94 protein-coding genes, 1 tRNA gene and 1 pseudogene (1 of these 96 only partly in view) are annotated in these 114,591 nt (G+C 71.7%); 46 read left to right on the top strand and 50 right to left on the bottom strand.

The window, feature by feature from the left end; translation table 11 throughout:
• The 3 genes in view from AB0I72_RS21470 to AB0I72_RS21460 are tightly spaced (each overlapping or abutting the next) and all read left to right on the top strand, a layout consistent with a single transcriptional unit that may run on beyond the window.
• On the top strand, window positions 1–767 hold the 3' portion of the coding sequence (locus AB0I72_RS21470; RefSeq protein ID WP_358571454.1) for a beta-ketoacyl synthase N-terminal-like domain-containing protein. The gene continues 1,372 nt to the left of window position 1, outside the view; only the last 767 of its 2,139 coding nucleotides appear in the window; its start codon lies off the left edge, out of view; the stop codon is at window positions 765–767.
• On the top strand, window positions 760–7,494 hold the full coding sequence (locus AB0I72_RS21465; RefSeq protein ID WP_358571452.1) for an SDR family NAD(P)-dependent oxidoreductase: 6,735 nt from the start codon (window positions 760–762) through the stop codon (window positions 7,492–7,494). Before AB0I72_RS21470 ends, AB0I72_RS21465 begins: the two co-directional genes overlap by 8 nt.
• Window positions 7,478–10,159, top strand: a complete 2,682-nt coding sequence (locus AB0I72_RS21460) for an amino acid adenylation domain-containing protein (protein ID WP_358571450.1) — start codon at window positions 7,478–7,480, stop codon at window positions 10,157–10,159. Before AB0I72_RS21465 ends, AB0I72_RS21460 begins: the two co-directional genes overlap by 17 nt.
• Window positions 10,160–10,340: 181 nt before the next feature.
• Here the strand turns inward: AB0I72_RS21460 and AB0I72_RS21455 are convergent.
• Window positions 10,341–10,445 (bottom strand): annotated as a pseudogene (locus tag AB0I72_RS21455).
• A 280-nt stretch (window positions 10,446–10,725) separates the two neighbouring features.
• Window positions 10,726–11,034 (bottom strand): hypothetical protein, encoded by a 309-nt coding sequence (locus AB0I72_RS21450; RefSeq protein ID WP_358571448.1) that lies wholly within the window; start codon window positions 11,032–11,034, stop codon window positions 10,726–10,728.
• 384 nt (window positions 11,035–11,418) lie between these two features.
• Here AB0I72_RS21450 and AB0I72_RS21445 point away from each other — a divergent pair, with 384 nt between their 5' ends.
• Window positions 11,419–12,579, top strand: a complete 1,161-nt coding sequence (locus AB0I72_RS21445) for a DUF5677 domain-containing protein (protein WP_358571446.1) — start codon at window positions 11,419–11,421, stop codon at window positions 12,577–12,579.
• Window positions 12,580–12,770: 191 nt separating this feature from the next.
• On the opposite strand, the gene AB0I72_RS21440 is transcribed toward AB0I72_RS21445, so the two are convergent.
• Window positions 12,771–13,232, bottom strand: a complete 462-nt coding sequence (locus tag AB0I72_RS21440; RefSeq protein WP_358571532.1) for an NUDIX domain-containing protein — start codon at window positions 13,230–13,232, stop codon at window positions 12,771–12,773.
• 24 nt (window positions 13,233–13,256) lie between these two features.
• On the opposite strand from AB0I72_RS21440, the gene AB0I72_RS21435 reads away from it, so the two are divergent.
• From AB0I72_RS21435 to AB0I72_RS21425, 3 genes are all read left to right on the top strand, one after another.
• Window positions 13,257–14,036: a GntR family transcriptional regulator gene (locus AB0I72_RS21435; protein WP_358571444.1), complete on the top strand. Its 780-nt coding sequence runs from the start codon at window positions 13,257–13,259 to the stop codon at window positions 14,034–14,036.
• A gap of 622 nt (window positions 14,037–14,658) precedes the next feature.
• Window positions 14,659–14,895 (top strand): hypothetical protein, encoded by a 237-nt coding sequence (locus AB0I72_RS21430; RefSeq protein WP_358571530.1) that lies wholly within the window; start codon window positions 14,659–14,661, stop codon window positions 14,893–14,895.
• The gene (locus AB0I72_RS21425) at window positions 14,892–15,323 is read left to right on the top strand and encodes a hypothetical protein (RefSeq protein WP_358571442.1); all 432 of its coding nucleotides are present in this window, start codon (window positions 14,892–14,894) and stop codon (window positions 15,321–15,323) included. Before AB0I72_RS21430 ends, AB0I72_RS21425 begins: the two co-directional genes overlap by 4 nt.
• A 344-nt stretch (window positions 15,324–15,667) precedes the next feature.
• Here the strand turns inward: AB0I72_RS21425 and AB0I72_RS21420 are convergent.
• Both AB0I72_RS21420 and AB0I72_RS21415 read right to left on the bottom strand, forming a co-directional pair.
• Window positions 15,668–15,743, bottom strand: a tRNA-Arg gene (locus tag AB0I72_RS21420).
• 169 nt (window positions 15,744–15,912) lie between these two features.
• Entirely contained in the window at window positions 15,913–17,169 is a 1,257-nt protein-coding gene (locus tag AB0I72_RS21415; RefSeq protein ID WP_358571440.1) for an aminotransferase class III-fold pyridoxal phosphate-dependent enzyme, read from the bottom strand.
• Between the two features lie 158 nt (window positions 17,170–17,327).
• Between AB0I72_RS21415 and AB0I72_RS21410 the strand changes: the two genes are divergently transcribed.
• Window positions 17,328–18,791, top strand: coding sequence for an NAD-dependent succinate-semialdehyde dehydrogenase (locus AB0I72_RS21410; RefSeq protein ID WP_358571438.1), 1,464 nt, complete (start codon window positions 17,328–17,330; stop codon window positions 18,789–18,791).
• An 81-nt stretch (window positions 18,792–18,872) separates the two neighbouring features.
• Here the strand turns inward: AB0I72_RS21410 and AB0I72_RS21405 are convergent, their stop codons facing one another.
• The 5 genes from AB0I72_RS21405 to AB0I72_RS21385 all read right to left on the bottom strand — a co-directional run bounded on the left by AB0I72_RS21405 (window position 18,873) and on the right by AB0I72_RS21385 (window position 22,318).
• Window positions 18,873–19,298 carry an Hsp20/alpha crystallin family protein gene (locus AB0I72_RS21405; RefSeq protein ID WP_358571436.1) on the bottom strand — a complete coding sequence of 142 codons (426 nt, stop codon included), beginning with the start codon at window positions 19,296–19,298 and terminating at the stop codon, window positions 18,873–18,875.
• 140 nt (window positions 19,299–19,438) lie between these two features.
• A complete protein-coding gene (locus AB0I72_RS21400) occupies window positions 19,439–20,116 on the bottom strand; it encodes a GntR family transcriptional regulator (protein WP_358571434.1) in 678 nt (225 codons plus the stop codon).
• 50 nt (window positions 20,117–20,166) lie between these two features.
• A complete protein-coding gene (locus AB0I72_RS21395) occupies window positions 20,167–20,916 on the bottom strand; it encodes a maleate cis-trans isomerase (protein ID WP_358571432.1) in 750 nt (249 codons plus the stop codon).
• 29 nt (window positions 20,917–20,945) lie between these two features.
• Window positions 20,946–21,752, bottom strand: coding sequence for an Asp/Glu racemase (locus AB0I72_RS21390; RefSeq protein ID WP_358571430.1), 807 nt, complete (start codon window positions 21,750–21,752; stop codon window positions 20,946–20,948).
• Between the two features lie 83 nt (window positions 21,753–21,835).
• Window positions 21,836–22,318, bottom strand: a complete 483-nt coding sequence (locus AB0I72_RS21385; RefSeq protein ID WP_358571428.1) for a DUF3830 family protein — start codon at window positions 22,316–22,318, stop codon at window positions 21,836–21,838.
• A 301-nt stretch (window positions 22,319–22,619) separates the two neighbouring features.
• Here AB0I72_RS21385 and AB0I72_RS21380 point away from each other — a divergent pair, with 301 nt between their 5' ends.
• The 4 genes from AB0I72_RS21380 (at window position 22,620) to AB0I72_RS21365 (ending at window position 26,388) form a co-directional block, all read left to right on the top strand.
• Entirely contained in the window at window positions 22,620–23,639 is a 1,020-nt protein-coding gene (locus tag AB0I72_RS21380; RefSeq protein WP_358571426.1) for a D-2-hydroxyacid dehydrogenase, read from the top strand.
• 108 nt (window positions 23,640–23,747) lie between these two features.
• The gene (locus AB0I72_RS21375) at window positions 23,748–25,178 is read left to right on the top strand and encodes an amidase (protein ID WP_358571424.1); all 1,431 of its coding nucleotides are present in this window, start codon (window positions 23,748–23,750) and stop codon (window positions 25,176–25,178) included.
• 178 nt (window positions 25,179–25,356) lie between these two features.
• Window positions 25,357–26,028, top strand: a complete 672-nt coding sequence (locus AB0I72_RS21370; protein ID WP_358571422.1) for a response regulator transcription factor — start codon at window positions 25,357–25,359, stop codon at window positions 26,026–26,028.
• Window positions 26,029–26,388 (top strand): VOC family protein, encoded by a 360-nt coding sequence (locus AB0I72_RS21365; RefSeq protein ID WP_358571420.1) that lies wholly within the window; start codon window positions 26,029–26,031, stop codon window positions 26,386–26,388.
• A 90-nt stretch (window positions 26,389–26,478) separates the two neighbouring features.
• Here AB0I72_RS21365 and AB0I72_RS21360 read toward each other — a convergent pair whose 3' ends face one another.
• Complete coding sequence (locus AB0I72_RS21360) at window positions 26,479–28,227, bottom strand: GAF domain-containing protein (protein ID WP_358571418.1); 1,749 nt, start codon at window positions 28,225–28,227, stop codon at window positions 26,479–26,481.
• Between the two features lie 327 nt (window positions 28,228–28,554).
• Between AB0I72_RS21360 and AB0I72_RS21355 the strand changes: the two genes are divergently transcribed.
• Both AB0I72_RS21355 and AB0I72_RS21350 read left to right on the top strand, forming a co-directional pair.
• Window positions 28,555–29,478: a hypothetical protein gene (locus AB0I72_RS21355; RefSeq protein ID WP_358571416.1), complete on the top strand. Its 924-nt coding sequence runs from the start codon at window positions 28,555–28,557 to the stop codon at window positions 29,476–29,478.
• A 361-nt stretch (window positions 29,479–29,839) separates the two neighbouring features.
• Complete coding sequence (locus AB0I72_RS21350) at window positions 29,840–30,709, top strand: hypothetical protein (protein ID WP_358571414.1); 870 nt, start codon at window positions 29,840–29,842, stop codon at window positions 30,707–30,709.
• A gap of 391 nt (window positions 30,710–31,100) precedes the next feature.
• On the opposite strand, the gene AB0I72_RS21345 is transcribed toward AB0I72_RS21350, so the two are convergent.
• The 3 genes from AB0I72_RS21345 to AB0I72_RS21335 form a co-directional block, all read right to left on the bottom strand.
• Window positions 31,101–32,342 (bottom strand): LCP family protein, encoded by a 1,242-nt coding sequence (locus AB0I72_RS21345; protein WP_358571412.1) that lies wholly within the window; start codon window positions 32,340–32,342, stop codon window positions 31,101–31,103.
• A 461-nt stretch (window positions 32,343–32,803) separates the two neighbouring features.
• The gene (locus tag AB0I72_RS21340) at window positions 32,804–33,466 is read right to left on the bottom strand and encodes a hypothetical protein (RefSeq protein WP_358571410.1); all 663 of its coding nucleotides are present in this window, start codon (window positions 33,464–33,466) and stop codon (window positions 32,804–32,806) included.
• A gap of 340 nt (window positions 33,467–33,806) precedes the next feature.
• A complete protein-coding gene (locus AB0I72_RS21335; RefSeq protein WP_358571408.1) occupies window positions 33,807–34,994 on the bottom strand; it encodes an ROK family transcriptional regulator in 1,188 nt (395 codons plus the stop codon).
• Between the two features lie 212 nt (window positions 34,995–35,206).
• Between AB0I72_RS21335 and zwf the strand changes: the two genes are divergently transcribed.
• From zwf to eda, 3 genes are all read left to right on the top strand, one after another.
• Window positions 35,207–36,688, top strand: a complete 1,482-nt coding sequence (gene zwf, locus AB0I72_RS21330; RefSeq protein WP_358571406.1) for a glucose-6-phosphate dehydrogenase — start codon at window positions 35,207–35,209, stop codon at window positions 36,686–36,688.
• Window positions 36,685–38,505 (top strand): phosphogluconate dehydratase, encoded by a 1,821-nt coding sequence (gene edd / locus AB0I72_RS21325; protein WP_358571404.1) that lies wholly within the window; start codon window positions 36,685–36,687, stop codon window positions 38,503–38,505. Before zwf ends, edd begins: the two co-directional genes overlap by 4 nt.
• A 63-nt stretch (window positions 38,506–38,568) precedes the next feature.
• The gene (gene eda / locus AB0I72_RS21320; protein WP_358571402.1) at window positions 38,569–39,207 is read left to right on the top strand and encodes a bifunctional 4-hydroxy-2-oxoglutarate aldolase/2-dehydro-3-deoxy-phosphogluconate aldolase; all 639 of its coding nucleotides are present in this window, start codon (window positions 38,569–38,571) and stop codon (window positions 39,205–39,207) included.
• Between the two features lie 47 nt (window positions 39,208–39,254).
• On the opposite strand, the gene AB0I72_RS21315 is transcribed toward eda, so the two are convergent.
• Entirely contained in the window at window positions 39,255–39,461 is a 207-nt protein-coding gene (locus AB0I72_RS21315) for a MerR family DNA-binding transcriptional regulator (protein WP_358571400.1), read from the bottom strand.
• Between the two features lie 285 nt (window positions 39,462–39,746).
• Here AB0I72_RS21315 and AB0I72_RS21310 point away from each other — a divergent pair, with 285 nt between their 5' ends.
• Both AB0I72_RS21310 and AB0I72_RS21305 read left to right on the top strand, forming a co-directional pair.
• Window positions 39,747–40,514, top strand: a complete 768-nt coding sequence (locus AB0I72_RS21310; protein WP_358571398.1) for a Scr1 family TA system antitoxin-like transcriptional regulator — start codon at window positions 39,747–39,749, stop codon at window positions 40,512–40,514.
• Window positions 40,511–40,690 (top strand): DUF397 domain-containing protein, encoded by a 180-nt coding sequence (locus AB0I72_RS21305; RefSeq protein ID WP_358571396.1) that lies wholly within the window; start codon window positions 40,511–40,513, stop codon window positions 40,688–40,690. The genes AB0I72_RS21310 and AB0I72_RS21305 overlap by 4 nt, the downstream gene beginning before the upstream one ends.
• Before the next feature lie 61 nt (window positions 40,691–40,751).
• On the opposite strand, the gene AB0I72_RS21300 is transcribed toward AB0I72_RS21305, so the two are convergent.
• The 5 genes from AB0I72_RS21300 to AB0I72_RS21280 form a co-directional block, all read right to left on the bottom strand.
• Window positions 40,752–41,168, bottom strand: a complete 417-nt coding sequence (locus AB0I72_RS21300; RefSeq protein WP_358571394.1) for a TIGR03668 family PPOX class F420-dependent oxidoreductase — start codon at window positions 41,166–41,168, stop codon at window positions 40,752–40,754.
• 156 nt (window positions 41,169–41,324) lie between these two features.
• Window positions 41,325–42,107: a TetR/AcrR family transcriptional regulator gene (locus AB0I72_RS21295; protein ID WP_358571392.1), complete on the bottom strand. Its 783-nt coding sequence runs from the start codon at window positions 42,105–42,107 to the stop codon at window positions 41,325–41,327.
• A gap of 105 nt (window positions 42,108–42,212) precedes the next feature.
• Window positions 42,213–43,022 carry an ABC transporter permease gene (locus AB0I72_RS21290; RefSeq protein ID WP_358571528.1) on the bottom strand — a complete coding sequence of 270 codons (810 nt, stop codon included), beginning with the start codon at window positions 43,020–43,022 and terminating at the stop codon, window positions 42,213–42,215.
• 41 nt (window positions 43,023–43,063) lie between these two features.
• Complete coding sequence (locus AB0I72_RS21285; protein ID WP_358571390.1) at window positions 43,064–44,038, bottom strand: ATP-binding cassette domain-containing protein; 975 nt, start codon at window positions 44,036–44,038, stop codon at window positions 43,064–43,066.
• Between the two features lie 124 nt (window positions 44,039–44,162).
• Window positions 44,163–44,789 carry a TetR/AcrR family transcriptional regulator gene (locus AB0I72_RS21280; RefSeq protein WP_358571388.1) on the bottom strand — a complete coding sequence of 209 codons (627 nt, stop codon included), beginning with the start codon at window positions 44,787–44,789 and terminating at the stop codon, window positions 44,163–44,165.
• Between the two features lie 155 nt (window positions 44,790–44,944).
• Between AB0I72_RS21280 and AB0I72_RS21275 the strand changes: the two genes are divergently transcribed.
• Entirely contained in the window at window positions 44,945–46,546 is a 1,602-nt protein-coding gene (locus AB0I72_RS21275) for an ABC-F family ATP-binding cassette domain-containing protein (protein ID WP_358571386.1), read from the top strand.
• A 22-nt stretch (window positions 46,547–46,568) separates the two neighbouring features.
• Here the strand turns inward: AB0I72_RS21275 and AB0I72_RS21270 are convergent, their stop codons facing one another.
• The gene (locus tag AB0I72_RS21270; RefSeq protein WP_358571384.1) at window positions 46,569–47,150 is read right to left on the bottom strand and encodes a DNA-3-methyladenine glycosylase I; all 582 of its coding nucleotides are present in this window, start codon (window positions 47,148–47,150) and stop codon (window positions 46,569–46,571) included.
• 111 nt (window positions 47,151–47,261) lie between these two features.
• On the opposite strand from AB0I72_RS21270, the gene AB0I72_RS21265 reads away from it, so the two are divergent.
• Window positions 47,262–47,834 carry a GNAT family N-acetyltransferase gene (locus AB0I72_RS21265; RefSeq protein WP_358571382.1) on the top strand — a complete coding sequence of 191 codons (573 nt, stop codon included), beginning with the start codon at window positions 47,262–47,264 and terminating at the stop codon, window positions 47,832–47,834.
• 157 nt (window positions 47,835–47,991) lie between these two features.
• Here the strand turns inward: AB0I72_RS21265 and AB0I72_RS21260 are convergent, their stop codons facing one another.
• Window positions 47,992–50,055 carry a HAMP domain-containing sensor histidine kinase gene (locus AB0I72_RS21260; protein ID WP_358571380.1) on the bottom strand — a complete coding sequence of 688 codons (2,064 nt, stop codon included), beginning with the start codon at window positions 50,053–50,055 and terminating at the stop codon, window positions 47,992–47,994.
• The gene (locus AB0I72_RS21255; RefSeq protein ID WP_358571378.1) at window positions 50,042–50,743 is read right to left on the bottom strand and encodes a response regulator transcription factor; all 702 of its coding nucleotides are present in this window, start codon (window positions 50,741–50,743) and stop codon (window positions 50,042–50,044) included. The genes AB0I72_RS21260 and AB0I72_RS21255 overlap by 14 nt, the downstream gene beginning before the upstream one ends.
• A 258-nt stretch (window positions 50,744–51,001) precedes the next feature.
• On the opposite strand from AB0I72_RS21255, the gene AB0I72_RS21250 reads away from it, so the two are divergent.
• From AB0I72_RS21250 to AB0I72_RS21240, 3 genes are all read left to right on the top strand, one after another.
• A complete protein-coding gene (locus AB0I72_RS21250) occupies window positions 51,002–51,775 on the top strand; it encodes a L,D-transpeptidase (RefSeq protein WP_358571376.1) in 774 nt (257 codons plus the stop codon).
• Window positions 51,776–51,883: 108 nt separating this feature from the next.
• On the top strand, window positions 51,884–52,303 hold the full coding sequence (locus tag AB0I72_RS21245) for a hypothetical protein (RefSeq protein ID WP_358571374.1): 420 nt from the start codon (window positions 51,884–51,886) through the stop codon (window positions 52,301–52,303).
• A gap of 250 nt (window positions 52,304–52,553) precedes the next feature.
• Window positions 52,554–53,594, top strand: a complete 1,041-nt coding sequence (locus AB0I72_RS21240; RefSeq protein WP_358571372.1) for a sigma-70 family RNA polymerase sigma factor — start codon at window positions 52,554–52,556, stop codon at window positions 53,592–53,594.
• 145 nt (window positions 53,595–53,739) lie between these two features.
• Here the strand turns inward: AB0I72_RS21240 and AB0I72_RS21235 are convergent, their stop codons facing one another.
• Both AB0I72_RS21235 and AB0I72_RS21230 read right to left on the bottom strand, forming a co-directional pair.
• Window positions 53,740–54,813 (bottom strand): alkene reductase, encoded by a 1,074-nt coding sequence (locus AB0I72_RS21235; RefSeq protein ID WP_358571370.1) that lies wholly within the window; start codon window positions 54,811–54,813, stop codon window positions 53,740–53,742.
• A gap of 49 nt (window positions 54,814–54,862) precedes the next feature.
• Complete coding sequence (locus tag AB0I72_RS21230; protein WP_358571368.1) at window positions 54,863–55,528, bottom strand: class I SAM-dependent methyltransferase; 666 nt, start codon at window positions 55,526–55,528, stop codon at window positions 54,863–54,865.
• A 74-nt stretch (window positions 55,529–55,602) separates the two neighbouring features.
• Here AB0I72_RS21230 and AB0I72_RS21225 point away from each other — a divergent pair, with 74 nt between their 5' ends.
• Window positions 55,603–56,178 (top strand): XRE family transcriptional regulator, encoded by a 576-nt coding sequence (locus AB0I72_RS21225; RefSeq protein ID WP_358571366.1) that lies wholly within the window; start codon window positions 55,603–55,605, stop codon window positions 56,176–56,178.
• A 36-nt stretch (window positions 56,179–56,214) separates the two neighbouring features.
• Here the strand turns inward: AB0I72_RS21225 and AB0I72_RS21220 are convergent, their stop codons facing one another.
• Both AB0I72_RS21220 and AB0I72_RS21215 read right to left on the bottom strand, forming a co-directional pair.
• Window positions 56,215–57,192, bottom strand: coding sequence for an NAD(P)/FAD-dependent oxidoreductase (locus AB0I72_RS21220; protein ID WP_358571364.1), 978 nt, complete (start codon window positions 57,190–57,192; stop codon window positions 56,215–56,217).
• Between the two features lie 258 nt (window positions 57,193–57,450).
• Window positions 57,451–58,110 (bottom strand): TetR/AcrR family transcriptional regulator, encoded by a 660-nt coding sequence (locus AB0I72_RS21215; protein ID WP_358571362.1) that lies wholly within the window; start codon window positions 58,108–58,110, stop codon window positions 57,451–57,453.
• 89 nt (window positions 58,111–58,199) lie between these two features.
• Here AB0I72_RS21215 and AB0I72_RS21210 point away from each other — a divergent pair, with 89 nt between their 5' ends.
• Complete coding sequence (locus AB0I72_RS21210; protein ID WP_358571360.1) at window positions 58,200–59,195, top strand: NAD(P)-dependent alcohol dehydrogenase; 996 nt, start codon at window positions 58,200–58,202, stop codon at window positions 59,193–59,195.
• A 73-nt stretch (window positions 59,196–59,268) separates the two neighbouring features.
• Here the strand turns inward: AB0I72_RS21210 and AB0I72_RS21205 are convergent, their stop codons facing one another.
• The 3 genes from AB0I72_RS21205 to AB0I72_RS21195 all read right to left on the bottom strand — a co-directional run bounded on the left by AB0I72_RS21205 (window position 59,269) and on the right by AB0I72_RS21195 (window position 61,742).
• Window positions 59,269–59,970 carry a Crp/Fnr family transcriptional regulator gene (locus AB0I72_RS21205; protein WP_358571358.1) on the bottom strand — a complete coding sequence of 234 codons (702 nt, stop codon included), beginning with the start codon at window positions 59,968–59,970 and terminating at the stop codon, window positions 59,269–59,271.
• A gap of 221 nt (window positions 59,971–60,191) precedes the next feature.
• Entirely contained in the window at window positions 60,192–60,980 is a 789-nt protein-coding gene (locus AB0I72_RS21200; RefSeq protein ID WP_358571356.1) for a class I SAM-dependent methyltransferase, read from the bottom strand.
• 27 nt (window positions 60,981–61,007) lie between these two features.
• Complete coding sequence (locus AB0I72_RS21195) at window positions 61,008–61,742, bottom strand: Crp/Fnr family transcriptional regulator (RefSeq protein ID WP_358571354.1); 735 nt, start codon at window positions 61,740–61,742, stop codon at window positions 61,008–61,010.
• A gap of 222 nt (window positions 61,743–61,964) precedes the next feature.
• Here AB0I72_RS21195 and AB0I72_RS21190 point away from each other — a divergent pair, with 222 nt between their 5' ends.
• Both AB0I72_RS21190 and AB0I72_RS21185 read left to right on the top strand, forming a co-directional pair.
• Window positions 61,965–62,399 carry a hypothetical protein gene (locus AB0I72_RS21190; protein WP_358571352.1) on the top strand — a complete coding sequence of 145 codons (435 nt, stop codon included), beginning with the start codon at window positions 61,965–61,967 and terminating at the stop codon, window positions 62,397–62,399.
• Between the two features lie 2 nt (window positions 62,400–62,401).
• A complete protein-coding gene (locus tag AB0I72_RS21185) occupies window positions 62,402–62,665 on the top strand; it encodes a hypothetical protein (protein ID WP_358571350.1) in 264 nt (87 codons plus the stop codon).
• Between the two features lie 115 nt (window positions 62,666–62,780).
• On the opposite strand, the gene AB0I72_RS21180 is transcribed toward AB0I72_RS21185, so the two are convergent.
• From AB0I72_RS21180 to AB0I72_RS21170, 3 genes are read right to left on the bottom strand one after another with little or no spacing between them, the layout of a single operon-like run.
• A complete protein-coding gene (locus AB0I72_RS21180; protein WP_358571348.1) occupies window positions 62,781–63,668 on the bottom strand; it encodes a cytochrome c biogenesis protein CcdA in 888 nt (295 codons plus the stop codon).
• Window positions 63,668–64,222 carry a redoxin domain-containing protein gene (locus AB0I72_RS21175; protein WP_358571346.1) on the bottom strand — a complete coding sequence of 185 codons (555 nt, stop codon included), beginning with the start codon at window positions 64,220–64,222 and terminating at the stop codon, window positions 63,668–63,670. Before AB0I72_RS21175 ends, AB0I72_RS21180 begins: the two co-directional genes overlap by 1 nt.
• 2 nt (window positions 64,223–64,224) lie before the next feature.
• Window positions 64,225–65,397 (bottom strand): DUF3179 domain-containing protein, encoded by a 1,173-nt coding sequence (locus AB0I72_RS21170; RefSeq protein ID WP_358571344.1) that lies wholly within the window; start codon window positions 65,395–65,397, stop codon window positions 64,225–64,227.
• A 208-nt stretch (window positions 65,398–65,605) separates the two neighbouring features.
• On the opposite strand from AB0I72_RS21170, the gene AB0I72_RS21165 reads away from it, so the two are divergent.
• Complete coding sequence (locus AB0I72_RS21165; protein WP_358571342.1) at window positions 65,606–67,216, top strand: radical SAM protein; 1,611 nt, start codon at window positions 65,606–65,608, stop codon at window positions 67,214–67,216.
• Window positions 67,213–68,046, top strand: coding sequence for a methyltransferase domain-containing protein (locus AB0I72_RS21160; RefSeq protein WP_358571340.1), 834 nt, complete (start codon window positions 67,213–67,215; stop codon window positions 68,044–68,046). Before AB0I72_RS21165 ends, AB0I72_RS21160 begins: the two co-directional genes overlap by 4 nt.
• Before the next feature lie 96 nt (window positions 68,047–68,142).
• On the opposite strand, the gene AB0I72_RS21155 is transcribed toward AB0I72_RS21160, so the two are convergent.
• The 4 genes from AB0I72_RS21155 to AB0I72_RS21140 all read right to left on the bottom strand — a co-directional run bounded on the left by AB0I72_RS21155 (window position 68,143) and on the right by AB0I72_RS21140 (window position 70,301).
• Window positions 68,143–68,538 carry a hypothetical protein gene (locus AB0I72_RS21155; RefSeq protein WP_358571338.1) on the bottom strand — a complete coding sequence of 132 codons (396 nt, stop codon included), beginning with the start codon at window positions 68,536–68,538 and terminating at the stop codon, window positions 68,143–68,145.
• Complete coding sequence (locus tag AB0I72_RS21150) at window positions 68,535–68,831, bottom strand: DUF427 domain-containing protein (protein WP_358571336.1); 297 nt, start codon at window positions 68,829–68,831, stop codon at window positions 68,535–68,537. The genes AB0I72_RS21155 and AB0I72_RS21150 overlap by 4 nt, the downstream gene beginning before the upstream one ends.
• A 113-nt stretch (window positions 68,832–68,944) precedes the next feature.
• Window positions 68,945–69,259: a thioredoxin family protein gene (locus AB0I72_RS21145; RefSeq protein WP_358571334.1), complete on the bottom strand. Its 315-nt coding sequence runs from the start codon at window positions 69,257–69,259 to the stop codon at window positions 68,945–68,947.
• 262 nt (window positions 69,260–69,521) lie between these two features.
• Window positions 69,522–70,301 (bottom strand): alpha/beta hydrolase, encoded by a 780-nt coding sequence (locus tag AB0I72_RS21140; protein ID WP_358571332.1) that lies wholly within the window; start codon window positions 70,299–70,301, stop codon window positions 69,522–69,524.
• A 243-nt stretch (window positions 70,302–70,544) separates the two neighbouring features.
• Between AB0I72_RS21140 and AB0I72_RS21135 the strand changes: the two genes are divergently transcribed.
• Window positions 70,545–71,279, top strand: a complete 735-nt coding sequence (locus AB0I72_RS21135; RefSeq protein WP_358571330.1) for a flavodoxin family protein — start codon at window positions 70,545–70,547, stop codon at window positions 71,277–71,279.
• Between the two features lie 66 nt (window positions 71,280–71,345).
• Here AB0I72_RS21135 and AB0I72_RS21130 read toward each other — a convergent pair whose 3' ends face one another.
• Window positions 71,346–72,422, bottom strand: coding sequence for a CU044_5270 family protein (locus tag AB0I72_RS21130; protein ID WP_358571328.1), 1,077 nt, complete (start codon window positions 72,420–72,422; stop codon window positions 71,346–71,348).
• Window positions 72,410–72,976 (bottom strand): sigma-70 family RNA polymerase sigma factor, encoded by a 567-nt coding sequence (locus tag AB0I72_RS21125; RefSeq protein WP_358571326.1) that lies wholly within the window; start codon window positions 72,974–72,976, stop codon window positions 72,410–72,412. Before AB0I72_RS21125 ends, AB0I72_RS21130 begins: the two co-directional genes overlap by 13 nt.
• 269 nt (window positions 72,977–73,245) lie before the next feature.
• On the opposite strand from AB0I72_RS21125, the gene AB0I72_RS21120 reads away from it, so the two are divergent.
• Together AB0I72_RS21120 and AB0I72_RS21115 are read left to right on the top strand one after the other, a co-directional pair.
• Window positions 73,246–74,520 (top strand): MFS transporter, encoded by a 1,275-nt coding sequence (locus AB0I72_RS21120; RefSeq protein ID WP_358571323.1) that lies wholly within the window; start codon window positions 73,246–73,248, stop codon window positions 74,518–74,520.
• A 74-nt stretch (window positions 74,521–74,594) separates the two neighbouring features.
• Window positions 74,595–75,659: a LacI family DNA-binding transcriptional regulator gene (locus AB0I72_RS21115; protein ID WP_358571320.1), complete on the top strand. Its 1,065-nt coding sequence runs from the start codon at window positions 74,595–74,597 to the stop codon at window positions 75,657–75,659.
• 46 nt (window positions 75,660–75,705) lie between these two features.
• Here the strand turns inward: AB0I72_RS21115 and AB0I72_RS21110 are convergent, their stop codons facing one another.
• The 6 genes from AB0I72_RS21110 to AB0I72_RS21085 form a co-directional block, all read right to left on the bottom strand.
• The gene (locus AB0I72_RS21110; RefSeq protein WP_358571317.1) at window positions 75,706–78,159 is read right to left on the bottom strand and encodes a SpoIIE family protein phosphatase; all 2,454 of its coding nucleotides are present in this window, start codon (window positions 78,157–78,159) and stop codon (window positions 75,706–75,708) included.
• Between the two features lie 200 nt (window positions 78,160–78,359).
• A complete protein-coding gene (locus AB0I72_RS21105; RefSeq protein ID WP_358571314.1) occupies window positions 78,360–80,222 on the bottom strand; it encodes a glycoside hydrolase family 3 N-terminal domain-containing protein in 1,863 nt (620 codons plus the stop codon).
• Window positions 80,223–80,262: 40 nt separating this feature from the next.
• Complete coding sequence (locus AB0I72_RS21100; protein ID WP_358571311.1) at window positions 80,263–81,804, bottom strand: carboxylesterase family protein; 1,542 nt, start codon at window positions 81,802–81,804, stop codon at window positions 80,263–80,265.
• A 185-nt stretch (window positions 81,805–81,989) separates the two neighbouring features.
• Window positions 81,990–82,904, bottom strand: coding sequence for a 5'/3'-nucleotidase SurE (surE, locus tag AB0I72_RS21095; RefSeq protein ID WP_358571308.1), 915 nt, complete (start codon window positions 82,902–82,904; stop codon window positions 81,990–81,992).
• Window positions 82,905–83,009: 105 nt separating this feature from the next.
• Window positions 83,010–84,266, bottom strand: coding sequence for an MFS transporter (locus tag AB0I72_RS21090; protein ID WP_358571305.1), 1,257 nt, complete (start codon window positions 84,264–84,266; stop codon window positions 83,010–83,012).
• A 371-nt stretch (window positions 84,267–84,637) separates the two neighbouring features.
• Window positions 84,638–85,576, bottom strand: a complete 939-nt coding sequence (locus AB0I72_RS21085; RefSeq protein ID WP_358571302.1) for an alpha/beta hydrolase — start codon at window positions 85,574–85,576, stop codon at window positions 84,638–84,640.
• 336 nt (window positions 85,577–85,912) lie between these two features.
• On the opposite strand from AB0I72_RS21085, the gene AB0I72_RS21080 reads away from it, so the two are divergent.
• The 8 genes from AB0I72_RS21080 (at window position 85,913) to AB0I72_RS21045 (ending at window position 95,485) form a co-directional block, all read left to right on the top strand.
• Window positions 85,913–87,541 (top strand): AMP-binding protein, encoded by a 1,629-nt coding sequence (locus AB0I72_RS21080; RefSeq protein ID WP_358571299.1) that lies wholly within the window; start codon window positions 85,913–85,915, stop codon window positions 87,539–87,541.
• A gap of 74 nt (window positions 87,542–87,615) precedes the next feature.
• A complete protein-coding gene (locus AB0I72_RS21075) occupies window positions 87,616–88,098 on the top strand; it encodes a thioesterase family protein (protein ID WP_358571296.1) in 483 nt (160 codons plus the stop codon).
• Window positions 88,099–88,165: 67 nt separating this feature from the next.
• Entirely contained in the window at window positions 88,166–90,547 is a 2,382-nt protein-coding gene (locus AB0I72_RS21070; RefSeq protein ID WP_358571293.1) for a bifunctional salicylyl-CoA 5-hydroxylase/oxidoreductase, read from the top strand.
• A 16-nt stretch (window positions 90,548–90,563) separates the two neighbouring features.
• Window positions 90,564–91,577, top strand: a complete 1,014-nt coding sequence (locus tag AB0I72_RS21065) for a carbon-nitrogen hydrolase family protein (RefSeq protein ID WP_358571290.1) — start codon at window positions 90,564–90,566, stop codon at window positions 91,575–91,577.
• The gene (locus AB0I72_RS21060; protein ID WP_358571287.1) at window positions 91,574–92,695 is read left to right on the top strand and encodes a cupin domain-containing protein; all 1,122 of its coding nucleotides are present in this window, start codon (window positions 91,574–91,576) and stop codon (window positions 92,693–92,695) included. Before AB0I72_RS21065 ends, AB0I72_RS21060 begins: the two co-directional genes overlap by 4 nt.
• Before the next feature lie 167 nt (window positions 92,696–92,862).
• Window positions 92,863–93,771, top strand: a complete 909-nt coding sequence (locus AB0I72_RS21055; RefSeq protein WP_358571284.1) for a fumarylacetoacetate hydrolase family protein — start codon at window positions 92,863–92,865, stop codon at window positions 93,769–93,771.
• A 61-nt stretch (window positions 93,772–93,832) separates the two neighbouring features.
• Window positions 93,833–94,591: an Asp/Glu racemase gene (locus AB0I72_RS21050; protein ID WP_358571281.1), complete on the top strand. Its 759-nt coding sequence runs from the start codon at window positions 93,833–93,835 to the stop codon at window positions 94,589–94,591.
• Between the two features lie 57 nt (window positions 94,592–94,648).
• Window positions 94,649–95,485: a PaaX family transcriptional regulator C-terminal domain-containing protein gene (locus tag AB0I72_RS21045; RefSeq protein WP_358571278.1), complete on the top strand. Its 837-nt coding sequence runs from the start codon at window positions 94,649–94,651 to the stop codon at window positions 95,483–95,485.
• 145 nt (window positions 95,486–95,630) lie between these two features.
• On the opposite strand, the gene AB0I72_RS21040 is transcribed toward AB0I72_RS21045, so the two are convergent.
• The 3 genes from AB0I72_RS21040 to AB0I72_RS21030 are packed head-to-tail and all read right to left on the bottom strand — an operon-like array spanning window position 95,631 to window position 104,897.
• Entirely contained in the window at window positions 95,631–96,491 is an 861-nt protein-coding gene (locus AB0I72_RS21040) for an SDR family oxidoreductase (protein ID WP_358571275.1), read from the bottom strand.
• Between the two features lie 5 nt (window positions 96,492–96,496).
• Entirely contained in the window at window positions 96,497–97,666 is a 1,170-nt protein-coding gene (locus AB0I72_RS21035; protein WP_358571272.1) for an FAD-dependent monooxygenase, read from the bottom strand.
• 1 nt (window position 97,667) lies between these two features.
• Window positions 97,668–104,897, bottom strand: a complete 7,230-nt coding sequence (locus AB0I72_RS21030; RefSeq protein WP_358571269.1) for an amino acid adenylation domain-containing protein — start codon at window positions 104,895–104,897, stop codon at window positions 97,668–97,670.
• A gap of 334 nt (window positions 104,898–105,231) precedes the next feature.
• Between AB0I72_RS21030 and AB0I72_RS21025 the strand changes: the two genes are divergently transcribed.
• On the top strand, window positions 105,232–105,789 hold the full coding sequence (locus tag AB0I72_RS21025; protein WP_358571266.1) for a TetR family transcriptional regulator: 558 nt from the start codon (window positions 105,232–105,234) through the stop codon (window positions 105,787–105,789).
• Between the two features lie 69 nt (window positions 105,790–105,858).
• A complete protein-coding gene (locus tag AB0I72_RS21020; RefSeq protein ID WP_358571263.1) occupies window positions 105,859–107,109 on the top strand; it encodes a LuxR C-terminal-related transcriptional regulator in 1,251 nt (416 codons plus the stop codon).
• Here the strand turns inward: AB0I72_RS21020 and paaN are convergent.
• Complete coding sequence (gene paaN / locus AB0I72_RS21015) at window positions 107,066–108,769, bottom strand: phenylacetic acid degradation protein PaaN (protein ID WP_358571526.1); 1,704 nt, start codon at window positions 108,767–108,769, stop codon at window positions 107,066–107,068. The genes AB0I72_RS21020 and paaN overlap by 44 nt on opposite strands.
• 116 nt (window positions 108,770–108,885) lie before the next feature.
• Window positions 108,886–110,085 (bottom strand): MFS transporter, encoded by a 1,200-nt coding sequence (locus AB0I72_RS21010; RefSeq protein ID WP_358571260.1) that lies wholly within the window; start codon window positions 110,083–110,085, stop codon window positions 108,886–108,888.
• Window positions 110,086–110,221: 136 nt separating this feature from the next.
• Between AB0I72_RS21010 and AB0I72_RS21005 the strand changes: the two genes are divergently transcribed.
• From AB0I72_RS21005 to AB0I72_RS20995, 3 genes are all read left to right on the top strand, one after another.
• On the top strand, window positions 110,222–111,115 hold the full coding sequence (locus AB0I72_RS21005) for a LysR family transcriptional regulator (RefSeq protein WP_358571257.1): 894 nt from the start codon (window positions 110,222–110,224) through the stop codon (window positions 111,113–111,115).
• A 61-nt stretch (window positions 111,116–111,176) separates the two neighbouring features.
• On the top strand, window positions 111,177–111,968 hold the full coding sequence (locus tag AB0I72_RS21000; protein ID WP_358571254.1) for an alpha/beta hydrolase: 792 nt from the start codon (window positions 111,177–111,179) through the stop codon (window positions 111,966–111,968).
• A 106-nt stretch (window positions 111,969–112,074) separates the two neighbouring features.
• On the top strand, window positions 112,075–113,511 hold the full coding sequence (locus AB0I72_RS20995) for an FAD-binding oxidoreductase (protein WP_358571251.1): 1,437 nt from the start codon (window positions 112,075–112,077) through the stop codon (window positions 113,509–113,511).
• Window positions 113,512–114,591 lie beyond the last annotated feature (1,080 nt).

Here is a 114,591-nt window from a genome sequence, read left to right as displayed (position 1 = left end):
CCGTCCTCGACCTGGCCCGAGCCCTGCTCGACCACCCGTTCGGCACGTCCACCGGCACGGTCACCGACGTCGGGCGCGCCCTGAGCGCCCGAAGCCACGGGGAGCACCGGGCCGCCGTCCTGGGCTCCGACTGGGACCAGATCCGGCAGGGGTTGGCGAAGATCGTCTCCGGGCACGATCTCGCGGTCCCCGCCGAGTGGATGACCCGGACCCCCGGGCGTCGCGCCACGGCGGTGCGGGCCGCGAGCGCCTACGTCCACGGAGGCGATGTCACGGCCGTCCGCGACCACCTCGGCGAACGGCGGCGCGCGGTGCCGCTGCTGCCCACCTACCCCTTCCAACGTCGGCCCCACCCCCTGCCGGGCGGTGCCGCGGACCCCGACGCGCCCACCGCGTCCCAGCGACGGAACCCGGAGCCCGACGACCGGTCCACCGCCCCGCCGACCGGCGCGGCCGACAGCGCACGCCCCGTGCCGCGTTTCCTGGACCGGTGGTCCGCCGCCCGCACCGCCGCCGACCGGTCCTGGGCGATGCGGACCCTGCTCGAGGACGAGCTCGCCGCCGTCCTCGACGAACCCGCTCCCGCGCGGGCCTTCGAGCGCAGCTTCAGCGATCTCGGCATCGACTCGATGACCCTCCTGGAGTTCGCGGACGCGGTCGCGGACCGGACCGGGGTCGGGATACCCGAGACCGTCCTCTTCGACCACCCCACTCTGAACGCACTCGCCGCATACCTGACGGAGAAGCTGGAGGGACAGCGTGTCTGAACACGGTCCGGCACGGGACGACATCGCCGTCGTGGGCATGGCATGCCGCTTCCCAGGCGGGGTGAACACCCCCGAGGAGCTGTGGGACCTGGTCCGCCAGGGCCGCGACGCCGTGGACGACTTCCCCGACGACCGCGGCTGGGACACCGCGGACCTCTACGATCGGGCCTACGCCCGGCAGGGCGGCTTCCTGTACGAGGCCGACTCCTTCGACGCGGCCTTCTTCGGGATCCGACCCGCGGAGGCGAAGGCCATGGACCCCCAGCAGCGGGTGCTGCTGGAGGTGGCCTGGGAGGCGGTCGAGCGGGCCGGGATCGTGCCGTCGAGCCTCCGGGGCTCGTCGACGGGCGTCTTCGTCGGCGTCATGCCCAACGAGTACGGGATGCCGCTGTGGCGCTGGCAGGACGAGACGGCCGGGTACATGGGGACCGGCACCTCCACCAGCGTCGCCTCCGGCCGCATCTCCTACCTGCTCGGCCTGGAAGGCCCGGCGCTCACCATCGACACGGCCTGCTCGTCGTCGGGCGTGGCCATCCACACCGCCGTGCGGTCGCTCCGGAGCGGGGAGACGGACCTGGCGCTCGTCGGCGGTTGCACGGTTCTCGCGGGGCCGGGCATGTTCGTCGACTTCGCCAAGAACCACGCGCTCTCGCCCGGGGCCCGCTGCCGCACCTTCTCGGACGCCGCCGACGGCACCGTGTGGGCCGAGGGCGCGGGCGTCCTCGTCCTCGAACCGCTCGCCAAGGCCCGACGCCTCAACCGCCGCGTCCTCGGCGTCATCAAGGGGACGGCCGTCAACCAGGACGGCGCCAGCAACGGCCTGACCGCGCCCAACGGCCGCGCCCAGGCCAAGGTCATCACCCGGGCGCTGGCCGACGCGGGGCTGGCCCCCCAGGACGTCCAGCTGGTCGAGGCGCACGGCACGGCGACCCGGCTCGGCGACCCCATCGAGGTCAACGCCATCAGCTCCACCTACGGTCGGGGCGACCGTGAGCACCCGGTCTACCTCGGCTCCCTCAAGTCCAACATCGGCCACTCCATGGCCGCGGCCGGAGTCGGCGGCGTCATCAAGTGCCTCGTCGCGATGCGTGCGGGGGTGATGCCCCGGACGCTCCATGTCGACGGGCCGCTCAACACGCACGTCGACTGGTCGAACGCGGTCGAGGTGCTGCGGGAGAACCGTCCCTGGGCTCCCCGGGACGGGGTCCGGCGCTGCGCGGTCTCCTCGTTCGGCGTCAGCGGCACGAACGCGCACGTGATCCTGGAGGGCTGGGACGACGCACCCGTCGCGGACCCCGGTGGTGCGACGGAGGACCGCCCGACCCTGCTCAAGCTCTCGGCCAAGACCCCCACGGCCCTTCGGGCCTACGCCGAGGCCGTGGCCGCCAGGCTGGAGTCGGACGAGGTCCCGCTGGACGGCGTGGAGCACTCCCTGATGTCCGCCCGCCAGGACTTCGACCACCGCGCGATCGTGTCGGGCGACAGCCGCGGCGCGCTGGTCGCCGCCGCACGCGCGTTCGCCGCGGATCCCGCGGACGCTCCGGCCGTGTACGGCGACGCCCGCCCCATCCGCCGCCCGGTGTTCGTCTTTCCGGGCCAGGGCTCGCAGTGGCCGGAGATGGCCCGGACGCTGCTGCGGGAATCCGACGTCTTCCGACTCCGGGTCGAGGAGTGCGCCCAGGCCTTCAAACCCCACCTCGACTACGAGGTCATGCGGGTCCTCACCGGCGAACGGACGGATGTCGACCCGGAACGCACCGACGTCATCCAGCCCCTGCTGTTCTGCGTCATGCTCGGCCTGGCCGAGATGTGGCGCTCGGTCGGGGTGGAGCCCGCCGCCGTGGTGGGCCACTCACAGGGCGAGGTCGCGGCCGCCTGCCTGAGCGGCGCCCTCAGCGTGGAGGACGCCGCCCGTGTCGTCGCCTGCCGCAGCAGGCTCCTGGAGGCGTCGGGACGCGGCGGCATGGCCGCTCTCGCCGTCTCCGCCGAGACGGCGCGGCGACTCATCGACGAGGCCGACGCCGACCTGGTCGTCGCGGCGACCAACGGCCCCGAGTTCGTGCTCGTCTCCGGTGACGACGACCCGGGAATCGGACGCCTGCTCGATCTCTGCGACGGCCGTGACGTCTACGCCCGCCGGGTGCCGGTGAAGTACGCCTCGCACTCGCCCACCGTGGACGCCCTGCGCGACGACATCCTGACGGCTCTGTCCGACGTCACCCCGACCCGCGCCACGATCCCCATGTTCTCCACCGTGGGGGCCGAGCCGGTCGAGGGCGACGAACTCGACGCCGCGTACTGGTACCGCAACCTGCGGGGACAGGTGCGGTTCGCGGAGACCGTCGCCGAGATGACCGAACGCGGCTACGACGCGTTCATCGAGGTCAGCCCGCACCCGGTGCTGGTCGGTTCCCTGGAGGGGATCGTGCGGCAGGCGGGCGGCGACATCCCGGTCACCCCGACCCTCAGACGCGACCAGGGGACCCGGGAACGCTTCCGCACGGCGGTCGGCGAAGCCTACGTGCGCGGCCACGCGATCGACTGGCGCGCCCTGCGCGGTGACCGGGAGGAAACCGAACCTCCTCTGGTGGAGCTGCCCACCTACCCCTTCGAACGGCAGCGCTTCTGGCTGTCCGGCCCGGCGGGCCCGTCGGGTTCGGCGGCCCCGAGTGCCGCCCCGCCCGTCGCCTCCGTCCGGGACGGGGGGCACCCCTTCCTCTCCTCCGTCGTGTCGACGCACGACGGGACGGTCCTGCTCAGCGGAGACCTGTCCGTGCGCGGTCACCCGTGGCTCATGGACCACCGCGTCGAGGACACCGCGCTGCTGCCCGGCACCGCCTTCATGGAGCTGCTGCTGACCGCCGGCCGTGAGGTGGGCTGTCCCGACGTCGAGGAGATGATGCTCTGGGACCCGCTTCCGGTCCCCATGGACGGATCGGCCGTCGACGTCCAGGTGGCCGTCCGACCTCCCGACCCGCGGGGCACGCGTCCCGTCGCGGTCTACTCGCGCCCGCGGGGGGACCAGGAGTGGTCGTGCCACGCCGAGGGGTCGCTGACCCCCAGCGGCACGGCCGAACGGGACACGGAACGGACCGACGCGGTCCGCGCGGGCCGGGACGGCACGCCGCTGCCCGCGGACGCCATGTACACGCTGCTGCGCGGACGCGGATACGGTTACGGCCCCGCCTTCCGCGGGGTCCGCGAGGCCGAGCACCACGGCGGACTCAGCCGCTCGCGCATCGTTCTCCCGGACGCCGCCCGCGTCAACCACCGCGGCTTCACGATCCATCCGGCGCTCACCGACGCCGCGCTCCACGCCGCCGTCGCCACCGGGCTGCTGGGCGCCGCCGACACCGGAAGCGTCGCCGTCCCGTTCGCGTTCAGCGGTGTGCGGCTGGGACCGGCCGCCGACGGCGAGGCCTGCCACGCGATCGCGCGGCGCACCGACGACAACGCCGTCTCGCTCGTCCTGACCGACGAGTCCGGAGCGGTGCTGCTGACCGTGTCGCGCATGGTCGTGCGCGACCTCGCGGTCGCCCCGGCCGAGCGGGACGACACCGACGCCGCCGCCCTCTACGAGCTGGACTGGCGTCCGCCCACCGCCGAACCGGCGGACGACGCTCGGCTCTGCGTGGTCAGCGAGGACGACGGCCCCCTCCACGCCGCCCTGCGGGACGCCAGCAGAGGGGGCATCTCGGTGGCGACGCTGGACGAGGCCCTCATGATCATCGGCGGCCTCCCGGGACGATGGCGGATCGCCGTCGCCGTCGCCGAGACGGAGGGCACGGTCGGCGAGCAGGCCCACGGGACGGCGGCCGCCGCCCTGGACACGCTCCAACGGTGGCTCGGGGAGGAGGAGCTCGCCGACCGCGTGCTGCTCACCTTCGTCACGCGCAACGCCGTCGCCGTTCCCGGTGACGAGGAGTTCCGGTTGGGCGCGAGCGCGGTGTGGGGCATGGTCCGCTCGGCGCAGACCGAACACCCCGGTCAGGTCCGGATCGTCGACGTCGACGACGCGGCACTGGGCGAGCGCGAGGTCGTGGCGGCGGCGCTCCGGCGTTCCGAGCCACAGCTCGCCGTCCGCGGCGACCGCGTGCTGTGCCCGCAGCTGGCCCGCCACAGACCAGGCGAAGCCGCTCCCCTCGACCCGGGCGACGGCGCCGTCGTCATCACCGGCGGGACCGGCACCCTCGGCCGCGAGCTGGCCCGACATCTGGTGTCCCACCGGGGCGTGCGCTCCCTCGCCCTGCTGAGCCGAAGCGGGGACCGGGCCCCGGGGATCACCGAGTTCCACGACGAACTGTCCGGGCTCGGCGCGGCCGTCCGGGTCGTCGCCGCCGACACCTCGGACGCCGATGACGCGCGCCGGGCGTTGGCCGAGGTGCGGGCGTGGCGGCCGATCACCGGTGTGGTGCACGCGGCGGGGCTGCTGGACGACGCCATCGTCTCCGCCATGACCCCCGACCAGCTGCACCGGGTCCTGCGGAGCAAGATCGACTCCGCCGTGGCCCTGGACGACGCGACGCGCGACGACGACCTGCGGTTCTTCACGCTCTTCTCGTCGATCTACGGTGTGCTGGGCGGCCCGGGACAGGCGAACTACGCCGGCGCCAACACCTTCCTCGACCACTTCGCGGCGTGGCGTCGCGCCAGGGGACGCCCCGCCAACGCGGTCGCCTGGGGACTGTGGTCCGAGTCCACCGGAATGACGGGCCACCTCGACGAACGCGACCTGCTGCGACTGCGCCGCAACGGCGTGGCGCCGTTCTCCGTCGGCGAGGGGCTGGAGCTCTTCGACCGCGCCCTCGCCAGCGGCGCGGCCGCGCTGGTGGGCGGGCGTGTGGCGCTGCCCGACGCGGGCACGCCCGACCTGGCCGACGTGCCGTTCCTGCTGGGTGACCTGACGGCACGGCGCAACCGCGGGACCGTCGCCGCCGCGCGTCCCGACGCCGCGACACGCGACGGCTCGGCCCCGACCGGCGACGCCCTCCGGTCGCCCGGTTCCGACGACGCGGACTCCGGCGCCGCATCCGTCCTCGCCGTGCTGAACGACCCGGACGCGTCCGCGGACCAGCGCACCGCCGCACTGCTCCGCCTGGTCACGGAGCGCAGCGCCGAGCTGCTCGGCATCCGGCCGGAACGCGTCGACCCGCGGAGTTCCTTCTACGAGATGGGATTCGACTCCCTGACCTCCGTGGAGCTGCGTACACGGCTCGGCCGGGCGCTGGACGTCCGGCTCGGGGCGACCGCGGTGTTCGACCACCCCACCCCCCAGGCCCTGACCGAGCACGTCCTCGGACTGTTCGCGCCGACCGGGGCGGGCGCGGCGACGGCGGAGAGCACCGCCGAGCCCGACGGGACGGAGGAGCACCGCACCCGCACGGAGCCGGTACCGCGGGCCACCCGCCCCGACTCCGGGGAGTTCGGCCTCACCAAGCTCCAGGAGGCCTACGTCCTCGGCCGCGCGGGCGACTTCGAGCTGGGCGACGTGCCCACCGTGCTGTACATCGAGGTCGATCTCACCGGATTCGACGTCACGGCGGCCGAGCGCGCGCTGCGCACGCTCATCGACCGGCACGAGATGACGCGGGCGGTCTTCTCCCCCGACGGGACCCAGCGCGTGCTGGGAGAGGTGCCGGAGTACCGCATCGCCGTGGAGGACCTCCGCGACCTCGACGAGGAGGAGCGGACGTCCCGCCTGGCGGAGCTGCACGACCAGCTGCGCACGCACGCTTTCGACATCACCGCCTGGCCGCTGTTCCTGGTTCGCGCCACCCGCCTGACCGACCGCGTCACCCGCCTGCACGTCGCCGTGGACGTGCTCATCTCGGACGGCGGGAGCAGCACGCTGCTGTTCAACGAGTGGGCTCGGCTGTACCGGGACCCGCGGGCCCAGCTGCCCCCGGTCGGACCGTCGTTCGCGACCTTCGTACGAGGGATCCGCGCGCACGGCGCGTCCGAGGAGGTCGAACCGAGCCGGGAGTACTGGCGTGGGCGCGCCGCCGAGCTGCCGCCCGCGCCCCAGCTCCCCCTCACCGTCAGCCTGGGCGACGTGACGACCCCGGACTTCGGCAACCGGTGCCTCCGGATCAGCGCGCCGGAGTGGGCGGCGTTCCAGCGCAACGCCGCGGCGGCCGGGGTGACCCCGTCCTGCGCGATCCTCACCGCCTACTGCCACGTGCTGGCCCGGTGGTCGAAGACCCCGGACTTCACGGTCACCATGCTGGTCTCCCAGCGCAGCGGCGTCCTCGACCTGGACATGTCCCGGACGGTCGGCAACTTCTCCTCGACCAGCCTCCTGGAGGTGCACATCGACCCCGCCGCGCCCTTCCGCGAGAACGCCGCGGCGATCCAGCGGCAACTGCTCCGCGACATGGAGCACGTCGCCCACACGGGTCTCGACGTCCTGCGCGACCTGGGTCGACTGGACGGCGGCGCCGGACGGGCGCGGATGCCCGTGGTCTTCAACAGCACCCTCGGCGGCGGCCCGCGCCCCGGGGGAGCGGACGAGGCGGGGCCGATCGGCGCGCTGTGTCGGCTCGGCGAGTCCGGCGTCCCGGTGTGGAGCGGTGTCCGCACGCCCCAGGTGATCCTGGACCACCAGGCCTTCGAGGAGGAGGGGTGCCTGGTCCTCAACTGGGACGTCGTCGAGGAGGTCTTCCCCGAGGGGACCGTGGACGCCATGCTCACCGCTTACGAAGGGCTGATCCGTGAACTCTGCCGTTGACAGCGCCTGGACTCGGCCCGCCTGGTCCGAGCCGCACGGCGGCGCCGAAACCGTCCCGCCGGCCGCCGAGCACGTCTTCGCCGAGGACGCCCTGCTGCACCGCGACGTCGTGGCCCAGGCGGCGAGGACGCCGGAGGCCGTCGCGGTCGTCGCCGAGGGCCGGTCGCTGACCTACGCCGAACTGGACGCCGAGTCCGTTCGCGTGGCCAGGTGCCTGGCCGACGGCGGGGCGGGCCCGGAGCACCTGGTCGCCGTCACCATGGAGAAGGGATGGGAACAGGTCGTCGCCTGCCTCGGTGTGCTGCGGGCCGGGGCCGCCTACGTGCCCGTCGACCCGCGGTGGCCCGCGCGCCGGGTGCGCGGCATCGTCGAGGCGGCCGGGATCCGCCAGGCGCTGGTGCAACCGTGGCTGCGCGACGCCGTCGAGTGGCCCGAGGGCGTGCTGGTCCGGGAGGTCGGGCCGCCCGCCGCGGACGATCCGGCGGTGGCCCCTCCGGAGGTGACCTCGTCGCCGCGCGACCTCGCCTACGTCATCTACACCTCCGGTTCCACCGGGACGCCCAAGGGGGTGATGATCGAACACGGTCCCGCGCTCAACACCGTGCTCGACGTCAACGAGGAACTGGGCCTGACGTCCCGGGACCGGGTCCTCGCCCTGTCGGCGCTCAACTTCGACCTGTCCGTCTACGATCTCTTCGGACCGCTGTCCGTCGGCGGTGCGGTGGTCATCCCCGCCCCGGGGGAGCTACGGGAGCCGGGCGCGTGGCTGCGGCGCATGCGCCAGGACGGCGTCACCGTCTGGAACAGCGTTCCGGCGCTCATGGCGATGCTGTGCGCGTACGTGCCGACCGACGCGCCCCGGCCCGCGCTTCCGCCGCTGCGCGCGGTGCTGATGAGCGGCGACTGGATCCCGGTGGCGTTGCCCGCCGACATCTGGAGACTGTTCCCCGAGGCCGCGCAGTGGAGCCTCGGCGGCGCCACGGAGGCGTCCATCTGGTCCGTCTGGCACCGGATCGCCGCCTCCGACGGAGCGCTCCCGTCGATCCCGTACGGGGTGTCGATGCGCGACCAGCGCGTGTTCGTCGCCGACCGGGCGATGCGGCCGCGCCCGCCGTGGGTCCCCGGAGAGATCCACATCGCCGGGGCCGGGCTGGCACGCGGCTACCTGGGGGACGCGGAACGCACCGCCCGCAGCTTCGTCACCGACCCCGCCACGGGGCGGCGCCTGTACCGCACCGGTGACTGGGGACGCCTCCTGCCCAACGGTGAGATCGAGTTCCTCGGCCGTGAGGACATGCAGGTGAAGGTCGGCGGCCACCGCATCGAGCTCGGCGACGTGGAGGCGGCCCTGCTCGGCTGCCCGGGTGTCCGGGACGCCGTGGCCGTGGTCCACGGCGACCGCGGCAAGAAGCGCCTCACCGCCCACGTCCTCCTGCGGCCGGACGTCGCGTACACGGGCGCCGAACTGCGCGAGATGCTGACCGACCGGGTCCCGGAGTACATGGTTCCGGCGGCCGTCGCGGTCCGCGACGCCTTCCCCCTGACCTCCAACGGCAAGGTGGACCGGGCCGCCCTGGCCGCCGTCCCGGACGACCCGGCGGCGGAGGAGGAAACCGCCGCGCCCCCAGCCGACGCCGAGGAGAAGCTGCTGCTGGACATCTGGGGAGCGTTCTTCGACGCGCCCGCGCTGTCCGTGACCGACGACTTCTTCGAGCTGGGCGGCGATTCACTGCTGGCGGTGCGACTCGTGTCGGCACTGCGCCGGGAGCTGGGCGCCGACCTTCCCGTGGCCGCCCTGTTCGCCGCCCCCACCATCCGCGCACTGGCCCGGAGGATACGTGACGAGGGGGTCGGCACGCCGTCGAACGACCGTCCGACGGTGGTGCCGATCAGGACCGAGGGAACGGCCACACCGCTGGTGCTGGCCCACCCGGTGGGCGGAGAGGTGCTGTGCTACGCGGAGCTGAGCCGCCGCCTCGGCGAGGACCAGCCCGTCTACGCGCTGCAGTCGCCGCACCCGAACGAACGGGAATCGACCCTCACCGAGCTCGTGGCCGACTACGCGCGGGCCGTCGCGCGTGACGTCCCGGGGAGCACCTACCGGCTCGCCGGATGGTCGATGGGCGGCCTGCTGTCCCTGGAGCTCGCCCGGGAGCTGGAGTCGCTGGGGCACGTCGTCGAACGGGTGGACGCGATCGACGTGACGGAGACCCCCGGGGACCTGGAGAGGGCCGAGGTGAGCGATGCGCGGCTGCGCACCTGGCTCGCCCGCGACCTCGCGGGTCTCACCGGCCATGGAGCGGACACCGACACCGAGTACCCCTCCCTGGAAGATCTCTTCTCCGCGCTGGGTGAACGCGGCATCCTTCCCAGCGACATCGACCTGACGGAGTTCGAGTCGACCTTCGCGCGCTTCGCCGCGAACGCCCGGGCCCTCGCGGGATACCGGCCCGAGCCGTACCCGGGAGCGGTGCACTTCATCCAGGCGGAGTCGGGCGGCGGTGCCGCGACCGCCGAAGCCTGGCTGCCCGTGTGCGAGGGGGGCGTCACGGTCGCGGAGGTTCCCGGCGACCACTACACAGTGCTGACACCGGAGTGCGTCGACGCCGTGGTCGACGAGCTGCGCGCCCCCTCACCACGGGCAGTGGGGTCGATCGGCGCTTGACACCCGTCGACAGGTGAACACCGCGGCGCGTTCGGCGAGGAGGTCTCCGCTGGACGCGCCGCACTCGTCACGGCGCTGGTCGGGGCCGTGACGGGGCTGGACACGGCCCTTCGAGGGGCACGAAAGAAACCGCCGGGCCTGTGTGGTGTCCAGGTCCGGCGGTATCTCCACTGTCTCAAGGTGGCGCACTCGGGAGGACTCGAACCCCCAACCTTCCGATGTTCCGGGTGCCTCCGCTGGCTGGCGGGTGAGGGGTGGGAACGGCCGCTGACCTGTGCGGGAGTGCTGGGGGCTTCCCGGGGGTTCTGGCGGCTTCCCGGCGGCGTGTGCACTGAATGTGCATCGCCTTGACCCCAGCCACAGGATGCCAGCCCCAGGTGAACTGGCCTTTCCCGCGTACCTCAGCCATGCTCCCCTAGCCACGGTCTTCGGCAACCATCGTTTCTGGTCCAGTGCGGCTGATGGCGCTGGGGACAGCGGCCACGGACAGTCCGGGTCGCGCGATCGGGTGCCCTTGGGGCCTGAGGACGTCTCTGCTGCCGTCCGACCGGGCAAGGTGTTCAGGCTTAGAGCTGCATGTGGTGTGACGGACCGGAGGACTCCGGAGACCATCCGTGAGCGAGAGCGCTCCGGATGGCCGCGACGACCACGGCCGGGGTCACAGCGGTGGGAGAGTCCACCGACAGCCAGGTTCCCGGGTGCGGGTGCTGGGTGGTGACGACGAGCGTCTGCCCTGGCTCCTCTGCCAGTTCCACGGCGAAGGTCATGGGTGTCGCGCAGATGCCCTGTGTGTAGGTCGGCTTGTGCCGTACGCGCCACCGGTAGTCGGTGCCGTCCACGGTGATGCGGCGAGAGCCCTTGCGGACCAGTGCCATATGGGTCGCCTTCTGCCGGGGGTTCGGATATGAACCGTACTCACTTTAGGCGTAGAGCGGTTGAGCGCGCATGGAACGCTTGCCCGAGTAACCACGGAGGTGGATTGATGGGCGGTTCGGGGCAGGAGAGCACATCCGTCCGTTTCAGGACCAAAAGCTCTGACATACGCGCAGGTCATGAGGCATGATGGCCTGACTTGGTCCGTTCTGGCCCCATCTTCGGGGGCCGCGTCAGACAATGGCAGAGGCGTTGCCACGGGCGCGCTCGGGACCGGGCGTCAGCCCGCAGCCCGAGCGGCGGCCGGTGGCCGCAGCGACGGCGCTCGCGCCGTCGCCTTGATTTCATACAGCTCAATTCTGCAGTTTCTTGAATTAAGGAAATGATTGAAATACAATATCCAGCCTGATGGCAAAGGCTTTCGCCAAATGATCTCCGATGCCACCGGGGAAGTGTTTCCCGTATTCCAGGAGTGCCTAGATGCAATCGTCGGGGTTGCTGAATTTGTCGGACACCTTAGACCTGAACCCGCAATTCTTCAATTGATGAATCAGAGCTTCAATGATTTTTATGATCTGGCGAGAGAGCTTCAAGAGGGTAGTGGTAGGGCGGCAACGCGAACGGCGCGCGCCTTAATTGAGCATTCTATTAATTTTGCCTCGATTTCCTCTGACGATGAGATGCTAGGCAGGTATTCGGATCATTATTACGTCTCAGTTATTTCGGAGTGCGAAGCGAAAATTGGAGCAAATAACCTGCCTAGCGCTGAGCGCAGTTCGTACCTTCATGAATTAAATAAAGTGGATAGGGATAATCGCTCAAAGCGCGATGAAGTATTGTCTAGGCATGGAGCTTCTTTTCGGGGATCTTGGTCTCAAAAGAATCTATACGAGAGAGCTCGTGATCATGACATGCTAGATTTCTATCCTTATTATAGGATTGCTTCCTCTGTGATGCATGGAAGCTCTGGTGGAATTAAGGGCACTGCCTTTGATGTGGAGGGGCACTCTTTTTTTCGTCTTGGTCCAGCGCTGAAGCTCTGTCCCCTTGCTTACCACGAGGGTGTGCGCGCTTTTCACTCGCTGATGAGCCAACTGGAAAGGTCTTTTCCTGGATCAGGTGTCGTGCAACTGAAGGAAAAGCTGCGAAAACTGCAGGTCTTGTGGCCAAAATATAGGTCAGCTGTGCTTAATTTGGATAAGGAAGTAACCCCTGATTCTCCGCTCGATGTATCTCACTCCTGCGCTTTGATCAGCGGAACTGGAACGGTCAAGTGGTCGATCGTTTCTCCATTGGGTGGGTGGATCATGTTTTGCGAGGAGCCGCAGCTCTATAAGGATGGAGGAGCATTCAAGGATTCGATAGATTCTTTCAGGAGGAGATTTTCTCAAATTTTTGATCACGACCACTGGGAGCCAGTGGGGCTGCCTTCAATTTCCCTGGCGCCAACCCCTGGGGGGAAGAAATATCCCCGAGCAAACTTCATCCCTAACAAAGAGTGGGACGAGCTTCTCGTTAGCTTGGGTTTTAAAAAGAGAAATCTTTAGTGGATGCTATTTCATCGAGCCTTGGGTTCTTTTTGCGTATTTTCTACCTGCTTCTCAGATGGCTCGCGCTTTGCATGCATCTCCGTTGGTTCCAACTTCCTCTTGGGGGAGGTTTGACTGGAGAAATCTTATTCGGCGCTATTGTCTATAGTTTGTCATTATTTTTATTCTCCCACTTGTAGAATATTTGTCTATCTTGTTGAGGTTAGTCGCACACCATCGTGGGTTCGGATGTATGGGGTTTCTGCGCCTAGAGCATCGAGTAGGCGGACCGCATAGACCTCGCCCATGTGCTTCTTGACCTCGTCGGGTGTGAACCATTCGACGGCGGTCGCTTCGGGGGTGACGCGTGCTTCGCCTCCGGACGGCTTGCAGCGGAAGACGAGGGCGATGATTCCGCGGGCCATGTTCTTGTAGACGCCCGTGAGCTGTTCCACCTCGACGCGGATACCGGTCTCCTCCAGCACCTCGCGGACAACCCCCTCTTCCGGGGTCTCCTCCAACTCCAGCACCCCGCCCGGGGGCTCCCACCGGCCGTTGTCCCTGCGCTGGATCGCCAACATGCGTCCGTCCTCGCGGATGACGGCTCCTGCGACGGACACGGAATGCAGCGGCGTTGACGGCTTGTCTCCGGTGCTGTTACTCATGTACATGAGCATAGGAGGCACAGAAGGACTATGGCGAGCACTGTAGGGGCGAAGTCGGCGAAGCCCCGGTATCTCCAGATCGCGGACGACATCGAAGAGCAGATCAGGACTGGTCGCCTGGCACCTGCTGAGGAGATACCGAGCGAGACCGCCCTGATGGAGCGCTATAGCGTCTCCTCCGGTACGGTCCGCAAGGCGATCGCCCAGCTTCGGGCGACCGGCCTGGTGGAGACCTTCCAGGGCAAGGGCTCCTTCGTGAAGTCCCGGCCTCCCGTCACGCGCAAGTCCTCGGACCGGTTCCGGCGCTCGCACCGCCGCGCGGGCAAGGCGGCCTACATCGCGGAGACCGAACAGGCCGGGGTGAAGCCCACGGTTCAGGTCCTGTCCATCGGACCCGTCTCCGCTCCCGCCGAGATCGCTGAGCGCCTGGACGTGAACGAGGGTGACAAGGTCCTTGCCCGCCGTCGTCTCTACTTCAGCGACGGCACTCCCACTGAGGAGGCGACGTCCTACCTGCCGTGGGACGTGGCGCGGGACATCCCCGAACTCTTCGAGGAGAACCCGGGCGGCGGTGGCATCTACGCCCGTCTGGAAGAGCACGGGCACGAGTTCGCCGAGTACACCGAGACTGTTCGGGCGCGTCTGGCCACCAAGCAGGAGGCGAGTGCGCTGAGCCTGAGCCCCGGCTCTCCGATCATCCACCTGACGCGGAACGCGGTCACCACGGCTGGGCGTGTGGTGGAGGTGTGCGACACGATCATGGTCGCTGATCAGTTTGTGCTCGACTACCGCATACCCGCCACAGACTGAGGCCCGGAACGTCCGAGTTAGACAGGCTTCTTGGCCTCACGGGGTTGACTCATGTACATGAGTGAGGCAACCTGTGTATGACAACTCATATACATGAGTGCATGTGATTGTCCCATGTATATGAGTTGGGCAGGGTTCGTTTGAGCGGTGCGCTCGTGGTCCGACAACCCAGTGCACCCCAGTCCCCCGGGGAGCGTGCTTCGTGGATGCCGTCGCCGTCTCAGCTTCGAAGCGGTGCAAGTCCTGTCGCGGGCGCGGACGTAGGACCGTCCGCTCTCGTCGCCTGGTCGTGGTCCGCTCGTCGGCTACGCGAGAACCGGCGACACGTGTCGTGTCCTGCACGACCTGTCGGGGGACCGGAACGGGCTCCTGAAACGCACGGGTGGATATACCGCGGCCGGATGGGCTGCCGGTCGTGGTCACAGCCACTCACAGACAGCAGACCCCCGCGACGCGGGCTAGGCGTCCGGGGGCACGGCCAACCTGAGGAAAGCAGGCTGACGTGAGCGACCTTATCGCCCTGATTCGGGCGTTGGTGACTCTGATTCGACCGAAGCGACGCGGCAGGCACCGCCGGACCGGTCCCCGGCCGTTCCCCCTGCCGTCGCCTACGCGGGTGGCGATGCTGCCCGCGCCGGAACCCATCGTGATGGACGGTGACGACCCCCGCGCCTACCGCCTCGTGCGCGGCCCCTACACGGCCCTGGAGCACAAGCGTGCCGCGCAGCGGGCCGAACGGGACCGGCGGGGAATCGACACGCTGGTGCGGATCGCGCAATCGACCTCCCCTGACGACGGCCTGGACGAACTGCGTGACCTGGTGCGCACGGCCATAGCCGCAGGGGTGGTGGGACGGTGACCGCCGATGAACCCGATTCCGTGGTCGACAGGGAGACCCTGAAGGCATGGGCGCGTGCTCGGGGAGTGCGGGTGCGCGTGGCCTGTGAGGACTGGGAGTCCATCACCTACGAGGCACTGTCCCCCCAACCGGACGGAACCTCGCTGGTGCAGCGGATCCGATGTGTGCTGCCCGAGACGATCGCGCGACGGCGGTTGCGCATGACCTACGTGGTCGGGCTCTGCCACGAGTTCGACGGGGCCGAGTGCGCCCATGTCCGGCGCATCGTGCCCCCGGTGCTGTCCTCGACGGACGAGGCGGCACGCCGTGACGTGTCCTTGGTTGCCGCCGCCCTGGTGGAGGCTGAACGCCGGACGGTGTGCGGGGCGACCGCGGACAACCTGCGGGTCTACATCGTCGAACGCGCCGATCGCTGGCGCCCCTTCTGAGAACCCCGCGTGCCTGACGTCTCCCCGAGACCACGGCGGCCAGGGCACGCGGGTCTCTTCCTCACCTGCTGGCGTGCGCGCCTCCTGGCGACACGACCAGGTGCCGCGTCCGCCCACGATGACCGGGCGTTGACTCTCCTGCTCGGTTACATCGTTCTGCGTGGAACGAGGTCGCCGAAGCCATGGACGCGGCCCGGTCGCGGGTGCTCGCCGCCTGAGGGGGCACCGACGCCATGTGTACTGGATGTGCATCGCGGCTCCGGACGCCGCCCTCCTCGGGGCACAAAAGAAACCGCCGGGCCTGTGTGGTGTCCAGGTCCGGCGGTATCTCCACTGTCTCAAGGTGGCGCACTCGGGAGGACTCGAACCCCCAACCTTCTGATCCGTAGTCAGATGCTCTATCCATTGAGCTACGAGTGCAGGTCTTCAGTTGTGTGTCGCCCGGATGGCCGTGCCTCCCTGGCGACGTCTCCGACTCTACCACGGGGTTGGAAGGGCTTCGCGCCAATTTCCGGTGTGACCCGGGACATGGAGCCCTCCCGGGGCGGATGCCCCAACGGCACCCACCCCTGAGGCGGACGGCCGCACGTCAACTCCGGGTCGCCTCCTCCACCGAGGCCGCCCACAGGGAGACCGCGGTGTCGACCTGCTCGCCGTTGACCACCAGCGGCGGGATCATCCGGACGACGTTCCCGGCCGGGCCGCAGGTGAGGAGGAGAAGCCCGTTCCTCGCGGCGGCCTGCTGGGCGCGCAGGGCGGTGGCTCCGTCGGGAGAGCCGTCGGGCGCGGTGAACTCGCTGGCCAGCATCAGACCCCGTCCGCGCACGTCCCCGATCGTCGGGTGGGCCCCCGCGACCTTCTCCAGGCCCTGCCGCAGCCGCTCGCCCATGCGCGCCGAGTTCTCCACCAGACCCTCGTCCTGGATCACGTCCAGCGTGGCGATCGCCGCGGCGCAGGACACCGCGTTGCCGCCGTAGGTCCCGCCCTGCGAGCCCGGCCACGCCTTGGACATGATCGACTCCGGGGCGGCGATCGCCGACAGCGGGAAGCCGCTCGCCAGCCCCTTGGCGGTGATGACGATGTCCGGGCGCACGCCGGAGGGGTCGTGCCCCCAGAACGTTCCGGTCCGTCCGAACCCCGTCTGCACCTCGTCCAGGACGAGCAGGAACCCGTGCTGGTCCGCGCGCTCGCGCAGCCCCTGGAGGAAGGCGTCCGGCGCGGGGACGTAACCGCCCTCGCCCAGGACCGGTTCGATGAACACCGCCGCGGTGTCCTTGGGCGAACTCACCGTCGCGAACTGGTAGTCGAGCTCGCGCAGCGCGTAGGCGACGGCGTCGTCCTCGGACATCCCCAGCCGGTAGGCGTACGGGAACGGTGCGACGACCACGCCGGGTACGAGGGGGCCGATCCCCGCGCGGATCTTCACCCCCGACGTGGTCAACGACGCCGCGCCCATGGTCCGCCCGTGGAAGGACCCCTGGAACACGATCACGTTCTGCCGCCCCGTCGCCTGCCGTGCCAGACGCAGCGCCGCCTCCACGGCCTCGCTGCCGGAGTTGACGTAGAACAGCCGGTCGACGCCCTGCGGGAGCACCTCTCCGAGCCGCTCGGTGAGTCGCAGCAGCGGGCGGTGCATCACGGTGGTGTACTGGCCGTGGACGAGCGTGGCGACCTGCTCCTGGGCGGCGGCCACCACCCGGGGGTGGCAGTGGCCGGTGCTGGTCACGCCGATGCCCGCGGTGAAGTCGAGGTAGCGGCGGTCGTCCTCGTCGTAGAGGTAGACGCCCTCACCCCGTGCCGCGAGAACGGGGGTCGCCTGCTTGAGGATCGGGGAGAGCTCCGCCATGCGCTGTCTCACTTCCCTGTTGCATGTTCCGTAGGATTGTTGACAATCGACAGTGCTATGGAAGCATCCGTGTCGGGCGGTGTCCAGAGGGCTCACGCCGGGCGGTTCCGACCACGGGTGGTCGATCCGGGTCGGTGCGTGACTGGAGAGTGGGAAACATGTCGGATCAGGAAGCACGGGTCGTCGCACAGGTCGACAAGCGGCTCTTTCTCGGCGGGCAGTGGCGCGACGCCGTGTCCGGGGCCACCTTCCCGGTGGAGGACCCCTCGACCCGGGAGACGTTGTGCGAGGTGGCCGACGCGGGCAAGGAGGACGCCCTCGCCGCCCTCGACATCGCCCACCGGACCCAGCGCGAGTGGGCCGCGGTGGCCCCCAGGACCCGCGGTGAGATCCTGCGCGGGGGCTACGAGCTGCTCATGGAGCGCCAGGAGGACCTGGCCGTCCTCATGACCCTGGAGATGGGCAAACCGCTGCCCGAGGCGCGGGGCGAGATCGCCTACGCCGCCGAGTTCCTGCGCTGGTTCTCGGAGGAGTCCGTGCGCGTCGAGGGCGGCTTCTCGACCTCGCCGGACGGCAGGTCGCGCTTCCTCATCATGCGCCAGCCCGTCGGCCCCTCGATGCTCATCACCCCCTGGAACTTCCCCATGGCGATGGGCACCCGCAAGATCGGCCCCGCGATCGCGGCCGGGTGCACGATGATCCTCAAGCCCGCCCACCAGACCCCGCTGTGCGCCCTCGCCCTGGCGGGCATCCTGGCGGAGGCCGGACTCCCGGAGGGCGTCCTCAGCGTCATCCCCACCACGTCGCCCGGGGCGGTCACCGAGCCCCTGCTGAGCGACGGCCGCATCCGCAAGCTCTCCTTCACCGGCTCGACGGCGGTCGGGCGCAAGCTCCTCGAACAGAGCGCCGGGCAGGTCCTGCGCACCTCCATGGAGCTGGGCGGCAACGCGCCCTTCCTGGTCTTCGACGACGCCGACCTCGAGGCCGCCGTGGACGGCGCGATGCTCGCCAAGATGCGCAACATCGGGGAGGCCTGCACGGCCGCCAACCGCATCTACGCCCAGTCCGGCGTGGCCGCCGAGTTCGCGGCGCGGCTCAGCGAGCGCATGGGCGCGCTGCGGCTGGGGCGCGGCGTGGACGAGGGTGTCCAGGTCGGACCGCTGATCGACGACAAGGCCCGCCAGAAGGTCCAGGGACTCGTGGACGACGCGGTCAACAGGGGCGCGCGCGTGCTGGTCGGCGGCGGGCCGGGCGAGGGCCCCGGGCACTTCTACCAGCCGACCGTGCTCGCCGACGTGCCCATGGACAGCGAGCTCTCGTACACCGAGATCTTCGGGCCCGTCGCCCCCGTGCTCACCTTCGAGACGGAGCAGGAGGCGCTGGCGGCCGCCAACGACACCGAGTTCGGCCTGGTCAGCTACCTCTACACCCGCGACCTCAACCGCGCGCTGCGGGTCAGTGAGCGGCTGGAGACGGGGATGGTCGGACTCAACCAGGGCATCGTCTCCAACCCCGCCGCGCCCTTCGGCGGGGTGAAGCACTCCGGTCTGGGCCGCGAGGGCGGCCGCGTGGGCATCGAGGAGTTCCTCGACACGAAGTATGTCGGCATCGGCGGGCTCTGACCTCATCCGGGGTGAGGGAGACACGCGAGGGGGCCGCACGGCGTGTGCGGCCCCGAGTGCCGGACGGTGCGCCCGTTCCGGTCAGGCCCTGATGGCGGTGGCCTCCCGGTCGGCGCCGTGGCCGACGGAGATCTTGCGTGCCTTGCTCTTCTCGGCCACCGGGATGCGCAGGGTGAGTACACCGTCTTCGTACTGCGCGTTGATGTGCTCGGTGTCGAGGGCGTCGCCGAGGAAGACCTGGCGGGTGAACGTGCCGTTCGGTCGCTCGTTCACGATCGGCTCCACGCCGTCGCGACGCGGGGCGGGGCGCTCGGCCTTCACGGTGAGCACGTTGCGCTCGACCTCCAGGTCGATGCTCTCGTGGGAGACACCGGGCAGGTCGAAGTGGACCACGAAGTCGTCGCCGTCGCGGTAGGCGTCGATCGGCATGACCGCCGGACGACCGCTCTCCAGAAGCCGCTGGGCGAGTCGGTCGAACTCACGGAACGAGTCGGTGCGCATCAACATCACTCTTCACCTCCAGGCATCGTCGACGTTGTCGTCGGTGACTTGATGCGAACACGCTCAACTTTATTGATCTCAATCGTCTTGTCAAGTGTGGTACACGCGGGCGCGCCCCGGGCCGTCGCCCCGCCCTGCGCGAGTCCCTACACTCCGGTCCTCGGCGGCTCCGCGTTGATCCGTGCGGCCGTGTCCACCATGTGCGACTCGATCAGGGTGAGCAGCCGCTCCTCGGCCCCGTCGACGATGGCGTCGAGGATGCGGCGGTGCTCGTCGAGGATCTCCTCGGGCTCCGGGTAGACGTCCTGCATGACCGTCAGGCACATGCGGGTCTCCACCAGCAGCGTCTGCGCCATGCGCTCCAACCGGCTGTTGCCCGAGCAGCTCACGAGCGTCTGGTGGAAGGCCTGGTCCGCGTCGCTCATCGCGGTCCGGTCCCGGCTCCTCGCCGCCTCGGCCAGCCGGTCCAGCGCGGGGGTGAGGCGGGCCAGGGCCTCGCCGCGGTTCCCCCGCATGATCAGCTCGCACGCGGCGCGCTCCACGGCGAGCCTGGCCACGTAGACGTCCCGGACGTCGTCCGGGGTGAGCTCGCGCACGAACAGGCCCCTGTGCCGTTCGCTGCGCAGCAGCCCCTCCTGGACGAGCCTCTGCATGGCCTCCCGGAGCGGACCGCGGCTCACCCCCAGCTGTCCCGCGAGCTCGGCCTCACCGAGCTGGTCCCCCGGCGCCAGGGAGCCGTACATGATCGCGGACCGCAGCTGGTCGGCGATCAGTTCGGCGGTGGAACGCCGGGGCACGGGTCTCAGTTGACCTGGGGCGGACATGGGCCGCCCTCCTTTCGTCGGGGACACGGGGTCCGGTGTGTCGTCAGAGGTTAACGGTCGGCCAGCGCGCTGGTGATCGCGGTGGCGCCGGAACGGAACAGGGTGCCCGGGCCCGACCTGGCCGCCGTCACACCGGCCAGTCGCATGCCCTCCCAGATGCTCACCTGGTTGGCGGTGAGCACGGTCTTGCCGATGAGGGCCTCCATCGGTTCGATGAGGTCGGCGCTGTGCAGCGCGGTGTCCGGCACCAGGATCGCCTCGGCGCGCGGGTGGTCGTTGGAGATGACGAAGTCCAGGACCTCGTCCGGGTCGAGGAGACCGACCTCGGCGGCCGTGACGATCCCGTGGCTGGCCAGGGAGAGCACCGAGACACCGGCCTCGCCGAGGAAGTCCACGAAGTACCGCGCGACGTCGTCCGGGTAGGTGGCGGCGATCGCGACCCGGGTGACGCGCAGCTGCCGCAGGGCGTGCACGAACGCGAACGAGGTGCTCGACGCGGGCACCCCGGCGACGTTGCGCACCCCTTGGACCTGCTTGCGGGCGCCCTCCCACCCGAACACGAAACTGCCGCTGGTGCACGCCCAGACGGCGGCGTCCACCCCCATCCCCGCCAGCTCGCGCGCGCCCGTCGCCAGGACCTCCTCACCCCCGACGTCGAGCAGGGCGTCCACCCGGTGGACGTCCTCGTGCATGAGCGTGTGGACGACGGAGAGCTCCACGTCGCCGCCGAGCATGGCGGCGAACGCGGTGTAGTCGTCCTCGGCGCTGAAGCCGGGATAGAGGAATCCGACTCGGGTCATGGCGCTCCTTCGGTGGGTGTGGCCGACGGTCACACGGCACTCGGTGCCGTGACGTCGAGCAGACTCTGTCCCCGGGCGACGGCCTGTCGGTTGGCCTCCCTCATCACCGCCCACATGGTCACCTGGTTGGCCGCGATCACCGGCTTGCCCAGCTCGCGCTCCAGCGGCGCGATGATGTCGTAGGTGAGGACGTTGGTGCAGCTGATGAAGACGCCCTGGGCGTCCGGGCGGTCCACCGCGTGCACCGCCTGGGACACCTCGGCGTAGGTGACCCGCCAGATGTGGCTGAGTAGGCCGAGTCCCACGCTGGAGGTCACCTCGACGCCGTGTTCGCCCAGGTAGGCCAGGAGCCGGTCGGTGACGCTGTCCACGTACGGTGTGACGACCGCGATGCGGCGGAGGTCGAGCGCGCCGAGCGCCCGGACGAGGGCGCCCGACGTGGTGACGGCCGCCGGAGCTCCGGCGGCCATCATGGTCCGGTGCAGGCGGCGCTCGCCCTCGGCGCCGTGCACGAAGCTGCCGGAGGCGCACGCGTAGCCGATGGCGAGCGGTTCGGGAGCGAGGAGCGCGCGGACCGCGGGGTCGACGTTCCGCTCCATGCTTAGCGCCGCCGCCTGGTCCACCGTGACGGGGACGTGCACGTACGGCAACCGCGTGACGTGCAGTGAGACGTCGTCCGGCGTCCACCGCCAGAGCTCCCGGTCGAGGGCGAAGTCGTAGGGCGCGATGACACCGACCCCCGACTGCCACGGCGTCTGTTGGGCCGCGGCCAGTTCGACGACCTCGTGCTCGGCGCCGGTGCCCTCGGCGGGCATGTGGCTTCCATCGGTCCGCATCGGTCACTCACCTCCCGGAAAGACGTGTGGATTCGCGTGGGTGCGGGCGGGGAGGGCCGGACGGTCGGCGGACCGTGGCCCGGTCATCGTTCGAGACGCTCGTACAGGAGGCGTTCGCCGACGCTGCCGGAGCGCCAGACGTCGTTGCACGCCTCGGCCATGGCCGGCAGGTTCTCGACGACCGCGGCGAAGACGTTTCCGGGGACCCAGCCGACGTCGCCGTTGAGCAGCAGGTTGTTGCGTCCGTAGAAGAGGGCGATGTCGATGACGCCGGGCAGGTGGTCGATGCCCTTGTCCTCCTTGAAGGAGCGGTCGAGCATCCCGCCGTCGAAGGAGAAGTAGACGACGTCGCCGGGGATCGGGGTGACGGTGGGGTTCTCCAGCCCGGGTTCGGTCCCGGCGAACCGCGGCACCATGGTGTAGACCTCGTTGCGCGCGTACTTGGCGTGCTGGACGGCGTCTCCCTGGGGGAGCGCGTTCCAGACCGCGTCGCAGGTGCGCGGCGCGTCCTTCTCCAGGAGTTCGGCCACGCAGGACACTCCGCGCTTGGCCAGTGTGATGGTCATGTACCTGGGCAATGGCTGTCCCCTCGACGGCGGCGCGTGAGCGTGGCTCGGGACGCTGACCAACAGAGATGTTGATTGTCGACAATCTTATGGTTTACAGGTCTCGCGCGGCAATAGGTGCGCGCGGGTCGGGTATTCCGACCTCTCTGGAGTGTCGAGAAGACCCGCTTCGCCGGAGAACGACCGGTTTGTGGATTGTTGACAATCCTATGTCGGCTCCCTAGCGTTTCTCGTGCAGGGCGGACCATCCACCACCCCAGACGACACCGCGGACCCTCGTCGCCCATCGGAGTGCACGCCCGTGAACAGTTCCAGCACGTCGAACCGGCCCCGGCTCCTCGTCCTCCGCGGGGAGGACCTCCCGCCCGGGCACGATCGGATCGACGACCACCCCGGCCTGGGGGAGGTCGTCTACGCCACCGCCGACGAGTTGCCCGCCCGCCTGCCCGGCGCCCACGTGCTCCTGGTGTGGGACCTGTTCTCCGAGGCCCTCGCCTCCGCCTGGCCCAAGGCCGACGCGCTGAGGTGGGTCCACGCCGCCACGACCGGAGTGGACAACCTCGTGTTCCCCGGCATGGTCGACAGCGACGTCGTGCTCACCAACTCGCGCGGGATCTTCGAGCAGCCCATCGCGGAGTACGTCGTCGGCCAGGTGATCGCGTTCGCCAAGGACTTCCACCACAGCTGGGACCTGCAGCGCGAGCGTCGCTGGCGGCACCGCGAGACCGAACGGGTGGCGGGGCGGCGCGCACTGGTCGTGGGCACCGGGCCGATCGGCCGCGCCGTCGGCCGGGGGCTCGCCGCGATGGGCATGGACGTGCACGCCTCCGGAAGCCGTGCGCGGTCTGGCGACCCCGATTTCGCCTCCGTGGTCGAGTCCAGCCTCGCCGAGCACGGCGCCGACGGCGGGCCCACGCTGGTCTCCGCGCTGCCCGAGGCCGACTACGTGGTCGTCGCGGCGCCGCTCACCGACGCCACCCGCGGCCTGGTGGACCGGCGCTTCCTCCACCTCATGAAGCCCACCGCGCGCCTGCTCAACGTCGCGCGCGGGCCCATCGTCGTCCAGTCCGACCTCGTGGCCGCCCTCCGGGAGGGCCGGATCGCCGGGGCCGCGCTGGACGTCTTCGAGGACGAACCACTGGCGGCCGACTCCCCGCTGTGGGAGCTGCCCGGCTCCGTGGTCTCGCCGCACATGTCCGGTGACGTCGTCGGCTGGCGGGAGGACCTGGTCGACCTGTTCCTGGACAACCTCGCCCGCTACCTCGACGGGCGTGACCTGCTCAACGTCGTCGACAAGAGCCGTGGCTACGTGCCCGGCTGACCCCTGACCCGCGGTGTGACCTGGGAGGCTGAAGTGACGATCCGTGCCGATCGGACCGAGATCGGAGGGAACGGTGCGGTTGCCGGTGCGAGCCGACCGTCCCCGGAGGTGCCACGTGTCCGGGGCGACGTGCCCACCAGCCCGGCCGACCTGTCCGCCGAACAACTCCTCGCCGCCTACGCGTCGGGAGAACTGTCCCCCGTGGAGGCGGTGGACGCCGTCCTGGCGCGCATCGAGCAGGACAACCCCGCGTTGAACGCGTTCTGCCTGGTCCGCCCGGAGGAGGCGCGCGAGGCGGCCGAGGCGTCCGCGGAGCGGTGGCGGCGGGGTGAGCCCGACGGCGCCCTGGACGGGGTCCCGACCTCGATCAAGGACGTCCACCTCACCCGGGGCTGGCCCACCCTCCGGGGCTCGGTCACCACCTCCCAGGGCGGCCCGTGGGACGAGGACTCCCCGGTGACCGCCCGCCTGCGCGAACAGGGCGCGGTGTTCGTCGGCAAGACGACCACGCCCGAACTCGCGTGGAAGGGGGTCACCGACTCCCCGCTCACCGGGATCACCCGCAACCCGTGGGACCTGGCCACCACCCCCGGCGGCTCCAGCGGGGGGTCGGCGGCGGCGGTCGCGGCCGGGATGGGACCGCTCGCCACCGGCACCGACGGCGGCGGTTCCATCCGCATTCCGGCGAGCTTCACCGGGGTCTGCGGGATCAAGCCGACCTGGGGACTGGTGCCGCACTACCCGGCCAGCCCCTTCGGGTCGCTCGCGCACACCGGGCCGCTGACCCGCACGGTCGGCGACATGGCGCTGATGCTGGAGTGCGTCACCGGACCCGATCCCCGGGACTGGGCCGCACTGGCGCCACCGGCGCCGGGGCTGGGCGACGTCCGGCACCGCACGGACGCCGAGGAACTCGTGCGCGGGATGCGCGTCGCCTACAGCCCCACCCTGGGCGGACTCGACGTCGACCCGGAGGTGGCCCGGATCGTCGCCGGCGCGGTCAAGGTGTTCGAGGGGCTCGGCGCCGTGGTGGAGGAGGCCGACCCCGGCCTGCCCCCGTCGATGGACGAGTTCCACGTGCTCTGGTACTCCGGCGCGGCCAAGGCCACCGAGGCGCTCACCGACCGGGAGCGCGACCTGCTCGACCCCGGGCTCCGGGAGATCGTCCAGGAGGGGCTGACCTACTCCGCGCAGGACTACCTGACCGCGATGGCGCTGCGGATGGCCATGGGCGCGCGCATGGGGCGGTTCCACACCGATCACGACCTCCTGCTCACCCCGGCCACCCCGACCGTCGCCTTCGAGGCGGGCCTGGAGTCGCCGCCGGAGCTGGCGGGGCGGCGGTGGACGTCGTGGGCGGGGTTCAGCTACCCCTTCAACATGACCCAGCAGCCCGCGGCGAGCATCCCGTGCGGCTTCTCCGAGTCCGGCCTGCCGGTCGGCCTCCAGATCGTCGGACCCCGCCACGCCGACGCCCGTGTCCTGGCGGCCTGCCGGGCGTTCGAACTGGCCCACCCCTGGGCGGACCGGAGGCCGTAGCCGTATCCTCACCACACGTCACCAGGCAGTTCTCTCCCCGGGCAGCGTGAATCATCCCTTTCCGGGACTTTCGCCCGGGGAGTTTCGTGCCATCGGACCCGTGCACTGGCACCGGTAGGCGCTACGGTCTAGGGCGGAGTGGTGTCTGACCCGCGAGACACGGGATGGGGATGGGCGGATGACGGGCGGCGGAGCCGAGGGCACTCGGGAGCGGATCAGGGTCTTCCTCGTGGACGACCACGAGGTGGTCCGCCGCGGCGTGGCGGCGCTCCTGGAGACCGAGGACGACATGACCGTGGTCGGCGAGGCGGGGACCGCGGAGCAGGCGCTCTCCCGGATCCCGGTGGTGCTGCCGGACGTGGCCGTCCTGGACGTGCGGCTGCCCGGGGGATCGGGCGTGCAGGTGTGCAGGGAGATACGGTCCGACCATCCGGAGATCGCCTGCCTCATGCTCACCTCGTTCGCCGACGAGGACGCGCTCTACGACGCGGTCATGGCGGGCGCCGCGGGGTACGTGCTCAAGCAGATCCACGGCGCGGACCTCGTCGGGGCCGTGCGGACGGTCGCCTCGGGCGGGTCGCTGCTGGACTCGGGCAGCACGGGCGCGATGCTCGAACGCCTGCGCGGGGCCCAGGCCGAACCCGACCCCCTGGCCGAGCTGACCCCGCAGGAGCGCCAGATCCTCGACCTCATCGGCGAGGGCCTGACCAACCGGCAGATCGGGGAGCGGCTCTACCTCGCGGAGAAGACCGTCAAGAACTACGTCTCCGCGCTGTTGTCCAAGCTCGACCTCAAGCGCCGCACCCAGGCGGCGGTCCTCGTCGCCGAGCTCCGAGGAAGGCGCTACTAGATGCCCGTGGGAACCGTCGACCAGTGGGTCGTCAACGCCGCCGATCCCGCCGCCCTCGCCCGGTTCTGGGCGTTCGTGCTCGGCGGCGAGCCGGTGGTGCGCGATGACGGCTGGGCGCTCATCGAGGGGACCGGGGGCCGCCCGAGGATCTCGTTCCAGCCGGACCCCCACCCCAGGACCGCGCCGGGCCGCATCCACCTCGACGTCCGCGTCGACGACCTCGTCGGCGCCACCGAGGCCGTCGTCGGTCGCGGCGCCAGCCGGGTCGGCGACGTGGTCACCGACGAGGAGGGCTCGTTCCAGGTGCTGCGGGATCCCGAGGGCCACGAGTTCTGCCTGGTGGTCCCCCTGGCCCGGTGACCGGTCACCGGGCCGGTCACCGGGCCGTGTTCCCGCCGGGCGGTGCGGAGGGTCGTTCCCGCCGGGCCGAGGGGGAGGGGAGCCTCCGCCCTAGTAGTCGTCCAGGGGCCGGTCCTCGGTGTCGGGCACGGGCACCCTCCACGTGAGCACCGTGCCCGCGGACGCGCCCCGGGCCGCCGTGAACCCGCCGCCCAGTGCCTGGGCGCGCTCGTCGAGGTTGCGCAGCCCGCTGCGGCGGCCCTCCGCGGGCAGCCCGACGCCGTTGTCGGTCACCGTCAGGGTCAGTGTGGTGGGCCGTCCGGTGGTCGCCGGTCCCTCCACGACCACGGACACGTGCACCTCGGTGGCGCGCGCGTGCCGGGCCACGTTGCTCAGCCCCTCGCCCAGGACCGCGAGCAGCTGTTCGCCGATCTCGTCGGGAACGGACGCGTCGATCGGCCCGTCCAGGCTCACCCCCGGGTGGCAGCCCAGGGTGTGCGCGGAGTTCTCCGCCAGCCGCAGGATGCGGCCGCGCAGCGAGGTGTCCTCGCGGCTCGGCGGGTTCTGCAGCGCGAAGATGGTCGAGCGGATCTCCCGGATGGTGGAGTCCAGGTCGTCGATCGTGCGCTGGACCCGGTCCGCGGCCTCCGACGAGTCGATCAGCCGCATCGTGCTCATCAGCGTCATCGCGGACGCGAACAACCGCTGGATCACCACGTCGTGCAGGTCCTTGGCGATGCGGTCCCGCTCCTCCAGGACGACCAGACGTTCGTTGTCGCCCCGTGCCTCGGCCAGCTCCAGGGCCACCCCGGCCTGCACCGAGAAGCCGTGGAGCATGCGCCGTATCGTCGGGCCGAACGGTGACCGGTCGTCGAGCTTGCCGAGCAGGAGGACGCCGCGGGTGTAACCGGGGGTCCCCAGCGGCACCACCAGCCCCGGCCCGTAGCCGTGGTGGGCGAGCATCGGGCAGTCCGACCGGGTCAGGTCCGGGATGCTCGCCGGCTCGCCGCTCTCGTACACCTCGCCGAACGGGGTGCCCTCGATCTCGACCGGGGTTCCCAGGACCTCCTGGGCGACGGCGCCGTCCGCGATCTCGGCGAACAGGTGCCCCCGGGCGCGGGGGTCGGGGAGCAGGACCACCGCGATGTCCGCGTCGCCGATCTCCCGCGCCCGCGCGGCCATGTGGGCGAGGACCTCGCCGGAGTCGGCCCCCGACAGCAGGCGCGTGGTGATCTCGGTCGAGGCGGCCAGCCACCGCTCGCGCAGCCGCGCCTCCTCGTACAGGCGCGCGTTCTCGATCGCCACGCCCGCGGCGGTCGCGAGCGCCTCGACGACCGCCTCGTCCTCCTCGTCGAACGCGCCGCCGCCCGCCTTCTCCGTCAGGAACAGGTTGCCGAACACCTCGTCGCGCACCTGGACGGGGACGCCGAGGAAGCTCGCCATCATCGGGTGGCCGTCGGGGAAGCCCGCGAAGTCGGGGTGGTCGCGCAGGTCGGTCATGCGCAGCGGCCCGCCGTCGGTCAGGGGCGCGGCCAGTACGCCCCGGCCGTGGGGGACCCCGTTGATCCGCTCGGCCTGGTCCCGGGTCATGCCCACCGAGACGAACTCCGTGAACACGCCGTCCTCGTCGATGACGCCCAGTCCGGCGTACCGGGCGCCGACCAGCTCCGCCGCGGCCTCGGTGAGGCGGCGGAGCACCGCGGCCAGGTCCAGGTCGCCCCCGATGGCCAGCACCGCCCCCAGGAGCGACCGTATCCGGCCCTGGGGTGACAGGCCCGGGTCGAGGTGCGTGCGCACCTCCGTGAGCAGGTCGTCCAGGTGGGCGGGGGACGGCGGAGGGCTCTGGGGGATCTCGGTCATGTGGTGGTCAACCTCCGCAGAGCCGGGTCGGGGGACTCTGTAGGCAATTGCGCGTTTTTCTTCGGGTGCAATGGTCGAATTGTCGTTGTTTTTACCCCGGTGCGCCACAGTCGTGCGGGGTGGACGTGGGCTCCGGTGCGGGGAATTCCTGGGGAATCCGGGTGTCGGCCGCGCAATTCATGCTAACGTCGCGGTCAGCGGTTGGCAGGAAGGTCTCGTCAGGCCCCGCACCGCACGGCCCGGAGTGCCCTGACCTTCGGTGTCGTACCCCTTGGAACCGACCAACCCACACGTGTCGGACGACCTCCTCGGCGGAAGGAACCCCCGGTGTCTGGAACCCACGGCTTCGCGAGCGCCACCGGCGCCCGTGCCGTCGTGTTCTCCGCGCCGGTCCGGCGGGCGCTGCTGTTGGCCGCCCTCGTCGCCGGGATCCTGGTCGCCGTCTGGTTGGCGTCGGCCGCTCCCGTCCACGCGGCCCAGGTGGCCGAGCGCCCCTCCGGGGAGGGGCTGCTCGGGCAGGTCGAGCAGACCCGTGGTCCCGACACCGCGGCCCAGAACCGGACCGCTGCGGCGGGCCGGCCGGAGCACGGCCGGGCCGACCACGGCGTCGCGGAGGGCCGCGGCGGCGAGGCGCGCGGCGGGAACAACGCCCCGGCCGTCTCTCCCGTCGCGACCGCACTGCACCACCAGCCCCTGAGCGGGGCCGTGGCCGGTGTGGGCGAGCGGACCTCGCACGCGGTCCGGACGGCCTCCGACACCGTCGCGCCGCCCGTCGCCGAGGGCGTCGAGGTGGCCGAGCGGGTCCACGAGACGATTCGTCACGGGGCGCCCGAGCACGCTCACGGCCCCCGTGCCGAGGCGGAGCGGGGCGACACCGACGCGCCGGCCGACGGAGCCGGGGAGGCTCCCGAGGCGGGCGTCGACGTCCTGCCCGAGTTCGTCGCCCACGCGCACGAGCACCCCGTGGACGGCGGCGACGCCCACGCGCCCGACACCGTGGACGACGCCGCGAGCGACGCCGACGACAAGGACGAGCGGCACCGCGCCGTCGTCGACTCCACCCGCTCGGCCGTGCCCTCGTCGTCCTCGTCCTCCGCGCCCGGTGGCGCGGTCGGCGGCACCGGTGTCGCGGGCTTCCTGCCCGCCACGGCGGCCCCCGCCCCCTCCCACGGTCTGCTCCAGGCCGCCTGGCACGTCCTGCGCTCGGCCCCCGCCGACTCCGCCGACGAGCCGACCTTCTCGCCCGACTAGCGCGGCGCTCTCCCTCCGGTCGCTGAGCGACCCTTCCCTTCCTGGCACCTCCCGCCCAGACCCGGGACACCCGTCGGCCTTCGCCGCGGGACACCGTCCGGACGTCTCTGGGGGTTGACGTGAGCCGCGCACCTCGACGGCGAGGTTCACGTCAGTCAGTGGTCAGCCAGACCAAGGACTGTCGACCGGCCGAGTCCCGCCGCTCCCTCCAGGCGCGACAGGCTCCCCGGACCGCATGATCGCAGCGCACGGAACGCGTCCCCCCGGCCAGGGGACCGGGCCGTGGGGCAGCGGGGTCTGACACCCGCTCCGCCGCCCTCCCGACACAGCCGTACACCTACGTAGTTCCGGAAGGAATCCCATGTTCAAGACCGCGCGCACCACCGCCAAGACCGCGCTGATGGCCGCCAGCACCGCCGGTTTCGTCGCCCTCGGGGCGGGGATCGCGGGGGCCGACACCCTCGGCGGTGTCACCGACGGCCTCCCCCTGGGCGACCTGGGCAGCCAGGTTCCCGCGCAGTTGACCGAGGGTGTCTCCTCTCCCGTCGGCGACCTCGTCAAGGTCCAGCCGGGCACGGTCTCGGCCACCCCCGAGATCGACCACCAGTCGAACCCCGTCGACGGCGTCGTCGGTGAGGGCGCTCCCGTCCACGCCCCGATCGGAGACGAGGACAACGCCGCGAACGTCGGCCCGCTGGACCTGGAGAGCGTGCAGGGCGTCATGCCCCTGGCGCACGCGGTCGACCACCAGGCCGTGGCCGCGGGCGACCCGGTCACCAGCCTGCTGGGCGGCGGCCTGACGTCGCTGCTGGGCGGAGGAAGCCCTCTGGAGGGCGTGGGCCTCGACTCGGGCGGCACCCTGCCGCTGGCGCACGCGGTCGCCGCGCCCGCCGAGGCCGGCGAGGTCCTGCCGCTGGCGCACGCCGTCGCCTCGCCCGCCGAGGCCGGCGAGGTCCTGCCGATGGCCGCCGCGGACACGCCCGTCTCGCTGGACCCGGGGGAGAACTCCGACCTGACCGGCGGCGCCACCACCCTGCTCCCGGCGGCCGGGCTGCCCGAGCCCACCGGTGTCCTGCCCATGGCCGCTCCCGACGCCTCCTCCCTGACCGGCCTGGTGCCCATGGACGCGTTCGGCGGCGACCTGGTCGCCGTCGAGGGGATGCCCACCGTTGGTGAGCCCCAGGTCGACCCGGGCCAGGTGACCGACCTGTTCGGCGGCGGCCTGGTCTGACCTCCAAGGACGTGCGCCCGCCGGTCGTGGCGGGCGCACACGGCCTCGGGCGGTGAGCGGAACCCGTCCGCCGACGACGGCGCCGGTCAGAACTGTGGGGGTTCCCGGCGCGAACCGGCGGAGACCGCGTGTTCCCGCCGCCTGGGGTCGGCGCGGCCCCGGACGATCCAGTCCGGGGCCGCGCCGCGTTCGGCGTCCGTGCCCGGGTGGGCGGGGACGGTTCCGGACGACGGAGGACGTGTCAGGACGTCTCCGGGACGTCCCGGTGCTCCGGGCACGTCGTCAGGACGTCCTGGTGCTCCGGACACGTCCTCGGGACGTCCCGGTACTCCCGGCACGCCTTCGGGGACGTGCTGGCTGCTCCGGACAGCCGCCCGGGACGGCCCTGGACTCAGCTCGCCTGGCCGGTGCCGAAGCCCAGGCCGTCGACGCACGGGTCGGCGGTGGCGTCCCGGCCCCCGGAGGGCGCGGTGGACGGTGTGCCCTCCTCGATGGTCCCCGCCCCGGAGACGTCGGTCTCCGTGTCCGCGGAGGGTGACGCGGACGCCACGGGGTCCCGGGGGGTTCCGGCCTCGTCGGCGGCCAGGTGGGCGGGCAGCGACCGGTCCTCGCGCACGGCGGTGAACAACTCGGCGGCCCGGGCCTCGTCCCACAGGATCCGGTTGGGGTCGTGGGGCGCCGGGTACCAGGGCACGGTGTGGAACTCGATGTCGGACAGATCGACGTCGGCGAGCGTGACCGCGATGGAGAGCATGCGGTCGAGGGTGAGCTCCTGGTCGGTGGCGCTGTTGTCGGCCACCGCGCTCAGGAGACCGTTGAGGCGGGACGGGCTGGTGAGGACCTCGCGCTGACTCACCTGGTCGGCGAGCGCGCCGAGGAACATCTGCTGGCGGTCGATGCGGCCGATGTCGCCGCCGTTGCCGATCTCGTACCGCGCCCGCACGAAGGACAGCGCGTCGTCGCCGTCGAGGACCTGCCGCCCCGCCGCCAGGTCGAGCCCGGAGCGCTCGTCGCGCATCGGTTCGGGGATGCACATCTCGACGCCGCCGATGGCGTCCACCACGTCGCGGAAGCTCATGAAGCTCAGGTGCACGAAGTGGTCGACGCGGATGTCGGTCAGCGACTCGACGGCGCGGACGACGCACGGCGGGCCGCCGTGGAACATCGCGGCGTTGATCATGCCGAAGTAGCCGCTGGTGCCCTCGGTCTGCCCGTAGGGGGCGCAGTCGGGGAGCATGACGAGGGAGTCGCGCGGGAAGCTGATCACGTCGACCCGGTCGTTGTCGGGGGAGACGTGCGCGAGCATCAGCGCGTCGGAGCGTTCCCCCTCGAACTCCCGGCTGTAGGCCGTGGTGCCCTCCTCGTACCCGTCGGTGCCCATGAAGAGGATGTTGACCGCGTCGTTGAGCCGGTCCGGGCGGTCCTTCTCGTCGAGCACCGCGCTCAGGTCGTGCTGGACCATCCCGGAGCGCAGGAAGCTGTAGTACCCGTAGGCGGTGCCCACCCCCGCGATCAGCAGCACGGCGACGCCCGCCGCGGCCCACAGCAGGACGCGGCGCCATCGGCGGCGCACGGGAGGTGGGGCGGTCGGGGCCTCCGACCCGGCATCGGCGGAGGATGTGTCGTCGCGCATCAGGCAACCTCGGTGAGTTCGGCCGACGGCAGGCCATGGCGGCCGGCTCGCGGTGGGGCGCACGTCCGTGTCCGGGGGGAGACGGAGGGGACGTGGAGAGCGGGCGCGGGTCGCCGTGGGGTCCGGGAGGGCCTGGGGGAGGGGCTGACGGTCCCGGAGGCGGCGGTCGGGCCGGGAAACGGCCGGATCCCGGTGTATCCGCGCGTGCCAGTGATCCTAGGCGAAGATGCCGTCGGTCGCGCGTTCCGGTTGTCCGCGCGCGGGGTCACTGACCACAATTGCGCCGCACGATTCCTTTGCCGGGTGATCGTCCACTGACGCCGCCGAAACCGACTTTCGCATCCTGGTCCGCAAGAATCACGTCCGACCCGCCGAATGCGCGCGGGGTCGACGATCCGCGGACAGTTCCGGCGCAACGATCGGGTGTGCCGCCCACCCGCCGACGGGCTCGCCGGGGGCGGTCAGTCGTTCCAGAAGGCGCTCTCCGACTCGGCCTCGGTGTCGGCGGCCGCGCCGCCGCCCTTGGCGGACCGGGCGCCCGTTCCGCCCTTGGCACCGCCCTTGGCGGTCTTGCGGGTCGTGGCCTTGCCGGTGGTGCTGTGCCGGGGCCGGGCGGTGACCTGGGCCTTGGCGATTGGCTCGCTGGGCTTGGGCGTCTCGCCCGCGTGAATGCTGAGCGCCTCCTCCTCGACGCTCAGCATCTTGCGGATCTGGGCGGGGACCTCGGGCAGGCGCTCGGCGCGCAGGTGGGCGCCGAGGACCTCCAGCGCGTGGTCGCACAGCATCTGCCGGGCACGCGCCGACTTGACCCCGCTGAGCTCCTCGATCTCGGGGAGTTCGCGCTCGCGGAGCAGACGGATGACGTCGCGGAGCCGGTCGCGGGTCTTGCGGTCGGTCATGGCCATGACCGTCAGCTCGGCCTCGGCGAGGAAGCTCTGGTTGGGGTCCTGGGTGTCCCGCTCGGCGATGAACGCGCTGGTCAGGCTGCGGGCGGAGGCACGGGAGGCGTTGCGGACGCCGTCGCGGCGGATCAGCCGGGCCTGGACGGCGGTCACGACGACGCTGGTGACCAGGCTGATTCCGGCGCCCAACAGGATGAGCAGGAGGGGGTTGTCGTCGAACACGGTGAGGGCCTTTCCGGGCGGGGGTCCGCACGGGGCGCGGTCACGGGGGTGAGCGGGGGTGTGCGGGAGGGACCGGGTGCTGGGCGACTATTCGGCACGGCGGGCGGGCTTGTCAAGTGCCCACAGGCGGGAAACGCGCGTCGAAGACAGCGTCGTCGCAGGTCAGGCAGTGCGTCGCCGGAATGGAGTCGGTGCTGGCGGTGGTGGGAGGGGTCGGTGGAGCAGACCCCTCACGCTCGTGGTCTGCCCGGCTGGGCGGGGGGCGCAAACCTCGCCGTCCACAGGCTGTGGACGGAGAACGCGCGGGCCCGGAGCGGCCTCGCGGACGCGTCGCGCACGCTCATCCGGCCAGGAGCTTGTTCACCGCCTCCGGCGACAGGATCTCCTCGGTCACCATCGCGGCGCACCCGCGCACGCCCGCGTCGTCCCACAGCGCGCTCGGCACCACGCGCAGCTGGCGGGTGGCCAGCGCGGTGCACTGCTGGAAGACGATCTCGCGCACGCCCGCGACCAGGTGGTCGTAGGCCTCGGACAGGTCGCCGCCCAACACGATGACCTCGGGGTTGAGCAGGTTGACCGCTCCGGCGAGCGCCTCGCCCAGCCGTCGGCCGGCGTCCCGCACGAGGGTGACCGCGACGGGGTCGCCCTCCTGCGCCAGGGCCACCAGCTCCTTGAGCCCGTTCAGACGGCGTCCGCGCGCCGCGGCGCTCTCCAGCAGCCGCCGCCCGCCCGCGACCGCCTCCAGGCAGTCGGAGTTGCCGCAGCGACAGGGGAGTCCGCCGCCGTCGCGGACGGGGACGTGCCCGATCTCCCCGGCGGCGCCCAGAGCGCCGCGCAGCATGTGGCCGCCGGAGAGCAGTCCCGCGCCGATGCCGGTGGAGACCTTCACGAAGATCATGTCGTCGGCGGGGCCGTGCCCGCCCGCGATGTGCTCGCCGAGGGCCATGACGTTCACGTCGTTGTCCACCGTCACGGGCACGGGGAAGCGTTCGGCGACGAGCGGGGCCAGCGGGACGCCGGCCCACTTGCCCAGGGCGGGGCGGTCCTCGGCGCGGCCCGCCTGGAACTCGACCGTGCCGGGCAGGCCGATGCCCACGCCGCGCACGTCGGAGGGGTCGCGTCCGAGGGAGGCGATCTGCTCGGTCCAGGTGTCGAGCAGCCAGGGCACCGTGACCTCCGGCCCCTGCTCCATGTCGGGGGAGCCCGGCGTGCGGACGAGGATCTCGCCGTCCAGGTCGCACACGGCGGCCTGGCTGCGGGCCATGCCCAGGGCGCTGGTGAGGATGAGGCCGCTGGCGGCGTTGAACTCCAGGAGCGTGGGCGGTCGGCCTCCACTGGAGACGGCCCCCGTTCCCTCGACGACCAGTCCGCTCTCGATCAGCTCCGTGACGCGCAGGGCGACCGTGGGGCGGGAGAGGCCGGTCGCGCGCGCGATCTCCGAACGGCTGGTGGCCGTACCGGTGCGAATCATCTCCAGGATGTGGCCGCTGGTGGCCGTCGAGGACAAGCGTCCGGGGGTTCTAGCCATGCCTCATTGAATCATTGCGTTCCGATGGCGACGGGATGATGGGAGGTTATGTAAAGAAGTGTTCTGAAGTGTGCTTGGTTTTTTACCATAGTCGGGCTTAAGGTCGGAAGTGCCGGGTGGAACCGGTCACGTGGTCCACCGGGGGCCACCCCCGCGCGTCCCGCAGCGCGCGCCCCGCTTCCCGACCTCCTCTTTCGACGGAGCAGCCCGACATGTCGCAGCAGTCCGCGCCCAGACCGACTGACCTGGTGGTCTTCGGGGGTACCGGCGACCTCTCCATGCGCAAACTCCTGCCCTCCCTCTACCTGTTGGACCGCGACGGGCACCTGGACGCGGGAACACGCGTGGTCGCCGTCTCCCGCGACGGGCTGGCCGACGCCGACCTGCGTGACAAGGCCGCCTCGGCGGTGCGCGGACACCACGCGGTCCAGGTCGCCGAGCCCGACGTGCTCGCCCGCTTCCTCGCCCGCCTGTCCCACGTGACGGTCGACGTCGGCGGCGACCCCTCCGGCTGGTCCGACCTGGTCGACGCCCTGGGGAACGACCGCGACCGCGTCTTCTACCTCGCCGTCCCGCCGATGATCTCCGGCGCCATCTGCCAGGGCCTCAGCGAGGCCGGTCTGGTCACCCCGGGTTCCCGCGTCGTCATGGAGAAGCCCCTCGGCCGCGACCTGGCCTCCTCCCAGGAGGTGAACGACGCCGTCGGCGCGGTCTTCGACGAGTCGCAGACCTACCGGATCGACCACTACCTGGGGAAGGAGACGGTGCAGAACCTGCTCGTCCTGCGGTTCGCCAACGTCTTCCTCGAACCCCTGTGGAACTCCCGCTGGATCGACCACGTCCAGATCACCGCCGCCGAGACCGTCGGCGTCGGCGGCCGCCGCGGGTACTACGACACCTCCGGCGCCATGCGGGACATGGTCCAGAACCACCTGCTCCAGCTGCTGTGCCTGACCGCCATGGAGCCCCCGGCCACCTACGACCGCGAGGCCGTGCGCGACGAGAAGCTCAAGGTCCTCCAGTCGCTGAGGCCGCTGACCGGCGAACGCGTGGCCGAGGACGCGGTGCGCGGCCAGTACGTCGCCGGAACCGTCCAGGGCTCGCAGGTCCCGGGCTACCTGGACGAGCCGGGCGGGGCGCCGACCAGCACCGCCGAGACCTTCGTCGCCCTGCGCGCCGAGATCGCCAACTGGCGGTGGGCGGGCGTCCCCTTCTACCTCCGCACCGGCAAGCGCCTGGCGCACAACCGCTCGGAGATCGTGATCCGCTTCCGCGAGGTCCCGCACACGATCTTCCCCGGGACCAACACCCTGTCCGGGGCGGGCAGCCTCGTCATCAGGCTCCAACCGGACGAGGGCATCCACCTGACGATGCTGGCCAAGACGCCCGGCGCCGGAGCGCTGCGGCTGCGCCCGGTCCCGCTGGAGCTGAGCTTCGCCAACACCTTCGCCACCCGCTCGCCCGAGGCCTACGAGCGGTTGCTGATGGACGTGTTGGCGGGGGACTCCACCCTGTTCATGCGGCGCGACGAGGTCGAGGCCGCGTGGCGCTGGGTGGATCCCATCATCGAGGCCTGGAACGGCCAGAGCACCACCCCCGAGACCTATCCAGCCGGGAGCGCCGGACCCGCGGGCGCGCAACGGCTCATCGGCCGCACCGGCCGGACGTGGTACGAAGAGGAGCAGCCCCGATGACCGCGCACACCCCCGAAGTTCATCCCGTCGTCGCCGAGGTCACCGCGCGCCTGGCCGAGCGCAGCGCGAAGACCCGGTCGGCGTACCTGGCCAAGATCGCCGAGGCCGCGGGCCAGGGCCCCGCCCGGTCCGCCCTCGGCTGCGCGAACCTGGCGCACGGTTTCGCCGCCTGTGGCGTGTCCGACAAGCTCGCGCTCGCCGGCGACGTCACGCCCAACGTCGCGATCGTCTCCGCGTACAACGACATGCTCTCCGCGCACCAACCGCTGGAGGCCTACCCCGCGATCATCAAGGCCGCCGTGGCCGAGGCGGGCGGCGTCGCCCAGTTCGCGGGCGGGGTGCCCGCCATGTGCGACGGCGTCACCCAGGGGCGCCCGGGTATGGAGCTGTCCCTGTTCAGCCGGGACGTCATCGCGATGGCCACCGCCGTCGCGCTCTCGCACGAGATGTTCGACGCCGCCCTGATGCTGGGCGTGTGCGACAAGATCGTGCCGGGCCTGCTCATCGGCGCGCTGTCCTTCGGCCACCTGCCCGTGGCCTTCGTCCCCGCCGGGCCGATGCCGTCGGGCCTGCCGAACAAGGAGAAGGCGCGCGTCCGGCAGAAGTTCGCCGAGGGCAAGGTCGGCCGCACGGAACTGCTCCAGGCCGAGTCCGCCGCCTACCACTCGCCCGGGACCTGCACGTTCTACGGGACCGCGAACTCCAACCAGATGCTCATGGAGGTCATGGGCCTGCACCTGCCCGGGGCGAGCTTCGAGCAGCCGGGCACGCCGCTGCGCGAGGCGTTGACCGCCGAGGCCGGACGCCGGGTCCTGGCGCACACCGCACTCGGGGACGACTACACCCCGGTCGGTGAGCAGGTCGACGAGCGGGCGATCGTCAACGCCGTCGTCGCGCTGCTCGCCACGGGCGGTTCCACCAACCACACCCTGCACCTGGTGGCCATCGCGCGCGCCGCCGGGATCCAGCTGACGTGGGACGACTTCGCGGCGCTGTCCGAGGTCGTGCCGCTGCTCACCCGCATGTACCCCAACGGCGCCGCCGACGTGAACCGGTTCCACGAGGTGGGCGGGATGGCGTACCTGATCGGACAGCTGCTCGACGGCGGTCTGCTGCACGAGGACGTGCGCACGGTGGCGGGGCCGGGTCTCGGCCGGTACCGGCAGTCCCCGATCCTGGAGGGGACCACGCTGACGTGGGGCGACGGGCCCAAGGAGAGCGCGGACACGACCGTCCTGCGCGGCGTGGAGGAGCCCTTCGCCGCCGACGGCGGTCTGCGCATGCTCTCGGGCAACCTGGGCCGCGCGGTGATCAAGGTGTCGGCGGTCGCCCCGGAGCGGCACGTCGTCGAGGCCCCGGCGCGGGTCTTCGGCGACCAGGCCGAACTCCAGGCGGCGTTCTCCGCCGGTGAGCTGACCGGTGACTTCGTGGCCGTGGTCCGGTTCCAGGGGCCGCGCGCCAACGGCATGCCGGAGCTGCACAAGCTGACCCCGCCGCTGGCGGTGCTCCAGGACCGGGGGCAGAAGGTGGCGCTGGTGACGGACGGGCGGATGTCGGGCGCGTCCGGCAAGGTGCCCGCGGCCATCCACGTCTCGCCGGAGGCCGAGGCGGGCGGCGCGCTGGCGTACGTGCGCGACGGCGACGTCATCCGGCTCGACGCCGTGGCGGGCACACTGGAGGTGCTGGCCGACCTGAGCGGTCGCGAGCCCGCCCAGCCGACGGTGGACTCGTCCGTCGGGACCGGCCGCGAGCTGTTCGCCGCACTGCGCGGCGCGGTCGGTCCGGCCGAGGCGGGCGCGGGCGTCTTCGGCGTCTGACCCTCTGCGCGCCGCCGGTCCGCGGCGCCGTGAACCCCGACGAATCGATCCTGGAGACGACAGATGACGACGATCCCCCGCTCGGGAGCGGACGTGCTCGACCTCGCACCGGTGATGCCGGTGGTCGTGGTCTCGGACGCCGAGGTCGCGGTGCCGCTGGCCCGCGCGCTGGTGGCGGGCGGTCTGCCCGGCATCGAGGTGACCCTGCGGACTCCGGCCGCGCTGGAGGCGATCGAGCGGATCGCCGCCGAGGTGCCCGAGGCCGTGGTGGGCGCGGGCACGGTGGTCGGTGCGGAGCAGGCGGCCGCGGCGGCCGGGGCGGGGGCGCGGTTCCTCGTCAGCCCCGGGTGCACGCCCGACCTGGCGGCGGCGATGGCCGACACCGGGCTGCCGTTCCTGCCCGGCGTGAGCACGGTGTCCGAGGCGATGGCGCTGCTGGAGCGCGGCGTCTCGGAGCTGAAGTTCTTCCCGGCGGAGGCGGCGGGCGGGGCGCCGTTCCTGAAGTCGCTGGGCGGGCCCCTGCCGCAGGTGCGCTTCTGCCCGACCGGCGGCATCACGCCCGCTTCGGCGTCGATCTACCTGGCGCTGCCGAACGTGGGGTGCGTGGGCGGCAGCTGGCTGACCCCGGCGGACCTGGTGGCGGCCGGGAAGTGGGACGAGATCACCGCCCTGGCGCGGGAGGCGGCGGCCCTGCGCGGCTGACCGCAGGGTGGGGGTCCGCCGGGTGAGGTACTGGAGGTCCGCGGCGTTCACCGCTTCGCCTCCTGTTCGTCCTGCCGGATGTCGCGGAGGTTGTACAGGTCGCCGAGGCGGAACATCCGCCAGTTGCCCGGGGTGCGCAGGCACCGGATGATGCCCCGGCGCTCCCACTCCCGCAGGGTGGTGGGGTGGACTCCCACGATGCGCGCGGCCTCGGCGGCGTAGGTGTACAGGTCGGGGTCCAGGTCGCCGTTCATCGGCCCACCCCCAGAGCCAGCGCCTGCCGGAGCAGGACGGCGAGTTCGAGGTGCAGCACGTAGGCGCGGACGCGTCGCGATCGTCGCCGCAGTAGGGTGTGCACGTCATCAGCTCCTCATTAGCTGGTGGCCATGCCCCGGGAGCCGTCCGACCGGCTCGCCGGGGTCTGTTATGCGGGTGGCTTTCATGCACCTACGCTGCCTTGAGCTGGGCACTTCCAGAAGTGCTCTACGGGTTTCAGGAATCTCGGGACAGTGCCGGGAATCCCGTGTCATGCTCCGTTCATGCCTGCCGAGAGTTTCCCCTCAGCCCTCAACCGGTTACGTCGTCTCTCCGGGATGACACAAGCCCAGCTAGCGCGTGCGGCCAACCTCAGCGAGGCAGCCGTGAGCCGCTACGCCCGGGGCGTGTCCACGCCTGACAGGCCGTATGTGGAACGTCTGGATGACGCCGTGGGCGCGGACGGCGAACTCATGGCGGCGTGGACGCAGCAGACATCGAAGGACGCGCTTCCGGCGTTCATGCGCTCGGTGTCCCGTTTGGAGGAGGAGGCGGTGTCCGTCGATGCCTTGTCGCCGCTGATCCTGCCGGGATACGTCCAACACCCGGACTACGCGCGCCACGTCATCCGGGACGGTCAACCTCTCCTGGAGTCGGCGGAGATCGACCGTTGGGTGGAGGCCAGGTGCGCGCGTTTGGAGGACCTGACCCAGCATCATCACCTGAGGTCGATGTCAGTGCTGTTCCCGGTCGCCGCAATGGATTGTGTCCCACGGGACGTGGCGGCGCGGCAGGTGGAACACCTGCGGGCCTTGGATGGCGTCACCGTGTACGCGCTGCCCTCGGCTCGGTATCTGCCGGGGTTGACCTCGCCGACACAGGTCTACCGCCTGCGTGACTCCACCGCCGTTGCCGTGACGGAACACCTGGCCGGTAACTTCATCCTGGGGGCGGACAGGATGCCGCGAATCGAAGCCCTGCACCGGAGGGCGCTCGCGGCAACCCTGCCGCAACCCGAGTCTTTCGAGCTTCTGGAGAGGTACCGCCAGTGAACACGTGGCCGTGGCACAAGAGCAGTTACAGCGGGTCGGAGTCCACGTGTGTGGAGGTGCGTGAGCACGCCCACGGCGCGGACGTCCGTGACACCGAACACCGGGAGCTGGGGCACCTGTCGGTACCCGCCCGTGAGTGGACGGCGTTGCTAGCGGGGTTGCGCGGACAGTCGTAGCCGCATCCTGACGCTGGAAGGCTGGACACGACGAAGGGGTAGCGTCGCTACCCCCTTGCCGCTACCGGAACGACCACCCTGACCAGTGCGTGACCGTCACCAGGATGATCGCTGCGTCGGGCGGGTTCTCACCGTACTGCGGGTACTTGGAGACGAGCCGTTCCCGAGCCTCGCTCCACGGCGCCCCTTCCTGCTCCACGTGTGCCTCCCCGTCGGCCCGAGCCCACCACAGGTGTTCCCACTCGTCGCTGTACTCGTCGGCGAGGAGCGACACGTGAGGGTTCTCGGAGATGTTGCGCAACCGCTTGAGGTTTCGGGTGCTCTTCGGCTTGCTGTCGACGGCGATCGCGATCGTGTCCCCGTAGGAGGCGAACGTGACCGGCACGATGTGAGGTCGTCCGGCGGCGTCGGTCGTGGCCAGCCTCGCGACGCGGCTCGCCGCGAACCGTTCCCGTGCCTGCTCCGCTTTCCACTTCACGCGACCAAACTTCCATGGCGCCGTGAGACCGCGCAAGCGTCCGTGTTCGGTCACGGAGTGGTGTCACGACTCCGAAGAGGTCTTCCCCGAGCAGCTGGGACCGAGCAGGCCCCGGGGAATGTCCGTGCGGGGTGTGACTTCCCTCGTCGTCCCAGGTCAGGGGTTCTGCTCGGTGCCGTCCTCCCCGGCGCGGGAGTCCACCAGGGCCTGGACGCCGTCGAGGACGCGTTCCAGGCCGAACGCGAACTCGTGCTCCGGCGAGTACACCGCCTGGTGCTCCTGACCCGCGGCGGAGCCGACCCGGCTCGCCACGGGGAAGCGCTCCTCCTGCACGAACCTCCCCAGCAGCGGGCCGTGGACCGCCCACCACTGGCCGTCGGTCAGCCCGGAGCTCCGTTCGAGTTCGGCGACCTCCACGGCGCGCCGGACGGTCCCCTCGACGTAGCCGGTGACCAGGTTGACCGTGGAGTCCATCTCGACGTCGGACAGGCCGACGCCGTCCACGGCCGACAGTTCGATCTCGTACTTGGCCATGAGGCCCGGTCCGAGCAGCCGCGCGCTGGAGACCTGGAGCATCCACGGATGGTCCAGGTATAGGCGGCGGTTCGCGTGGGCGACCGCGCGCAGCGCCTCCCGCCAGGGCTCGGGCAGACCGTCCCGGTACAGGTCCGCGTAGGCGGCGTCGAGCATGAGGTCGACCAGTTCGCCCTTGCCCGGGACGTAGGTGTACAGGGACATCGTGCCCACGCCCAGCCGTTCGGCGACCCTGCGCATCGACAGCGCGCCGATGCCGTCGGCGTCGGCCATCTCCGAGGCCACGGCCACGATCCGGTCCACGCTCAGGTCCGGTGCGCGCCTGCGGCTGGTGGGCTCCGTGGTTCGCCACAGCAGGGCGAGGCTGCGCGCGGGATCGCCGCTCTTGCTGTACTGCGTGGACATCGGCCGTCCCCGGTGGTCGGTTGGGATTCGCGTCAGTGTACGTCGGCGGGAACGGCGCCGGGGGCCGTGCGGGCGCCGGAGAGCCTTCCGGCGCCCGCACGGGGTTCATCCGCTCAGGGCGCGGAAGCGCCGCACGCTCAGGGGCGCGAACACGGCCACGACCAGGAGCGGCCAGACCACGGCCATGGTGACCGCGTTCTGCGCGATCCAGCCGTCCGCGGCCAACCCGGCGTGGCCGAACAGGTCGCGTGTCGCCCCCACGGTGGCCGACAACGGGTTCCAGTCGGCGACCACGCCCAGCCACACCGGCATGGTGGCGGTGGCCACGAACGCGTTCGACAGGAATCCCAGCGGGAACTCCAGGGTCTGGAGCACGGCGACGGTGCCCTCGCCCTTCATCACCAGCCCCAGGTAGACACCGACCCAGACCAGGGCGAAACGGAGCAGGAGCAGCAGGCCGAACGCGGCGAGGGTCGGTCCGGGACCGCCGTGCCACTGCCAGCCCACCAGGAGCCCGCAGCCGACCAGCAGGGCCAGCGTGACCGTGGACTTGAGCATGTCGGCCGCGCACCGGCCGACCACCACGGCACTCGGCGCCATCGGCATCGACCGGAACCGGTCGGTGACTCCGCGCGAGGTGTCGTGGACGACCGCCAGGACGGTCTCGCTCAGGCCGAAGACCATGGTCATGGCGAACATGCCGGGCATGAGGTACTCGCGGTAGTCCCCGCCGCCGGGGACGGTGATGGCCCCGCCGAACAGGTAGCCGAACACCAGCACCATGAGGATCGGGAACAGCAGACCGAACACGACCTGCCAGGGCTGGCGGAGCCAGTGGGTCAGGTCGCGGCGGGTGACCGTCCACCCGTCGGCCAGCGCCCAGCCCAGACGGGCCGCCCCGGTGGGCGGGGACATGGGGACCGGGGTGTCGGCACGGGATGTCGTGGACGCGGTGGTCATCGGCTCACGACCTCCTCGGAAGCGTCGTCGCGGTCACCGGTGAGGTGCAGGAACACCTCGTCGAGGGTGGGACGGCGGAGGGAGACGTCCTCGACGGACGTGCCCCGCTCCTCTAGGGCGGTCACGACCCGGGTCAGGGCGGCCACGCGGTCGTCGACCTCGACGCTGAGGCGTCGGGTCCCCTCCTGAACCGTCAACTCCGAACCGGTCAGCCGTCGCACGAGCGCGACGGCTTCGGGGACGGCGGACTCGTCGCGCACAACGACCTCCAGCCGGTCCCCGCCCACGCGCTCCTTGAGCTCGGTCGGGCCGCCCTCGGCGACGACCCGGCCGGAGTCGATCACGGACACCCGGTCGGCGAGCTGGTCGGCCTCCTCCAGGTACTGGGTGGTGAGCAGCACGGCGGTGCCGTCGTCGACCAGCCCGCGCACCGCCGCCCACACCTCCCCCCGCGCGCGGGGGTCGAGTCCGACGGTGGGCTCGTCGAGGAACAGGACCGGGGGCGTGAGGATCATGCTCGCGGCCAGGTCGAGGCGGCGGCGCATGCCACCGGAGTACCCGCTGACCGGTGTGGTGCCGGTGTCCGCCAGCCCGAACCGTTCGAGGAGTTCGTCCGCCCGGCGCCGGGCGGATCGGGCGCCCAGGTGGTAGAGGCGGCCGAACATCTCCAGGTTCTGGCGTCCGCTGAGGATCTCGTCCACGGCGGCGTTCTGGCCGACGAGCCCGATCCGGTAGCGGACCTGTTCGCCCTGGGCGGCCACGTCGAACCCGGCGATCTCCGCACGGCCCTCGTCCGGTCGCAGCAGGGTGGTGAGGATCCGGACGGCCGTGCTCTTGCCCGCGCCGTTGGGTCCGAGCAGGCCCCGGACGCTTCCGTGGGCGACGTCCACGTCGAAGCCGCGCAGGGCCCAGGTCTTCCCGTAGCGCTTGCCCAGACCCCGCGCGCTGACGGCGTGCTGTGTCGTCGGCATCGGGCTCCCTTCTGTCGTACACCGTGCCGTACATCGTACGACACAGCGAACGAGGGCTCTGCCCGAGGAATTCCCGTGGGGCCCAGGTTTTTTCGGGTTTTTTCGTTCGAGCAGGTCAGGGCGGTCAGCCGGTGCGGTGGTCGGTGGTGAGCAGCCCTCGTGCGGCGGCGTCCGCGGCGGTGCGGGCCGCGCGGCGGAGGTCGGCGGCGGTCACCGGTTCGCGGCTGACGAAGAGCCGGTAGTAGACGGGGGCGACGGCGACCCTGACGACCTCGTGGGCGTCGGTGTCCTCGGGGACCTCGCCCCGGGCGGCGGCCTCCTCGACGACGACGGCCGCGCGTGCGTGCCGGTCGGCCATGAAGGCGCGCAGGGCCTCGGCGACGGTGGCCGAGGAGATCGCGGCGGCGATGGACGCGGTCGACAGATCGCTCTCGGGCGCGTCGGCGAACCCCCGGGCGACCGTCTCTGCCAGACGGAGGAGGTCGGTGTACAGGTCGCCCGTGCGGGTCGGTTCCCACGCGTGGGCGGTGGACCACTCCAGGGCGGCGGACACGAGTCCGTCCACCCCGCCCCAACGCCGGTAGACGGTGGCCTTGTGCACACCCGAGCGGGTGGCGACGCGTTCGACGGTGAGTCCGTGGTAGCCGTGTTCGCCCAGTTCGTCGAGGGTGGCCTGGAGGACCGCCGCGGTGTTGCGCGCGGTCCGGCCGCCGGGGCGGGAGCCGCCTGGGGTCTGCGTGTTCGAGGTCATAATGCAACTGTAGTTGCATTTGAGGATCGCACGTGTCATAGTCACTAACGCGACGAACGTCGCATCAATCGACCTTCCGAGGAGGAGATCACGATGGGCCGAGTCATCCGAACCCCAGGTCCCCAGCCGTTCTCCACCGACCCCGGGAGGTCCGGATGTCCTTCTCCGTCGTCTGTTCACGACTCACCTTCGCCTGGCCCGACGGCACCCCCGTCTTCACCGACCTCGACGCCGCCTTCGGCCACGGCCGGACAGGGCTGATCGGCCGCAACGGCAGCGGCAAGTCGACGCTGCTCACGTTGATCACCGGAGCGAACGTCCCGTCCTCGGGCACCGTGTCGGTCAGCGGCGACGTCGGCTACCTGGACCAGGGCGTCACCCTGGACACCGGCCGCACGGTCGCCGAACTGCTCGGCGTCGACCGGGCGCGCGCGGCCCTGCACGCCATCGAGGGCGGCCGGGGCACCGAGGCCGACTTCGACGCCGTCGGAGACGACTGGGACGTGGAGGAACGGGCGCTCGCCCAGCTGGAGCGCTTCGGGGTCGACCTGGACGGGGGCGCTCCGCTGGACCGGCCCGTCGGGACGCTCTCGGGCGGGGAGACGATGCTGGTCGCGCTCGCCGGCCTGGCGCTGCGCCGACCCGCCGTCACCCTGCTGGACGAACCGACCAACAACCTCGACCGCGCGGCCCGGGAACGGCTCCACGACGCCGTCGACTCCTGGCGCGGGGTGCTCATCGTGGCCAGCCACGACCGCGAGCTCCTCGAACGCGTCGACCAGATCGCCGAACTCAGGGAGGGGGCGCTGCGCGTGTGGGGCGGGAACTACTCGGACCACGTTGAGCAGCTCGCCGCCGAACAGGAGGCCGCCCGGCGCACGGTGCGCGTGGCCGAGGCCGACGTACGGCGTGAGAAGCGGCAGCTGGCCGACGCGCACGTCAAGCTCGCCCGGAGGCAGCGCTACGGCCGGAAGATGTACGACACCAAGCGCGAACCGCGCGTCGTCATGAAGCAGCGCAAACGCGATGCCCAGGTGGCGGCGGGCAAGCACCGGATCATGCAGGAGGGGAAGCTGGTCGAGGCGCGCGACGCACTCGTCCGCGCCGAGGACGCCGTGCGCGACGACGCCACGATCCGGGTCTCCCTCCCGGACACCGAGGTCCCGGACGGACGCGACGTCCTGGAGCTGCGCACCCCCGGCGACGGGCGGCTGCACGTCCGCGGACCGGAACGGATCGCGCTCGTCGGGCCCAACGGTTCGGGCAAGACCACGCTGCTGCGGGCGGTGGTCGGCCGGGGGACGCATCCGCGGGTCGAGGTCGTCCGGGCCGTGGACCGGATGGGGTACCTGCCGCAGCGGTTGGACGTCCTGGACGACGAGCTCAGCGTGGTGGACAACGTTCGCGCGGGGGCGCCGACGGCGACGCCGCACGAGGTGCGGGCCAGCCTGGCCCGGTTCCTCGTGCGCGGGGACCGGGTGGACCAGCGGGCCGCCGACCTCTCCGGGGGAGAGCGGTTCCGGGTCGCCCTGGCCCGGCTGCTGTTGGCCGACACACCGCCGCAGCTCCTGGTCCTGGACGAGCCCACCAACAACCTGGACCTGGACAGCCAGCGGCAGCTGGTGGACGCGCTCGCCGACTACCGGGGCGCGCTGCTCGTGGCCAGCCACGACCACGCGTTCCTGGAGGAGATCGGGGTGACGCGGCGGTGGTCGCTCGCGCGCGGCGAGGCGCCGGTGGACGGCGGGGCCGACTGACCCGGGCCCGCCGGGTCCGGCGTCAGGCGGGCTTGGCGGGACAGCCGACCAGGTGGTCCTCGACCAGCCCGTTGGCCTGGAGGTAGGCGTAGGTGATCGTCGTGCCGACGAACGTGAACCCGCGCTTCTTCAGGTCCTTGCTGATCCGGTCGGACAGGGGGGTGCTCGCGGGGATCTGGGACATGTCGGTGAACCGGTTGACGATCGGGGAGCCGTCCACCCAGCCCCACAGGTAGTCGGCGAAGGCGCCGTACTCGTCGCGTACGCGCAGGAAGGCCTGGGCGTTGCGGACGACGGAGGCGACTTTGAGCCGGTTGCGGATGATCCCCGGATCCTGGAGGAGGGCGTCCAGCCGGGCCTGGTCGTAGGCGGCGACGGTCTCGGGGTCGAAGCCGTCCAGGGCACGCCGGTAGTTCTCGCGCTTGTCGAGCACGGTGGACCAGGACAGCCCGGCCTGGGCGCCCTCCAGGACGAGCATCTCGAACAGGTGCCGGTCGTCGTGGGAGGGGCGCCCCCACTCCTCGTCGTGGTAGGCCAGCATCAGGTCCGACGCGCCGCGCGCCCAGGCGCAGCGCTGGTCCACGGGTGCGGTGGTGGCGGACATGGCACTCCTCGGACGGCGGTGGGCACGGGCGTGCGGCCATTGTGCACGAGGCGGGGGACACTCCGCGCGGGGCGTCTATCGTGCGTGGGACAGAAGGGGAAGGATCGGACCATGACGGATGCGGACAGGGGCTCCGAGGGTGTGGGACCCGGTGCCCGGCGGGTACGGCTGGTGGACCTGACCGCGCAGATCCTGTCGGCGCTGGTGGACGGCGACCTGGTCAAGGCGGGTGAGCTGGCGGGGGTCGGGTTCGGCGCGGAGTTCCTGGTGGAGCGCTGGCTGTGGGACTTCCGCCTGACCCAGCTCACGGAGGACCCCGGGAAGGCCGGATGGCTGGCCTACGCGGTGGTCGACGCGGACGACCCGGGCGGCCAGCCGGAGGCGGTGGGCCACGGCGGGTTCCACGGGCCGCCCGACGACGAGGGCATGGTCGAGATCGGGTACTCGGTCTTCCCGGAACACCGCCGACGCGGCTACGCGAGGGCGACCGTGGCCGCGTTGATCCGCCGCGCCGCGGCCTCCCCGGGGGTGACCACGGTGCGGGCGTCGATCCGCCCGGACAACGTCGCGTCCCTGGCCACCATCGCCGGGTTCGGCTTCACGCACGTGGGCGAGCAGTGGGACGAGACCGACGGCCTGGAGTACATCTACGAGCGTCCGGTGGGAGTTCCTCCCCTCGGGTGAGCCGCCCGCCGGCCGGCTCCGGCGCCGGTCGGCTCGGCATGCGACGGCTCCGAGCGCGGCGGCGCGGCGGCGACCCGTCGCGGGCCGGTCGTTGAACCGCCGATGGAGCACGACCAGCCCCGGGAGCGCCCCCGTGCCATCGGTCGGTGAGCGGGCGTCAGGGCCCCACCAAGGGGAGCCGGAGCGTGAACGTCGTCCCCTCGCCGAGGGTGCTCTCGACCGAGACCCGCCCGCCGTGCAGCTCGGTCAGGTTGCGCACGATGGCCAGTCCCAGGCCGCTTCCTCCGGTCTGGCGGCTGCGCGACTTCTCCGCCCGCCAGAACCGGTCGAACACGTACGGCAGGTCCTCGGCGGCGATGCCCGTCCCCGTGTCGGCGACCTCGAACACCGCGTCGTCCCCCTCGGCGCGGACGCGCACGGTGACCGTGCCCTCCGACGTGTGCCGCAGGGCGTTGCCGAGCAGGTTGCCCACGGCCTGGAACAGCCGTGTGCGGTCGGCCCTGAGCACGACCTCGCTCGTCTCGGTGACGAGCCCCAGCCCGGCTTCGTCCGCGCGCAGCCGGTAGCTGGACGCGACCTGTTCGACGAGGGCGCGCGCCTCCACCAGCTCCAGCGACAGCCGGAGTTTGCCCGCGTCGGCCAGCGCCAGGTCCCGCAGGTCGTCGATGATGTCCTGGAGCAGCAGGGTCTCGCCCACCAGCATCTCCATGCGCTCCGGTTCCAGGTCGGCCACGCCGTCCTGGACGGCCTCCAGCCATCCCCTCAGGTTGCTCAGCGGCGTCCGCAACTCGTGGGAGACGTCGCTGACCATGGCCTTGCGCTGGTCCTCCAACTGTTCCAGGTGCTCCGACATCTCGTTAAACGCGGCGGCCAGTTCACCGATCTCACCGGAGTCGCTCACCTCGACCCGCGCCGCCCCCCGCCCCTGACGCATCCGCGTCACCGCGTCCGTCAGCGCGCGGACGGGGCGCACCAGACGCGTCGACACGGCCACGCTCACCCCGACCGTCAGCACCAGCACCAGGAGCACCACACCGGAGACCCGCAGCAGGCCCTCGCGCGAGAGGGAGGGCGCGGCGGCGGAGTCGGTGGAGGGATCGTCGATGAAGAGAAGGGCCGCCGGGGCCACGTACGGCCGCAGCAGCTCGCGGCGGGCATCGGCGACGCAGTCGGCGGAGCGCTGGTCCAGTTCGGGGGAGACCGTCGCGATCGGAGGGTTCGGATCCCCCAGCACCCCTGAGCCGTCGGGAGAGTCGCTCGCCACCGGGGTCTGCGCCCATCCGCCCTCCTCCTCGGCCCGCCTCGCCGCCTCTTCCTCCTCCCACTCCAGCAACGCGTCCTCGGGCGGGCCCGCGCTGGGCTCCAACGACGGGACCCCCTCCTCGGGCGGCCAGTCGGGGTCGTTCCCAGGGGAGGGGTTCCGGGGCGCACGGGCGTCGTCGCCCGGCTCGTACTCGGGCGAGTCCCACAGGGGGAAGGCCACGGCCGTTCCCGTGGACCAGTCCATTCGGAACACGACCTCGGGCGCGTCGGTGTCCAGGCAGTTCCCGGTGAGCTCGGTCAGCCGCTCCAGCGCGGTCCTCTCGCTCTCCCTGGGTTCCTCCAGCTCCTCGAACACGCAGTACTCCGCCGCTTCCGCGGCGCCATCCTCACCGATGTTGGCCATCAGCACGTACGGGCGGCCGCTCGGAGCGGACGCCACCGTGCCCTCGATCCCCCAGTCGTCACGGAGACACTCGACGCCCACCTCGGCGAGGACCGTCAGGTCCTCGACGTCCTCGTCGTCGAGGGCGAACGGACCGACCGCCCGGGCGTCGACCCGGTCTGACCCCTCCGACACCAGGGTCACGTCCACCGCGAGCGGGTCCACGACCGAGGAGGCGCGCGGCGGGAGCGGCGCCTCGGATCCGGCTTCGGAGTCGGCGAGGAGCCGTCGGCTCTCCGTGGCCAGAACGATGCGCCGCCCCGTCTCCTCGGCGAGTTCGTCGACGGTCGCGTCGACGCCCTCCCAGTCGGGGTGGGTCGCCGCGTAGCCGACGAGAGTGTCGTGGATACGGGTGTCGGCGGCCAGCGTCTCGCCCTGCTCCGAGCCGATCGACTCCGACGTTCCCTGGACCGCCAGCCACGCGGTCGCCGTGATGGAGCAGACCGCGACGAGCACGGAGCTCGCCAGCATGCGGGCGAGCAGACTGTGCCGCAGCGCGCCCCTACGGCGCGCCATCGACCGAGCCGTCCAGTTTGTATCCGACGCCGTAGACCGTGACGAGCAGGGCGGGCTTACGGGGGTCGTGTTCGAGTTTGCGGCGCAGGTTCATCACGTGGACGTCGATCGTGCGCTCGGTGATGAAGCGGCTGACGCCGTGGATGTACTCCAGCAGTTGCGCCCGGCTGAACACCCGCCCCGGCTGGGCGGCCAGCGCCGCGAGCAGCTGGAACTCGGCGGGGGTGCAGTCGACGGGGGCGCCGTGGAGCTCGACGGTGTGCTGGTCCGGGTCGACCGCGAGCGGCCCCGCGCGCATGACGCGGTCGGCCCGTTCGACACGGCGGCGGGACCGGCGCAGCAGGGTGCGCACGCGCGCCATCAGCTCGCGCGGGCTGTAGGGCTTGGTGACGTAGTCGTCCGCGCCGAGGTCGAGGCCCGTCAGCAGATCCTCCTCGGTGGAGCGGGCGGTGAGCATCAGGACCGCGACGTCCGACTCGGCGCGCAGCGCGCGGCAGGCGTCCAGCCCGCTCATGACCGGCATCATCACGTCCAGGATCACCAGGTCGGGGACATCGCGGTGGTGTTCGGCGACCGCGGCGCGGCCGTCGTGGACCACGCGCACGACGTGGCCCTCGTGCTCCAGATAACGCCGGATGAGGTCGGCCTGGTTCGCGTCGTCCTCGGCGACGAGCACATGGGCGCACACGGGAGTCCTCCGCTCGCTCGTGGGAACGCTGACGCGGCTTGATCGTATGCCGCGCCGTCCGGGGCGAGGACACCGCCGAACGGGGCCCGGGTACGGCCCCCAGGTCAGAACACGGTTCCCACACGGCGAGCACACAGGATCCACACATTCGTGCGCCAGAGTTCATGACCGTCCGACCGGGCGACACCGAGCCGGACGAGTCCCACACGCCCCCGGAGCGGACCACCGCCCGGGGGCACTCCCGCCACACGAACCCGGATGGTTCCCATGCGTCGATCCTCGCTGCTTCCGCGCCCGACCCGGCCCGGACCGCGCGCGGCCCTGCCGCCGCTGGTGACGGCCGCACTCCTGGCCGCCCTCACGGCGTGCTCGTCCCCCGCCTCGGACGAGGCGGGAGGGGATTCCCCCGCCGGATCCGTGGAAGCGGGGGAGACCGGGGCCGGGATCGTCACGGTCATCGGTGACTCGATCGACATCCGTACCGAGGCGGGCGGGGACGAGGTCCTCGACACGCTGGCGAACCCCAACGAGCTCGGTGCGGACCGGACGTTCCTCGTCGAGAGCGTTGACGGCGAGTGGTTGGAGGTGCTCCTGCCGATCCGTCCGAACGGCAGCACCGGATGGGTGCGCAAGGACGAGGTGACGCTGACCAACACCGACTACCGCGTGGAGATCGACGTGACCGGGTTCGCGTTCACCGTCCTGGAAGGAGGGGAGGAGGTGCGCTCGGGGGTCATCGGCACCGGGGAGAGCGAGACGCCCACCCCGGAGGGCCGCTACTACTTCACCGAGCTGCTCCAGCCTCCGGACCCCGAGGGGCCCTACGGCGTCTACGCCTTCGGGCTCAGCGGGTTCTCCGAGACGTTGGAGACCTTCGCGGGCGGTCCCGGCCAGTTGGCGGTGCACGGCACCAACGACGAGGACGCCCTGGGACGACAGGTGAGCCACGGCTGCATCCGGGTCGCCAACGAGGACATCACCTGGATGGCCGAGAACCTGCCGATCGGCACCCCGGTCGAGATCTCCGCGTGAGGAGTGGTCCGGGCTCCGCGAATACGGGGGCGGAGCCGGGACCGGAGGCGGGCGGAGACCGCTCCGCCCGCCGTGAACCACCACAGACACCACAACGAAAGGTCGATCATGCGACTGAAGCACGTGTTCCTCGCCGCCGGAGCCGCCGCGGTGACACTCTTCGGGGCCTCGCCCGCTCTGGCCGACGACGGGGCGCCGCCCGTCCCGTCTCCCGCGCAGTCCGATGCTCCGTCTCCCGAGCCGTCGGAGGCGCCCTCCCCCGCGCAGTCCGAGGCTCCTGAGGAGAGCCCCGAGCCGAGTAACCCCGACCTGGATGACGATGAGCTGGAAGAGTGCTGGGCGGAGGTCCTGGACCTCGCCGAGGCCATCGGGTTGCAGGAAGATGACTTCGAGATCGAGTCCATGGAGGACTGCTCGGAGCTCCTGAGGGATCTCGAAGAGGAGGTCGCGTGGCACGAAGAACAGGAGAGTGCCGCCGCGGCCGGAGCGGCCAACCCCCTGCCCGTGAACCCGAACTACACCGGCTGACACCAGCCCCAGGAACCGGGGAACGCTGACAGGGGCGGGAATCCTTGACGCGGCGCTCCCCGACCGTGGGACCCTCCGGCGGGGGTTGGGTCCCACACGCCCCCGGCGGCCCCGCGCGCCGGTCATTCCAGCGGCCGCGGTGGTCCTCCGTCCATCCGGTCGCCGGGGGCTCTCCCTTCGCACGCGACACCCCTCCACAAGCCGTCCGGTGGTGGAGGGGTGTCGTCGGTGTGTAGCAGAATCGATGTCCGTGAGCCACACGACCACCCCGTCCGGCGGGGACGACGACCTGGACCAGGCGCGCGGCGGGGACGACGCCGCGTTCGCCCGCCTCGTCGCTCCCCTGCGCCGGGAGCTCCACGCGCACTGCTACCGCATGCTCGGCTCGGCGCACGACGCCGACGACGCCCTCCAGGACGCCCTCGTCCGGGCCTGGCGCGGTCTGGAGGGCTTCGAGGGGCGGTCCTCCCTCCGCTCGTGGCTGTACACGGTGGCCACACGGGTGTGCCTCGACACCACCGAGCGACGCGGGCGGCGGGCGCTGCCCGTCGACCTGGGACCGGCCAGCGACGGGGCGGTGGTCGGCGACGCGCCGCGGACCGAGCTCGCGTGGCTCGGCCCCTACCCGGACACCGGTCTCGACGCCCTTCCGACGACCCCGGACGCCAGGTACGAGCAGCGCGAGGCCGTGGAACTCGCGTTCGTCGCGGCGCTCCAGCACCTGCCGGGCAACCAGCGCGCCGCGTTGCTGCTCTTCGAGGTCCTGGGGTACTCGGTGGCCGAGATCGCCGAGACGATGGGCACCACGACGGTGTCGGTCAACAGCGCCCTGCAGCGGGCGCGCCGCGCCGTGGCCGAGCGGGTTCCCGCCCGTACGCAGCAGCGGACCCTCCGGGAGGTGGGCGACGCGAGGCTGAGGGAGATCGTGGAGGGGTACTCGTCCGCGTTGGAGAACGGCGACGTGGACGTGTTCGTCGCCCTGCTCACCGAGGACGTCACCTGGTCGATGCCGCCGATGCCGCACTGGTACCGGGGGCTCGCCGCCGTCACCGACTTCGCCGTGCGGGTCCCGATCACCGGGTGCGGGAGCTGGCGGACCCTGCCGACCGAGGCGAACGGTCAACCGGCGGTCGCCGGGTACCTGTGGGACGCCGGGGAGGGCGCGTACACGGCGTGGTCGGTCACGGTGCTGACGCTGGAAGGGGACCGCGTGTGCGCGCTGACGTCCTTCGTCGGTCGCGAGCACTTCGCGCTGCTCGGGTTGCCGGAGTCCCCGCCCGAGCACGGGTAGGGACTCCGGGGCCGGGCCCGGGAGGGGCCCCTCGGAGCACTCGCCGCGCAGGACGCCGCGCGCGGTCTCAAGCCGTTCGGTGCGGCGGCCCCGTGCGGTGACGAACCACCGCCGCCCTCGCGATCGCCGAGGTGCGGGGGTGCGATCAGTCGGACAGCGCGGCGTAGTCGGTGTAGCCACGGATGCCGCCGCCGTAGAAGGTCGCGGGGTCGGGCTCGTTGACCGGGGCGTGGGTCCGCCACCGCCGCACGAGGTCGGGGTTGGCGATGAAGGCCCGGCCGACGGCGACGAGATCGGCCCGGCCGCTCTCGACGTACCGGCGGGCCGTGGCGGCGTCGGTCACCGGGTGCCAGCCGTCGTTGATGACGAGCGGGCCGTCGAAACGGGCCCGCAGGTCCGTGAGCATTGGCGCGTCGGGGTCACCGACGGTGTGCAGATAGGCCAACCCCAGCGGGGTGATCGCGTCGACCAGCGCCCGGTACGTCGCGGCGGTCTCGTCGGGGTCGTCCTCGATCGCTCCGTGCAGGTTCACGCCCGGGGAGAGCCGCAGTCCCACGCGCTCGCCGCCGATCGCCTCGGCGACGGCCGCGACCACCTCGATCGCGAAGCGCGCCCGGGCCGTCGCGGACCCGCCGTAGACGTCGGAGCGTCGGTTGGCGGACGGTGCGAGGAACTGGTGGATCAGGTAGCCGTTGGCCCCGTGCAGCTCGATGCCGTCGAGTCCGGCCTCGACGGCGGACCGCGCGCTGTCGGCGTACTCCCGGACGACTGACGTGATCTCCGCCGTGCCCAGGGCGCGCGGCTCCGGGTACGGGCGCGGGCCGCGCGGAGTGACGATCTCGCCGGGTGCGGCGAGCGCGCTGGGCGCGACGGTCTCGTGGCCGTTCTTGTTGCCCGGGTGGGCGATCCGTCCCGCGTGCATGATCTGGGCGACGATGCGGCCGCCCTCCTCGTGCACCCCCGACGCGACGTCGCGCCACGCCTCGATCTGGCGGGGCGTGTGCAGGCCGGGCGTGTTCGCGTAGCCCTGTCCGACCGCGCTGGGCTGCACTCCCTCGGTGATGATCAGGCCGGCCGTGGCCCGCTGCCGGTAGTAGACGGCGGTGGCCGCACCGGGGACGCCGAGGAAGTCGGCGCGGCTTCGGGTCATGGGCGCCATGACGATCCGGTTGGGCAGCGTCCATGTGCCGACGGTCGTGGGGCTGAACAGGTCGGGCATCGGTGTTCTCCTCGGAGACGGAAGGGGCGGTGCCGGTGGCGGCGGGTGGTCAGGGGGCCAGGCGGCGCACCGCGATGACGGTGTCGGTGACGGTGACGGTCTCTCCGCTGGGCCCTGTGGCCTCGCGCTGGGGGGTGTCGAGGCGCTCGGGCCGCCAGGTCGCGGGGTCCAGCGCGAGCGCGTCGAAGATCTCCCCCGGAGTGGGGAAACGGGTGCTCTGGCCGGAGCTCCAGGACCAGGGGCGCTCGGATCCGTGGTCGACGATGAGGAGGAGGCCGCCGGTCGTCAGCGACCGTGCGGCCTGGCGGAGGACGCGGGCCCGGGGAAGGGCGAACGGGGTCTGTAGATAGTGCGCGTTGACGAGGTCGAACGTGCCCGCCGGGAAGGTGCGGGCGAGGTCGTGCCGTTCGACGGTCAGTCGCCGCGCGACGGCGGCGCCGGCGGCGGCCGCGTGCGCGGTGGCGCGGGACAGGGCGGTCGCGGAGATGTCGGCGGCGGTGACCCGCCAGCCCTGGGCGGCGAGCCAGACGGCGTCCCCGCCCTCACCGCTGCCCAGGTCGAGTGCGGTGCCGGGCGCCATGGCGCCCGCGGTCCCGATCAGAATCGGGTTGGGGCGGCTCGACCGGTGCCGTTCCTCCCGCTGGGTGTAGAGGCGCTCCCAGAAACGTGCGGCCCCGTCGGGGTTCCGGTCCGCGTCGGGAAGGTCGTCGGTCATGGCTGTACCGCCTCTCTCCGGGCCGTGGTCGGCCTGTTTGCACGAATTCATGCCGTTTCGGCAAGGTTGTGGGTATGGACGAACTGAAGGAGACCCTCGCCGCCGTCGGGCCGCGACTGCGGGAACTGCGGCGACGGCGGGGAATCACGCTGGCGGCGCTGTCGCGGACGACGGGGATCTCGGAGAGCACGCTGTCGCGGCTGGAGAGCGGTGACCGGAAGCCGACGCTCGAACTGGTGCTCCCCCTGGCCCGTGCCCACGGCGTTCCCTTGGACGAACTGGTCGGCGCCCCGCAGACCGGCGATCCCCGCGTCCACCTGCGACCGGTGCACCGGCCCGAGATGACGTACATCCCGCTGACCCGCCGGGCCGGCGGCATGCAGGCCCACAAGCTCGTCATCCCTCCCCGGCCCGACCAGGCCGAACCGGAGAAGCGGACGCACGAGGGCTATGAGTGGGTCTACGTCCTCGAAGGCCGCCTCCGACTGCTCCTCGGCGACCAGGACCTCGTCCTCGTACCCGGCGAGGTCGCCGAGTTCGACACGCACGTGCCCCACTGCATGGCGTCGGCCGACGACCGTCCGGTCGAACTGCTGGTGCTCTTCGGCGGTCAGGGCCAGCGCGTCCATCTGCGAGCCCGGACCACGTGACCGCCGAGGGGCGCGGTGGGCGCCGCGCTCCCGGGGCTAGGTGTTCGCGGGATCCTCGGCCAGTCGGTGGGCGAGCGCGGCGTCGGTGTCGGCGGCCACCAGGTCGGCGTTGATGGCCGCGGCGGCCCGCACACCGGCGGCCGCCGCGCCCGGGACCCCCTCCAGGATCTCGGACACGTTCCCGGCGACCCACACGCCGGGAACGGAGGTGAGCCCGCTGCCGTCCGCCCCCACCTGGTCCCCGATGGCCATCGGGTGCTCCGCGGCGGTCAGGCCGAGGCCCGCGAGGACGTCGTCCCGGGCCTCGAACCGGGGAGCGACGACCAGGGCGGTGAGCGGAATCCGGGTCCCCGAGGCCAGTCGGACCCCGGCCAGGAGGCCCTTCTCGGTCTCCAGTCCGGTGACCTCGCCGTCGACCACCGCGATGCCGCGGGCCGCGAGCCTCTCCCACGCTTCGTCTCCCAGATCACCGGCGGTGTGCCGGAACAGGGTGACCCTGTCGGACAACTGGCGGAACAACAGCGCCTGGTGGACGGCCGCCGGGCCGGTGGCCAGTACCCCGACGGCCTGGTCCCGTACCTCCCACCCGTGGCAGTAGGGGCAGTGCAGCACGTCCCGGCCCCACCGCTCGCGCAACCCGGGGATGTCGGGAAGCCGGTCGACCAGCCCGGTGCACACCAGCAGTCGCCGTGCCCCGAAACGGCTCCCGCCCGCTGTTTCCACCAGGAAGCCGTCGCCGTTCCGGCGCACGGCGACCACCCGGTCGGGGACCACGCGTCCGCCGTACCCGGTGACCTCCTCCCGTCCCACACGCAGGAGTTCGCCGGGGGCGATGCCGTCCCTCGACAGCAGGCCGTGCACGCCGGACGCCGGGGCGTTGCGGGGCTCGCCGGAATCGACGACCACGACGGACCGCCGGGACCGGGCGAGCGTCACCGCGCCGGACAGGCCGGCGACTCCGCCACCGACGATCACGACGTCGACCACACCGGGGTTGTTCGCGCTCTCAGTCATACCGGCATGGTCGACCGGTGTTCGCGAATGAGGCAAGTATTCATGCTGTTCCAGCAAGAAACCAGCCGTGCCGATCCGGGGTGCCCAGGCCCTGCGGTCCGAGCGGCCGACGAGAATCCACGGCTCGACCGTCCGTGAGGGCCCCACGGCTCAGGCGCCGTGCACGCGACACGCGAGGCCGGACAATCGCGCGGGGCCCGCCCCGAACCCCGAACCGCGAGCACGACCAGACATGGGGTCATGATCGGGCGTCGCCCGTCAGGCGCCGTCGCGCAGCCGTTCGAGGCCGTCGAGGATGAGATCGAGCCCGAACTCGAAGTCGTCCCCCTGGGACGGCCGCTCCAGGTGGTGGCGGATGTGGGCGATCAGGTCGGGATACTCCGCGAGCGGCGACGAGCGCAGCAGCGGCTCGCCCAGTTCCCGCATCTGTTCCTCGTCGAGCGTGAAGCCGATCGCCTGCATCGCGTGGCCGACGACGTGGTTCTCGATGGCGTGGTAGGCGCGATCGAGCAGGTCGGGCGGAAAGCCCGCCTCCCGCAGGCTGCGCAGGGCGTGGTCCATGTAGCGCATGCGGGCCGGGCCCAGGTTGATGCGCGAGGTCCACAGCGCGGGCAGCCATGGGTGCCGCATCAGCACGGTATGGGCCGAGACGGCCCGCCGCCGTGCGGACCGCCGCCAGTCGGCGCCGTCGTCGGGTAGCTCGATCTCCTCGGCGGCCCGTTCGAGCATGCCGTCCAGCAGATCGTCCTTGTTGTCGACGTGGTTGTACAGCGCCATCGCCTCCACGCCGAGCTCTCGCCCGAGGCGGCGCATCGACAACGCGTCGGCGCCCTCCGCGTCGGCCAGGCGGATCCCGGCCTCGATCACCCGAGGGCGGCTCAGCGTGGCGCGGCGCTGGGCGGGGGTCCCCTTCGACACCGGCGACCTTCTCCTCTCTCTTGACGGGTGGCGAACCGCAGCCTAGCATACGGCGTAAATATTTACGGCGTAAATACCGAGGGGGAGACATGAGAGCGATCGTCCAGCGCGGCTACGGCGCGCCGGCTGACGTGCTGAGGCTTGGCGAGGTCGACCGCCCGGAACCGGGCGACGACGGGGTCCTGCTGCGCGTGCACGCGTCGTCGGTGAACCCGGCGGACTGGCTGCGCACCGTGGGCCGCCCCTACGTCCTGCGGCCCGTGTTCGGCCTACCGCGACCGAAACCCCCGATCCCTGGCAGGGACGTGGCCGGGACCGTCGAGGCGGTCGGTCCCAGGGTCACCCGCTTCCGCCCCGGCGACGAGGTGTACGGCGAACTGTCCGGAGGCGCGTACGCCGAGTACGTGGTCGCCGCCGAGACCGCCCTGGCGCGGAAGCCGGCCCGCCTCGACTTCGCGGAGGCGGCCGCGGTCCCCCTGGCGGGTCTCGCGGCGTTGCAGGGAATCCGGGACGTCGGCGCGGTCCGGTCCGGCCACCGGGTCCTGGTCAACGGCGCGTCCGGCGGCGTGGGCACGTTCGCGGTGCGGATCGCCGCGTCGCTCGGCGCGCACGTGACCGGTGTGTGCGCCACGCACAACCTCGACCTGGTGCGCTCGATCGGGGCCGACGAGGTCGTCGACTACACCCGCGAGGACTTCACCCGCGGCGAGCGGTCCTACGACGTCGTCCTCGACCTCGTCGGCAACCACCCGCTGGAGGCGTACCGGCGGGTGCTGGACGCCGGCGGAGTGTACGTCGCCAGCTCCGGCGAACCCGGCGGTGCGTTCCTCGGCCCCCTGCCGTACCTCCTGGGGGTCACGCTGTCGTCGCTACGCCGCGGCCCGAGGATGACCGCCTTCGCGTCGAAACCGAATCCGGACGACCTCGCGGCACTCACCCGACTGATCGATGACGGCGGGGTCGCGCCCGTCGTCGACCGCGTCCTCCCGCTCGCCCGGGCCGCCGAGGCGATCGCCGACCAGGGCGCGGGCCACCGGCGCGGCAAGACGGTCCTGGCGGTGGCGCACCCCGCCCGCCCGTCCTGACCGGAACACCTCGTTTCCCCACCCCCGAGGAGCAGTCCGTGGCGTGACTTCCTCCCCTCAAGGAAGGGACCGGTCACGGCCTCCACACCTTCGGGTCGCGTCCTCCGCCGGCGAAGACGGACAGCCCCGGACGGTCGAGGACCAGGAGCGTGCCCCGGCGCGGGCGCACCAGCCGCCGCTCGGCGAGTACGCCCAGAGCACGGGTGGTGCGCTCCCTGGTGGTACCGGTCAGCCGGGCCAACTGCTCATGGGTCAGGCGCACGGCGACGGGGCGGTGCCCGGGGGCGAGGGGGTCGACGAGTCTGCACAGCGTCGCCGCGGTCCGTTCGGGAACGCTCTTGCACACGGTCTCGGTCAGCCGCTCCTCCAGATCCGCGATCCGGGTCCCCAACTGCTCGATGAGGCGAACGGCCACACGCGGGTCCCACAGCAGGAGCCGCCGGACGTCGTCGGCGCTCATCACGCACAGCTGGCCCTCGTCGACGGCCTCACACCACGTGCCGCCCATGTTCAGCCCCAGCAGCGCCATGTGGCCGAACACGGCACCGGGTCCGGCGATGGCCGTGGTGACGGTCCGCCCGTCCTCGACCACCCGGAAGAGCCGGACACGCCCACGCTTGACCACGTAGAGCGCTTCCAGCGTCTCGTGGGGGACGCGAATCACCTGCCCGGGCCAGATCGAACGCGGTGGGACGCGGGCGTTGATCTCCGCCATCCGTTCCCGCTCCAGGTCCTGGAACAGGTCCGTCTCGGACAGGCACCAGTGGTCAGCCACGGCGGCTCCACTCGCGTTCGGCGCGAGTGGAGCCGCCGATGGGGGATCGGTTCACTCCCTGCGCCGCCAGGCGTGGGTGAGCGCGTGCGCGATCGTCGACATGGCGACACCTCCGTCGTTCGGTCCGCCCCGCGCGCGGTCCGTACGACGACGGCGCTCGTCGCGGCGCGAAGCGTTCACCGCCAGCCGACCACAGCGCGTCCGACGTCGGACGGAGGCTGTCAGCCGCCTGACACTGTCGTCCGCGAGGACGTGGTGTCGGGCGCGCGGGCCACCACCCTGGTGAGGGGGAGCGGAAGGGTGCGTCCCGGCGCCGCCCACCGTGTGAGCGACCGCTTCGCCGTCAGGATCCGCCGCCCGCCGACCCGGGGCAGGTAGAGGCCGTCCACCAGGAGCGAGGTGTGCTCGGGGCGGTCCATCCGAAGGTCGAACACGCGTCGCTCCCGTGACAGGACGGTCCACCCGCGGGAACGGAGCAGCGCGGCCGTCCCGTCGCACGCGCGCGGCTCCGGCCAGGGGAGGTGACGCGTGCGCAGAGCGGCCAGCACCCGGCCCCAGGCCACCAGGCCCCTCGGGGAGGGGCCCAGCCGCGCGGGGGTGAGTGAGACCAGCAGTCCCCCCGGTTCCAGGATCCGCTCGATCTCGCTCAGGACGGTGTCCAGAGGACGCAGGACCTGGAGGGACATCGCCGCGCAGACCGCGGCGGTCGAACCGTCACGGAAGGGGAGGGCGGTCGCGTCGCCCATGACGAGCGGACCCCGGCCGACCGCCGCCGCGTACGCCAGCTCCTCGGGCGAGGAGTCCAGGCCCACCCACCGCGGCTCGGAGATCCGGTCCCGGGTCGGTCCGGAGCCGCATCCCAGGTCGACGATGGCGCCGTCCCGCCCGTGCAGCGGATCGACCAGCCAGGCGTAGGGGTCGGCCCCGGCCAGCGCGAGAAGCCGCTCGGTGACGCCCGGGCGCTCCCCGTGGAAGCACGCCAGGTAGTCGGTCCAGGCACGGTCGTCCATCGGCCACCTCCGACGCGGTCCCGCGGATCACGCGCGGCCGTGCACGCGGCGTGCCAGCCCGCGGCGGTCGACCAGGTCGATCGCCGAGTAGCGGACCCCGATCAGCCCGTCCCTCTCGAACTCCTTGAGGACCTTGTTCAACGACGGTCTGCGCACACCCAGCATGGCGGCCAGGGTGCGCTGGGGAAGTTCGACGACGTCCCCGTCGGCCTCGTCCATCAGCAGCTGGGCCGTCTGCTGGGTGAGTGACCGGCCGAGCAGCCCGAGGATGCGCATGTGGCTGGTGTTGAGGCGTTCGGCCACGCTCGACAGCCAGCGCCGGGCCACGGCCGGGTGCGTGGCCAGCAGACGCTCGAACTCCTCGGAGTCCAGTTCCAGGATCTCGGTGTCCTCCAGCGCCCGACCGGTGTAGGGCAGCGGCATGTCCAACAGCAGCTGGATGTCGCCGTCCACGTCCCCGGGGCGCAGGATCTGCACCACGACCCGGCCCGGGCCGGATCCGGCCGTCAGCTCGACGTGGCCGGAGCGCACGATCCACACCCCGGCCGTGTGCGGTTTGGCGCCGAAGACCAGTCCGGAGCGGGGGACGCTGCGCCTGCGCAGGATCGACGCGAGGGCGGAGACGTCGTCTCCGGTCAGGGGTGTGGCGTGGCCGCGGCCCACACAGCGGGCGACCCAGGCGGCCTGCTGGAGGCGGGGGTCCTCGCGGCCTCCGAGCAGGCTGAGCGCGCGGTTCATGGCCGCTGGCGTCTGTGGGGACATGGGATCACGGTTCCTCGTCGGGAGAGGGCGTGTCCTTCGGCGGTGCGCGCCGTGCGGACGGGTCGTGTCGGTGGGACGTTATCGCACGTGACGGCGGCGCACGTGGTTTCCCGGCGATTCGGCGTTGTGTGCCCGCGGACACAGACACGGGGCGGGGACGGTCGGTTGTGTGGGGCGCGCAACGTACACCGGGGACCGGCCCCGGATCCGACGGAGGTAGAGATGTCAACGATCGCCCAGACCCCCACGCCACTGGTGACGCGCGTGTGGCGGGGCGCCGCCGCCGGTGTCGGCGGCGGCGTCGTCTTCGGAACGCTCATGGCCATGATGGGGATGCTCCCCATGATCGCCGGGATGGTGGGCAGTGACAGCGCCCTGGTCGGCATGGTGGTGCACCTGGTCATCTCGGCCGTGATCGGTGCCGGGTTCGGCCTGGTGGCCGCCCCGTTGGCCCACCGCGTGGGGGCTCTCCTGGCCGCCGGGGCGGGCTACGGTGCGCTGTGGTGGGTCCTCGGCCCGCTGGTGGCGATGCCCATGATGATGGGGATGCCGCTGTTCATGATCAACCAGATGACGATGATGAGCCTGATGGGCCACGTGATCTACGGACTGGTGACCGCCGGGGTGCTCTTCGCGCTCAGCCGCCGCAAGAACTGAGGATGCCGCCGCCCCCGTTGCGCGTGTTCGTCGCCCCGGGGTGCCCGGGCTGCGCACGCGCGCTGGAGTTGGCCGCGTTCGTGGGGCGGCGACGTCCGGCCCACACCGTGGAGGTCGTCGATCTGACCGATCCCGGGGCCGTGGTTCCCGAGGCGGTGGTGGGAACCCCCGCCTTCCTGGCCGGAGACCGCCTGTTCGCCCTGGGCAACCCGGAGCCGGAGCGGCTCCTGGCGGAGATCGACCGCCTCACCGAGGCGACGGAGTGAAAGGCCCGCGCTGGTCGGCCCCCGAACGGGGCCGATCAGCGCGGACGGTCTGGGCGAGCCGTCCGGTGAACACGCCCGTGCGCATCGTCATCGGGCAGTCCTCGCCCCGGGGACCTCACCGCTCCGACTCCCTCCCGGAGCGGCTCGGTTCCGACGCGCGTGCGCGTCGCGTCCGGAGCGCTCCGACCCCAGCGATCAGGACCGGTACGGCCAGGGCGGCGAGGAGCCAGAGCGCACCGGCTCCCTGGAGGAGCCGGGACAGCTCGCCCTGCCAGCGCACGACGGCGCCCACCACCGGATCCCCTCCCGCCGTACCCGCCAGGACGCGCAGCTCGAACCAGCCGTAGTAGGCGACGTAGGCCCCGGCTGACACCAACAGGGCGCCGCCCGCGCGCGTCACGTAGGGCAGGGCACGACGCAGGTGCGCGGTGACCGAGTCACGCGCCAGCGCGACCGAGACCGTCAGGACCCCGATCACCAGGGCCATCCCCAGCGCGTAGACGGTGAACACGCCGAGCAGGCCGAGAACCCCGCCGCCGCCCATGGCGCTGGTGGTCAGGGCCAGGAACGGCGCGACGGTGCACGACAGCGACGCGACCGCGTACGCGGCGCCGTAGACCGCCGCCCAGCGCAGCGAACGGGTCGGACGTCCGGGGGTGGGACGCGGCAGCACGATCCCCGCCTCGCGCCCGGTCAGCAGCCAGATCCCCAGCCCGACCAGGGCGGCGCCGATCACCAGGGTCGCCCAGGGAAGGTGCCGCTCCACCGTCAGGGCCAGCGGAACGACCGCCGCGCCGAAGAGCGCGAACACGGCGGTGAACCCGCCGGTCATCGCCGCCGTCGTGGCCAGGGCCCGGCCCAGCGTGCGTGCCCGGCCACCCGGGTGACCGTCACCGGAGGAGACCAGGAGTCCGACGTATCCGGGCAGCATCGCGAAGCCGCACGGGTTGAGGACCGCGAGCACGCCCGCGGTCAGCGCGATGGCGTAGGGGACCTGTTCCATCAGCCGAGGTCCCGCCCGGCCAGGACCTCGGCGCGCACGTGGTCGTCGAGATCGTCCTCGGCCAGGGTGCCCGTCACGGTGGCGTACGTGCCGTCCGGGCGCAGGAAGGCGAAGGCGGGCTGGCTGGCGACGCCGAAACCGGACCAGATCGCGCCGTCCTCGTCGACGATGTGGGTCAGGCCGTCCGTGGCGGTGCCGGCGGTGAACTCCCGCATCTCGTCGACCTGTCCGCGTCCGGCGACGCCGACGAACTCCACCTGGCCGTCGAAGCGGTCGGCGGCGTCGAGCACACCCGGCGCCTCGGACCGGCACACGACGCACCACGGCGCCCAGAACCACAGGACGACCGGTGCACCGCGCAGTTCCCCTCCGTCGAGCGCCTCCCCGTCGAGGGTCCGTGCCCGGAACTCGAACGCGGTCTCCTGGACCCCTTCCCGTTCCGTCGCCGTGCCGGAACCGGAACCGGACCCGGGCTCGGTCGCCGCGCACGCGGACAGCCCCAGGACCGCGGCGAGCACGGCGGCGGCCGGACGGATACGCGGGGCGGTTCTCATCGTCACCTCAGGATCTCGGTCTCGGGAGTGAAACCCACCCAGGCGAACCAGAAGGTGTCCAGGTGGTCGACCGGGGTGAGCCGTTCGCCCGCGAGCTCGCCGTCGACGGCGTGCCCGAGGATGTTCCACCGGCTGCCGGTCTGGTGGTCGGTGAAGCCGTCGCCGTCGGCCGCGAAGGTCAGGTCGCGCCCGTCCAGCCGGGGACGGAACACCCCGGTGACGGCCGTCTCCCGCCCCTCGGCGATCACCGCCGCGTCCAGGGCCGAGGTCGTGCCCGGACGCGCCCACACCGTGACGGGCTCCCCGTCGACCTCGGTCTCCACCACACCTGACTCCAGCGCGTGGTCCACGGGCACGGCCAGCGCGGCGTCCTCGGAGCCGATGCCGATGACGCGGGCCTTGGCGGGCAGCCGCGGGTCGGCGTCCGTGTCGAGCAGGAAGGGGTCGGTGTCGGGGTCGTCGTAGCCGACGTAGGGGTTGTGCCCGTAGTCGCGCTCGTGCCCGGTGTCCAGGCTGAGCACAGCGCCGTCGGGGTGGGCGTCCCGCCACTGGTCCCAGGAGACGACGGCCACGCTCACGCGGTCGAGTTCGGTGCCGGTCAGGGTTCCCGCCACGGCACGGCCCTCGATCTGCGGCCACAGCGAGTGCGTCTGGCGGTCGAACATCACCAGGTCGGAGTTGTAGAGCATCCCGGACACGCCGAAGTCGAGGATCCGGTCGCCCACCCTGCGGTCGAAGGCGAGCGCCGAGTCGCACAGCGGGCAGTAGGTGACCGCGACGGGCACGTCGGCGACGGTGTCGTTGACGATCTCGTGCCAGATGAGGATGCGCACCGGATAGGCGCGCTCCTCGCCCTCCACGGACACCCCCAGGACCGGGTCGGAGTCCTCCAGCCAGTCGACGTCCGCGACGTCCTCGAAGGCGGGGTCGGTCAGCGCCGGGATCCCGTCGGGCGGTGGGCCGCCGGTCACCAGTCGGTCCGTGTCCACCAGGGGGTCGGGGAGTTCGGGGTCGTCCGGGTCGGTGACGGCCGAGGGGACGTCCTCGTAGGGGCCGAGACCGGGGGACGGGGAGACGGAGGACGGCCGCTCGTCGTCGGAGGGAGCGGCCTGGCAGGCGCCGACCGCCAGGACGAGGGCGACCGCGGCCGCCGCCCGTCGTGCGGTTCGTCCCACCCCGTGCACCGATACCTCCCCGACGTCTCGTGCTCCAAGTCTGGCCACGGGCCCCCGGGCGGCTCCGCCATGTGTCAGCGGGCGGACAGTCTCGGCCGTGGGACCGCCGGTTTGGGATGGACTGCCGCGTGGCATGGGTCGGGCTGTGATGAGGGGAGGGCCCGGCCCACGCCGCGCCGCATCGTCGACAGGGAAGGCGGGCCCGTACGTGGCCGACCGAGCACGGGACCGCAACGAGGTCTTCGTCGAGTACACCAAGAGCATCTGTCCTGTGTGCAAGGTGGTGGTCGACGCCCAGGTCAACATCCGTGACAACAAGGTCTATCTGCGCAAACGGTGCAAGGAGCACGGCTGGTTCGAGGCGTTGGTCTACGGCGACGCCCAGCTGTACGCGGACTCGACGCGGTTCAACAAACCGGGCACCCTGCCGCTGACCTTCCAGACCGAGGTCAGGGACGGGTGCCCCTCCGACTGCGGGCTGTGCCCCGAGCACAAGCAGCACGCCTGCCTGGGCATCATCGAGGTCAACACCGGCTGCAACCTGGACTGTCCGATCTGCTTCGCCGACTCCGGGCACCAACCGGACGGCTACTCGATCACCCGTGAACAGTGCGCGCGCATGCTCGACACCTTCGTCGAGGCCGAGGGCGAACCCGAGGTGGTGATGTTCTCCGGTGGGGAGCCCACCATCCACAAGGACATCCTCGCCTTCGTCGAGATGGCCACCGACCGGCCGATCAAGGTCGTCAACCTCAACACCAACGGCATCCGCCTGGCCACCGACCAGCGGTTCACCGCCGCGCTGGCCGACCTCAACGGACGAGGCGGCACCGCCGTCAACGTCTACCTGCAGTTCGACGGCTTCGACGAGGCCACCCACCGCGCCATCCGCGGCAGGGACCTGCGCGAACGCAAACAGCGCGCCCTGGACAACTGCGCCGAGGCCGGGCTGACCGTCACCCTGGTGGCGGCGGTCGAACGCGACCTCAACGACCACGAGCTCGGCGACATCATCGAGTTCGGCCTCGCCCACCCCGCCGTCCGCGCCGTCACGTTCCAGCCGGTCACCCACTCCGGGCGGCACGTGGAGTTCGACCCGCTCACCCGGCTGACCAACTCCGACGTCATGGAGAGGATCACCGAGCAGCGGCCCGAGTGGTTCCGACCCGGCGACTTCGTCCCCGTCCCCTGCTGCTTCCCCACCTGCCGGTCGGTCACCTACCTGCTCGTGGACCGCAAGGCCGACCGCACCGACGTCGTCCCCCTGCCGCGCCTGGTCGACGTGGACGACCACCTCGACTACGTGAGCAACCGCGTCCTGCCCGACCCGGAACTGCGCGCCTCCCTGGAACGGCTGTGGAGCGCCTCGGCGTTCATGAACGCCCCCGGCACCATGGAGGGCCTGGCCGCGGCCACCGCCAACGCCGAGTGCGCGGCCTGCGGCATCGACCTTCCCCGGGCGGCCGAGGACCTGGGCGACAAGGTGTTCATGATCGTCGTCCAGGACTTCCTCGACCCCTACACCCTCAACGTCAAACAGCTCATGAAGTGCTGCGTGGAGGAGATCACCCCGGACGGGCGGATCATCCCCTTCTGCGCCTACAACTCCGTGGGCTACCGCGAACAGGTGCGCGCCCGGATGTCCGGGGTCGAGGTCGCCGACGTCGTCCCCAACGCCCGCCAACTGACCGACGTCACCGTGGAGTCGCCCTACGGGTCCCGCATCGCCCGCACCGGGCACGACACCGACACGAACCACCGCACGTCGATCGCCCCGGACCACACCAACGTCGGCCGACGGGCGGTGGAGGAGCCGTGACCGAGCGTCCGTTCCCCTCGACGCCCGCCCCCACCCCGGACCCCGAGGAGGTGAAGGCCTGCTGCGCGAGCGCCTACGGCAGCGACGCCGTGGCCCTGCTGCTCGGGGACTCCTACCACCCCGGGGGCCTCACCCTCACCCGTCGCCTCGCTGACCTCCTCGCCCTCACCGCCGACTCCCGGGTGCTCGACGTCGCCTGCGGCACCGGCGCCACCGCCCGCCTGCTCGCCCTGGAACACGACGCGAGGGTGGACGGCGTCGACCTCGGGGCAGCCGCCCTTCAGACGGCCCGTGCGACGACCGAGGAGGCCGGGCTCTCCGGCCGGGTGCGGTTCCTGCACGGGGACGCCGAGCGGCTACCGGTCCAGGGCGCCGTCTACGACGCCCTGGTGTGCGAGTGCGCCCTGTGCACCTTCCCCGACAAGGCCGCCGCCGCGGCCGAGTTCGCCCGTGTGCTGAAGCCGGGCGGGCGGGTCGGGATCACCGACGTCACGGTGGCCCGGGGCGGACTCCCCGACGCGTTGGCGGGCATCGCCGGATGGGTGGCGTGCGTCGCCGACGCCCTCCCCGCCGACGCCTACGCCGAACTGCTCCGTGACGCGGGCCTGCGCGTCCTGCGCGTGGAGGCCCACGACGGGGCGCTGGTGCGCATGATCGACCGGATCGACGCACGGATACGGCTCCTCGCCATGGCCTCTCCCGCGCGGATGGCGGAGGCGGGGGTCGACGCCGAAGCCGTCGCCCCCTACCTGGCGGCGGCCCGCCGCGCCGCCGACGAGGGGAACATCGGATACGCGCTCCTGGTCGCGGAGAAACCTGGACGGGGATGAGCTTCGCGGGTGCGCGTCCCAGCCCCGTGGGGGAGCCGTGCACCCGGCCGGACCCGAAGAGAGCCGGGAGCGTTCGGCCGGGCCGCCCGCGTCATCTCAGGCGAACGTCCCCAACCAGGTGGTCACACCGTAGAGCAGGGCGTAGGTGGCCACGGCGATGCCCAGTGCGAGCGCGATCCTCCCCCTGGCCTCGCGCGCCCCGTTCAGGGAGCACATCCTCCTCCGGTACAGCGACCACCAGACCAGCGCGCTCAGCACGGCCAGGCCCGCCAGCCGGAACCACCACGCGTAACCCTCGTAGAGGTCGGTGGCCCACACGAACGCGGTCCCAGCGCTGACCACCCCCAGCAGCGCCAGCACCGTCGGTCCCACGCAGCACAGGATCCCGACCAGCCCGGACACCAGGCCGATACGCACCGCGGCCAGCGGTCGGCGCGACGTCCCCGCGCCGGTGCCGTTCCCGGGTTCCAGGTCGGAGGAGGCCGCGCTCATCGGTCACCGTCCCGCTCGATGCGCACGCCCGGCCAGAACGCGACGTGGTCCCTGATCCGGCGGGCCAGCGGGCTGGGGCGCGGGTAGTACCAGGCGGCGGCCTCGTAGGTCCGCCCGTGCACGGTGACGTCGTAGTAGCGCGCGACGCCCTTCCAGAAGCACAGGCTTCGCGACCCGGACTCGGAGAAGTGCTCACGGCGCAGGGCCTCGGGCGGGAAGTAGTGGTTGCCCTCGACCATCACGGTGCGGGGCGCCTCGGCCAGCACCTCGCCGTTCCACACTGCTCGGATCATCACTCTCTCCGTACGAACGTCGTCGGCCGGTTCGGTCCAGCACATCGGGTGGTGGCTCCGTGCGGCGGTGGAGTGTCAGCGACGTGACAACGCGCGGGTGGACCCGTCCGTCGTCACACGTCGGTGAGTTCGCGGACCAGCGCCTCCACGGTCGGGGCTCCCGTGAGCCCCTCGGGTGAGGGGTAGACGCGGCAGGCGAGGCCGAAGGCCTCCCCGTGGTCGAACGGGTCGCGGCCGTTCACACGGATCGTGGGGGAGCCCGGGAAGCGCAGCTCCCGTGCCCGCGCCTCGGTGCCGACGACGACCAGCTCGACCTCGATCTCCGGGTGGCCCACGTGGGCGAGCGCCCGGCGCAGACGCTCCCGGGCCAGGCCCCAGTTGGGGCAGCCGTCGAAGTAGAGCAGTTGGACGTTCATCTCCTCATCCATCATTCCACCATGCCTCGTCGTCCAGGGCACGGCGGCGCCGGGAACCCTCGGGTCAGGGAGCCCCCGGCGCCCCGACCGTCCGCGTCGGGCGCACGGCCGTCAACGGACGGCTGTCTCCGCGTGCCGGGCCGGAAGCCCCTGTGCACACGGCTCGTGGAGACAGACAACCGTGCGGGAGCCGTCCTGGGCCCGGACCTGTCAGTGAGATGACACATCGGGTCATCGCGGGAGCACGCCCGGTCGGATGCCGGGGCGGGGCCGGTCAGCCGTCCGTGCCCACCGGTTCGGTCAGGAAGTCGGCCACCACGTCACCCAGCGCACGGTGGGCTTCGGCGTCGCTGATCTCGGACGCGCCGTCGCCCGGTTGGGGCCCGTAGGCGCCGAACTGCGCGTGGTTCATGCCGGAGATGGTTCGCGTGGTGGCGTCGGCGGGAAGGTGCGGCCGGTTCGCCTCGGTGTCGGCGGGGTCGGACAGACCGTCACGCCCGCCGGAGACCGAGAGCACGCGCAGATCCTCGCGCTGGGCCAGCCCCGCCCCCTCAGTGGCGTAGGACCCCCACAGGATGACACCCGCGAGCGATCCGCGCGGCTCGCCGCCCGCGTAGAAGGCGGCCATGGCCCCTCCCATGGAATGGCCGCCGACATACCACCGCTCGACGGTGTCGTCGCCGTCGATCAGTTCGCCCGCGCGCCCACGGCCGAACAGGGCGAGGTTCAGCGGCATGTCGGGGATGACGACGCGTACGCCGCTGCGGGCGACGATGGGCGCCCAGACCGCGGCGTAGGCCTCCGGCTCCACACGCGCCCCCGGGTAGAACACCACCCCCACGCGTGCCGGGGCGTCGGTCGGAGCCACGACGGTGGCCCGCGAGCCGATGTCCACCCGCACACCCGGCGTCCGCTCCGCGTCGGCGAGCGGTGCGGGTTCGGCGGGGAAGGAGTTCTGGGCCCAGGCGACGAATCCGCCCGCGGCCACGGCACAGAGCAGCAGGGCGACCCCCGCCGCGATGCCGATCCGGCGGAGTGCACGGCGGCCTCTCACGCGAGCGCGTCCCAGCTCGGAGCGCGGACGAGGTGGGGCGGGGCCGCGGGACCGCCGTGGGCGGCCGCGGTGCACGTCATGGTGAGCATGGGCACGACGGTACATCCCGCGCCTCGGCGCGTTCCCTCGGGCCGACGGAGGCCGGGGACCCCGAGCCGGGCCGCGCGGCGCGCGTGACGAGGAACCGGTCACCCGCCGTGATCAACTGGTGGCTGGCCATCGCCCGTGAGGAAGGACCCGATCATGCCCGAGCAGGAGACCGTCACCGGTGCGGCGCCGTCCTTCGACGGGCTCCGGGCGCTGTTCGTCAACTGCACCCTGAAACCGTCACCGCAGCTGAGCCACACCGAGGGCCTGCTCGAACGCAGCGTGTCCCTGATGCGGTCGGCCGGGGTCACGGTGGACACGCTGCGGGCGATCGACCACGACATCGCGACCGGGGTCCACCCCGACATGACCGAGCACGGGTGGGCGGTCGACGCCTGGCCACGGGTGTACGAGCGGGTTCTGGCCGCGGACATCCTGGTGCTGGCCGGGCCGATCTGGCTCGGTGACAACAGCTCGGTGATGAAGAAGGTCGTCGAACGGCTCTACGGATGCTCGCACCTGCTCAACGAGCGGGGCCAGTACGCGTACTACGGCCGGGTGGGCGGCTGTGTGATCACCGGCAACGAGGACGGGGCCAAGCACTGCGCGATGAACGTGCTCTACAGCCTCCAGCACCTGGGGTACACCGTCCCGCCCCAGGCCGACGCCGGATGGATCGGCGAGGCGGGTCCCGGCCCGTCCTATCTGGACGAGGGGTCGGGCGGGCCGGAGAACGACTTCACCAACCGCAACACCGCGTTCATGACCTACAACCTGATGCACCTGGCCGCGATGCTCAAGGCCGCCGGGGGCGTGCCCGCCTACGGCAACCGACGTTCGGTCTGGGACGCCGGATGCCACAGCGGGTTCGACAACCCCGACTACCGCTGAACCCGTCTCCGATGCGGCGTGGCCGGTCCCGGCGCGCGACACCGGGACCGGCCACGCCACGGCGTCCTAGGGGCGCTGGCCGATCTCCTGGACCCAGCCCGACCAGACGTAGCTGACCTGCTCGGACAGCAGCGGGTACGCCAGCCCGAACTCCTCGGCTCGGTCCAGGGAGGGGTCCTCCTCCAAGAGGATCGTGTCGCGGTACAGCAGCGACGCGTCCTCGGGGTCGTAGAGGTAGCGGTGCTCGGACACGGACACCTCGTCCTCGACGCGGACCCGGAAGAGGTGACCCTCACGGTCCAGCGGATCGGTGGCGGTACCCAGGTACTCCACCTCGCCGCTCTCGGCGATCATCCTCTGCACGGCCGCCTCCTCGGCGCCGGAGAGCGGACGCGAGTCGTACAGGTTCTCCGCGGAGTTGACCAGGTTGGCCAGGGAGTCGTCGACGGGGCCCTCGCCGAAGTCGCCCAGGAGCTCGGTCATCCCCGCGGTGTCCGTGGGCAGTTCCTCGGGCCAGACCAGGGACGGTTCCAGCCGCTCCTCGTGGGTGTCGGTCTGCTGCTCCAGGAACCACTCGTGGTCGGACTCCTGCCCGCCCGTCTCCAGCGGCGGCTGGGGGTGCTGGTCCTGGCGCATGGCGCCTTCCAGATCCTGCCACTCGTTCCACTCGAAGGGGATGAACCCGTATCCGCGGGTTTCCTCAGGGTCCTCGTCCCCCGCGTTCGCGGTCAGCCGGTACAGGGTGGTGCCGGTGGAGGAGACGAAGCCGACCTCGCCCTCGCCTCGGGCGTCGCCGCGGCCCTCGGCGGTGTCGGCCAGGGCCAACAGCCGCTCGGTGCCGTCGGTCGGCTCGCCTCCCACGACCTCGATCGGCTCGGGCGGCGCGGCGTAGGCGGCCGGCACCCCCAGGGGGTCGCCCTCGGGAAGCAGCATCGCGGCGGCGCCGACGGCCAGGGCGGCGGTCGCCGCTCCAGCGGCCAGAACGGGGATACGGCGCCACAGGGGTCGGGCCATGGGGGTGTTCTCCTTCAGCCGGATGACGGCGTTGGTGCGGGCCCACTGCCGGGCCTGCGGGGTGGGTGCGGTGCCCTTGGCGGGGTCGGCGCCGTTCATGGCGGTGCGCAGTGCGTTCAGGTCGTCCATGCCGCCTCCTCGACAGTGCGGTTCCGATGGGGGCCGGAGTCCTGGGCTGTGTGAGCGGTCAGTTTCTTTCGGGCGCGGTGCAGGCGGCCCCGGGCGGTGACGGCGGTGCAGCCCACCACCGCGGCGGCCTGGCGGCTGTCGAGTCCTTCCCAGGTCACGAGCATCACCAGTTCGCGTTCGATCTCCGACAGCCGTGCCAGGGCCGCCAGGGCCTCGGTACGTTCGACCACCCGGTCGGCGTCGTCGGCGTGGTCGGTGACGCGTCCCGGCTCCTGGCTCAGCGACTCCACGATCAGGTTCTGGCGTTGGGACCTGCGTAGATGGGCCAGGGCGATGCGGCGTGCACACGCGTACAGCCAGGGCAGTTCCCGTTCCGGGATCAGGCGCTTCTTGTTCCGCCAGGCCACGGCGAACGCCTCCGACGCCACATCGTCGGCGTGGTCGGCACCCACCCTGCGTCGTGCGTACCGGTACACGGCGTCGTAGTGCTCATCGAACAGGGCGTTGAAGGCGCGCTCGTCGGAACAGTGGTCTCCGACGCTGCTGCGTCCCATGGGCATACCTCCCGTCCTCTCACCTGTCTCATGTCGGTACGGGGGCCGAGTGTGAGACGACCGATCGGACTTTCTCCTCCGGGAACCGATGCCGGGGGCGGCCAGCGGGTGCGTACTCGGTGTCCGTGGGATGTTTCGGGTGGTCGTGTAACGATTCCGGGTTTCTCACCGGTAGCTCTGTCGTCGTGCGTCGTCGGATGCTTCTCTGGTTGCACGTGTAACCCAGGTTCGAGCCTCCCGTGGGCTCCGCTCCGCCCGTGAGGTATGCCATGCAGTCAGACCCCGCACCCCACACATCCCAACGCCCGTCCGACACCACCGCGCGCACAGCGCTCCGGCGCGTCGTCCCGCTCGTGTTCGCGGTGCTCCTCCTCGACGGCTACGACACCACGGCCCTAGGATTCGCCATCCCCGCGCTGGCACGGGAGTGGGACCTGGCCCCTGTGGCGTTCACCCCCGCCCTCGTGGCCACGAACTGCGGAGTCGTCATCGGCTATGTGCTGTGCGGCCGACTCGCGGCCCGATTCGGTCGGCGTGCGGTGATCTCCGCGGGCACCTTGGCCTTCGCGGCCGGGTCCGCCCTCACCGTCGCGGCACAGGATCCCGCGCAACTGGCCGCGATCCGGGCCGCCACGGCGGTCGGCCTCGGGGTGGTGCTGCCGACCTGTATCTCCCTCGCCGCGGATCACGCGCCCGCCGCACGTCGCGGCGCCTACACCGTCGGCGTGACCCTGGCCCTGAGCGTCGGGGCGACGGCGGGCGGGCTGATCGGTGGGAAGCTGATCGCCGCGTACGGCTGGACGTCGGTGTTCTGGGTGGGCGCCCTCCTCCCGGCCGCCCTCGTTCCCGCCCTCATCCGATGGCTGCCCGCCGAGCGGACCGGACCGCGTCGTGCGACATCCGACGAGCGGCCCCCAGTCGGCCTCACGCAGCTGTTCACCGCGGGCGCCGCGACGTCCACGCTTCTGCTCTGGTCCTTCGCCTTCCTGGTGTTCACGGCGACGTTCGCCCTTCAGGCATGGCTGCCCACCGTCCTGGCCACGGCCTACGGCGCCGCCCCCGAGGACGCCCCGCTCGCCTCCGCCGCCCTCGGCTTCGGCGGTGTGGTCGGCGGACTGGCGCTGGTGCCCGCGGCGGCCCGATTCGGCATACCCCGGGCCCTGGTCGTGGCGATTCCCGCGGCCGGTGCGACGCTGGTGGTCGCGGGCGGGATGGGTACGGCGGACATCTGGCTCTTCATGGTCATCGCCGTCACGGGGGCGGGCGTCTCCGTCGGCCTGATCGGCCAGGCGGCGCTGGCGGCTCAGACGTACCGCCCGGAGGTCAGGACCACGGGGATCGCGGGGGCGGCGGCGATGGGGCGGGTGGGGTCCGTGGTCGGTCCCGCCGTCGCCGGGGCACTGCTCGGGGCGGGCGTGGCCGGTCAGGAACTGGTCCTTGTGGTGGCCGTGCCCGTGTTCGGGGCCGCGCTGATCGCCCTGGTCATCGCCTGGCGCCGCAACGGGCTGGGAACGGAGGCGTCCGCCGACCGGCACGGCGGCTGACGTCGACGGCGGCGCCCAGCCCGTCGGAGCCGAGGGAGGAGCGGACCGACGGGCGCCTCAGCCTGCCCAACCCGATGACGCGTGTAACCTGGAACGGCATGGTACGCGGTTCGGGGGGAGTACTGGGCGCGATGGCGAACAGGGCGTCGGGGGCGGCGTCGGTCACGAGCGCTGACGTGGCACGGCTGGCGGGAGTATCGCGCGCCACCGTCTCATTCGTGCTCAACGACACCCAGGGGCACAGGGTGAGCGAGCAGACGCGGGAGCGGGTTCGGTCGGCGGCACGGCAGCTCGGCTACGTGCCGAACGCCGCCGCCCGGTCCCTACGTGCGGGCAGGAGCAACCTGATCCTCATGCCCGCATCCGTGTCCGCGGCGGGACGCCTGGTGAGTGACTGGGTGGACGAACTGCACAGCGCGCTCGAACAGCGCGGATACGTCACGGTCCTGCACGCCGGGAGGTTCGCGGACCCGGTCGACGCCGCCCGGGCGTGGGCGGAGCTGCGGCCCGCCGCCGTGCTGGCGCTCGACGGCGACCGGTTCACGACGGAGGCCTCCGGCGTGCTGAAGCGCGCGGGCGTCCGCGCCCAGCTCGTGTTCGCCTCCCGGCCGATCGCCGGCATGTACACCATCGCGTTCGACCACGCCGAGATCGGGGCGGCGGCCGCGGAACACCTGGTCGCTCGGGGACGCACCAGGATCGGTGTGGTCATGCCGCCGGAGCGCGGGTTGGACACGTTCGCGCGGCCGCGTCTGGCCGGCGCGCAGCGCGTCGCGGCCCAGCACCCGGTGACCGTCTCACCGGTCGAACTCGCCTACTCCCAGGAGGCCGCGTCCGGCCTGGCGGCCAGGTGGAGCGCTCTCGGGCTGGATGCCGTGTTCGCGTTCAACGACGAGTACGCCGCGCTCCTGATGCACGCGTTCCGCGGCGCCGGGCTGTCGGTGCCGGACGACGTCGCCGTCGTCGGCGCGGACGATCTCGTGCTCGCCGCCCTCCAGCAGCCCGCCCTCAGCAGCGTGCGACTGGAGCTCCCCTCGGCGGAGCGGATCGCGGGCGTACTCGACGAGCTCGTCGTCGAGGGGTCCGCGGATCCCGTCGCCGGTATGCGGGCGCACGTCGTGCATCGCGCGAGCTCGTGAACCGTGGGTTCGGGGGCGAGGACGCCGAGGACGCCGCGTGCCGTGCTCACCCCGTCGGACCCGACGAGGGCAGGAGCTGCTCGGCCCAGATCGTCTTCCCGGCCCCTGAGTGGCGGCTGCCCCAGCGATGGGTGAGCTGGGCGACGATGAAGAGGCCGCGGCCTCCCTCGTCGAACACCCGGGCGCGACGCAGGTGAGGGGCGGCGCTACTGGTGTCGGTGACCTCGCAGATGAGAGTCGCGTCCCGGATCAGCCGTAGCCGGATGGGCGGGCTGCCGTACCGGATGGCGTTGGTGACCAGCTCGCTCACGATGAGCTCCGTGGTGAGGACGCAGTCCTCCAGTCCCCAGGCCGCCACCTGGCCGCACGCCAGTTCCCGGGCGTGTTGGACGACCGCGGGATCCGCTGACAGATCCCAGGTGGCGACCCTGTCGCTGTGCAGGGCCCGGGTTCGGGCCAGGAGCAGGGCGACATCGTCCTTGGGACGGTGGTGCGCGACGTTGCGCAGAGCTCTGTCACACGCGTCCTCCAGCGACGGCATGGACCCGGAGAGGGCGTCGCGGAGCCGGGCGTATCCGACTTCCTGGTGGTGATCGCGCGTATCGACCAGGCCGTTGGTGTAGAGGGCGAGGACGCTGCCCTCCGGCACGTCGAACTCCACGACCTCGAAGGGCAGACCACCGATCCCCAGGGGAGGCCCGGCCGGAACGTCCTCGAGGTAGCGGACGTTTCCGTCCGGGTAGGTCAGGGCCGGCACGGGGTGCCCCGCCCTGGCCATGGAACACCGCTGGGAGATCGGGTCGTAGACGGCGTACAGACACGTGGCTCCCACCTCGCCCGTGGTCTCCCCCGACCAGGCGTCGAACTCCGGGCCCTCGGAGTCCAGGCGCAGCACCAGGTCGTCCAACTGGGTGAGCAGCTCGTCGGGGGTCAGGTCCACGTCGGCCAGGGTGCGCACCGCCGTGCGCAGCCGACCCATCGTGGCGGTGGCGTGGATGCCGTGACCGACCACGTCACCCACCACGAGCGCCACCCGCGCCCCCGACAGCGGGATGACGTCGAACCAGTCACCGCCGATCCCGGCCTGGGAACGGGCCGGCACATAGCGGGACGCCACGTCCACGGCCCGCTGCGCGGGCACCTGGCGGGGCAGCAGGCTGCGTTGGAGGGCGAGCGCGGTGGCCCGCTCGCTCGTGTAACGGCGCGCGTTGTCCACGCTCAGCGCCGCGCGGGCCACCACCTCGGAGGCGAGGAGCAGATCATCCTCGTCGAAGGGGTCCGCGGTCCGGTGGCGGGCGAAGATCGCCACTCCGAGCGTCAGGGAGCGGGCCCGTACGGGCACCACGAGCATCGAGTGGATGCCGTGGGCCCTGATGCTCCGAGCGCGGGCCGGTGAGCCCGAGGCCCACCAGTTCAGGGTCTCCTCGCTGACCCGATGCAGTGAGGCCTGCCCGCTGGCCAGCGCGAGAGCGGGCGGTGACCCCCCGGGGTAGGTGTACGTCGTTCCGACCCGGACAGCCGCCTCGGGGCACCCGGTGAGCACGGACCTCTGGGCGGTACGGCGGAACAGGGGCTGGTCGCTGGGCGGTCCCGTGAGCGGCTCGTCCCCGTGGAGGACTCCGTCGAGCAGATCCACGATGGCGAAGTCGGCGAAGTGGTCGGTGGCGACGACCGCCAGTTCGTCCGCCGTGCGGGCGACGTTGAGCGTCGTGCCGATTCTGAACCCGGCGTCGTTCAGTATGCCCAGCCGTTGCCTGGCCAGGAACTGCTCGGTGGCGTCCATGGCGGCCATCGACATCGCGTGTACGCGGCCGGACCGGTCCTTGACGGGGTAGAGGGTGAGCAGCCACGCGTGCTCACGTGTCTCACCCGGGGTACGAAGATACGTTTCGTAGAGCACCTCCTCTCCCGTGGTCAGCACGCGATCCACGAATTCGGAGATCCGGGCCAGACCCTCCATGCGCACACCGGGTCCGCGTTCCCCCAGGCTCAGGCCGAGCAGCTCCCGCTCGCTCAGGCCCATCGTCCGCTCCGTGGCCGCGTTGGCCGCGATCGCCACACCGTGCCGGTCGAAGAGCGCCGTCGGCAGCGGGATCTGGTCCAGGGCCCACTGCTTGAGCACGGAGATGTCGGGTGTGGATTCGCCGGTGCCGTCGTCGTCGGCGGCATCACCGGTGGGCCGGGGCTCGGCGAACGTCAGGAGCCATGCGTCCTCGCCGACCGCGTCGAGCATGGGGTACGCGCTCATCCGCAGGTCACGTGTGCGGCCGTCCTTGTGCCGCACCGCGATCCGCCCCGTCCAGGGCCCTCGCCCATCACGGTCCCAGGGGAGGGGCGGCGCCGGATCTCGGGCGAACAGGTCGGCCGCCGGGCGACCGACCACCTCCACCGGCTCGTAACCGAGGACCCCGCGTGCACCGGTACTCCACGCGGTCACGATGCCCCGACCGTCCAACGTGAGGAAGGCCGGTTCGACCGAGGCGGCCGTTTCACGCTTCATCGGCGCTTCCTCTCCACGTGCGACCGCGACCTACGGCCCGGAGGATCCGTTTCGTGGCTCAGTTTCCAGCTTGCGCCCTCCCTGAGCTGCTGACAAGCACATCCGTGTCCGTGGGGGAGGCCCGCCTCAGGGCGGAGGCGGGCCTCCCCTCGACGGGGTGGTCGGGGCCGGGGCGGGGCCCGGAGCCGTGCGGGACGCGGTCAGCGGAGGCGGAGGCCGTGGCCGTAGGGGTACAGCGGGTCGACGGCGTCGTTGGGCAGGTCCTCGCATCCCTCCCTGACATCGTCCATGGAGCGGGCGAGCTCGAAGGGGAGGGTTCCCTCCGCCTCGGCATGGCCGAACAGCACGTCCAGGACGGCCTCGTCGCTCGCCCCGTAGTCCGCCAGGAGGGCTCCCGCCGTCGCGGCGATCTCCGGGATGACGGCGGGCCGGTCGAGGAAGACGTCGACCACCGTGGGCACGGCCCGGGCGAGTTCGAGGATCGGGCGCAGTTCCTCGGGGGTGAAGTCGAGCCTTCCCGCGCGGAAGAACTGCTCGAATCCGCCCTCCCGCTGGTCGTGCGGCGCCGCCACGCGCACCACGGCCACATCCGCCTCCTCCGGTGAGGCCACGACCGTCGCGTACCGTGCGGCCACGGAGGGGTCCACACCCCGCACGTAGATCCGCGCACCGGGGCTCAGCGGGAGCAACGGCTCCTCCGCTCCTTCGGGCCGGTCCTTGAGGACGGTGAGGGACCGGCTCTGCGCCGCGCGCCCGGCGGCGACGAACTCCGGGCTGCCGCAGACGGCGGCGGCCTCGTCCGGGTCGACGTAGGGGTCGTCGAACAGGCCGAGGACGAACTTCTCGCGCAGCAGGCGCCGCACCGACACGTCGACGCGGTCCTCGGCGACTCCGCCGTCGCGGACGAGCTCGACGACGAGTTCGGGGGCCGCCTCGCCGCCGAGTTGGTCGGCGCCCGCCGCCAGGATGAGCTCGACCCGTCCGGCCCGGTCCAGGTGCTCCACGCCCCACGCGCGGGCCGGGAACGGGGCGCCGAGGATCCGGGAGTCGGTGACCAGCCCCCAGTCGGTGCAGACGATGCCGTCGAAGCCGTACTTCTCCCGCAGCAGCCCCGTGACGACCCCCTTGTTGAAGCCGAAACCCACTTCGTCGTAGGGCGTGCCGACCGGCATCGCGTAGTACGGCATGATCTGGGAGGTACCGGCTGCGAAGGCGGCCTCGAACGGGATCAGGTGGTAGTCGAAGTTCGCGCCGGGGTACACCTGCTCACGCCCGTAGGGGAAGTGCGCGTCCTCGCCGTCCTTCTGCGGGCCCGCGCCGGGGAAGTGCTTGGTCATCGCGGCGACGCTGTGGGGGCCGAGGCTGTCCCCCTGCAAGCCGCGGACACAGGCGGCGACCAGGCGGGCGGAGGTCTCGGCGTCGGAGCCGAAGGTGCCCATGACGCGTGCCCAGCGCGGTTCGGTGGCGAGGTCGGCCGTGGGGTGCAGGGCGAGCCGGATTCCGACGGCCAGGTATTCGCGGCGGACGATGTCGGCGTGGCGACGAACGAGCTCTTCGTCGCCGATGGCCGCGAGTCCGGGCGGCTCGGGCCACAGCGAGAACCCTTCGGTCTGCGCGCTCGCCGCCGGGTTGTCCACGAAGCCGTGGCGGGGATCGGTGGAGACGGTGACCGGGATGCCGAGTCGGGTGCCCGCCGCCAGGTCCTGTAGCCGGTTGTTCCACTCCGCGATGCGCCGCGGCGCCGCGGCCCCGAAGAGGTTGAAGTGGTTCATGAGCTTGTCGGCCACCAGGGCGGAGGTCGACGGGTACATGGGGTCGTCGACGGGATCGTCGGGCCCCGGTTCGACCAGTGTGCCGTCGGCGTTGATGGTGATCATCGTCTGGAAGAGCAGGCCGGCCTTCTCCTCCAGCGTCATGCGCGCGACGAGATCGGCGACGCGCTCGTCGACCGACAGAGTCGGGTTCTCGTAGGGCTCCATCGTGCCGTTGCCGTTGAGGTCCCTGAACCGGGTCCCGTCGGGGGCGGTCAGGAGGGCCGGGCGGGTGGGCGCCGTGTGCGGCATGGGTCCGTCTCCCTGAGGGTGTTTGGAGTGTGCTGGGGGCTCATCCGCGTCGGTGGAAGAGACCGCGCGAGTGCTCCGCCGGATCGTGGACGATCCCGGTGATCGTGTCGAAGCGCATGGTGCCGCGCGAGGGTCGGTCGTACCGGTCCCACACGGGCAGACCGTCGTGGTTGGGGTCGCCGGTACGGGCGAAGGAGATCCACGCCCGGTGCATGGCGCGCGCGAGGGCGTCGCGGCTCTGGGGCGGCATGTCCGCCACGAAGGGCGCGTGTGCCCACTGGTCGAAGTTGTCGAAGACGAAGGGCAGTTCGAGGCAGTGGGTGGCGCCCAACAGGCCCTCGTGCGCGGGTGTGGGGTAGTCGAACTGGTACGCCCACACCGGCCGCCCCGACTCGGCGCGGGCCTCGGCGACGTTGACGGCCGGGATCCGGAACAGCTCGTCCGTGATCAGGTCCGTCAGGACGTCGACGGGGCGGGAACCGGGGCGTGCGGCGGCGTAGGCCCGGTAGGCGGTGGCCGCGTCCCGTGCACCGAAGGTCTCCGCCAGGCGGCGCACGACCCGCTCCTGGGTCGCGGTCGCGTACTCCTCGCTCAGGGCGAAGCCGAAGGTGGCCTCCTCCCGTGTCCACCCGATGAGGACGTCGATGTCGGGGTCGGCGTCCTGGAGGAGGCTCTCGACCGGATGGCGGGCCATCGTGGCGTCGTCGACCACCGGCAGGAAGGGGGTGGCCCAGTAGCCCCAACGCGAGGTGGCCGCGAAGAACGCCCCCGTCGCGTGAATGAGCCGTTCCCACTGCATGGCGCGGAGTTCCGCCGGATCACGGGTCCCCAGCAGGTCGAGGAATCCGGCGCAGTGTCGCGCGTAGGCGGCGCGGTCGGGCAGTTCCAGACCCAGGGGCGGGCTCTGGAGGATCGCCCGCTGGAACAGGTGTCGGGCCTTCGGGTGTCCGGTCAGAGCCGCCGTGGACAGGGCGCCGCCCGACTGGCCGGCGACGGTGACGCGGTCCGGGTCGCCGCCGAAGCGGGCGATGTTCTGCCTGACCCAGTGCAGCGCCGCGACGAGGTCCGTGATCCAGACGTTGGCCGACTCGTCGGCGTCGTCGGCGTCGTCGAGGCACAGGTAGCCCAGAGCGCCGATGCGGTAGTTGACGGAGACCACGACGAGGTCCCCGTTGTCGGCGAGTGTTCGGCCGGAGTAGATGGGGAGGGAGCCCGAGCCCGAGACGAACCCGCCGCCGTGGATCCACACGAGTACGGGGCGCGCCGCGTCGTCGACGGAGGGCGTCCAGACGTTGAGGGTCAGGCAGTCGTCCGAGAAGGGGGGCGCGCCGTGTCCGCCGAGGATGGGATCGCCGTGGGGCAGGTACATCTGCGGGGCGCTCGGTCCGTCGACGGTCGCGTCCCGTGTGCCGCTCCAGCCCGGGTGCGGTCGCGCCGGGCGCCACCGCAGTTCGCCCACGGGCGGCGCGGCGTACGGCACGCCCCTGAAGACGGCGACACCGGACTCGTCGGCTCCCGCCAGGCGTCCGGTCTCCAGGTCCACGACGGGCGTGCTGGTCCTGCTTGCTTCGGGCGTCGTCATCCGGACATTCCCCTTCTAAGTGCGTCTGGAGGGAGGACTTCCAGTCAGAGCGGTATGGGGTGTGGTGCGGCCAGGGTTGGCGCGCTACACAAGACAGAGAAAGATTACACGTGTAACCACAGGGCTCGCCGCCCCGGTCCCGGCCCGCCGGGGCACGCGACAGTGCGGCCCCGGCGGCCCCATGGCTACGGCTGGACTCCCCTGAGCAGGAACCTCGCCTGGGCGAAATCGGACCGACCGGTGTTCCAGTCCGCGGAGATGGGGGTCATCGACACCTGGTCCGCGAGGATCGCCGCGGTGTCGCTGCGCCTCGGCGGATCCCGCAACTCCACGGTCACCCCGACCTGCCACGTTCCGTCTCCGGAGTCCGTGTAGGTGGGCTTCAGGATGCTCTGCTCGTCCTGGAAGGTCACCGCGGCTCCCTCGGCCAGGCCCGTTCCGTCCTCGCCGACGATGGGGTGGTTGATGTTGAGCCCGACCCCGTCGGGCAGCAGCGCGTCCGACCGGGAGCGGTCCTGGAGGTGGTCGATGAGTTCCACGACGAAGTCGCTGGTGCGCCCCATCGCGTTGACGGTGGGCTCGTGCACGGGCACGGCCAGGTCGCCGGTGCTCACCGCGAACGCCGGGACGCCGCGCTCCAGCGCGGCGATCGCGCCGCCGACCGTGCCGGAGTGGTTGGCGATACCGGCGACATTGATGCCGAAGTTCGCGCCGGAGATCACCAGATCGGGCTGGTCCTCGCCGTAGACGGCGGAGAGCCCGAAGGCCACCGCGTCGCCGGGGGTGCCGTCGACCGCCCACACATCGGGCTCCGGGTGCTCCACGGCGATGGTGTCGGACGTCGACATCTTGGTGCCGGTGCCGCTCTGGTTGGTCAGCGGCGCGACGATGGTCACGTCGTGCCCCGCCTCGGTGAGGCGGTCCGCCAGGATGGTGATGCCCGGCGCCTGGTAGCCGTCGTCGTTGGTGACCATGATCCTGAGCGCATCGTCGTCGGCTTCGGGGGCGGAGGGCAAGACGGACGCGGCCGTCGGCGCCGTCGCGAGGGCGAAGGTGCACAAGAGCGCACCGGAGAGTGTCAGTAGTCGTGTGCGTCTCAACTCATGACTCCTTTGCGGTGTGGGGGATACCGGTCGGCGCGCCGGCGGGGCGGATGCGTCGAACGGGGATCGGGGGGGCGGCGGCCGAAGGACGCTGAGGGCGCCTCAGCGGACGCTGCGGATCGGTGCGATCGACAGCGCGCCCAGGAGGGCGCAGGCGCCTCCGACGAGGAAGAGCGGTGTGTACCCGCTGAACAGCGTCACCACCATGGAGGCGACGAAGGGGGCGATGATCTGGGGTCCCGCGTTGGCGATGTTGAGGACTCCCAGGTCGCGGGCGGCGTCCTCGGCGCGGGGGAGGACCAGGGTGACCAGGGCGGTGTCCACCGCCATGAAGCAGCCGAACGCGAGACCGCTGAGCGCGCTGAAGACCAGCATGGCGGGCCACGTCGGGCTGATGACCGGGACGATCGTGACCAGGCCGGCCAGCGTGGCGGAGGCGGCGATGAACACCTTGCGGCGGTTCAGGCGATCGGACAGCATCCCGCCGACCAGGGTGGAGACCGCCATCGTGAGCATGGACAGCGGTGTCAGTACGGCCATGGCGTCCGCGGGCTCCAGTCCGGCGGGGAGCGTGACGTGGTCTTCCAGGATGTAGAGCTGGTACCCGACCACGGAGAAGTAGCCGAGCATCATCAGGAAGCGGCCGATGAACGCCCAGCGGAAGTCGTGGTGCTCCAGGGCCGACAGGAAGGCGGCGGCCTTCGCGCGCCTGGCCACCGACGAACCGGACGTCGTCCGCCCGCGAGGCAGGTCCCGCACGCACACGGCGAGGAGGAGGGCCGCCAGGGCCACGATGCCGCCGAGCACCAGGTATCCCACCGGGAGGTTGTCCGCCGTCCTGGAGGCGATCAGCACGCCGACGCTGCCACCGACGGGAAGTGCCAGGCCGACGACCGCGGACGCGGTGCCGCGCCGCGTGATGGGGACGCGGTCGGGGACCACGGCCGCGACCGCTGCCTGGTAGACGTTCATCGTCGCCTGAACCAGGCACCAGCCGATGCCGACGAGGAGAGCGGTCTCGACACCGCTGATGAAGGCGAGTCCGGCCAGGGACGCGAAGGCGCCGCCGAGGATCCAGGGATTGCGCCGTCCGCTGCGGTCCGAGAGTGCACCGGCGATGGGGTTGAACGCGGTCGCGAACACCGAGCTCACACCGCCGATGACGCCGAGGACCAGCACCTTGTCGTCCGGGGCGACGGCCGCGATCTGGGTGGGGAGCAGCACCGACCCGACGCCCATGTAGACGGCGAGCATGGAGGAGTTCGTGACCAGCAGCAGCAGGAGCAGTCCCCGCTGGCGTGGGGCCGTGTCGGGTGCGGTGCGGGTGCGTGCCGGCGCGGCGTCTTCGGGAACGGTCATGGCGACTTCCGGTTCTCCTGCGTGTGTGCGTGACGCACGGGGGGAGCGGACACTCCTGGCTGGTGGGAGCGGTCCGGGCCGCGCGTCACGACGGTCCGGACTCAGGGCGGACTGCTGTCTAGTTACACGTGTTAATTCGTGTGGTGAGACCTGTGTAACACGCTTCGAAGGCTTTGGCCAGACCCTTTTCAGCAAGGGATGGGTCTTTTGCAAGGGGAGGGGTCGGTCCTGGTGGCACGTGTACGCACTGGGGATGGGACCTGTGGCCTGACTCCGGTACCACCGGCGCCCCGGTCCGCTGAGGACGCGTCACGACGCGCGGCGGGCGGCCGGAACGTGCTCTCCGACCGCCCGCCGTGCCTGGATCTCGACTAGTCCGTGCCGAGATGACGGGCGAGGAACGCCGTCCCCCCGTCGACGATGTCGGGGATGTCGGTGGAGCCGAGGAAGATGTGGTCCGCGCCCTCGACGGGACGCACGGTGACCTCTCCCCCCGCCTGCCGCAGCGCCGCGGCGAGGGCCTGGCTCTGGCTGAAGGGGACCAGCTGGTCCGAGGTTCCGTGGACCAGGAGGAACGGCGGTGGGACGGACCCGTCCGCGTGGTGGACCGGGCTCGCCAGGCGCGCGCGCTCCTGTCGGTCGTCCCCGTCCCCGCCCAGCAGGGCGGTGAACGGATTGGGGAAGTCCACGCCGGGAGGCGCCGGGGGCATGGGGTGCGCGAGCAGGGGGCCGATGTCGGAGACGCCGTACCAGTCGACGACGGCGCTGACCTCGCTGCTTCCCTCGGCGACACCGGCGGTGCCCTCCAGGCGCACCCCCTCGGGCGTGTCCGGCCGCACCAGGCCGGCGAGTGCGGCCAGGTGGCCGCCCGCGGACTCACCCCACACCCCGACGCGGTCGGGGTCGATCCCCAAGTCGTCCGCGAACCGCCGGACGTAGCGGAGGGCGGCCTTGACGTCGTGCAACTGGGCCGGGAAGGGAGCCTCCAGGCTGTGGCGGTAGTCGATGCTGATCAACGCGAGCCCGGCGCCCAGCACGGAGCCGTGCAGCAGGTCCACCGGCACGGTCGGCGGTGGATAGCGGCGGTCGCCGTCGAGCCATCCGCCGCCGTGGATCCACACGACCGCGGGTAGCGGCCGGGCGGCCTCGGGAACGTGGGCGTCGAGCAGGCGAGGCCGGTACCCCGGGCTGGACGCGTAGGTGACCCCGTCGAACCTGCGCACGCCGTCGAGCACACGGGGCGGTGGCGGGGGCAGGAACGGCGGCGGGGGCCAGCCCTGGTCGAGTGCGTCGGCCGTCGGTTGCGCCATGGATGCGTCCAATCCTCAGGGGAGCGCCGTCCTCACCCACGACGGCGGGCGCCGTTCCCCGGGCGCGTCGCGTGACGGTGCGGGGGCGTCGGTGCGGTCGGCACGTGTTCGGGAAGCTTCTTGTGCCCCGGTTGGGGCGTCCCTACGATGTTACACGTGTAACCCAGATGCTCACTCCGCCGGCCGGATCGCCTCGGCCGCGGGTCGCGGCGCCGCTCACGATGCCCGCCTTGGGAGCTGGGTGGGGAGGATGTTTTTTATTGCGTTCTATTGACGGTCGCCAAATTTTCGACATACTTGCCGTACTCCCCCGTCGCCCACCACCGAGGTGCACTCATGGAGCTCTCCCCCTCCGCACACGCGGATTCGTTCTGCCGTGACGGCCTTCCGCCGCGCTCCCTCTGGCCCGAACTCCACTTCGATCTGCCGGAGCTGGACTACCCCGACCGGCTCAACTGCGCGGAGCGACTGCTCGACGAGGCCGTCGCGCGCTGGGGCGCCGACCGCCCCTGTCTGCTCACCGCCGCCGAGCAGTGGTCGTACGGCGACCTGCTGCGCCGTGCCAACCAGGTCGCACGGGTTCTGACGGAGGACCTCGCACTGGTTCCCGGCCAGCGCGTCCTCCTGCGCGGCCCCAACAACCCGTGGCTCGTGGCCTCCTGGTTCGGCGTTCTGAAGGCCGGCGGGGTCGCCGTCACGACGATGCCGCTGCTGCGGTCCTCGGAACTGGCCCAGCTCGCCGAGATCTCCCAGCCGTCGGTCGCGCTCTGCGATCACCGCTACCTCGAAGCGCTCGACCGGGCGGAGCTGCCCGGAGTCACCGTGCTCGCCTACGGAGGCGACGACGCGGACGACCTCCAGAGCCGGTGCGCGGCCAAGGACGGGATCTACGAGAACGTCCGCACCGCCGCGGACGACGTCGCGCTGATCGCCTTCACCTCGGGAACGACGGGACGCCCGAAGGCCACCCTGCACTTCCACCGCGACGTGCTCGCCAACTCCGACACCTTCTCCCGGCATGTCCTGCGACCACGCCACGACGACGTGTTCACCGGCACGCCCCCGATCGGCTTCACCTTCGGCCTCGGCGGCCTGGTCGTCTTCCCGATCCACGTGGGCGCCGCGACCCTGCTGCTGGAGCAGGCGACGCCGGAGCAACTGGCGGAGGCCGTGGCGGAGCACGGGGTCACCGTCCTGTTCACCGCCCCCACGGCCTACCGGGCGATCCTGGCCGCCGGGATGGGCGACCGGCTCCTCGGCCTGCGTTGCTGCGTCTCCGCCGGCGAGGCGCTGCCGGAGTCGGTGTGGCGGGACGTCCACGCAGCCACGGGCCTGCGCGTCATCGACGGCATCGGGGCCACCGAGATGCTCCATGTGTTCATCTCGGCCGCGGACGGGGACATCCGTCCCGGGTCGACCGGACGACCGGTTCCCGGATACCGGGCCATGGTCGTCGACGAGAACGGCCGGGCCGTTCCGGACGGGGAACCCGGCCGACTGGCCGTCACGGGCCCCACCGGCTGCCGCTACCTGTCCGACGACCGCCAGAGCGACTACGTCCAGAACGGCTGGAACATCACCGGGGACACCTATGTCCGGGACGCGGACGGCTACTTCCACTTCGTGGCGCGCAGCGACGACATGATCGTCTCCTCCGGATACAACATCGCCGGTCCAGAGGTCGAGCGAGCCCTCGCCACGCATCCGGCCGTCGCGGACTGCGGCGTGGTCGGAGTGCCCGACGACCGGCGCGGCATGCTCGTCAAGGCCTACGTCATCCTCAGCGACGGCGTGGAGCCGGGCGAGGACACCGTCAAGGCGCTCCAGGACCACGTCAAGCGGACCATCGCCCCCTACAAGTATCCGCGGGCGATCGAGTTCGTGGCCGAGCTGCCCCGCACCAGCAACGGAAAGCTGCGGCGTGCCGGGCTGAGGACCCTGTCGCGGACGACGGCCGACGAATGAGACCCAGCCGCGTCGGCGGGCGAACGTCCTCCCCCCGGCGCACGCGGCACGAAGAAACAGAAGGCAGGCACGCCATGGAACCCGTTCCCACGAGCCGATCCTCCGACGGCGCGCGCATCGACGCGGAGCCGTCGTCCGGCCCCGGCGGCGCCGGACCGAGCGTCACCGTCACGCGGCGGGTCGAATGGCCCGACACGGACGCGGCCGGTCACTACCACCACTCCACCGTCGTGCGCTGGGTTGAGGCGGCGGAGGCCGAGCTGCTGCGGAACCTCGGCCTGTCCCACCTGTTCGGAAGCACACCGCGCGTGCGGTTCGAGGCCGACTACGAGGCACGACTGTGGTTCGGCCAGCTCGTCACCGTCGAACTGCGCGTCGAACGGCTGGGGCGCAGCTCCCTCCACTACGCCTTCCGCGTCGCGGACGAGGCGGGGGGCCGTGCGGCCGCCGGGCGCATGGTCGTCGTGCACTCGGCCGCCAGGGCGACGTCCTCCGTTCCCTGGCCCGACGATGTGCGCGCCGCGTTGACGACGGGGGATCCCACCCCCTCGCCATGATATGGCGTTATATTGACGATCGTAGATTTTTCGACATAATGAGTCGACGTAGGGAAGGAGGAAGGCTGTGCGCGTAGCGGTCATCGGAGGAGGACCGGGGGGCCTGTATCTCGCCGCCCTGGCCAAACGCCTCTCCCCGGCATGGGAGATCACCGTCTGGGAGCGGAACGCGCCCGACGACACCTTCGGCTTCGGCGTGGTGTTCTCCGACGAAACCCTGGACGGGATCGCGCACGCCGATCCGGAGCTCTTCGGCGCCGTGTCCGCGGAGTTCGCCCGGTGGAGCGACGTCGACGTCCGCTACAAGGGGAAGGTCCTGACCTCCGGGGGGCACGGCTTCGCCGCGCTGGGGCGCAAGCGTCTGCTCCAGATCCTCCAGGCGCGCTGTGCCGCGTTGGGGGTCGACGTCCGGTACCGCACGCAGGCGCCCCCGGTCGACCGCCTCGCCGCCGAGTACGACCTGGTGGTGGCGGCCGACGGGGTGCGGTCCGCCGTGCGCGGCGCGTACGCGGAGACCTTCCAGCCCGACCTGGACGAGCGCCGCTGCCGGTACATGTGGCTGGGCACCGACAAGGTCTTCGAGGCGTTCACCTTCATCGTGTCCGAGCACGACTTCGGCACGGTCCAGGTCCACGCCTATCCGTTCGACGACCGGCGCAGCACCTTCATCGTGGAGATGGACGAGGACTCCTGGCGGGCGGCCGGCTTCGAGGACCTGTCCGCGGGCGACCTCCCACCGGGTCGCAGCGACGAAGCGAGCATCCGCCGCTGCCACGAACTGCTGGCGGAGCACCTCGACGGGCACGCACTGCTGCCCAACAACTCCAGGTGGATCAACTTCACCACGGTGCGCAACGCCCGCTGGCGCCACGGGAACGTCGTGCTGATCGGCGACGCAGCGCACACCGCGCACTTCTCCATCGGCTCGGGGACCAAGCTGGCCATGGAGGACGCGCTCTCGCTGGTGGCCTGCCTGCACGAGCACGGCGACATCGGCACCGCGCTGGAGGAGTACGAGGCCGAGCGCCGACCGGTCGTGGAGTCCACCCAGCGCGCCGCCCAGGCCAGTCTGGAGTGGTTCGAGAACGTCGGGCGCTACACGGACCAGGCACCCCACCAGTTCGCGTTCAACCTGCTCACCCGCAGTCGGCGGGTCACCTACGACAACCTGCGGGTGCGTGACGGGGCGTTCACCGACTCCGTCAACGCCTGGCACGCCCTCGCGCAGACCCACGGCGTCCCCACGCACTCGGCGACCCCGCCGATGTTCCGCCCCCTCGGCGTCGGAGGCCTCCTCCTGCGCAACCGGATCGTCGTCCCTCCCATGGCCCTGTACTCGGCCGACGACGGAGTCCCCGGTGACCATGAGCTGCTCCACCTCGGCACGCACGCCGTCGGCGGGGCGGGGCTGATCCTCGCCGGGATGACGGCCGTCTCCCCGGAGGGGCGCGCCACGACCGGCTGCCCGGGGCTCTACACCGATGAGCAGGAGTCGGCCTGGACGGACATCGTCCGGTTCGTGCGCGCCCAGTCGGACGCCCGCCTGGGCGTCCAGCTCACGCACGCCGGGCGCAGGGCGGCGACCAGGCCACCGGGCGCGGGCCGTGAGGGCGCCCCCCTGGGTGACGGCGGATGGCCCCTGGTCGCCGCCTCACCCCTGGCGTGGAACCGGCGCAGCGCCGTACCGCGTGCGGCCACTCCCGAGGACATGGCCGCCGTCGCCGCCGACTTCACCGCGGCGGCCCAGCGGGCCGACCGCGCGGGCTTCGACGCGGTGGAGCTGCAGTACGGGCACGGGCACCTGATGTCCGGCTTCCTGTCCCCGCTCACCAACCGGCGCGCCGACTCCTACGGGGGTTCTCTGGCGAACCGCCTGCGCTTCCCCCTGGAGGTGCTGGGCGCCGTGCGCGCGGTCTGGCCCGAGGACAAGGCGCTGATCGTCAGGATCTCCGCGTCGGACTGGGCGGAGGGCGGGACCACCGAGGCGGAGGCCGTGGAGATCGCCCGCGCCCTCGCGGAGGGCGGAGCCGACGCCGTCGACGTCTCCACCGGTGAGGTCGTCTCGTACGAGGAGCCCGAGTACGGCCGCAGCTACCAGACCCCCTACGCCGACCTGATCCGCAACGCCACCGGCGTGCCCACACTCGCGGTGGGCGCGATCTCCACCTACGACGACGCCAACTCCATCGTTCTGGCCGGCCGTGCGGATCTGTGCGCCATCGGCAGGGCGCAGATGCACGACCCGCTGTGGACCCTGCACGCGGCCGCCGCGCAGGACTACTCGGGGCCCGGCGCCCCCTGGCCCGAGGTGTGGACGGCGGGCCGTGCCCGACCGCCCGGCCCCCGCGCCGACCGGGTTCCGCCCCGTCTCGACCTGCTGCGCGAGACGACCGACCCGGTCCACCAGCGCTGGCTCCCCAGAGCCGCGGCGACCGTCGGCACATCCTGACTCCGGAGAGGGACCCATGCGCGATCTGCCCAGATTCACCGCCGCCGCCGTCCAGTCCGCGCCCGTGTACCTGGACCCGGCCGCGACCGTCGACAAGGCCGTCACCCTGATCGGCGAGGCCGCCGCCCACGGCGCACGGCTCATCGTGTTCCCCGAGGTGTTCGTCCCCGGATACCCGTACTGGAACTGGACGATGAACCCCGTCCAGGGCTCGCCCTGGTTCGAACGGCTCTGGCACGCCTCGATCGAGGTTCCGGGCCCGTACGTCGACACGCTGCGCGAAGCGGCTCGCCAACACGCGGTGACCGTCGTGATCGGCGTCAACGAACGGGTCTCCCACAGCCTCGGCGTCCTGTACAACACCCTTCTGACACTGGGTCCGGAGGGCGATCTCCTGGGCGTGCACCGCAAACTGGTGCCGACCTGGGCCGAGAAGCTCACCTGGACCGGCGGCGACGGCAGTTCGCTCCAGGTCCACCAGACCCCGGTCGGGCCCCTGGGGGTACTCGCCTGCGGCGAGAACACCAACACCCTCGCCCGCTTCAGCCTCCTGGCCCAGGGCGAGTTGGTGCACGCCTCCGCCTACATCGCCCTTCCCGTCGCCCCGGACGACTACGACATGGCCGACGCCATCGCCGTGCGCACGGCCGCCCACAGCTTCGAGGGCAAGGTCTTCTCCGTCGTCGCCTGCTCGACCATCTCCCCGGAGATCGTCGACACGATCGCCGGAGACGACCAGGACGCACGCCGCATGCTCGCCCGTCCCCGGAGCGCGCTCTCGGGCGTCTTCGGCCCCGACGGCCGTCCGGTCACCGACCCGCTCATCGACGACGAGGGCATCGTCTACGCCGACATCGACCTGAACAGGTGCATCCAGCCCAAGCAGATGCACGACATCGTCGGCCACTACAACCGCTTCGACGTCTTCCGTCTCCACGTCGACACCACACCACGCCCGCCCGTGACCTTCGTGACCGACCAGCACGACGCCGCCGTCGAAGGCGACGCCCCCTCGATGGAGGAATCATGACCGTTGAGAAGCCGCGATACGACGACAACCAGCTCGGCCGCGCCCGAGTGTCCGACACCCCGGAGCTCACCGCCTACTACGGCGAACTCGCGGAGCTGGAGGCCGGGGCCCTGTGGACCGTGGCCAACGACATCGAGCCGTGGTACCCGCAGCCCAGGTCCGTGCCCGTCCTCTGGCGCTACGACGAGCTCCGTCCGCTGGTGCACAAGGCCCTCGACCTGGTCAGCGCCGACGACGCCGGCCGGAGAGTGGTCATGATGGTCAACCCCGGCCGCAAGGACGTGAGCGCGGCCGCGGGGCTCCTCTACACGGGACTCCAGATCATGGGTCCGGGCGAGTCCATGACCGCGCACCGCCACCAGGCGGCGGCCCTGCGCTTCGTCCACGAGGGCACGGGGGCCTGGACCATCGTCGAGGGCGAGAAGCTCAGGGTGGGCCCCCGCGACTTCGCCATCACGCCCAACGGCACGTGGCACGAGCACGGCAACGAGTCCGACGACGGACCCGTCATCTGGCAGGACGGGCTGGACATCCCGCTCGTCAACGCCCTGGACGCCGGCTTCTACGAGGTCCACCCGGAACTCCACCAGGTTCCCGGCAAGGTCGTCAACGAGTCCGTGCTCACCTACGGGGCCAACCTGCTGCCCTACGGCTCCGACACGTGGAGCCGGCCCCACTCGCCGCTGCTGGCCTATCCCTGGGAGTCGACCTACGACTCGCTGCGCAACCTCGCCCGCGCGTCGGAGGGGTCACCCTACGACGGGCTCATCGCCGAGTACACCAACCCCGTCACCGGCGGATCCGTCATGCCCACGATGGGCGCGCACATGCAGCTGCTGCGTCCGGGCCAGGCGACCAGGGCCCACCGCCACACCGGCTCGGTCATCTACACCGTGGCCAAGGGACGCGGTTACTCCGTCATCGCCGGACGGCGCTTCGACTGGAAGGAGGGCGACATCTTCTGTGTCCCGTCGTGGGCCTGGCACGAGCACGCCAACCTGGACGAGGGCGAGGACGCCTGCCTGTTCTCCTTCAACGACTTCCCGGTGATGCGCTCGCTCGGCTTCCACCGCGAGGAGGCCTACCCCGACAACGGCGGCCACCAGCCCGTCGACTAGACCGCGGTGCCGCGGCAAGGGACACCGGCCCTGAACCGCCGACCAGTCGCGGCACCGCTCCCACACCGCACGCGCGGCCACGCGCGCGTCAGCTCAGCCGGGCGGCGGCGTCGGACGGTGCGCCGCCGCCCCACCCACCTTCCGCCACGCACCTCTCTGGAGACCCCATGCGCCTGGTCACCTACACCCTCGGCTCCGAGGCTCCCCGCCTCGGAGTCCACGTCGACGACGCCCGCGTCGCCGACCTCGGCGTCCTCGCCGAGCGGTCGCGAACCCCGCTCCCCGCCGACCTGCTATCCCTGATCCGCGAGGGCGCCCAAGCCCTGGAGCAGGCCCGTCGGCTCATCGCCCGCGGCCCCTCCGACCTGCCGCCCGAGGCGGTCCACCCGCTACGGGACGTCACCCTTCTCGCGCCCTTCCGCCCCGGCAAGATCATCGGCGTCGGCCTGAACTACGTCGAGCACGTGGAGGAGTCCAGCCGCAGCCTGGACACCGACAAGGAACGTCCGCGACGACCCGTGCTGTTCAGCAAGCCCGGAACGGCCGTCACCGGACCCGGTCAGCCCATCCTGCACAACGGGGATCTGACCCAGCAGCTCGACTGGGAGTGCGAGCTCGCCGTCGTCATCGGCCGCCCCGCCTTCCGCGTCAGCGAGGACGACGCCTACGAGCACATCTTCGGCTACAGCGTCGTCAACGACATCAGCGCCCGCGACCAGCGCCGATCCGGACAGTGGTTCTTCTCCAAGGGGCAGGACTCCTACGCGCCCTTCGGTCCTGTCGTCGTCACCGCGGACGCCATCCCCGACCCGATGGCCCTCGACCTTCACCTGAGCGTCAACGGCGTCACCAAGCAGAAGTCCAACACGCGGCACATGCTCTTCCCGATCGCCAGGCTCATCGCCGACATCAGCTCCGGCATGACCCTGGAACCGGGCGACGTCATCGCCACGGGCTCGCCGTCAGGCGTGGGCGCGGGGATGGTCCCGCCGGAGTTCCTCACCCCGGGTGACACCGTCGAGGCCACCGTCGAGGCCATCGGCACACTGCGCAACCCGGTCGTCGACGCCCGCTGATCCCGAACCCCGGTCGCGGCGGTCCGGCCGCCGCGCCCTTCCCACCACCCCAGGAGTGTCCGTGCCCGCGCCCACCTACCGCATCGGCCAGATCGTGCCGAGTTCCAACGTCACCATGGAAACCGAGATCCCCGCGATCCTCCGCGCCCGGCACGCGATCGCGCCGGAACGCTTCACCTTCCACTCCAGCCGGATGCGCATGACGCACGTCACCCCGGAGCAGCTGAAGTCCATGGACGCCGACTCCGACCGGTGCGCCGTCGAACTCTCGGACGCCAGGGTCGACGTCCTCGGCTACGCGTGCCTCGTGGCCATCATGAGCATGGGACTGGGCTACCACCGCACCTCGGAGGAGCGCCTGCACACCAGAACCGCGGAGAACGGCGCACCCGCGCCCGTCGTGACGAGCGCCGGCGCGCTCGTGCACGGCCTGCGTACCCTCGGCGCGCGGCGGATCGCCCTGATCGCGCCCTACATGAAACCGCTCACGCGTACCGTCGTGGACTACCTCACCCACGAGGGGTTCACGGTCATCGACTACACGGCGCTGGAGATCCCGGACAACCTCGACGTCGCGGCGCACGACCCGGCGAGGCTGCCCGGGCTCGCCAAGGCGCTCGACCACGCGGAGGCCGACGCCGTCGTCCTGTCCGCCTGCGTGCAGATGCCGTCACTCGGTGCGATCCCGGAGGCCGAATCGCTCCTGGGCAAGCCCGTCGTGTCGGCCGCCGTGTGCACCGCGCACCAGATGCTTCGCGGCCTCGGCCTGCCCGCCGTGGCACCCGACGCCGGACGCCTGCTCTCGGGCGCCTACGCCTAGAACCGGCCCCGGGTCCGCTGTGGATATGATCGCGTTCGCAGTCGAAGGAAGGCGATCATGGCGGAAAGCTCACCCCGGCCCAGCTCTCTGATCAACACGATCTACGGGGCGTTCCTGCGGCGGCTGGGCGGCTGGAGCTCCGTCGCGGATCTGATCCTCCTGATGGAGGAACTCGGCGTCGAGGGTTCCGCCGTCCGTTCGGCGATCTCTCGGTTGAAGAAGCGCGGAGTGCTGGAGTCGGACCGCCGAGGCGTCACCGGATACCTGCTCAGCCCCGCCGTGCACGAGGTCTTCGACGAGGGGGACCGGCGCATCTTCGGCAGCCTGGAGCCAGCGGACCTGGCCGACGGGTGGGTGATGGCCGTGTTCTCCGTCCCCGAGTCCGAGAGGTCACGGCGTTACCAGCTCCGGACCAGACTCGCCTGGCTGGGCTTCGGAAACGTCGCCTCCGGTGTGTGGATCGCCCCGGGCAGGCTCATGGACGACGCCCAGCGCCTCCTGATCCGCCTGGGGTTGAGCGACTACGTGCACCTGTTCCGCGCTGACTACGCGGCCTTCGACGACCTCAGGAGCCGTGTCGGCCAGTGGTGGGACGTCAAGGCCATCCAGGATCAGTACGCGGAGTTCACCGAGACCTACGCCCCGGTGGCCGACGCGCCGCGCGCCCAGGGCACGCCGCTGGACGGCGCCGCGTCATTCCGCACGTACGTGCCCATGCTCACCCTCTGGCGGCGGCTGCCCTACATGGACCCCGGCCTTCCGCGCGAGTTGATCCCCGACGACTGGAACGCCTCCGCCGCCCGTGAGGTCTTCCAGCGGCTGCACGCACTGCTGGCCGAGCCGAGCCTGGCGCACGTACGGCGGATCACGGGGCTGAGTCCCACGGGGGTGTGACCGGCCCCAGCACGGGCGACGGCGCCGTGCCCGGCCCCGGAAGGGGCGGTGATGACCACGGCCAGCACCAGGCCGAGGGTGTCGGCGGTCGGTGCGGAGGGTCCTCCAGAACCCTCCGCACCGGACCGGCGGCGGCACCGTCTCCTCAGGGGGTGAGGATGCCCGCGAAGTAACGGTCCAGCAGCCGGTCGGGCAGCGTCCGGGACATCGCGTTCACCAACCGGGCGTCCGAACCGACCCGGTACCGGGTACGCGGATTGGCGTCGGTCAGCGCCCGGGCCACCGCCCGGGCGAAATCCTCCGGCGTGGTGCGGCTTCGCGCGGCCTGTCGGGCGTTGCCCTCCAAGAACCTCTCGAACGTGATCCGGTAGAGCGCCGCGACCTCCGGTGGGGCGCCGCGCAGCGCCTCCGCGCCCACGTTCGACACCTTGTCCCAGATCGGGGTCCGGATCGCCCCCGGTTGGACCACCGACACCCGCACGCCGCTCGGAGCCACCTCGCGACGCAGCGCGTCACTCATCGCCTCCTTGGCGAACTGCGCGGCGGAGTAGGCCCCCATGTAGGGAACGGCGACCCTGCCCAACCCCGAGGTGACGTTGACGACGCGCCCCCGGCTCCGGCGCAGGAGCGGCAGGTGCGCGCGGATCATGGCGAGCTGACCGACCACGTTGGTCTCCAGCTGCTGGCGCATCCGTTCGCTGTCCACACATTCCAGGGGCGCCGAGACGCAGATCCCGGCGTTGTTCACCAGCCCCCACAGGCCGCCGAGCTCCTCTTCGCAGAACCGCGCGCAGGCGGCCACGGACCCGTCGTCTGTCACGTCCACCAACCGGGGGACGACCCGGCCGTGCAGGGACTCGGCGACCAGCTTCTCCCCGTCCTCGACGCGCCGTACTCCGGCGACCACGCGGAAACCGCGGTCCTCCAGGTCCAGAGCGGTCTCACGGCCCAGGCCGGAGGAGGCTCCGGTCACCACCACGGCCAGGGGGGAGGGGGTGTGCGTCATGGGCCTCATCCTTTCGTCACGGGTCCGGGGAAGGTCAGCGCGGGTTCGAGGCGGCCCACCAGCGCCCTGTGGGGCATCAGGCGGAAGTAGGCGTCCCGCACCCTGCGGCGTACCGGCCCCTCCGACTGCTCGAAGTCGCTGATGGCCCGGGTCGCCTCGACGATGCCGCGGGTGCGCTCGCGGCGGGCGTCCTCATAGGCGCGCAGCGCGGAGGGCACGTCCGAGGCGTCCCGCAGCGTGTGGGCGAGCACGGCGGCGTCCTCGATCGCCATCGCCGACCCCTGTCCCAGGCTGGTCAACATCGGGTGCGCGGCGTCGCCCAGGAGCGTCACCGGTCCGTGCCCCCAGCGCTCCAGGAACGTGCGGTCCCTGGAGGGGATGCCGAGGATGTCCGACTCCGGGGTCACCCGGACCGCTTCGCGGACCTCGTCGGGCCAGCCGGACAGGGCCCGCAGCACCTCGGCCTTGCCGCCGTCCCAGTGCGCGGACCGCTCGGCGGGCATGTTCTTGGTCGCCCACCAGTACAGGCGGCCGTGGCCGATGTCCACCAGCCCGAACCGCTGGCCGTCGCCCCAGTAGTGCACCACCGACCCGGGCCTGAACCCGGGGTGCTCGTAGTCGGTGATTCCCAGCCAGCAGATGTAGCCGCTGTCGTGGGCCGGCTCGGGGCCGGCGATCTGGCGGCGCACGACCGAGTGGAACCCGTCAGCGCCCACCAGCAGGTCGGCCTCGTCCTCGGCCCCGTCGGCCAGGTGGAGCCTGGCCCGGTCTCCGTCGGTCTCGAACCGCTCCGCGGCCCGGCCCAGCTGGATGGGGATCCCGGCGGCCTCCTCCTGGAGGGCGGTCAGCAGGTCGGCGCGGCTGATGCACACGCTCGGTACGCCGAGGCGGCCGATGATCTCCGGGAAGGGGAACTCCCGGATCAGCCGGCCCCGGGTGTCCCTGACGTGGTAGGTGTCCAACGTCCTGCCGCGTTTGTCCAGCCCCAGGTCGATGTCGAGGGAGTCCAGCGCCGCCACGGCGTTGCTCATCACCGAGAGGCCGAACCCGGCCGCCCGGATCTCGGGTGCGCGCTCGTACACGCGCACGTCCACGCCGACCCTGCGCAGCGCGATCGCGGCGGTCAGGCCGCCGATGCCGGCTCCGACGACGATCGCCGTCCTTGGCTCACCCATCTCAGCCCTCCTCGTCCCGCTGCGGTGCCGCCGCGTTCAGGACGGCTCGTACGACCTCGGCCACGTGGGGCTCCTCCATGATCGTGAGGTGGTCACCGGGCACGTCGACGACGGTCAGACGCCCCGAGGTGTGTTCGCGCCACCCGTTGGCGGGGTCGGCGTGCATGCTTCCGATCGCCGAGTGCATGTTCCGCAGCACGTCGGGCAGCGGTTCCAGGGCGTGGACGAGTACCGCGTCCAGATCCGCCCCCTCGGGCCGGTAGGCGAAGGCCGACCGCCAGTTCGCCTCGTACAGGTGGAAGAGGCGGCGCACGATCGTGCCGGTACTGCCGGGCGGCAGCACCCCCTCCTCGACCGCCAGCCGGGTGATGAACTCGAACTTCTCCTCCAGGGTGGTGAGTTCGTCGGGGATCACCACCTCCGGGGACTCGCCGCCGCGTTCCAGCCACAGCAGCTCCCAGAAGAACCAGCCGATCAGGGCGTCGTCGTCGGTCCAGGGCCGCCGCCCGGGGTTGAGCGCGGTGGTGTCGAGCAGGACCAGGGAGGCGACCTCTTGGCCGGCGGCCCGTAGTTGGCGCGCCATCTCGAAGGCGACGAACCCGCCGAAGGACCAGCCGCCGATGTGGTAGGGCCCCTCGGGCTGGACCCGGCGGATCGCCGCCACGTAGCCGCGGGCCATCTCCTCCACGCCGTGCACCGGCTCGGTCCCGGCGTCGGTCCCGGCCGCCTGCAGCGCGTAGAAGGGCCGTCCCTCGGGCAGGTGCTGGACGAACGGTACGTAGCAGAGCACGTTGCCGCCCATGGGGTGGACGTAGAACAGCGGCGGCTGGTCTCCTTCGGGCCGGATCGGCACGAGCGGGTCGAACTCGGCGGAGGCCGCCCCGCCACCGTCCTCGGCCGCGCCGACGCGCTCGGCCAACGCGGCGACGGTCGGCGCCGACACGAACTCCGACAGCGGAACACTGACCCCGAAGCGCTTCTCGATCAGGACGACGAGCCGCATCGCGGTGATCGAGGTGGCGCCCAGGTCGAACACGTCGTCGTGCACGCCCAGGTCGGCGACGCCCAACAGGTCGGCGAGCATCTCGGCGAGGGCCCGTTCCCGCGCGTCGCGGGGCGCCGTCCGCTCATCGGCGTCGCCCCGCGTCAGCACGGCCCGGCCCAGCGCCGCGTCGTCGCGCTTGCCGCTGGGCGTCAGCGGCATGGCTTCCAGCCACTCCAGGTGCGAGGGCACCATGTACTCGGGCAGGGTCGAGCGCAGTCGGCGGCGCAGTGCCTCCAGGTCCGAGCGCCCGGGATCGCCGACCAGGAAGGCGGCGAGGAAGGTGTCCTGGCCCTCGCGCCGCCGGGCGACCACGGCGACCTCGCGGAGCACGCCCAGGCCGGAGGACGCCGCCGCGTTGATCGCCAACTCGACCTCGGCGGGCTCGACCCGGAAGCCGCGCACCTTGACCTGCCGGTCCGAACGGCCCAGGCACACCACGTCGCCGCCGGGCAGGACCATGCCGACGTCTCCGGTGCGGTAGAGGCGTCCGGAGCCCTCTCCATGGAAGCGTTCCCGGGTGAGTTCGGGCAGGCCCACGTAACCGTCGGCCAAGCACACCCCGCCCAGGTGGATCTCGCCCCTGCCCCCGACGGGGACCGGACGCAGCCGCCCGTCCAGGACCAGGGCCCGGGCTCCGTCGACGGCCGTGCCGATCGGCGGCAGCGCGGGGAAGTCCGCGGGGTCGCCCTCCATCGTGTGGGCCGTGACGACGTGGCTCTCCGTGGGTCCGTACTGGTTCTCCAGGACCACCTCGCCCAGCCCGGCGCAGAACCGCCGGATCTCGTCGGTCACGCGCAGCTGTTCGCCGGAGGAGGCCAGGACCCGCAACCTCCGGGGGAGGAGTCCCAGTCCGTCGGCGGCCTCGGCCAGGCGTTGGAGGGCCACGTAGGGCAGGAACACCCGCTCCACGCCCTCCCTGTCCATGAGCCGGAGCAGCTCGGGCATGTCCCGGCGCAGCTCCTCGGTGACCAGGACCAGGGTTCCGCCGCCGCACAGCGTGGAGTACAGCTCCTGGAAGGACACGTCGAAGCTCATCGGCGCGTACTGGAGGGTGCGTCCGCCCACCGCTCCGCTGGGCCGCGCGTTCTGCCAGGCGACGAGGTTGGCCAGGGAGCGGTGCGGCATGGACACGCCCTTGGGCCGTCCCGTGGAGCCGGAGGTGAACAGCACGTAGGCCTCGTCCTCCGGGGCGATCCGGGGGAGTTCGGGGCCCTCACCGGTCGGGGGTGCGGCCGTGCCGTCGAACAGGGACTCGGCGGTCAGCAGGCGCTCGCCGTCCTCGACCAGGTGCGCGTGGCGCTCGTGGGCGACGATCCGGACCGGGTCGGCCCGCTCCACCATCATGCGCAGGCGCCGCACCGGGTAGGAGGTGTCGAGCGGTACCACCGCCGCGCCGGCCCGGCCGATGCCCACCAGGGTGGCGACGGTCTCCGGGGAGCGGACCATGGCCACGCCCACCCGGTCTCCGGGCCGCACGCCCATGCGCAGCAGGGACCGGGCGACGCGCTCGGACTCCCCGTCCAGTTCGGCGTAGGTCCACGTCCGGTCGCCGAACACCAGGGCCGTGCGGTCCGGGCTCCGCCCGGCTCGCTCCCCGAACAGGCGGACCACATCCGGCCGAGGGGCGGTGTCCACCGCTTCGGGGACCGGTTCGGCCAGAGGGGAGGGGTCCGCCTGCCCGTCCGGGTGCTCGACCAGCAGCCGCAGGACCCGCACGAACGTGTCGGCGTACAGGTCGCCCTGCTCGGGTGTGAACCGGCGGCCGGACAGGTCCAGGCGCAGGGTGATCCGGCCGTCGACGGGGTCGGCCATCGCGTTGACCAACAGGGCGAAGTTGGTCTCCTCCCAGGCCTGGAAGCCGAGGTCGGCCACGCCGGGCAGCTCGAACACCGGGCCGAGCTGGCGGAAGTGGATGTAGTTGAACGCGGTGTCCACCAGGGACGCCCCGCCCAGGTCCTCCTGGATGGTCGCCAGGGGCACGCGGCGGTGGGCGTGGCTCTCACGTTCGCGCGCCACGACCTCGCGTACGGCGTCGAACCAGGTGTCGGGGTCGGCGGTCACGCGCACCGGCATGGTGTTGAGGAACAGGCCGCAGATCCGGTCGGCGCCCTCCACCTCCGGTCGGCCGTGGGTCACCAGTCCCGTGGTCAGGTCCCTTTGGCCGGACAGGACACGCAGGACGGTGGTGTGCGCGGCGAAGAGCACCGACTTGACCGGTACCTCGCGTTCCCGCGCCAGCGCACCGACCGCCCGGCACAGCGGTTCGGGCAGCCTGACCTCCCGCACCACCAGACCCTCCTCCCCACGGGGCCGTTGGTGGGGGGCGAACCCCTCCAGCAGCGGGGGCACGGCGCCCTCGAGCGTGCGCCTCCAGTAGGCGCGCGACTCCTCGGAGTCCAGCGCGGCGCGCTCGTCGGCCACGTGCAGCGCCGGGGAGGGCAGGGGGAGCTCGGGCACCGCGTCGATGTCCAGCCCCATGGTGCGCAGGTGGTCCCGGAGCAGCTCGCTGACCAGGTTGGCCACACTGCCGCCGTCGAGGATGGCGTGGTGGAAGCTGAGCACCAGCTCCACGGACCCGGGCAGGACGAAGAACCGGAAGTGGTGCAGCGGCGCCCTGTCGAACTCGTAGGGGTGCACCCTGCGTTCGCGCATGTACCCGACGACGGCCTCCTCGGCCCGCTCGACGGGTTCGTCGCGCAGGTCGGTGACCGACAGCGCGCCCTCCACGGTGTGCTCCACCACCTGGAGCGGTTCGGAGTACCCCGCCAGGGCGAAGGACGAACGCAGCACCGGATGGCGGGCCAGGAGCCGCGCGAAGGCCGTTCGCATGGCCGACTCGTCCCAGGGCAGCGCGAGACTGTAGCGGAACACGTCCTTGTAGACGGCGCTGTCCTCGTGCTCGCGGGAGTGGTAGAGCAGGCCGAGCTGGAGCCGCGTGAGGGGGTAGGCGTCCGCACGGCCCTCGAGCCTGGCCCGGTCCATCCTGGAGACCAGGGCGAACGGGGCCTGATCCGCCGTGTTCCCGGTCGCCTCGACGCGGGTGCACCGCGCGGCCAGACCCGCCACGGTCGGCTCGGCCACCAGGTCGGAGAGGGAGAAGCCGATCCCCTCCCGCTCGGCCAGCGCGCGCACGCGCAGCATCGTGATCGAGTCCCCGCCCAGCGCGTAGTAGTCGTCGTGGACGCCGACCTCCCGGACACCGAGTACCTCGGCCCACACGCGTGCCAGCGCGGCCTCGGTCCCGTTACGAGGTGCGCCGCCGTCAGCGCCTCCGCCGGGCAGCTCGGGGGCCGGCAGGGCCCGGCGGTCGGTCTTGCCGTTGGGGGTGAGCGGGACACGGTCCACACGGACGAACAGTGAGGGCACCATGTACTCGGGCAGCGCCCCGGACAGGTGCTCGCGGAGTTCGGCGGGGGTGAACTCCCGCCGGGCCGCGTAGTAGGCCACGAGCAGGGTGCCCCTACCCTCGGGGCGGTGGTCGACCACGGCGGCCTCGCGGATCCCGTCGATGCCGACCAGGGTGCTCTCCACCTCCCCCAGCTCCACGCGGTTGCCCCGGATCTTGACCTGGCCGTCGATGCGGCCGAGGTACTCGATGGTGCCGTCGGCGAGCAGACGGGCCAGGTCACCGGTGCGGTAGAGGCGTCCGCCGGGGTTGAACGGGTCCTTGAGGAAGCGCTCCGCGGTCAGCTCCGGCCGGTCGAGGTAGCCCCGGGCCACCTGGACGCCGCCGATGTGCAGCTCCCCGGGCGCCCCGACCGGCTGGGGGCCGCCGTGCTCCCCGAGCACGTAGAGGGTGGTGTTCTCGACGGGGCGCCCGATCGGCACGCGGGTCACGGGCCCCTCGTCGGCGGACGGAAGGTCGTGGTAACTGACGTCCACCGCGGCCTCGGTGGGCCCGTAGAGGTTGACGAGCCGGGGCGCGGCGACCTCGGAGCCCGTGCGCGAGGCCGCGCCGAACACGCGGTTGAACTGCTGGACCCGCCCGGCGGGCAGGGCCTCGCCGCTGCAGAAGACGTACCTGAGCGCGTCCAGGCCCGTGCGCAGCTCCGGTTCGTCCTCCAACAGGTCGAGGAAGGGGCCGAGCATGGAGGGGACGAAGTGCACGGCCGTGACCCGGTGCCGACGGGCGGCGCGCGCGATCTCCCGGGGATCCTTCTCACCGCCGGGGGGCAGCAGGGCCACCCTGGCGCCCACCGAGCCCCACCAGAACAGCTCCCAGACCGAGACGTCGAAGGAGATCGGGGTCTTCTGGAGCAGGGTGTCCCCCGGCCCGATCGGGTAGCGACGCTGCATCCAGGACAGCCGGTTGACCACCGAATGGTGCTCGACCATGACCCCCTTGGGCCGCCCGGTGGACCCGGAGGTGTAGATGACGTAGGCCAGGTCGTCGGAGCGCGCGACCGGAGCGAGCCGGGCGTCGGGGCCGTGGAGGAGGTCGGCGACGCGGTGGACCGGGGTGGCGTCGGCCACCTCGACCCGCACCCCCTCACTGGTCAGCACGGCCCGTGCCCCGCTCTCGTCCAGCAGCAGCCGGACGCGCGCCTCCGGGTATCCGGGGTCGACGGGCACGTAGGCGCCACCGGCCTTCAACACACCCAGGAGGGCGGGCAGGAGTTCGGGCCCGCGTTCGGCCACCACGGCGACCCGCTCGTCGGGGCCCACCCCGTCGGCGATCAGGGCCCGCGCGACCTGGTTGGCAGCCCGGTCCAGTTCGGAGTAGGTCAGGCTGGTGCCCGAGGCGTCGTCCAGTACGGCCGTCAGGTCGGGGGTCCGCGCGGCCTGTTCGGCGAACAACTCGTGCAGCGTCTTCTCACGGGGGTAGCGGGTCGTCTCTCCCTGCCGCAGGCGCACCACGTCCTCGTACTCCTCGGCGGTGAGCATGGACAGCGCCGACAGCGGAAGTTCACGCAGGTCCAGGCCCTTGCGGACGAGCTCTTGGACGTGCCCGGCCAGGGCCTCGGCGCCGAAGTCGCCGTCGAAGACGTCGCGCGCGAAGTCCATGTCGATCCGCAGGTCGTCCTCGTCCTCGAAGGCGTGGACCATGACCGAGAGCGCGTTCTCCTCGTGGACCGGCGCCATGATCGTGGTGTCGCGCCGGACACCGGGCAGCGGGGAGGGACGCGGGTAGCGCAGGTAGGAGACGGTGACGTCGAACAGGCGCCGGGGGCCGTCGCCGCGGACGGGGGCCTCCCGGAGGATCTCGCCGAAGGGCAACCGCTCGTGGCGGCGCAGTTCGCGCAGGCGTTCGCGCACCTGACCGGCGAGGTCGAGCAGCGGAACCCCCTCGTCCACCCTGACGCGCAGGGGCAGGTTGTTCGCGAACTGACCGACGACCGACAGCTCCTCGTCGGTTCGCCGGTTCAGGAACGGGACGCCCAGGATCGTTTCGGGAGAGCGGTGCACACGGGACAGGCAGGCGGCGAGCGCGGTGGCCAGGTAGGCGAAGGGGGAGGCCCCCGCCTCCAGCACACGGCGAACGGTTTTACCGTCGATGGTGAACGAATGCCGGCCTCGTTCTGAAACTCCGGAAACCGAACGCGTGAACAGTGCGGGGGAGGCCTCTCTGAGTTCCTCCCGATAAAATTCTCGGTCGCCCTCGTGTTCCGCTGGTCCGGATCTGTCGCGAGTGGGCCTGATCGAATTCGTGGCTGCGGTCGCCCCTGGCTCCGTCGGCGTCTTTCCGAGGGAGAGTTCACGATATTCGTCGAGGATCTCCAGGGTGACGCTGTTCAGCGCCCAGGCGTCGGTGACGATGTGGTGCGCCTTGAGGAAGAGGCGGACGGCGTCCTTCCGTTCGATGACCAGGGCGGCCTGGAAGGCGCGTCCCCCGCGCAGGTCGCCGAGGGGGCGGTACAGGGCCTGCTCCGTCCAGTCCCGGGCGGCCGCGCCCGGATCCTCCTCGCCGCTCAGATCCACGGTCTCCACGAGGTCGCCGTCGGTGGCGCCGTTCTCCGCGAGGCCGGCCCAGGGGGTTCCCCCGGCGCCCTCGCCGAAGCGGAGCCGGAAGGCGTCGTGTCTGCGCAGAGCACGTTCCAGGCAGTCGCGCAGAAGGTCGGTGTCGACGTCTCCCTCCAGTCGTTCGCTGATGGCGACGTTGAACTGCGGGCTCTGCGCGGAACGGGACTCGGCCGCCCAGATATCGCGCTGGTAGCCGTTCAGGGGGAACCGGTGTTCTGTGTCCATCGTGTGCACAACTCGTTTCAGAAGAGGTTGGTGCTCGCCTTCAGATGGCGCCGAAGAGGGGGATGGCCTTTATGGAATCGGCTAACGCCGGGGAATTTCATGTTTAGTTTAAGCGTGAACTACTTGGGTGAAAACTGCGAAATCGGGTAGGGTTTCGCCCGAAGGGGTAGTCGGGGTTCCCGGGGTGACGCACACCACCCCTCCCCTCCGGAGGGGAGGGGTGGTGTGCGTCACCTTCGGCTTGTGGGAGGCGTGATCAGGGGGTAGAAAATGGGACGAGTGTCCCATTTTTCCGGGTCGCTCCGCGCACTCCCATCAGGAGCCGGGGGAAGACATGAAACGGCTGGACAGGCGCTATCCGAAGGGCGAGCTGCGTCGGCGGGCCCTGATCGAGGCCACCCTGCGGGTCATCGAACGCGACGGTGTCTCGGGCGTCAGCCACCGCACGGTCTCCCAGGAGGCGGGACTGCCCACGTCCTCCACCACCTACTACTTCACCGGGCTGGGCGACCTGCTGGCCGCCGCCCTGACCTGTGTCATGGACGAGGACTCCGAACGGATGCGCCGACTGTCCTCGGGAGGGGACCGTCGACGGGAGCTCGCCGAACTCCTGGCGAGGGTCGCGGCGGAGCCCGGCCGTCTGCTCGCCGAGTACGAACTCTTCCTGCTCGCGGCACGCCGCCCCCACCTGCGCGAGGCCACGGACCGGTGGCTGGTCGCGGTCTCGGCGTTCGCGCGCTGCTACACCGACGACCCCGTACGGGCCCGCGTCGTCGTCGCGATGATCGACGGCTTCCTGCTCCAGACACTGTTGAGCGAGAACAAGCCCACCGCCGACGAGGTGGAGGCACTCCTCAGCGTCGTGCTCCCGGGCCCCCTCCCGGACCGGTGACGGTCCCCTCCGGTCCCACACCACGGGCGGCACAGCCCACAGCCCGAACGTACGTACAGGAGAGCTCTCGTGAGAAGCGCAGTGTTCGACGCGTCCACGTCGGTCACGACCGGTGTCCTCCCACTCCGCGGCCGTGACCGGGAACTGTCCGAGGTCCTCGGTGTCCTCGGGAACGCCCCGGTCGGGGGCGACACGCTCGTGCTCGTGGAGGGGAGGGTGGGATCGGGACGGACGCGCTTCCTCCACGAGTGCATGGAGCTCGCCCGCGAGCGGGGGTACAGCGTGCACACGGGCGCCCCGCGGGAACGGGGAGGACCGGGCATCCGCGAACCGCGTGAGGGTTCGGGGCGCCGCCTCGTCGTGGTGGACGACGTCGACCGGATGAGCGGCCCGGAGATCGACGACCTCGTGTTTGGACGGAGCCGGTGCGGCGACGGAGGGGTCTGGCTGGTGGCGCGCAGGCCGGGCACGGGTACCCGGCGCCTGGACTCACGGCTGTCCTCCCCGGGAAGGGTGCCCGTGCGGATCGGGCTCGGCGGACTCGGCGCCCGGGCCGTCCGCGAGCTGACCGCCGACGTGCTCGGCGCCAGGCCCTCCGAGGACCTCGTCCGCCTGGTGGGGCAGGCGAACGGGAACCCCCAGCTGGTGGTCGAACTGCTGCGGGGGCTGCTGGAGGAGCGCGCGGTCCTCGTCAACGGAGCGGACGCGTGGCTGGTGGCGGACCAGCTTCCCGAACGGCTCTACCGCTGGGCGGAGGCCGCTCTCGACGAGTGCTCTCCGGAGTGCCGCCAGTTCCTGCGGGTGATGGCCGTACTCGACGGCGACACGTTCCCCGACCGCTTACGGGAGCTGCTGGGTGTGGGTCCGGCCGAGCTTCTGCCACTGGTCGAGGAGGCGCGGTGCGCCGGGTTGTTGACGACGGGCCCCCGTCTCGCCTTCCCGAGCCCCCTGGCGCACCAGGTCATCTCCGACATGGTGCCGGAGGAGTGGCGGCTCGTGATGCGACGGGAGACCGACCGGGCCTGGACCGAGCGGACCACGCCCGAGGTACCGGCCGACACGGCCCCGGACGCCGCCTGGACCGGGCCCCGACCGCTCACCGAGCAGGAACGCAGCATCGTTCGGCTGGTCGCCGAGGGGATGACCAACCGCCAGGTGGCACGGCGGCTGACCATCTCTCCCAACACCGTCAACTACCACCTCAAGAAACTCTTCCGCGTCTACGGTGCGAGCTCACGTGTGGAACTCCTGGGCATCCTGCGTCCCTACCCCGGCCCTATCCCGTCTCCCGGATCCGGCGCCGTACGCCCACGACCGTGAAACGCGAGGTGAGGAAGGCGCCCCGCAGGTCCGCCGAGTTCGACGCGGGGTTGGCGCCGCTCCCGTGGACGTCGGAGAAGACCGAGGACTGAGTCAGGAGCCACGGCCCGGTCAGGTTGACGGACAGGTGGACCCCGTACTCCCTCGCGAACCGCTCGGCCCGCTCCATGAGTGCGACATCGGTGGTGTGCAGGCCGGCTGTCAGGGTTCCTCCGGTACGGGCGGAGTGCCCCATGAACCGCAGGGCCTCCTCGGCGGAGGCCGTGGGCACCACGAAACCGACCGGGCCCGGGTACTCCGTGAGCGTCGTGTTGGCCCCCGGCGCGGCGCGGACGAGCAGAGGCGATCGGAACAGGGCCTCCGGATACGCCGGATGGGTGACGCGCGGACCGCGGTAGAGCACCTCGCCCAGTGCACCTGACGCGGCCCGATCCCAGGCTTCCAGGACCGACTCGTCCCCGATCGCCCCGAGGAGCTCGGCGGAGGGCGCTCCGTCGGACAGCAGCCCGGTCACGGCGTCCCCGACGTCGCCGACGAACCGTTCCAGGCTCCGGTGCCCCTGATCGGTCGCGATCCCGGCCTCCGGAACGAACAGGTTCTGGGGTGCCGTGCACAGGCGTCCGCTGTACAGGGCCAGGGTGAAGGCGAGGTTCTCGACCAGCCCCGAGTAGTCGTCGGTGGACTCCACCAGCAGGGGGTTCACCGCGCTCTTCTGGGTGAAGACGAAGGCCTGGGGGCAGTTCTCCTCGAGCCACTCGCCGAAGGCGGAGGTTCCGGTGTAGTCCACGACGCGCACCTCGGGGCGCCTGGCCAGGACCCGGGCCAGCTCCTCCCCGGGTCGCTCCACCGCCAGACACACCGTGTTGGGGGAGAATCCGGCCTCCCTCAGGACCTGACGGGCCGTGCGCACGGTCATCGCCAGTGGCAGCACGGCGCGAGGGTGCGGTTTGACCACCACTCCGTTGCCCGCGGCGAGGGAGGCGAAGAGGCCGGGGTAGGTGTTCCACACGGGGACCACGGCGCCGCCCACGACCAGGCCCGTACCGCGCGGGACGCTGGAGAAGGACTTGGTCAGTGTCTCCCAGCCCTGTCCGGTCGGCTTGCGCCACAGGACCCTGTCGGGGAGCCGGGTCTGTTCGGACAGGATCTGGGCGACGGCCTCCAACCCCCGGTCCTGGGCGTGGGCGGCCCCGGCGTGGAAGGCCATCAGGGACCCCTGCCCGCTCGTGTGCGCGGCGGCGTGGGCGAAGGCGTGCGAGTCGGCGTTGATCCGGGACAGGGTCTCCGCGCAGACGGCGGCCCGGGTCCAGGGGTCGGCCTCAGCCCAGGCGGCGGCTGCCCCGCTGACCGCCGGCAGGAGCACCTCGGGTCGGGAGTGCGGGTAGGAGACACCCAGGTCGAAGCCGAACGGTGAGCGCTCACCTCCCGGGCCGACCCACCCGTCGGTACCGGGTTGCTCCAGTTCGAAGGGGCGGTCCAGCTGTTCACGGAAGAGCCGTTCGCCGGCCTTCTCCGCGTCGGGGCCGTAGGCGGCGCGGTCCTCCTCATAGGCGTTCCAGTACTCACGGTCCGCCACGGCCCGCATCGCGCGGTCCAGGAGCGGACGGTGCTCCTCCTTCCAAGCCGACACCGTTTCCGTGCGGATGGTCGGAGCGGTCATCTCAGCCACGGGACACCTCATCGTCGTTTCGGGAACGTGGATCGCCGGGGTGGTGGCCCGCCCCGGTCCGGTGGGCGACCGGCCAGGGGCGGGCCCCGCGGGTCTCGGGGGCGAGGTCAGCTCGTCCTGGCGGGAGCCCTGCCGAACAGGGTGACCAGGAGCGCGATCACGGCCAGGGCCGTGGACAACCACATCAGGGTCGTGCCGCCCGCACCGTCCAGGACGAACCCGCCGACGAGGGCGCCGAGCGCGATGCTCCCGTTGAAGACACCGACGAACAGCGACGAGACGCCCTCGCGCTCCTCGGGGGCGGAGAGCATCATCCAGGTCTGGGCACTGACGGACACACCGCCGTAGGCCAGGCCCCACACGACCATGAGCAGACCGGCCACGAGCACGGTGACGCCGATCGCCGGGATCAGGAACACCGCGCCGCCCAGGGCGACGCTGAGCACGACGAGGGTGGCCCGCGGAGCCCGGATCGCCCTCGGCCCGGCGGCGAAGTTCCCGACGATACCGGCGATTCCGTAGACCAGGAGCATGGTGCCGATCATCCCCGCACCGATGCCCGCGGTTCCCTCGAGGACGGGGCGGACATAGGTGTAGGCGGCGAAGTGGGCGGTCACGAGGAACACCGCGATGGCGAGTCCGGTGGTCACCTTCGGATTGCGCAGCAGGCCGGTGATGCCGCTGAGCCGGGAGCTCCGCTCGGCGGGCAGAGGGGGGAGCAGCAGCGCCATGGCCGCCGCCAGCAGCAGGGCCAGCCCCGCGAACGTGACGAAGGACGTACGCCAGCCGGCCAGGGCGCCGATGTAGGCGCCCACGGGCACCCCGAGGACGGAGGCCACGGCGATGCCGGAGAAGATCATCGACGTGGCCGATCCGACCGACCGTTCGGGCACCAGGCGGGGGGCGAGCCCGGCTGCCAGGGCCCAGACACCCCCCATGCCGAGGCCGACGAGAACGCGGGCCAGGACCATCACGGCGAAGGTCGGAGCCCAGGCGGACACCAGGTTGGCGGCGGCGAGCAGGGCCATCAGCAGTACGAGCACGAGCCTGCGGTCCGTGCGCCCGATCACCGTGGGGACGAACGGCGCGGACACCGCCGCGACCAGGCCCGTGATGGTCAGGGTCAGCCCGGCGGTGCCCTCGGTGACGTCAAGACCGTCGCCGATGGGGGTCAGCAGTCCCACCGGCAGCATCTCGGAGGTGACGACGGTGAAGGTGCCGAAGGCCACGGCGACGACGGCGAGCCATCCCCGTGCGGGGGACAGGGGTGGTGTTCGTGTGGAGGAATCGGTCTCGGAGTGCGACATGGGGCCAGTCAAGGGTGGACCGCATCGACGAACAACAGGGAATCCCTCATAATTCGATGACTCAGACTTATCGATCCAGCCTCATGGGGGCGCGGGAGACGAGGGTCACACCAGGGTGCGGCGTTGGAGGCGGGAAGTGGCGTACACGATCGAGGTCCGTGAGCTCGAGTGCTTCCTCGTTCTGGCGGAGGAACTCCACTTCGGCCGGACCGGCGAACGCCTCTACCTCTCCCAGAGCAGGGTCAGCCAGCTGCTGCGTTCGCTGGAGAACCGGATCGGCGCACGCCTGGTGGAACGCACCAGCCGGAGGGTCCGCCTCACCGCCTTCGGCGCCGACTTCCTGGAGTCGCTGCGCCCCGCCTACAGCACACTGGTCGGCGTGGTCGAGGACGCTCGCGACCGGGCCCGGGGCAGCCGGGAGCGGGTGCGGATCGGTTTCCAGGGCGCCGTCTACGAGCCCGTCGCCAGGGCGATCACCGTGTTCCAGCGCGACAACCCCGAGCTCGAGGTCGACATCGTGGAGATCCCGCTGGCGGACCCCTTCAGCTCGGTGCGGGGGGGCGGGGTCGACGCGGCCGTCGTCCTGCTGCCGGTGGAGGAGGACGACCTGACCCTCGGCCTGACCTTCTCACGGCAGCCCCAGGTTCTGGCCCTGTCCTCGGGCCACCCGCTGGCCGCACGGGAGGAGTTGGGGGCCGAGGAGCTGGCGGGAATCCGCCTGATCCCGCTGGCGGACCAAGCGCCCTCCTACTGGCGGCGGGTGCACTCGCCACGGACCACCCCCCTGGGGAGGAGCATCCCCCAGCAGGGGCGGGCGAGCACCCTTCAGGAGGCGTTGACACTGGTCGCGTCGGGTCAGGGCGCGATGCTGGTGTGCGGGGCCACCGCCGGGTACAACCGGCGGCCGGACATCGCGTACGTCCCCGTCAGCGGGATGCCCGAGTCCGCCCTCGGCCTGGTCTGGCGCAGCGACCGGCACGGCGATCGGCTGACCGGGTTCGCCGACGTGCTCTCCGCCGCGCTGGCCTGAGCGGCCGGACTACCTGTTCGCGCAGTGTCCCTCCCTCGTGACCCGTCGCGATAATCGCCGTATGACACCGACGACACCCCCTCTGATCACAGGATCGGGTCCCGGCCTGCTCCTCGCGCACGGTGCCGGCAGTGACGTCCAGGACAGCTTCGGGCCGCTGCTTCCGGCCCTCGCCGAGCGGTACACGGTGGTGGGGGCCGACTACCCCGGATCCGGGGCGCAGCCTCCCACCGACGACGCGCTGAGCCTGGATCTCCTCGCCGACCGCGTCGTGGGCTCCGCCGACGAGGCCGGGCTCGGCACCTTCGCGGTGGTGGGGTTCTCCATGGGAACGGCGGTCGCGGTCCGTGCGGCGACCCGCCACCCCGACCGGGTGCGGGCGCTCGTCCTGTCCGCGGGCCTGGCCGCCCCGAGCCCACGGCTGCGCCTGGCGGTGGACACCTGGCGCGCTCTGGAGCGCTCCGAGAACCCCGAGGTCCTGGCCGCCTACCTGTCACTGCTCGTGAACAGCCGCGCCTGGCTGGACGGACGCAGCCACGAGCAGATACGCGCACAGATCTCCCGTTTCCAGGAGGCCGTTCCCACGGGGAGCGGCGCGCAGTTGGAACTGCTCCGCGGGGTCGACGTACGCGGGGACCTCGCCCACGTCACGGTGCCCACACTGGTGGTCTCCCCGACCGACGACCTCCTGGTCAGCCCGGGCCACTCCCGTGAACTGCTCGCCGGTATCGACGGCGCCCGGCTGGTGGAACTCGACTGCGGGCACGCTGTCGCGGACGAGTGCGCGCGCGAGTGGACCGACGCCATCACCGGGTTCCTGGACACCGTTCCCCTGGACGCCGCGGACCGTTGACCCCGCCTACCCGTTCGCGTAGTGGAGGCGACGGAGGCCGTCGGCCTACGATCGGGCCCCCACCGACGGTGACCGACGACGCCCCGAGCCCGAGATGAGTTCCGCCATGACCGACCTCGTCCTCCCTCCCTCCTGGCCCGCCAAGGGTGTGCCAGCCCCGGACCACCGCTCCTTCTGGCTGCGGGAGGCGTTCGCCAGGGAACCCGACGACGGACGTTCACCCGCGCTCGAGGGCGCCCTCAGGTGTGACGTGTGCGTGGTCGGCGGAGGTTTCACGGGCCTGTGGACGGCGCTGGAGATCCTGCGCCGTGCTCCCGGGACCGACATCGTGCTCATCGACGCGGACGTGTGCGGGGGAGGGGCCAGCGGTACCAACGCCGGGTTCCTCATGCCCCTGTGGGGCCGTTTCGGCTCGCTCCTGGGCATCAGCCACAACCATGAGGAGGCCCGCCACCTGGGCGAGGAGTCGGCTCGCGCGGTCGAGGACATCCTCGCCTTCGCGGACCTCCATGGACTGGACATCGAGTACCGGCGGGCCTCCTGGCTGTGGGCGGCCACCTCACCAGCCCAGGGGGAGGCGTGGCGAAGCACGGTGGAGGGTCTGGCGAAGGCCGGTGTCGAACCCCTGCGCGAACTCTCCCGGGAGGAGGCCGGACAGGCGGTGGGCACCGAACACCACTTCGGCGGGGTCGTCGACCCCGGATGCGCCACGCTGCAACCGGCCCTCCTGGCCCGGGGGCTGCGCCGGGTCGCCCTGGACCAAGGCGTCCGGATCCATGAGCACACCCCCCTGGTCCGGCTGGCCAGGGGGCGGACGGGCCCGCGGGTCACCACCCCCCGCGGCGGGATCGTCGCGGACCGGGTCGTGTTGGCGGTCAACGCGTGGGCGGCCAACATCGAGGACCTGGGGCGCACGATGGTCACCCTGGCCAGCGACACCCTGGTCACGAAACCGGCGCCGCACGCCCTGGAAGGACTCGGCTGGGACGGGGCGACCGCCGTCACCGACTCGCGTCCGCGGTTGAACTACTACCGCACCACCCACGACGGACGTCTGTTGTTCGGCAAGGGAGGGACGGGCACCACGCGTGCGGCGGAGAGCCGCCTGTGGGGGGCGCCACGGCGCCACGCCGAGGTCCGCCGACAACTGCGACGGCTCTTTCCCACGCTCGCGGGGCTCCCGGTGGACTCCGCCTGGACCGCGCCGGTCGAGTACTCGGTGACCTCGCTCCCGTTCGCGGGGACGCTGAAGACGGTGCCCGGAGTCCACTACGCCGCCGGCTACTCCGGAGACGGCCTGGCCGCCTCCCGCATGATGGCCAGGGTGCTCGCCTCACTCACCCTCGGGGAACGCGACGAGTGGTCGAGGTCGGCCTTCACCCGTGTCCCGGATCGGACGATCCCGGGCGGCCCGATCCGTACGCTCGGAGCGGGGCTGACCCTGTCCGCTCTGGGCGCCGCGGAGGCCTACCAGGACCGGGGACGTCCGGTCCCCGTCCCGATCCGGCTGGCCACCTCCCTGACCAGGGTCGGCGGTCACTGAGGCGATTCCACACGCCGTCGACCCGGAACGGTGCAGCCGGCGGGCAGGGCGTAGCGCTCCTTCAGCTCCCCTTCGGGAGAGCCGACGGTGGACGGATACTCCCGGTCGCAGTCGCTCTCCCCTCGGGTTGCGGGCCGCGAACCCCAGACGGTGATGTCGAACCACGATGTAGTCGCCCTGCTGCCGGAGGAGGACGTCGCGGTCGGGGGAGACGGACGCGGAAGCGTCCGCTGACGAGGACCAGGAGAGCGGTGCGCTGCTCGTCCGTCACCCATGGTGCTCTGGTGTCTCCGCGTGGGTGGGCACCCCATGTGATCTCCACGTCCTCGCTGTGGCGAGGATCGTCGGTGTCCTTGAAGTGTCCGAGGAGCCATCCTCGGTCCAGCTCCGCGTCCTTGCCCGCGTTGCCTACGTACACGTCGTCGTTCACACCGCTCCCCTGAGACAGGGTGAGACGTGGTGACGCCCCGTGCGAATGCAACTAGAGATGCAACTAGCGCACGACAAAGGGCCCGCCGCGTGTGCGACGGACCCCTCGTGACCTGCGGAGGATCGGGGATTTGAACCCCGGAAGGCGTTGCCACCTAACCGCATTAGCAGGGCGATGCGTCAAGGTTTGTCTGGTTTTGTCTCGTGGTCCCTGGTGTCATTTCATCTGGTCAGAAGCGGTTTCAGGTACTATCGCATGTTACCCCGTACCCCCTCGTGCCACGCAGTTCGTGCCAGCTTCGTGCCAGCAATCCCATGATGTCGCAGAGGCCGCACCAAGGAGAATCCCGCGAACCTTTCCAGTTGCAGAACGTAACACTCGGTGGTGTGAGCTCATGGATGTGCTAGGTCCGAACAGGCCAATAGCGTGGACCAGGCAGGCCACATATCCGTCGCATGGGCCTCTATCGAAGCCCGTCTGAACCGCTCATGTATCCCCGACAGCGACTGACTGCGGATCAGACGCTCATCCTTTGAAATGCTGCCGGGGGTCGGGCAGGGCCCCGGAGTTCTCGCGCTTTGCCGGAGAAGACGCGAACGCCGGATTCGAGCAGGTCGGGCAGGGATGACCGAACCCAGACACGCGAAAAT

The sequence above is a fragment of the Nocardiopsis sp. NPDC049922 genome (genome assembly GCF_040660275.1).
Lineage (GTDB): Bacteria > Actinomycetota > Actinomycetes > Streptosporangiales > Streptosporangiaceae > Nocardiopsis.
This window is presented reverse-complemented; position numbering and strand designations above follow the sequence as displayed.

What these genes read in the sequence shown, in the direction of transcription:
- AB0I72_RS21450 (WP_358571448.1), bottom strand. Translation starts at nt 11,034, where the DNA reads ATGGCACTGGTCCGCAAGGGCTCTCGCCGCATCACCGTGGACGGCACC.
- AB0I72_RS21440 (WP_358571532.1), bottom strand. Translation starts at nt 13,232, where the DNA reads ATGTACATGAGTAACAGCACCGGAGACAAGCCGTCAACGCCGCTGCAT.
- AB0I72_RS21435 (WP_358571444.1), top strand. Translation starts at nt 13,257, where the DNA reads ATGGCGAGCACTGTAGGGGCGAAGTCGGCGAAGCCCCGGTATCTCCAG.
- AB0I72_RS21430 (WP_358571530.1), top strand. Translation starts at nt 14,659, where the DNA reads ATGCTGCCCGCGCCGGAACCCATCGTGATGGACGGTGACGACCCCCGC.
- AB0I72_RS21415 (WP_358571440.1), bottom strand. Translation starts at nt 17,169, where the DNA reads ATGGCGGAGCTCTCCCCGATCCTCAAGCAGGCGACCCCCGTTCTCGCG.
- AB0I72_RS21410 (WP_358571438.1), top strand. Translation starts at nt 17,328, where the DNA reads ATGTCGGATCAGGAAGCACGGGTCGTCGCACAGGTCGACAAGCGGCTC.
- AB0I72_RS21405 (WP_358571436.1), bottom strand. Translation starts at nt 19,298, where the DNA reads ATGTTGATGCGCACCGACTCGTTCCGTGAGTTCGACCGACTCGCCCAG.
- AB0I72_RS21400 (WP_358571434.1), bottom strand. Translation starts at nt 20,116, where the DNA reads ATGTCCGCCCCAGGTCAACTGAGACCCGTGCCCCGGCGTTCCACCGCC.
- AB0I72_RS21395 (WP_358571432.1), bottom strand. Translation starts at nt 20,916, where the DNA reads ATGACCCGAGTCGGATTCCTCTATCCCGGCTTCAGCGCCGAGGACGAC.
- AB0I72_RS21390 (WP_358571430.1), bottom strand. Translation starts at nt 21,752, where the DNA reads ATGCGGACCGATGGAAGCCACATGCCCGCCGAGGGCACCGGCGCCGAG.
- AB0I72_RS21385 (WP_358571428.1), bottom strand. Translation starts at nt 22,318, where the DNA reads ATGACCATCACACTGGCCAAGCGCGGAGTGTCCTGCGTGGCCGAACTC.
- AB0I72_RS21370 (WP_358571422.1), top strand. Translation starts at nt 25,357, where the DNA reads ATGACGGGCGGCGGAGCCGAGGGCACTCGGGAGCGGATCAGGGTCTTC.
- AB0I72_RS21365 (WP_358571420.1), top strand. Translation starts at nt 26,029, where the DNA reads ATGCCCGTGGGAACCGTCGACCAGTGGGTCGTCAACGCCGCCGATCCC.
- AB0I72_RS21360 (WP_358571418.1), bottom strand. Translation starts at nt 28,227, where the DNA reads ATGACCGAGATCCCCCAGAGCCCTCCGCCGTCCCCCGCCCACCTGGAC.
- AB0I72_RS21350 (WP_358571414.1), top strand. Translation starts at nt 29,840, where the DNA reads ATGTTCAAGACCGCGCGCACCACCGCCAAGACCGCGCTGATGGCCGCC.
- AB0I72_RS21345 (WP_358571412.1), bottom strand. Translation starts at nt 32,342, where the DNA reads ATGCGCGACGACACATCCTCCGCCGATGCCGGGTCGGAGGCCCCGACC.
- AB0I72_RS21335 (WP_358571408.1), bottom strand. Translation starts at nt 34,994, where the DNA reads ATGGCTAGAACCCCCGGACGCTTGTCCTCGACGGCCACCAGCGGCCAC.
- zwf (WP_358571406.1), top strand. Translation starts at nt 35,207, where the DNA reads ATGTCGCAGCAGTCCGCGCCCAGACCGACTGACCTGGTGGTCTTCGGG.
- edd (WP_358571404.1), top strand. Translation starts at nt 36,685, where the DNA reads ATGACCGCGCACACCCCCGAAGTTCATCCCGTCGTCGCCGAGGTCACC.
- eda (WP_358571402.1), top strand. Translation starts at nt 38,569, where the DNA reads ATGACGACGATCCCCCGCTCGGGAGCGGACGTGCTCGACCTCGCACCG.
- AB0I72_RS21315 (WP_358571400.1), bottom strand. Translation starts at nt 39,461, where the DNA reads ATGAACGGCGACCTGGACCCCGACCTGTACACCTACGCCGCCGAGGCC.
- AB0I72_RS21310 (WP_358571398.1), top strand. Translation starts at nt 39,747, where the DNA reads ATGCCTGCCGAGAGTTTCCCCTCAGCCCTCAACCGGTTACGTCGTCTC.
- AB0I72_RS21295 (WP_358571392.1), bottom strand. Translation starts at nt 42,107, where the DNA reads ATGTCCACGCAGTACAGCAAGAGCGGCGATCCCGCGCGCAGCCTCGCC.
- AB0I72_RS21290 (WP_358571528.1), bottom strand. Translation starts at nt 43,022, where the DNA reads ATGTCCCCGCCCACCGGGGCGGCCCGTCTGGGCTGGGCGCTGGCCGAC.
- AB0I72_RS21285 (WP_358571390.1), bottom strand. Translation starts at nt 44,038, where the DNA reads ATGCCGACGACACAGCACGCCGTCAGCGCGCGGGGTCTGGGCAAGCGC.
- AB0I72_RS21280 (WP_358571388.1), bottom strand. Translation starts at nt 44,789, where the DNA reads ATGACCTCGAACACGCAGACCCCAGGCGGCTCCCGCCCCGGCGGCCGG.
- AB0I72_RS21275 (WP_358571386.1), top strand. Translation starts at nt 44,945, where the DNA reads ATGTCCTTCTCCGTCGTCTGTTCACGACTCACCTTCGCCTGGCCCGAC.
- AB0I72_RS21270 (WP_358571384.1), bottom strand. Translation starts at nt 47,150, where the DNA reads ATGTCCGCCACCACCGCACCCGTGGACCAGCGCTGCGCCTGGGCGCGC.
- AB0I72_RS21265 (WP_358571382.1), top strand. Translation starts at nt 47,262, where the DNA reads ATGACGGATGCGGACAGGGGCTCCGAGGGTGTGGGACCCGGTGCCCGG.
- AB0I72_RS21260 (WP_358571380.1), bottom strand. Translation starts at nt 50,055, where the DNA reads ATGGCGCGCCGTAGGGGCGCGCTGCGGCACAGTCTGCTCGCCCGCATG.
- AB0I72_RS21250 (WP_358571376.1), top strand. Translation starts at nt 51,002, where the DNA reads ATGGTTCCCATGCGTCGATCCTCGCTGCTTCCGCGCCCGACCCGGCCC.
- AB0I72_RS21245 (WP_358571374.1), top strand. Translation starts at nt 51,884, where the DNA reads ATGCGACTGAAGCACGTGTTCCTCGCCGCCGGAGCCGCCGCGGTGACA.
- AB0I72_RS21235 (WP_358571370.1), bottom strand. Translation starts at nt 54,813, where the DNA reads ATGCCCGACCTGTTCAGCCCCACGACCGTCGGCACATGGACGCTGCCC.
- AB0I72_RS21230 (WP_358571368.1), bottom strand. Translation starts at nt 55,528, where the DNA reads ATGACCGACGACCTTCCCGACGCGGACCGGAACCCCGACGGGGCCGCA.
- AB0I72_RS21225 (WP_358571366.1), top strand. Translation starts at nt 55,603, where the DNA reads ATGGACGAACTGAAGGAGACCCTCGCCGCCGTCGGGCCGCGACTGCGG.
- AB0I72_RS21220 (WP_358571364.1), bottom strand. Translation starts at nt 57,192, where the DNA reads ATGACTGAGAGCGCGAACAACCCCGGTGTGGTCGACGTCGTGATCGTC.
- AB0I72_RS21210 (WP_358571360.1), top strand. Translation starts at nt 58,200, where the DNA reads ATGAGAGCGATCGTCCAGCGCGGCTACGGCGCGCCGGCTGACGTGCTG.
- AB0I72_RS21200 (WP_358571356.1), bottom strand. Translation starts at nt 60,980, where the DNA reads ATGGACGACCGTGCCTGGACCGACTACCTGGCGTGCTTCCACGGGGAG.
- AB0I72_RS21195 (WP_358571354.1), bottom strand. Translation starts at nt 61,742, where the DNA reads ATGTCCCCACAGACGCCAGCGGCCATGAACCGCGCGCTCAGCCTGCTC.
- AB0I72_RS21190 (WP_358571352.1), top strand. Translation starts at nt 61,965, where the DNA reads ATGTCAACGATCGCCCAGACCCCCACGCCACTGGTGACGCGCGTGTGG.
- AB0I72_RS21185 (WP_358571350.1), top strand. Translation starts at nt 62,402, where the DNA reads ATGCCGCCGCCCCCGTTGCGCGTGTTCGTCGCCCCGGGGTGCCCGGGC.
- AB0I72_RS21180 (WP_358571348.1), bottom strand. Translation starts at nt 63,668, where the DNA reads ATGGAACAGGTCCCCTACGCCATCGCGCTGACCGCGGGCGTGCTCGCG.
- AB0I72_RS21175 (WP_358571346.1), bottom strand. Translation starts at nt 64,222, where the DNA reads ATGAGAACCGCCCCGCGTATCCGTCCGGCCGCCGCCGTGCTCGCCGCG.
- AB0I72_RS21155 (WP_358571338.1), bottom strand. Translation starts at nt 68,538, where the DNA reads ATGAGCGCGGCCTCCTCCGACCTGGAACCCGGGAACGGCACCGGCGCG.
- AB0I72_RS21150 (WP_358571336.1), bottom strand. Translation starts at nt 68,831, where the DNA reads ATGATCCGAGCAGTGTGGAACGGCGAGGTGCTGGCCGAGGCGCCCCGC.
- AB0I72_RS21145 (WP_358571334.1), bottom strand. Translation starts at nt 69,259, where the DNA reads ATGGATGAGGAGATGAACGTCCAACTGCTCTACTTCGACGGCTGCCCC.
- AB0I72_RS21135 (WP_358571330.1), top strand. Translation starts at nt 70,545, where the DNA reads ATGCCCGAGCAGGAGACCGTCACCGGTGCGGCGCCGTCCTTCGACGGG.
- AB0I72_RS21130 (WP_358571328.1), bottom strand. Translation starts at nt 72,422, where the DNA reads ATGGACGACCTGAACGCACTGCGCACCGCCATGAACGGCGCCGACCCC.
- AB0I72_RS21125 (WP_358571326.1), bottom strand. Translation starts at nt 72,976, where the DNA reads ATGGGACGCAGCAGCGTCGGAGACCACTGTTCCGACGAGCGCGCCTTC.
- AB0I72_RS21120 (WP_358571323.1), top strand. Translation starts at nt 73,246, where the DNA reads ATGCAGTCAGACCCCGCACCCCACACATCCCAACGCCCGTCCGACACC.
- AB0I72_RS21115 (WP_358571320.1), top strand. Translation starts at nt 74,595, where the DNA reads ATGACGCGTGTAACCTGGAACGGCATGGTACGCGGTTCGGGGGGAGTA.
- AB0I72_RS21110 (WP_358571317.1), bottom strand. Translation starts at nt 78,159, where the DNA reads ATGAAGCGTGAAACGGCCGCCTCGGTCGAACCGGCCTTCCTCACGTTG.
- AB0I72_RS21105 (WP_358571314.1), bottom strand. Translation starts at nt 80,222, where the DNA reads ATGCCGCACACGGCGCCCACCCGCCCGGCCCTCCTGACCGCCCCCGAC.
- AB0I72_RS21100 (WP_358571311.1), bottom strand. Translation starts at nt 81,804, where the DNA reads ATGACGACGCCCGAAGCAAGCAGGACCAGCACGCCCGTCGTGGACCTG.
- AB0I72_RS21090 (WP_358571305.1), bottom strand. Translation starts at nt 84,266, where the DNA reads ATGACCGTTCCCGAAGACGCCGCGCCGGCACGCACCCGCACCGCACCC.
- AB0I72_RS21085 (WP_358571302.1), bottom strand. Translation starts at nt 85,576, where the DNA reads ATGGCGCAACCGACGGCCGACGCACTCGACCAGGGCTGGCCCCCGCCG.
- AB0I72_RS21080 (WP_358571299.1), top strand. Translation starts at nt 85,913, where the DNA reads ATGGAGCTCTCCCCCTCCGCACACGCGGATTCGTTCTGCCGTGACGGC.
- AB0I72_RS21075 (WP_358571296.1), top strand. Translation starts at nt 87,616, where the DNA reads ATGGAACCCGTTCCCACGAGCCGATCCTCCGACGGCGCGCGCATCGAC.
- AB0I72_RS21065 (WP_358571290.1), top strand. Translation starts at nt 90,564, where the DNA reads ATGCGCGATCTGCCCAGATTCACCGCCGCCGCCGTCCAGTCCGCGCCC.
- AB0I72_RS21060 (WP_358571287.1), top strand. Translation starts at nt 91,574, where the DNA reads ATGACCGTTGAGAAGCCGCGATACGACGACAACCAGCTCGGCCGCGCC.
- AB0I72_RS21055 (WP_358571284.1), top strand. Translation starts at nt 92,863, where the DNA reads ATGCGCCTGGTCACCTACACCCTCGGCTCCGAGGCTCCCCGCCTCGGA.
- AB0I72_RS21045 (WP_358571278.1), top strand. Translation starts at nt 94,649, where the DNA reads ATGGCGGAAAGCTCACCCCGGCCCAGCTCTCTGATCAACACGATCTAC.
- AB0I72_RS21040 (WP_358571275.1), bottom strand. Translation starts at nt 96,491, where the DNA reads ATGACGCACACCCCCTCCCCCCTGGCCGTGGTGGTGACCGGAGCCTCC.
- AB0I72_RS21035 (WP_358571272.1), bottom strand. Translation starts at nt 97,666, where the DNA reads ATGGGTGAGCCAAGGACGGCGATCGTCGTCGGAGCCGGCATCGGCGGC.
- AB0I72_RS21030 (WP_358571269.1), bottom strand. Translation starts at nt 104,897, where the DNA reads ATGGACACAGAACACCGGTTCCCCCTGAACGGCTACCAGCGCGATATC.
- AB0I72_RS21025 (WP_358571266.1), top strand. Translation starts at nt 105,232, where the DNA reads ATGAAACGGCTGGACAGGCGCTATCCGAAGGGCGAGCTGCGTCGGCGG.
- paaN (WP_358571526.1), bottom strand. Translation starts at nt 108,769, where the DNA reads ATGACCGCTCCGACCATCCGCACGGAAACGGTGTCGGCTTGGAAGGAG.
- AB0I72_RS21010 (WP_358571260.1), bottom strand. Translation starts at nt 110,085, where the DNA reads ATGTCGCACTCCGAGACCGATTCCTCCACACGAACACCACCCCTGTCC.
- AB0I72_RS21000 (WP_358571254.1), top strand. Translation starts at nt 111,177, where the DNA reads ATGACACCGACGACACCCCCTCTGATCACAGGATCGGGTCCCGGCCTG.
- AB0I72_RS20995 (WP_358571251.1), top strand. Translation starts at nt 112,075, where the DNA reads ATGACCGACCTCGTCCTCCCTCCCTCCTGGCCCGCCAAGGGTGTGCCA.